A 115,343-nucleotide genomic window follows, 5' to 3' on the forward strand; every position below is an offset into this window, starting at 1 on the left:
TAGTGATCGTTATACGCTTTGAAATGATCGATATCTAATAGCAGGACGTAGTGTTCATGGCTGTCCAGCGCCTGTAGCGTATCCAGCCGACTTTGCAGGCCACGGCGATTATATAAGCCGGTCAATGGATCAAGCATACTCAGGCTGTTGAGGGTTTCCCGTTCGGCGAGCAGCTTAAACATTAGCTGCTGGGCAAAGTTATCGTAGCGTTTCTGGATAATATGCTGGATAGCAATTCCCACCATCGGCAAGGCCATCAAATAGAGGATGCGCAAACCCTGTTCATTACCGTTCAGCCACAGGCAGAGCGCGACTGACGGTAGTGCATAGAGCGTAAATGCGACGATATTCGCGCTAAAGGCTATTGAACCGATAAACAGAACGCTAAGCAGTGAAATCAGCAAAAAAGAGAAATCATAATGACCTAACGCCGGATACTTTAGCGCAATGTGCGTCGCCCACAGCCCTCCAAAAAGTATGGAGATAAAAGGAAGATTAATCCTTTTTTGCCCATATTTCCCATGCCATGCCAACAGTAATGCACTCAGGGCTAATATTCCTGTCATTGGCGCGCAAAATATATTGACATGATAAAGAGGGGAAACAAGAGTAAACAGCGCCGATACGGCGTTGAGAAATAGGAAAAGACGTAAAGAAAACTGATACTTCTTAATACGAAGCGATCGCCAGGATGGTGTTGTCATGTGTGATTGTCGTTATTTATCGGTGATATACACAGTGTCGGGCGCCAACATGAAAATAACGTGCGAGAAAAGATCGCATAAAGCGAGGTTTTGTTGTTTTTACGTTAACAGTCGGACAATTTATCACCTTACTGAATACGTGTCATCAACCGTTAAGTAAAACTCATCTATTTACCTTTCTTTTGGGCTGACAAATGAGAAAATATATCATATGATATTAGTTATCATTATCGATTCCAGAGGTGAAACCATGTTGCAGCGGGCTTTAGGCAGCGGATGGGGCGTATTATTACCTGGATTTATTATCGTCGGTCTGGCGTTTAACGGTCTGTCAGCTCATGTGTTGAAGCTGTTGATTATATCAGGATTGCTACTGTCTGCGCTGATGTTGTATCACAAACAGTTACGACATTTTGTGTTACTTCCATCGTGTATGGCGCTTATTGGCGGCATGATGCTGGCGATGATGAACTGGAATCAGGGTTGAAAATGAAGATAGAAAAAGGAAAGATAAGATAATTGGTGCGAGGGGGGGGACTTGAACCCCCACGTCCGTAAGGACACTAACACCTGAAGCTAGCGCGTCTACCAATTCCGCCACCTTCGCACAGTTATCTTACTTTTTGATATCGCCTCGTTGGTGCGAGGGGGGGGACTTGAACCCCCACGTCCGTAAGAACACTAACACCTGAAGCTAGCGCGTCTACCAATTCCGCCACCTTCGCCCAGTGCGAGCAATATCAACGTGGTTTTGGTGCGAGGGGGGGGACTTGAACCCCCACGTCCGTAAGGACACTAACACCTGAAGCTAGCGCGTCTACCAATTCCGCCACCTTCGCATACCATCGATTCTTGAAAAGAATCACTACCACGGAGGCGCATTCTAGTGGTTTTCAGCTATTCGTCAATAGTTAATTGCGTGGGATAGATTGATTGCTGCAAAAATGGACGCTGGCCGCAAGCCGGATAAGACGTCTCGCATTGCCATCCGGCCTGCGCTTATCAGGCCGACAAATAACCTCACCGCAGGGCGGATAAGCGCTGGTGAATTATTTCTTCGCCTGACGAGTCATCACAGTACGATAAACCTTAAAGCGCCCGGTTTGCGCGATGACGTCATGGAAGCCAAAAGTCTCATCCAGAATCTTAGGATAGGGCAGAAAGGCGTTCGCCACGATGCGTAACTCTCCGCCGCTGTTCAGATGGCGCACTGCGCTGCGAATGAGCGTTTGCGCCGCATCGAGGCTGGTTTGCATTCCGTCGTGGAACGGCGGGTTGGAGATGATCATATCAAAACGTCCTTTGACTTCTGAAAAGACGTTGCTGGCAAATACGTCGCCGTCAAGACCATTAGCGGCAAGCGTGGCGCGGCTGGCTTCCACTGCCGGAGCGCTGACGTCACACAGCGTCAGGCGCACTTTCGGCGAATGGCTGGCCAGCGCGGCGGAAAGTACGCCAGCGCCGCAGCCGACATCCAGCACTTTACCTTTGGTGTGCGGCGTCAGCGTAGACAGCAGCAGTTGACTACCGACATCCAGTCCGTCGCGGCTGAATACGCCCGGCAACGTTTTGATGATCAGACCGTCGATGCTGTACTCGTCCCAATATGGCTCGAGACTGAAGAGCGGCTGCTTTTCCAGGCGTCCATGATAAAGGCCGCAACGTCGCGCGCTATCCACTTTGTTCAGCGGCGCATAGTCCGCCAGCATTTGTTCGGCGCTACGCACGCCGCTTCGGTTTTCCCCCACGACGAAAATATCGGCACCAGACGGCATCAGCGACAAAATATTCATTAACTGGAACTGCGCTTCGGGTTTATTTTTCGGCCAGTAGTAGATCAGCGTATCGCAGTCAGCGATATCGCAGGCTTGCGCTACCAGGCTAAAACGGACGTTATCGCCCATCTGGCGGCTTAAAACCTGCCAGTGGTGAAACTGTTGCGTATGCGCGCGGCTGGCGGCGCATTCAAAGCGCGCGGGCAGGTCATCCTGCAAATCTCCGGCAAAAAGGATACGGCTTTGTTCGAAATCGTCACTGTGGCGCAGCAAGACTTCACTTGCCGGGGTAAAAGCAGACATGGAATACTCCTTAATTCAGACTGGCGGCGATTATAGTAGTTTGATGGCGCAGATTCGACAGATTTGCTATATTTGCGCCCCTGATTACAGGAGCGTTTCGCTATGACATCCCGACGAGACTGGCAGTTACAGCAACTGGGTATTACGCAGTGGGCGCTGCGACGTCCTGGCGCGCTACAGGGCGAGATTGCGATTTCCCTTCCCGCGCACGTTCGTCTGATTGTGGTCGCAGAGGAATTACCGGCGCTGAACGAGTCGTTGATGTGCGATATTTTACGCGCGTTGGCCGTGAGTCCCGATCAGGTTTTACCACTGACGCCTGAGCGCGTCGCCATGCTACCGCAAGGCAGCCGTTGTAATAGCTGGCGATTAGGAACCGACGCGCCGCTTCAACTCGAAGGCGTTCAGGTCACATCGCCTTCGTTTCATGAACTCCGGGCAAACCCGGCGGCACGCGCCGCACTATGGCAACAAATCTGCGAACATGAACACGATTTCTATCCTCAGCACGACCGATCTCCCCGTAGCCTGGCAGATTGAACAACGCGCTCATGCGTTTCCGTGGAGCGAAAAAACGTTTTTCGGCAACCAGGGCGAACGGTATCTCAACTTTCAGTTGACCGCTGACGGCAGAATGGCCGCGTTCGCCATTACACAGGTGGTGCTGGACGAAGCTACGCTGTTCAATATTGCCGTCGATCCGGATTTTCAGCGTCGGGGGCTGGGGCGTATGCTGCTTGAGCATCTGATTGACGCACTGGAAAAACGCGGCGTTGTAACGTTATGGCTGGAGGTGCGCGCCTCTAACGTTGCCGCGATCGCGCTGTATGAAAGCCTGGGTTTTAACGAGGCGACGATTCGTCGCAATTATTATCCCACGGCGGAAGGGCGCGAGGATGCCATCATCATGGCGTTACCGATAAGCATGTAATAAAAGAGGCAAGGTGTAATGATGAAGTGGGACTGGATTTTCTTTGATGCCGATGAAACGTTGTTTACGTTTGATTCTTTCACCGGCTTACAGCGGATGTTCCTTGACTATAGCGTCACGTTTACCGCTGAGGATTTCCAGGATTACCAGGCCGTGAATAAACCGCTATGGGTGGATTATCAGAACGGCGCGATCACCTCATTACAATTGCAACACGCGCGCTTTCAAAGTTGGGCTGAACGGCTAAACGTTGCGCCGGGGTTATTGAATGACGCTTTTATTAATGCGATGGCGGAGATCTGTTCTCCCTTGCCGGGCGCCGTTTCGCTGCTTAATGCGATTCGCGGGCAGGCTAAAATCGGTATTATTACTAACGGTTTTACCGCGCTACAACAAATTCGTCTGGAGCGCACCGGCCTGCGCGAGTATTTCGATCTGCTGGTGATTTCCGAGCAGGTTGGCGTCGCGAAGCCCGACCCGAAAATCTTTAACTACGCCCTGGAGCTGGCGGGTAATCCTGACCGCTCGCGCGTATTAATGGTTGGCGATACCGCGGAATCCGATATTCTTGGCGGCATTAACGCCGGGTTGTCGACCTGCTGGCTCAACGCGCATCATCGCGATCAGCCCGCGGGGATTCATCCAACCTGGACGGTGGCGTCATTACGCGAACTGGAGCAACTCCTGTGTAAACACTGATTGCCTCCCCCTGGTTGATGAGTAAAATAGCCGCATTTTTCGTATTCAACATGCGCGGCCAAACGCCGCGCTTACTCAAGAAGATTTGACTATGACGTTGTCTCCTTATTTGCAAGAGGTGGCCAAACGCCGCACGTTTGCCATCATTTCTCACCCGGACGCCGGTAAAACCACCATTACCGAAAAAGTGTTGTTGTTCGGACAGGCGATTCAGACCGCCGGTACGGTAAAAGGTCGTGGTTCCAGCCAACATGCGAAATCTGACTGGATGGAGATGGAAAAACAGCGTGGTATCTCCATCACCACCTCCGTAATGCAGTTTCCGTATCACGACTGCCTGGTAAACCTGCTGGATACCCCAGGGCATGAAGACTTCTCCGAAGATACCTACCGTACCCTGACGGCGGTAGACTGCTGCCTGATGGTTATCGACGCCGCGAAAGGCGTTGAGGACAGGACCCGCAAGCTGATGGAAGTCACCCGTCTGCGCGATACGCCGATTCTCACCTTTATGAACAAACTCGACCGTGATATCCGCGATCCGATGGAGCTGCTGGATGAAGTGGAGAATGAGCTGAAAATCGGCTGCGCGCCGATCACTTGGCCGATTGGCTGCGGTAAGTTGTTCAAGGGCGTTTATCACCTCTATAAAGACGAAACCTACCTCTACCAAACCGGTAAGGGTCACACCATTCAGGAAGTGCGCATCGTTAAGGGGCTGAACAACCCGGATCTGGATGCCGCGGTGGGGGAAGATCTGGCGCAGCAGTTGCGCGATGAGCTGGAGCTGGTACAGGGAGCTTCTAACGAGTTTGATAAGGATCTGTTCCTGGCTGGCGAAATTACCCCGGTATTTTTCGGTACTGCGCTCGGTAACTTTGGCGTTGATCATATGCTGGACGGTTTAGTGGAATGGGCGCCCGCGCCGATGCCGCGCCAAACCGATACCCGCACCGTGGAAGCCTCGGAAGAGAAGTTCAGCGGTTTTGTCTTTAAAATTCAGGCCAATATGGACCCGAAACACCGCGACCGCGTGGCGTTTATGCGCGTGGTTTCCGGTAAGTATGAGAAGGGCATGAAGCTACGTCAGGTCCGCACCGGGAAAGATGTGGTGATTTCCGACGCGCTAACCTTTATGGCGGGCGATCGTTCACACGTTGAAGAAGCGTATCCAGGCGATATTTTAGGGCTGCATAACCACGGCACCATTCAGATCGGCGATACCTTCACCCAAGGCGAGATGATGAAGTTTACCGGTATCCCGAACTTTGCGCCGGAACTGTTCCGCCGTATTCGCCTGAAAGATCCGCTGAAGCAGAAACAACTGCTGAAAGGGCTGGTACAGCTATCGGAAGAAGGCGCGGTTCAGGTATTCCGTCCTATTTCCAACAACGATCTGATTGTCGGCGCCGTAGGCGTTCTGCAGTTTGATGTTGTTGTCGCGCGCCTGAAGAGCGAATACAACGTTGAGGCGATTTATGAATCCGTCAACGTGGCGACGGCGCGCTGGGTTGAAAGTACCGATGCGAAGAAATTCGAAGAATTTAAGCGTAAGAATGAAACGCAACTGGCGCTGGATGGCGGCGACAACCTCACCTATATTGCCCCAACGATGGTTAACCTGAACCTGACCCAGGAACGTTATCCTGATGTTCAGTTCCGTAAAACGCGCGAACACTGATCCCTTTCCGGGCGCGGCATCCGCCGCGCCTTTATACTTTCCCTGCCTTTTTAACCGCTTACGGAATGTTCTTAAATCCCGCGTTTTTTCTCTCATCTGCCTGTTTTTTATACGCACCGACAAGCGATTTTAAAATTGTGATCTATATTTAACAAAGTGATGACATAAATGTCGGCTTTAATGCCTGTTCAATGCGTGAATATGAGTGCTTAAAGCTGAGATTTGTTTCAGTCACGATATTAATAACTGAAACGGAAGGGTGGCAGGCGACGCGTCGTCACAAATTTACAAATGTGACGCCAGTCATTGACTTCTGAACCAGGTGAGTATCACCACATTCAGCAATGCAACCTCGTGTTGCCTGAGCTCAAATTACGAGCAAACTATACAGGACAAAATCGATGACTATGACAAGACTGAAGATTTCTAAAACTCTGCTGGCCGTAATGTTGACCTCTGCTGTTGCGACAGGTTCTGCCTTTGCAGAAAACGCAACAACGGATAAGGCGCAAAGCGGAACCGAAACCGCGGGGCAAAAAGTCGATAGCTCTATGAATAAAGTCGGTAACTTCATGGATGACAGCGCTATCACTGCGAAAGTAAAAGCCGCCCTGGTGGACCATGACAATATTAAAAGCACCGATATTTCTGTCGAAACCAATAAGAAAGTCGTCACCCTGAGCGGCTTTGTGGAAAGCCAGGCGCAGGCTGAAGCCGCCGTGAAAGTGGCGAAAGGCGTAGAGGGTGTTACCTCCGTCAGCGACAAACTCCATGTTCGCGATAACAAAGAAGGTTCTGTGAAAGGCTATGCCGGCGATACGGCCACGACCAGTGAAGTCAAAGCTAAGCTGCTGGCGGACGATCTCGTCCCTTCCCGTAAAGTGAAAGTGGAAACGACCGATGGCGTCGTACAGCTCTCCGGTACTGTTGAAACTCAGGAACAAAGCGACCGCGCTGAAAGCATCGCGAAAGCCGTTGATGGCGTAAAAAGCGTTAAAAACGATCTGAAAGTTCAGTAATTCGTCGTAATTCGACCTCCCGGCGTTTGTCGGGAGGCGTAATGTGCACCACACTAAAAATATCGCGAATGAGTAGCCTGAGCGCTCATATTTAGCGGTCGACATTAACTATGGTAAAGGAGAGGCTTATGTTTCGTTGGGGCATTATATTTCTGGTTATCGCGTTAATTGCCGCCGCATTGGGTTTTGGTGGACTAGCTGGTACGGCTGCTGGCGCAGCGAAAATCGTCTTCGTCGTCGGGATCGTTCTCTTCTTGGTCAGCCTGTTCATGGGCCGTAAACGACCCTAGCAGGCATCTGTAAAGATATATTGCTACCAAGCCAGTCCAGCGGACTGGCTTTTACGGTTTTAGCCGCCAACGTTTTGCGTTACCTTGTCCTCCTGGAAAAAAATGAAAAACAGGAAGGCAGAGGTGGGCCAGCGAATACCGGTTACGCTCGGCAATATTGCGCCGTTATCATTAACACCATTCCGGCCAGGCCGGATGGCGCTGGTCTGCGAGGGCGGAGGGCAGCGGGGCATCTTTACCGCAGGCGTACTGGATGAGTTTATGCGTGCGCAATTTAATCCTTTCCATCTCTACTTCGGCACATCAGCCGGTGCGCAAAATCTCTCGGCTTATCTCTGCAACCAGCCCGGCTACGGGCGAAAAGTGATTATGCGCTATACCACCAGGCGCGAATTTTTTGATCCGTTGCGATTTGTACGCGGAGGAAATCTTATTGACCTCGACTGGCTGGTAGAGTCCACTGCCGCCCGGATGCCGTTGCAGATGGATACCGCTGCTCGCCTGTTCGACACTGGAAAATCCTTTTATATGTGCGCCTGTCGGGGAGATGATTACACGCCGGGTTATTTCTCGCCGACGAAACAAAACTGGCTCGACATCATTCGCGCCTCCAGCGCTATACCGGGTTTCTATCGTACCGGCGTTGCGTTAGAGGGCGTCAACTATCTGGACGGTGGAATTAGCGACGCGATCCCGGTTCAGGAAGCGGCAAAACGAGGCGCGAAAACCATTGTGGTGATCCGCACCGTACCGTCGCAAATGTATTACACGCCGCAGTGGTTTAAGCGTATGGAACGCTGGCTGGGAGAGAGTAGCCTGCAACCGCTGGTCAATCTGGTGCAGCATCATGAAACGACCTACAGCGCGATCCAACAGTTTATTGAAAAGCCGCCGGGTAAGTTGCGGATCATTGAAATTTATCCGCCGAAACCGCTGCACAGCATGGCGCTGGGCAGCCGTATCCCGGCGCTGCGTGAGGATTACAAAACCGGGCGATTATGCGGGCGCTACTTCCTTGCCACCGTCGGTAAATTGCTTGCCGCAACGCCGCCGTTGCTGCGCCATACGTCGAGGATTGCCGTTCCGGAAACGGTGGTCGTGCCACCTGCGCCGGTGGCCAATGATACGCATGTGGCGGAGATGATTAACGCGCCGCAGGCAAACGACACCACGTTTACCGACGAGGATCTGGCGTGAGCTGGCGCTTTATCGATACGCACTGCCATTTTGATTTCCCGCCCTTTACTGGCGATGAGCTCGCCAGCATTCAGCGTGCCCGTGAGGCAGGGGTTGAAAAAATAATCGTGCCGGCGACCGAGGCGGCGCACTTTCCCCGTGTGCTGGCGCTGGCGGCACGTTTTCCGCCGCTTTACGCTGCGCTGGGGCTGCATCCCATTGTGATTGAACACCATGCTAATGACGATCCTGATAAGCTGCAACAAGCGCTGGCGCAACGGCAGAATATCGTAGCGGTAGGCGAGATCGGCCTCGATCTTTATCGCGACGATCCGCAGTTCGCCAGGCAAGAGCGATTTTTAGATGCGCAACTGCAACTGGCAAAGCGTTGCGATCTGCCGGTGATCCTGCATTCGCGGCGCACGCACGACAAACTGGCGATGCATTTAAAGCGGCAGGACCTGCCACGAACCGGCGTGGTGCATGGTTTTGCCGGTAGTCTGCAACAGGCCGAACGTTTTGTACGACTGGGCTATAAAATTGGCGTCGGCGGCACCATCACCTACCCGCGCGCCAGTAAAACCCGTGATGTTATGGCGCGGTTGCCGCTGGATGCGCTGTTGCTGGAAACCGACGCGCCGGATATGCCGCTTAACGGCTTTCAGGGACAACCCAATCGTCCGGAGCAGGTGGTCAGAGTCTTTGATGTCTTATGCGAGCTGCGCCCGGAGCCCGCAGATGTGGTTGCTGATGCGCTTTATCACAATACGATGGCGTTGTTTGATTTTTGATTGTCGGATGGCGGCCGCGCCTTATCCGGCCTACAAATGATGCTGACCCGTAGGCCGGATAAGACGCTTTTGCGTCGCATCCGGCAATCACAGATACAAAGCCGGGAAGATCAAATTATCCACCCCACGCTCGCGCAATCTTTGCGCCAGTTGCTCCACATCCTCTGACGTGGCGCTCGGCCAGGCCTTAGCTTCGCCATAAACGCCTTGCGCATGAAAGGCATTCAGGCGCACCGGAACCGCGCCCAATGACATAATAAACGCCGCCAGTGAATCGATATGCGCCGCATAGTCCACCTGATCCGGGATAACCAGCAACCGCAGCTCCGCCAGTTTTCCCCGCGCAGCAAGAAAGCGGATACTGTGCTTAATATGCGTGTTATCACGTCCGGTCAGACGGTGATGACACTCGCTCTTCCAGGCTTTCAGATCGAGCATTACGCCGTCGCAAACCGGCAGTAGTTTTTGCCAGCCGGTCTCGCTTAACTGACCATTACTGTCCACCAGACAGGTCAACCGTTGTAACAGCGGATCGGCTTTGATCGCCGTGAACAGCGCCACAATAAACGGTAATTGCGTGGTCGCCTCTCCGCCGCTGACGGTAATACCTTCAATAAACAGCGATGCTTTACGAATATGACGCAGCACATCGTCAACGCTCATGGTCTGCGCCATTGGCGTTGCCTGCTGTGGGCACGTTTTCAGGCAGGTATCGCATTGCTCGCAGATGTCCGACCGCCATACCACTTTCCCGCCATCAACGCCGAGGGCGTGGTGGGGACACTGCGATACGCATTCCCCGCAGTCGTTACAGCGTCCCATCGTCCACGGATTATGGCAATTCTTGCAGCGCAAATTGCAGCCCTGTAAGAATAATGCCAGGCGGCTGCCCGGCCCATCGACGCAGGAAAACGCAATGATCTTACTGACTAAAGCGCATCTGTTGTTCATGGCTGACTACGCGTGGCTGTCGTTCCAGGATGCGGGTATTACGTGCGGCTTCTTCCCCCAGCCAGGTGGTATTGGTGCGCGAGCCTTCGGCGCGAAATTTCGTCAGATCCGACAGGCGCACCATATAACCGGTGACGCGCACCAGATCGTTGCCACTCACATTGGCGGTAAATTCCCGCATCCCGGCTTTAAACGCGCCAAGACAAAGCTGGACCAGCGCCTGCGGATTACGCTTGATGGTTTCGTCCAGCGTCAGAATGTCGCTGATCCCGGCATGATAAAAGGCGTGATGCGGCGCGACGGTTTGCAAATGGGTGATAGGGTCCGGTTCATCGCCATACGGCAGACGCGCGCCCGGCGTAGTGCCGCTATCGGAACTGATGCCAGACTGGGCATGGAGCAGCGCCCGTTGCTTCCAGCCATACTTTACTGGCGTATTTTCGACAAAATCCGCCAGTTGGGCGCTAATACGGTATCCCAGCTCGTTCGCCGTTTCATTCTTGCCGTAACGGGCATTCAGGCCGGCGTTTTCGCACAGCAGGTTCACGGCTTCCGCCAGCCCGTACATACCGAACATCGGCGCAAAACGTTCGGGATCGATCAAACCTTCCTGCACAAGAAAGCTATTCTCAAAAAAATGTGACTTTTCATAGAGGAATTCACATCGTGAATTAATGATGGCGATCTGCTGTCGGCAGTAGTGCGGTAGCGTGCGTGAAAAGAAGTCATCGACAGACGTACTGCGTTCTGCCACGGCTTTCAGGTTGAGACGTACCAGCGTACTGCCGCCGCCGCCAAGCGGTAGCGAGTTATAACAACTGACGATGCCATAATGGCCTTTTGTGAAAATTTTATCATTTACAGGGCCATTGGAAATGTGTGGCTTACTGCATTCGCAAATGTTTTTGGCGACCTCCAGCAGCAGATCGTCCGGCGTAATTTCCGCATCGTAGATAAACGTCAGGTTAGGCGCCACCTGCTTTAGCTCGGCATCGGCGCGCAAAATAGCTCGTGTGACAGGTGTATCGGCAGGGCCAATATTGGCATGCATAAAGGCGTCTGGCAGCGTTCTGTCGAGATAACGCCAGAAACGTTTTATTCGAATATCGATCTCATTTTGTGTTAGAATTCTAACATTCGGTTGCAGCAGCGCATCAAGCTGACCGAGATAAACCGGCATGGACGTCACGGAAGGAACGTGATGATACAGAATGGTGAGTAGGGATAACGCATCATCCAGATCTTTCGCGCCTTCCAGTTCCAGCCACTGTGAACCGTTAGCCAGAAATCGGGCGTAATCGGGCAACACGTAGCGTGGTTTGAAGGGGGCGTGCCCCTCAAACATATCGCAAATGACGCCTTCATCCAGCGCCTGGCGGGCATCTTCCTGCAGGGTGGGATAAGGCAGGGCGTTTTCAGCTTCCAGCGCCAGAAAATGGCGTTTTTGTTCAGGCGTGAGCACCGGGCTGGTCACAATTTGCTGGCAACGCTGCTGGAGCGCAGTTTCGCATGAGGCAGGCATCTTCGTTTCCTCTTTATGCCGGGACGATGCGCTATTGTAGAAAATGACGGCAAACCGACTTTGATCCTGATGCGCTTATCGCCCGAAGAACAGGCGATGACGGCGGAATAATTTGATTCAGATCTCATTACAGTAATGCAAATTTGTACGTAGTTTTCATTAACTGTGATGTATATCGAAGTGTAATCGCGAGTGAATGTTAGAATATTAACAGACTCGCAAGGTGAAATTTTATACGGCAATGCCGTTGGAGAATGTCATGACTGATTTAAAAGCAAGCAGCCTGCGTGCGCTCAAACTGATGGATCTGACCACTCTGAACGATGACGACACCAATGAAAAAGTGATCGCTCTGTGCCATCAGGCAAAAACGCCAGTCGGGAATACGGCGGCTATTTGCATTTACCCGCGTTTCATCCCAATTGCGCGTAAGACTCTGAAAGAGCAAGGTACGCCGGAAATTCGTATTGCAACGGTGACTAACTTCCCGCATGGCAATGATGACATTGATATTGCGCTGGCGGAAACCCGCGCGGCGATCGCCTACGGCGCAGATGAAGTGGACGTCGTCTTCCCGTACCGCGCGCTGATCGCCGGTAACGAACAGGTAGGTTTTGACCTGGTGAAAGCGTGTAAAGACGCCTGCGCCGCAGCGAACGTGCTGCTTAAAGTGATCATCGAAACCGGCGAGCTGAAAGAAGAAGCGCTGATTCGTAAAGCCTCTGAAATTTCCATTAAAGCGGGCGCGGACTTCATCAAAACCTCTACTGGTAAAGTGCCGGTAAACGCCACGCCGGAAAGCGCGCGTATCATGATGGAAGTAATCCGCGATATGGGCGTGGAAAAAAACGTCGGCTTCAAACCTGCGGGCGGCGTTCGCACGGCGGAAGACGCGCAGCAGTTCCTTGCGATTGCGGATGAGCTGTTCGGCGCGGACTGGGCGGACTCCCGTCATTATCGCTTTGGTGCATCCTCTCTGCTGGCCAGCCTGCTGAAAGCGCTGGGTCACGGCGACGGTAAGAGCGTCAGCAGCTATTAATTGTTGCGTTACCCGTTGTGGGCCGGATAAGGCGCTAGCTGCCATCCGGCAAATTAGGCCTGATGGCGCTTCGCTTATCAGGCCTGGCGCCAGCCTTCTACTCTTTTCCCTCAGGAGGGTATCGTGTTTCTCGCACAAGAAATTATTCGTAAAAAACGTGACGGTCATACGCTGAGCGATGAAGAAATTCGCTTCTTTATCAACGGCATTCGTGACAACACTATCTCGGAAGGACAGATTGCCGCGCTGGCGATGACCATTTTCTTCCACGATATGACCATGCCGGAACGCGTTTCGCTGACCATGGCGATGCGGGATTCAGGTACCGTTCTCGACTGGAAGAATCTGAATCTTAATGGCCCGATTGTCGATAAGCACTCGACCGGCGGCGTGGGGGATGTGACGTCCCTGATGCTGGGGCCAATGGTAGCAGCCTGCGGCGGTTATGTGCCGATGATCTCTGGTCGAGGCCTCGGACACACTGGCGGTACGCTGGACAAACTGGAAGCGATTCCTGGCTTCGATATCTTCCCGGACGACAACCGTTTCCGCGACATTATTCAAGACGTGGGAGTGGCGATTATTGGGCAGACCAACTCGCTTGCGCCAGCGGACAAACGCTTTTACGCCACCCGCGATATTACCGCGACGGTGGACTCTATCCCACTGATTACCGGTTCCATTCTCGCCAAAAAACTGGCCGAAGGGCTGGATGCGCTGGTGATGGACGTAAAAGTCGGCAGCGGCGCGTTTATGCCGACCTATGAACTCTCCGAAGCGTTGGCTGAAGCGATTGTCGGCGTGGCGAACGGCGCGGGGGTTCGCACTACGGCGCTGTTAACTGATATGAACCAGGTGCTGGCTTCCAGCGCCGGTAACGCGCTAGAAGTGCGCGAAGCGGTGCAGTTCCTCACCGGCGAGTACCGTAATCCGCGCTTGTTTGACGTCACCATGGCGCTATGCATTGAGATGTTGATCTCCGGTCAGCTTGCTAAAGATGATGCGCAAGCGCGGGCGAAATTACAGGCGGTGCTGGATAACGGCAAAGCGGCAGAGGTTTTTGGCCGCATGGTGGCAGCCCAGAAAGGCCCGACTGATTTCGTTGAGAACTACGATAAATACCTGCCCGCCGCCATGTTGAGCAAAGCGGTATATGCAGATACCGAAGGGTTTGTTAGCGCGATGGATACGCGAGCGCTGGGTATGGCGGTGGTCTCGATGGGCGGCGGTCGTCGTCAGGCATCGGACACGATTGACTATAGCGTGGGCTTTACCGACATGGTTCGTCTGGGCGACAGTGTTGATGGACAGCGCCCGCTGGCGGTGATTCATGCCAAAGACGAAGCTAACTGGCAGGAAGCGGCGAAGGCCGTCAAAGCGGCAATTATCCTTGACGATAAAGCGCCAGCAAGCACACCTTCGGTCTATCGTCGTATTACTGAATAGTTGTATACTGATCTGATCAATTATTTTTGAAGCACTAAGTACGGAGAAGATATGAAACGTGCATTTATTATGGTGCTGGACTCATTCGGCATCGGCGCTACTGAAGACGCGGATCGTTTTGGCGACGTCGGTTCCGACACGCTGGGCCATATCGCAGAAGCTTGCGCCAAAGGCGAGGCTGACAATGGCCGTAAAGGCCCGCTGAACCTGCCTAACCTGACTCGTCTGGGTCTGGTGAAAGCGCATGAAGGTTCTACCGGTAAAATTGCCGCAGGTATGGACGGCAACGCGGACGTCATTGGCGCATACGCATGGGCGCACGAACTGTCTTCCGGCAAAGATACGCCGTCCGGTCACTGGGAAATCGCTGGCGTGCCGGTACTGTTCGACTGGGGCTATTTCAGCGATCACGAAAACAGCTTCCCACAGGAACTGCTGGATAAGCTGGTGAAACGCGCCAACCTGCCAGGCTATCTCGGTAACTGCCACTCTTCCGGTACCGTTATTCTGGACCAACTGGGCGAAGAGCACATGAAAACCGGCAAGCCGATTTTCTACACCTCCGCCGACTCCGTGTTCCAGATCGCCTGTCACGAAGAGACTTTTGGTCTGGATAAACTTTACGAACTGTGCGAAATCGCGCGGGAAGAGTTGACCGAAGGCGGCTACAACATTGGCCGCGTGATCGCGCGTCCGTTTATCGGCGACAAAGCTGGTAACTTCCAGCGTACCGGTAACCGTCATGACCTGGCCGTTGAACCGCCAGCGCCGACCGTGTTGCAGAAACTGGTCGATGAAAAACAGGGCCATGTGGTTTCCGTTGGTAAGATTGCCGACATCTACGCTAACTGCGGTATCACCAAAAAAGTGAAAGCGACCGGTCTGGATGCGCTGTTCGACGCCACTATCAAAGAGATGAAAGACGCAGGCGATAAAACCATCGTCTTCACTAACTTCGTTGATTTCGACTCCTCATGGGGGCACCGTCGCGACATCGCCGGTTATGCTTCCGGTCTGGAACTGTTCGATCGCCGCCTGCCGGAACTGATGGCGCTGGTAGGAGAAGATGACATTCTGATCCTCACCGCCGACCACGGCTGTGACCCGAGCTGGACTGGCACCGATCACACCCGTGAGCATATCCCGGTGCTAATCTACGGCCCGAAAGTGAAACCAGGTTCTTTAGGTCATCGTGAAACCTTCGCGGATATCGGTCAGACGCTGGCGAGCTATTTTGGTACGTCGCCGATGGACTACGGTAAAAACATGCTGTAATACCCGTTGCCGGATGGCGCTACGCTTATCCGGCCTACGAGGAACCTTTTTGTCGGCCTGATTGCATTTATGCCATCAGGCAAAAACAACAAATTAAAAGGGAACTGAAGATGGCAACTCCACATATTAATGCAGAAATGGGTGATTTCGCTGACGTCGTATTGATGCCGGGCGACCCGCTGCGTGCTAAACACATTGCTGAAACCTTCCTCGAAGATGTCCGTGAAGTAAACAACGTTCGCGGCATGTTAGGTTTCACTGGCACTTACAAAGGCCGTAAGATCTCCGTGATGGGCCACGGTATGGGTATCCCATCCTGCTCTATTTACACCAAAGAGCTGATTACCGATTTTGGCGTCAAGAAAATTATTCGCGTAGGCTCCTGCGGCGCGGTACGCATGGACGTTAAACTGCGTGACGTGGTGATCGGTATGGGGGCATGTACCGACTCCAAAGTGAACCGTATCCGCTTTAAAGATCATGATTTCGCTGCTATCGCTGACTTCGACATGGTGCGTAACGCGGTTGACGCGGCAAAAGCGCTGGGCGTTGACGCGCGCGTGGGCAACCTGTTCTCCGCCGATCTGTTCTACTCACCGGACGGTGATATGTTCGACGTGATGGAAAAATACGGCATCCTGGGTGTGGAAATGGAAGCGGCGGGCATCTACGGCGTCGCGGCGGAATTTGGCGCTAAAGCGCTGACCATTTGCACCGTTTCTGACCATATCCGCACGCACGAGCAGACCACGGCGGCTGAACGTCAGACCACGTTCAACGATATGATCAAAATCGCGCTGGAGTCCGTTCTGCTGGGCGATAAAGAGTAAGGTAAGATTGTGCCCGGTGGAGCTGATGCTTACCGGGCCTACAAAGCCCCGTCGGCTGGAGAAAGCGTAGCCGCCATCCGATAAATGCCTACCGCACCGCGCCCGCTATCCACGCTGACAGTTCCTGTAACTCTTTTTCTTGCTCCGGAAAATCCACCCGTAGCGCATCACACGCCTGTTGTAGTATCTCCGCGCGGTATTGACAGCCCTGTAACCTCTCCGCCAGCGCTTCCTGCGGCGCGGGATTCAGACTGTCGGTAAAAACTTGCGCACGGGTAATATAGCCTTTCTCGACGTCGAAATGCAGTTCGACGCCGCCCCAGGTAAAGCGTTCGTCCAGTAAATGCGAAAAAGCAGGCGCCTGGCCGAAATTCCACTCCCAACTGCTCTGAAGGGCAAAGGTTTCGGCGAAATTTGGCAAATCGGGCGTTTTATCCGGCGAGATCACTTCTGCTTCAACGCGTTCGCCGTAGTGGGCAAAAAAGGCTTCTGCCACTGCCTGACAGACCTGCTCATGGCTGAGGCCTGGCAATAGTTCCGTCAGATTCGCCACCCGTGAGCGTACAGAAGTAATCCCCTTCGCCGCGAGTTTCTTTTTATCCGGGTTCAGATAGTTCGCCAGACGGCTGAGATCGGCATTGAGCAGTAACGTACCGTGATGGAAGCCGCGATCTTTGGTTTCACGATAGGCTGAACCGGAGACTTTTCGATCGCCTTCAGCGGTCTTCACCACCAGATCGTTACGCCCGGAGGCATCTGCCATGACGCCCAGCGAGTTCAGCGCCGCGAGCACAATATTGGTGGAGATGGTTTTATCGTATTCCGGCTTACCGGCCATAAAGGTAAAACAAGTATTGCCGAGATCGTGAAACACCGCGCCGCCGCCGCTGCTGCGACGCGCCAGACGCACATTGTCTTTCTCCATACGACGCGTATTGCACTCTTTCCAGGGGTTTTGCGCGCGGCCAATGACTACCGTGTCGGCATTGCGCCACAGGAACAGTACCCGCTGAGTGGCCGGCATCTGGCGGAAAATAGACTCTTCGACCGCGAGGTTAAACCAGGGATCATAAGAATCAGAGATAAGCAGGCGAAGTGTCGACATAGCGGTTTTTCTTTCCTGTAATAAATTAATCTTGTTTCTCACTCTCTTCCTCTTCCGGCACAGGTTTACTGGCGGTCAGCAGGAAAGGCGATTGTTGCCAACGAGTACGTTTACCTTGCAGCAGGGTACGGGTTAGCACCACCCCGATGGCCAAAGCCAGAAGCAACATCAGACGGAGAATATTGGTGGTATTATCGACCTGCTTCGCCTCGGTGGCTAAGGTATGGGTATCGAGCGTCAGGCGCAGATAACCCAGCGGGCCGGTTTTCCCCTGTATAGGCTCGACAATTTGTTGGTTAAAGTAGCTGCCCGCTTTTTTGCCATCCAGGGCCAGACGGTCGCGAACGTTGACGCTCTCACCTGCGCGGGCAATCATATCGCCCTGTTCATCGTAAACCCCGGCATCAAGAATACGGCTACTTTCCGTCAATTGGGTAAGCAGCGCTTTGATACTTTTTTCATCCGGCGTTTCGCTGCGCATCAATGGCGCGATGTTCAGCGTCACTTGGTGCGCCAGCGTTCGCGCCAGCTCTTCAAGCTGCGGATTGCGCTGCCGTTGATGGTTCTGACTAAACCAGGATGCGCCCTGCATCAGTGCGACAAGCAGTGCGAGACAGAACAATACAATCACTGCACGATGAAGCCGGAATTTCAGTTTTGCGCGAGCCATATTCCACCTGCTGAAAATTTAAGGCTTAATGTTGCCAGAAGCGCTGGTTACAGGGTAGCCTCATGCGTTATTTTCCCCTGGATGATTCCCGGCCGAACGATTTTACAGGAGCTTTAATGCCTAACATTACCTGGTGCGACCTGCCTGACGATGTTTCTTTATGGCCTGGTCTGCCTCTTTCATTAAGCGGCGACGAGGTGATGCCTCTGGACTACCATGCCGGTCGTAGTGGTTGGCTGCTGTATGGGCGCGGGCTGGATAAGCAGCGTTTAACCCAATACCAGGCAAAGCTGGGCGCTGCAATGGTCATTGTCGCTGCCTGGTGCGTGGAGGATTATCAGGTCATTCGCCTTGCGGGGTCGTTGACGCCGCGTGCGACGCGGCTGGCGCATGAGGCGCAGTTAGATGTCGCGCCGCTGGGTAAAATTCCGCATCTGCGCACGCCGGGGCTGCTGGTCATGGATATGGATTCCACGGCGATTCAAATTGAGTGCATTGATGAAATAGCTAAACTGGCCGGTACCGGCGAGAAGGTCGCTGAAGTGACCGAGCGGGCGATGCGCGGGGAGCTTGATTTTACTGCTAGCCTGCGCAGCCGCGTGGCGACGCTGAAAGACGCAGATGCTGGAATTCTGCGCCAGGTGCGTGAGAATCTTCCATTGATGCCAGGATTAACCCAACTGGTGCTAAAACTGCAAACGCTCGGCTGGAAAGTCGCTATTGCGTCCGGCGGCTTCACTTTCTTCGCCGACTATCTGCGTGACCAGCTACGTCTGACGGCGGCGGTCGCCAACGAGCTGGAGATCATGGATGGTAAATTTACCGGCCATCTTATCGGCGATATTGTGGACGCGGAGTATAAAGCCAACATATTGCTTCGTCTGGCGCAAGAGTATGAAATCCCGCTGGCGCAGACGGTGGCGATTGGCGACGGCGCTAACGATCTGCCGATGATCAAAGCGGCAGGATTAGGTATTGCCTTCCATGCCAAGCCAAAAGTAAATGAAAAGACGGAGATTACGATCCGTCACGCTGACCTGATGGGCGTGTTCTGCATTCTCTCCGGCAGCATGAATCAGAAATAATGACATTGTCGGCTGGCGGCTTCGTCATCCGGCAAACGTGTTAACGAAAGAGGTATACCGTGGCGAAAGCTCCCAAACGCGCCTTTGTCTGTAATGAATGTGGTGCCGATTACCCACGCTGGCAGGGACAGTGCAGCGCCTGTCATGCCTGGAACACCATCACGGAAGTGCGTGTCGCCGCATCGCCCACTGTCGCGCGTAATGAACGCCTGAGCGGATACGCTGGCAGCGCGGGAGCATCAAAAGTCCAGAAACTGTCTGACATTAGCCTTGAGGCGCTGCCGCGTTTTTCTACCGGTTTCAAAGAGTTTGACCGCGTGCTGGGCGGCGGCGTAGTACCAGGTAGCGCTATTCTGATTGGCGGTAATCCCGGCGCGGGCAAATCAACATTGCTGCTGCAAACGCTGTGTAAACTCGCCGGGCAGATGAAAACGCTCTACGTCACCGGCGAAGAGTCGCTGCAACAGGTGGCGATGCGCGCGCACCGTCTCGGCCTGCCGACGGCGAATCTAAACATGCTTTCTGAAACCAGCATTGAGCAGATCTGCCTGATTGCGGAAGAAGAACAGCCGAAACTGATGGTGATCGACTCCATCCAGGTCATGCATATGGCGGATATTCAGTCGTCGCCGGGCAGCGTCGCCCAGGTCCGCGAAACGGCAGCCTACCTGACGCGCTTTGCCAAAACGCGCGGCGTGGCGATCGTGATGGTTGGTCATGTCACCAAAGATGGCTCGCTGGCGGGGCCGAAGGTGCTGGAACACTGTATTGACTGCTCAGTATTGCTGGACGGCGACGCCGATTCTCGTTTCCGTACTTTGCGCAGCCACAAAAACCGCTTTGGCGCAGTCAATGAGCTGGGCGTATTCGCCATGACCGAACAGGGGTTACGCGAAGTGAGCAACCCGTCCGCCATCTTCTTAAGTCGCGGCGATGAAATCACTTCCGGCAGTTCAGTGATGGTGGTGTGGGAAGGCACGCGACCGCTTCTGGTTGAGATTCAGGCGCTGGTCGATCACTCGATGATGGCGAACCCCAGACGTGTGGCGGTCGGTCTGGAACAAAACCGTCTGGCGATTCTGCTGGCGGTGCTGCACCGGCACGGTGGTCTGCAAATGTCGGATCAGGACGTCTTCGTCAACGTGGTCGGCGGTGTGAAAGTCACTGAGACCAGCGCGGACTTGGCTTTGCTGCTGGCGATGGTCTCCAGTCTGCGTGACAGGCCGTTGCCGCAGGATCTGGTGGTATTTGGCGAAGTGGGGCTGGCAGGCGAGATTCGTCCGGTGCCCAGCGGTCAGGAGCGTATTTCCGAGGCGGCGAAACACGGCTTTCGTCGGGCGATTGTACCTGCCGCCAACGTGCCGAAAAAGCCGCCGGAAGGAATGCAGGTGTTCGGTGTTAAAAAGCTCGCAGATGCGTTAAGCGTTTTTGACGACTTATAATAATCTGTATGTATTTGATGTAGGCCATCAGGCGTAGCGTTGTTGGATGGCGACGCCTGGCGTCTTATCCGGCCTACAATCTTTTTCAACAGGAGACTCTTGTGTCATCGTTCGACTATCTCAAAACCGCGATTAAGCAGCAAGGTTGCACTCTGCAACAGGTGGCTGACGCCAGCGGTATGACCAAGGGGTATCTGAGTCAGTTACTTAACGCCAAAATTAAAAGCCCCAGCGCGCAAAAACTGGAAGCGCTGCACCGTTTTCTTGGACTGGAATTTCCCCGCCAGCAAAAAAACATTGGCGTGGTGTTCGGTAAATTTTATCCGTTGCATACCGGACACATCTATTTGATCCAGCGCGCCTGTAGCCAGGTGGATGAGTTGCATATCGTTATGGGATATGACGATACGCGCGATCGCGGGCTGTTTGAGGATAGCGCTATGTCGCAGCAGCCTACCGTGTCGGATCGACTGCGCTGGTTGCTGCAAACCTTCAAATACCAAAAAAATATTCGTATCCACGCCTTTAATGAAGAGGGGATGGAGCCTTATCCGCATGGCTGGGACGTCTGGAGCAACGGCATTAAAGCGTTTATGGCAGAGAAGGGAATACAGCCGAGCTGGATCTACACTTCCGAAGAGGCTGATGCGCCGCAGTACCTTGAACATTTAGGGATTGAGACGGTGCTGGTCGATCCTGAACGCACGTTTATGAATATCAGCGGGGCGCAAATCCGCGAGAATCCGTTTCGCTACTGGGAATATATCCCTACCGAAGTGAAGCCGTTTTTCGTGCGCACCGTCGCGATTCTGGGCGGGGAATCAAGCGGTAAGTCTACGCTGGTCAATAAGCTCGCCAATATTTTTAATACTACCAGCGCCTGGGAATATGGCCGCGACTATGTCTTTTCGCATTTGGGCGGCGATGAGATGGCGTTACAATATTCCGACTACGATAAAATCGCGCTGGGTCATGCGCAATATATTGATTTTGCAGTGAAATATGCTAACAAAGTGGCGTTCATCGATACCGACTTCGTCACCACCCAGGCATTTTGCAAAAAATACGAAGGGCGTGAGCATCCGTTTGTCCAGGCGCTGATTGATGAGTATCGCTTCGACCTGGTGATTTTGCTGGAGAACAATACGCCGTGGGTAGCTGACGGGCTGCGAAGTCTGGGCAGCGCAGTGGATCGCAAAGCGTTCCAAAGCCTGTTGGTCGAGATGCTGAAAGAGAACAACATCGAGTTTGTTCACGTTAAAGAGGCTGATTACGATGGCCGCTTTTTGCGCTGCGTGGAGCTGGTGAAAGAGATGATGGGCGAGCAGGGATAAACCTTTTTGCCCGATGGCGCTCGCGCTTATCGGGCCTGGCGTAGGCCGGGTAAGCGCAAGCGCCACCCGGCATTCAGGCTTTTATTTGGCAATACGCTTGTACTTGATACGCTTCGGCTCCAGCGCCTCGGCGCCCAGCGTGCGTTTCTTGTACTCTTCGTATTCGGTAAAGTTACCTTCGAAGAATTCCACCTTACCTTCATCCTGATAATCCAGAATGTGGGTGGCGATACGGTCAAGGAACCAACGGTCGTGCGAGATAACCATCGCGCAGCCCGGGAACTCCAGCAGGGCGTTTTCCAGCGCGCGCAGGGTTTCGATATCCAGGTCGTTTGTCGGTTCGTCGAGCAGCAGGACGTTGCCGCCCACCTGCAACAGTTTAGCCAGATGCAGACGACCGCGCTCACCGCCGGACAGCTCACCAACGCGTTTGCCCTGATCGACGCCTTTGAAGTTAAAGCGGCCTACATAGGCGCGGCTTGGCATTTCGGTGTTGCCGATCTTCATGATATCCAGCCCGCCGGACACTTCTTCCCAGACGGTCTTGCTGTTGTCCATCGCGTCGCGGAACTGATCGACCGAGGCCAGTTTGACGGTTTCACCCAGCGTAATGGTGCCGCTATCAGGCTGCTCCTGACCGGACATCATGCGGAACAGGGTCGATTTACCCGCGCCGTTTGGCCCGATGATCCCGACGATAGCGCCTTTCGGTACCGAGAAGCTCAGATCGTCGATCAGCACGCGATCGCCGTAGGATTTACGCAGATTGCTAACTTCAATGACTTTGTCGCCCAGACGAGGTCCAGGTGGAATAAACAGTTCGTTGGTTTCGTTACGTTTTTGATACTCAACGCTGTTCAGCTCCTCAAAGCGTGCCAGACGGGCTTTGCCCTTAGACTGACGGCCTTTCGCGCCCTGACGAACCCACTCCAGCTCTTTCTCAATGGATTTGCGGCGCGCCGCTTCCTGAGACGCTTCCTGCGCCAGACGCTGATCTTTCTGCTCCAGCCAGGAGGAGTAGTTGCCTTCCCACGGAATACCTTCGCCGCGGTCCAACTCCAGAATCCATCCGGCGACATTATCAAGGAAGTAACGGTCGTGGGTAATCGCCACTACGGTGCCTTCGAAATCGTGCAGGAAGCGTTCCAGCCAGGCCACGGACTCCGCATCCAGGTGGTTGGTCGGTTCGTCGAGCAGCAGCATGTCTGGTTTTTCCAGCAGCAGACGACACAGCGCCACGCGGCGGCGCTCGCCGCCGGACAGTTTTTCGACTTTGGCATCCCAGTCCGGCAGACGCAGAGCGTCAGCGGCGCGCTCAAGCTGCACATTCAGGTTATGGCCGTCGTGCGCCTGAATAATCTCTTCAAGACGGCCTTGCTCTGCCGCCAGCTTATCGAAGTCGGCATCCGGATCGGCGTACAGCGCGTACACTTCATCCAGGCGTTTGAGGGCGCTAACTACTTCAGAAACTGCCTCTTCAACCGACTCGCGTACCGTGTGTTCAGGGTTTAGCTGAGGTTCCTGCGGCAGGTAGCCAATTTTGATGCCAGGCTGCGGGCGCGCTTCGCCCTCGATATCGGTATCGAGACCCGCCATGATGCGCAGCAGGGTAGACTTACCGGCGCCGTTAAGGCCCAGCACGCCAATTTTGGCGCCAGGGAAGAAGCTCAGCGAGATGTTTTTCAGAATATGACGTTTCGGCGGAACCACTTTGCCGACACGATGCATGGTATAAACGAATTGAGCCACGTTGGACTTCGCCTCTATGTTTATCGTGATGGTGAATAGTTTTCAAAGGCGAAGTGTAGCCTTTTTCCCTGCCTAAGCCCAGCCAGCAGATCGCACTCGCAATAAAAGTAAAAAAGTGTCCGTAACGTGGCGCAAATGGCTATGACTGGTTAGCATAAATTCATTACGCGGCATGAAGCTGCATTGGATAACAATTGAGGAAGTGCTTGTGGATAGAGCCAAACCATTTGCCTGGCGTCTCATCGCCGCCAGCGTATGTCTGCTGACTTTTTGTCATCTCGCGCGGGCCGACTCACTGGAAGAGCAGCGTAATCGTTATGCGCAGATTAAGCAGGCCTGGGATAATCGCCAGATGGATGTAGTAGAGCAGATGATGCCGGGTCTGAAAGATTATCCGCTTTATCCTTATCTGGAGTATCGCCAGATTACTGACGATCTAATGAATCAACCCACCATTACCGTCACGAATTTTGTACGCGCTAACCCGACTCTGCCGCCTGCGCGCACGTTGCAGTCGCGCTTTGTCAATGAGCTGGCGCGGCGGGAAGACTGGCGCGGATTGTTAGCGTTTAGCCCGGAGAAGCCTGGAACCACGGAAGCGCAATGTAACTATTACTACGCAAAATGGATCACTGGTCAAACGGAAGAGGCCTGGCTGGGCGCGAAGGCCCTTTGGCTGACCGGCAAAAGCCAGCCGAATGCTTGCGATAAGCTGTTCAGCGTCTGGCGGGCGTCCGGCAAACAGGACCCGTTGGCATACCTGGAGCGTATTCGGCTGGCGATGAAAGCCGGAAATACCGGACTGGTCACGGTGCTGGCCAGGCAGATGCCGGCGGAATATCAAACGATCGCCTCAGCGATTATTACTCTGGCCAACGATCCTAATAACGTATTGACTTTCGCGCGTACCACTGGCGCTACCGATTTTACCCGCCAGATGGCGGCAGTCGCGTTTGCCAGCCTCGCACGCCAGGACGCGGAAAATGCGCGCCTGATGATCCCGTCTCTGGTACAGGCGCAGAAGCTTAATGAGGAACAAACGCAGGCGCTGCGGGATATCGTCGCCTGGCGGCTGATGGGCAGTGATGTGACCGATGAGCAGGCGAAATGGCGCGACGATGCGATTATGCGCTCGCAATCGACGTCGCTTATCGAGCGGCGCGTGCGTATGGCGCTGGGGACGGGCGATCGTCGCGGCCTCAATACCTGGCTTGCCCGACTGCCAATGGAGGCGAAAGAGAAAGACGAATGGCGTTACTGGCAGGCGGATTTATTGCTGGAGCGCGGTCGTGACGCCGAAGCGAAAGAGATCCTTCATGCTTTAATGCAGAAGCGCGGTTTTTATCCGATGGTCGCGGCGCAGCGTTTAGGCGAAGAGTACACCCTTAAAATCGATAAAGCGCCCGCCCATGTAAACCGCGCGCTGACGCAGGGGCCGGAGATGGCGCGTGTGCGTGAGCTGATGTACTGGAACCTGGATAATACGGCGCGCAGCGAATGGGCTAATCTGGTAAAAAGCCGCACCAAATCCGAACAGGCGCAGTTGGCGCGCTATGCGTTTAATCAGCATTGGTGGGATCTAAGCGTACAGGCGACGATCGCCGGAAAACTGTGGGATCATCTGGAGGAGCGTTTCCCGCTGGCATATAACGATCTTTTTACACGCTATACCCGCGGGAAAGATATCTCACAAAGCTATGCTATGGCGATTGCCCGCCAAGAGAGCGCCTGGAACCCGAAAGTCAAATCGCCGGTGGGGGCCAGCGGCTTAATGCAGATCATGCCGGGGACAGCCGCCCATACGGTGAAAATGTTTTCAATCCCGGACTACCGCAGCCCTGGCCAACTGCTGGAGCCGGAGACCAATATCAATATCGGTACCAGCTATTTGCAGTATGTCTACCAGCAGTTTGGCAATAACCGTATTTTCGCCTCTGCGGCGTATAACGCCGGGCCGGGTAGAGTACGCACATGGCTTGGTAATAGCGCCGGGCGTATCGACGCGGTAGCGTTTGTCGAAAGTATTCCTTTCTCGGAAACGCGCGGCTACGTGAAAAACGTTCTGGCCTATGACGCTTATTATCGCCACTTTATGGGACAGAAAGAGACCTTAATGAGCGATTCTGAGTGGCAGCAACGTTACTGACAGGATATGGTGTGTTATGCTTGTACTCGTTTAAGAGTACAATCGGGAGGGGCGGCGAGTCTCTCCCTGCAACTATGGCGGCATTCTATGACTCAGCAATCTCCCTATTCAGCAGCGATGGCGGAACAGCGTCACCAGGAGTGGCTACGTTTTGTCGAGCTGCTTAAACAATCCTGCGCGGAAGATCTGCATATTCCGTTGCTTAATTTGATGCTGACGCCCGATGAGCGTGAAGCGCTTGGCACACGGGTGCGTATTATCGAAGAGCTATTACGCGGCGAGATGAGCCAGCGTGAGCTTAAAAATGAGCTGGGCGCCGGGATCGCGACGATCACGCGCGGTTCAAATAGCCTTAAATCAGCGCCGGTTGAGCTACGTCAGTGGCTGGATCAGGTATTGCTGAAAGAGGCTTGAGGCGTTGTCCATAGGGCGGATAAAACGTTTACGTCTCCGTCCGGCAATGTCGTCGTTTGCCACCTGATGGCGCTTCGCTTATCAGGCTGACAATGTGGAATAATCAGCGATACACCGCGTTATGAAACGGGCTGAGCGCCAGAATTACCGCCTGGTGATAAACGCTGGAACGCGTTAATTTCCCGGCGGTAAATATGCCAATAGCCCCCTCTTTGCGGCCAATCTCGTCAATGCCGGTATAACGCGACATCACCGGGCCGAGGGCGTCGCCGGCGCGCACGTTTTCAAGAATAACGGCTGGCAGTGGCAGCGTAGCGGAACGCGACTCTCCCCGCAGCTCAACGCTTTCGATCACTACCCAACTGAAGGTACTGTTATCATCAATGCCTGCTTCGATTGCGACCCAAAAGTCTGCTTCCGGCCACAGTAAACGTGCGTTCGCGACACGATTTCGTGCACCAGTACGCGTTTCCTCGCTTCCGAAGGGCTGCTCCGGTACGCCGCTCTCGACGGCGATGGGCGTAATATGGCACGATCCTTCGCCGAAAATCTCTTCAAATGCCTGTAGAATTGCCTGAATTTTGGCAGGATTGGTGGTCGCAGAGATAACCTGGTGCATAATTAAGCTCAGTTTTAAAAATTTATCGCAGTATAACGGAAAAAAAACATGTTACAGGTATACCTTGTTCGCCACGGTGAAACGCAGTGGAACGCCGAGCGACGTATTCAGGGCCAATCAGACAGTCCACTGACGGCCAAAGGCGAGCAGCAGGCCATGCAGGTAGGAGAACGCGCCCGCAGCCTCGGCATCACCCATATCATCAGCAGCGATTTAGGCCGCACAAAACGCACGGCGGAGATCATCGCCCAGGCGTGCGGTTGTGATATCACCTTTGACTCCCGCCTGCGCGAGCTGGATATGGGCGTGCTGGAAAAGCGCCAGATAGATTCGCTGACGGAAGAAGAAGAGGGCTGGCGTCGGCAGTTGGTTAACGGCACGCAGGATGGCCGCATTCCCGACGGGGAGTCTATGCAGGAGCTGAGCGAACGCGTTCATGCCGCGTTGGCGTCCTGCCTTGAGTTACCGCAGGGTAGCCGACCTTTATTGGTCAGCCACGGTATCGCGTTGGGCTGTCTGGTCAGTACTATACTGGGACTACCCGCCTGGGCGGAACGCCGGTTACGTTTGCGCAACTGCTCTATTTCCCGCGTCGATTACCAGGAAAGTCAGTGGCTGGCGTCTGGGTGGGTGGTAGAAACCGCAGGGGACGTTTCGCATCTGGACGCCCCTGCATTGGATGAGCTACAACGTTAACGGCGAATCGGGATCAGAAATTCGCAGCGTAAGTTAATAGGGCGATCGCCGGTTTTGGCATCTTCTGACGGGTAGTATCGCTCTATATCCTGCCCTTTACGACGGGTCAGATTCAGCATTGGCATACAGGTGCCGTAAACGGTCAGGATAAAGTCCTGCACGCCGGTTCCTAACCCTTCATAAGTGAACATGACGTATTCACCGCCCTGCAACAGCACGGGATGCGCCGACTGGACATAGCCATCTGCCTGCTCTTGCGGCAGCGCTGTGGTATAGAACACTTCCTGCTCATCGTCTTTCTCCAGGCTGGGGCGCGTTTCATTAAGTCCATAAAGCACTGGTGGAATGGTTGGCGAATGGCCGAGGAAATCATGCCAGAATTGCACGCGCATTTCGTGGCGGAAGTCGGAGATCTGTTCCAGCGAGCAAGAATAGCTCTGTGTGACGCCTAAAAGCTGCGTATCTTCCAGCGTAACGAATTGATGTTCCGGCACGGTAAACTCGCCCAGCCGTAATGGCGGGCGAATGCCAAAGGCGCTCCATTCCGGGGAGCGACGATACAGCGCCGGCGTCTGGGAAAACTGTTTTTTAAAGGCGCGTGTAAAAGTTTGCTGAGAATCGAAGCGGTACTGGAGAGCAATATCCAGAATCGGACGCGCAGTCAAACGCAGCGCCACCGCTGATTTCGATAAACGACGGGCGCGGATGTAAGCGCCAATGGCGTGGCCCGTCACGTCCTTAAACATTCTCTGCAGGTGCCACTTGGAATAGCCCGCTTTTGCCGCCACATTGTCAAGTGACAGCGGCTGATCCAGATGACCTTCCAGCCAGATTAACAGGTCGCGAATAATGCCAGCCTGATCCATAAAATATCCCCATCCTTTCAACAACGAGCACCCGATATCAGGTAAGAGGATAATAGCATTTTTTGTTCTTTTAGCATTCAGTGTTTTTTTTGAGCTTAAATGCTTTTTTTTGGACAACAAAATACGTAATTATTCTAATCCTGTGATCTATAACCCTTTTATTTTAGAATGTCTAATAATTGCGCAACGTAACTTTTATGAATGGTAACAATATGAAATACAAGAGTTTAGTACTTTTCTCAATTTTGTTGATGCTGGGGCAGAGCGCCCGCGCAGAACAAATTGGTTCAGTCGATACGGTATTTAAGATGTTCGGCCCTGACCATAAAATCGTGGTGGAAGCTTTTGACGATCCTGATGTTAAAAACGTGACGTGCTATGTTAGCCGGGCGAAAACCGGCGGTATAAAAGGCGGATTAGGGCTGGCGGAAGATACGTCTGACGCCGCCATTTCTTGCCAGCAGGTCGGGCCTATTGAACTGAGCGATAAAATTAAGAACGGTAAGGCGCAAGGAGAGGTCGTTTTTAAAAAACGTACTTCATTGATATTTAAGTCACTACAGGTTGTGCGTTTTTATGATGAGAAACGCAATACGCTGGCGTATCTGGCCTACTCCGACAAAGTGGTCGAGGGGTCGCCGAAAAACGCCATCAGCGCGGTGCCTGTCATGCCGTGGCGATAATAACAAGGAAGAGTACGCAGCACTGGTTAGTCGAGGATGAACAGGGAATCGCCTATACGCTCATCTAACCCTGCAACTTGAAGGGGTTACCGTTAATGTATTTGCTTGAGGGCTGCCTGCGCTGGAAAAAGCGCGTCAGCAACGGCCGGATGTCGTGATTCTCAATATGGGACTACCGGACATCAACGACTTTGAGCGGTGTCGGCAGTTGCTGGAATACCATTCTGCGCTGCCGCTTCCTGACGGCCCGTAGCAATGGAGTAGACCGGTTGCCTGGTCTGGAGATTGGCGCAGATGATTATATCGTCAAACCGTTCTCACCGCACGAAGTGAGCACCCGCGTGCGCACGCTGCTGCGCCGGGTGAAAACGTTTTCTACGCCGTCGCCGCTGGTGCGCGCCGGACATTTTTAACTTACCGAACCGGTGGCACAGATCGCCGGGTTTGGGACGCCGCTATCGCTGGCACGTCATGAGTTTCCGCTTCTCAAAATCCCGCTGCTGTCGCCGGAGAGCGTGTACTCGCGCCAGCAATTGATGAATATTATCTGGTCCGATGCGCAGGATATCTTCGACCGGACGGTTGATACGCATATCAAAATGCTGCGCGCTAAGCTACGTGCGATCAATCCGGATCTATCGCCAATTCAAACGCATCGTGGTATGGGATACAGCCTGAGGAGCATCTGATGCGCATCGGAATGCGTTTGCTACTGGCGCTCAGCGGCGTGATGTTCCTGACGCGTCATCTGGACTGGTATTCGCTCTCTTATCTGCAACGTAAGGCGATGCCGCCAGTATAAAGATGAGCAATTAGTTTGTGGAAATAGATCCTACGGTCGCGCAGCGTCAGAAAATGTTGTGCCGTTAGTTATAGGTCAGGTTTAATGTTGCCGTGGCATTCGCTTGCCCGGCAGTCACTATTACAGTAGCGAGCGCTAATTTTCAGCGTAGTCGACATATTCATGGTAATGGTGTGAGTAAAAAGCTCAATTTTTATTGATTGGCAACTGTCGGTAAAGAAACCGGAGTCTGGCACCTGAATATCCAACTGTACGCCAACGCCGGTTGCGTGATTTGGCTGTCAATGAAACTTTGTGTAAAAGAATACGTCATAACGGCAGGCTAACGAGGCCAGCTAGCGGAAGGGGAGACATATGAAACAGCCAGTAAGAGTAACTTACCGGCTGTTTTTACGGATCGGCGCCAGGACCAAATTAGTCCTGCAAGTCGCCGCAGAAGCGGTAACCTTCGCCGTGAATGGTGGCGATGATTTCCGGCGTATCCGGCGTAGATTCGAAATGCTTACGAATACGACGAATGGTGACGTCAACAGTACGATCATGCGGCTTCAACTCGCGCCCGGTCATTTTCTTCAGCAGCTCTGCGCGCGACTGAATCTTGCCTGGGTTTTCGCAGAAGTGAAGCATCGCGCGGAACTCACTACGCGGCAGTTTATACTGCTCGCCATCCGGGCCAATCAGTGAACGGCTGTTGATATCCAGTTCCCAACCGTTGAATTTGTAGCTTTCAACGCTACGGCGTTCTTCGCTGACGGTACCCAAGTTCATGGTACGGGACAGCAGGTTGCGGGCACGGATGGTCAATTCGCGTGGGTTAAATGGTTTGGTGATGTAATCATCCGCGCCGATTTCGAGGCCGAGAATTTTGTCGACTTCGTTATCGCGGCCCGTCAGGAACATCAGCGCAACGTTAGCCTGTTCACGCAGTTCACGCGCTAACAGAAGACCATTTTTCCCTGGCAGATTGATATCCATGATCACCAGGTTGATGTCATACTCAGAGAGGATCTGATGCATTTCCGCGCCATCTGTCGCTTCGAATACATCATAGCCTTCCGCTTCGAAAATACTTTTCAACGTGTTGCGTGTTACCAACTCGTCTTCAACGATAAGAATGTGCGGGGTCTGCATGTTTGCTACCTAAATTGCCAACTAAATCGAAACAGGAAGTACAAAAGTCCCTGACCTGCCTGATGCATGTCGCAAATTAACATGATCGGCGTAACATGACTAAAGTACGTAATTGCGTTCTTGATGCACTTTCCATCAACGTCAACAACATCATTAGCTTGGTCGTGGGTACTTTCCCTCTGGACCCGACAGTGTCAAAAACGGCTGTCATCCTAACCATTTTAACAGCAACATAACAGGCTAAGACGTACCGGACACCTAATAAAACTACGCTTCGTTGACATATATCAAGTTCAATTGTAGCACGTTAACAGTTTGATGAAATCATCGTAGCTAAATGCTAGCTTTCATCACAAATCTGCAATATTCCAACTAGTTGCGTAAGCCAACTAATAAATACGATGAATCCAAAGGGCGTAATTTATTTTAAATTAAATTATCCTAAATAAACAGAAGGATAACCATGTTTTGTTAGCATAAGCAGCAATAGTACAGCTACGCAATAGTGTAGCGTCTTTTACTGAATCAAAAATGCTTTTTCAGTGATATTCGTTAAAATTTTGTAAATTCGCGAAGCGTAATATGCTTACAAACGCCAGCTAATTTTCTGTAAATTAGTCAAAAAGAGTAATGAAATGCGTGTAACAATCGTTCTTGTCGCTCCCGCCAGAGCGGAAAATATCGGCGCAGCCGCCCGGGCTATGAAGACCATGGGATTTACTGACCTGCGTATTGTCGACAGCCAGGCGCACCTGGAGCCCGCCACCCGTTGGGTCGCACATGGATCTGGTGATATTATTGATAATATTGCGGTTTTCCACACCCTTGCCGACGCGCTCCACGATGTTGATTTTACCGTAGCGACGACAGCCCGCAGCCGGGCAAAATTTCATTACTACGCTTCGCCCGCTGAACTGGTTCCCTTATTACAGGAAAAATCACGCTGGATGCGTCATGCCGCGCTGGTTTTTGGCCGTGAGGATTCCGGTCTGACCAATGACGAGCTGGCGCTGGCGGATGTATTGACCGGCGTGCCGATGGCGGCGGATTACCCTTCGCTCAATCTGGGGCAGGCGGTCATGGTGTATTGCTATCAATTAGCAGGTTTAATGCAACAGACCACGGAATCCGTTGATATTGCTGATGGATCGCAGTTACAGGCATTACGCGCGCGCCTTTTACGCCTGTTAACGACTCTGGAGGCGTCCGATGACCACAAATTAACCGACTGGCTACAACAGCGAATCGGCCGGCTGGGACAGCGAGATACGGTAATGTTGCACCGTTTGGTCCATGATATTGAAAAAAAGCTAACAAAATAACGTGCTGTAATTTTTAAAATAATAAGAGATTATGTCTGGTTGCAAGAGGTCATGACAGGGGAGATTGGTCGAAAATAAATATATCGCCAGCAGCACTTGAACAAGTTTCGGAATGTGACCAATTTAAAAATTTATTGACTTAGGCAGGCAGATACTTTAACCAATATAGGAATACAAGACAGACAAATAAAAATGACAGAGTACACAACATCCATGAACCGCATCAGCACCACCACCATTACCACCATCACCATTACCACAGGTAACGGTGCGGGCTGACGCGTACAGGAAACACAGAAAAAAGCCCGCACCTGAACAGTGCGGGCTTTTTTTTCGACCAGAGATCACGAGGTAACAACCATGCGAGTGTTGAAGTTCGGCGGTACATCAGTGGCAAATGCAGAACGTTTTCTGCGTGTTGCCGATATTCTGGAAAGCAATGCCAGGCAAGGGCAGGTAGCGACCGTACTTTCCGCCCCCGCGAAAATTACCAACCATCTGGTGGCGATGATTGAAAAAACCATCGGCGGTCAGGATGCTTTGCCGAATATCAGCGATGCCGAACGTATTTTTTCTGACCTGCTCGCTGGACTTGCCAACGCGCAGCCGGGATTCCCGCTTGCACGGTTGAAAATGGTTGTCGAACAAGAATTCGCGCAGATCAAACATGTTTTGCATGGTATTAGCCTGCTGGGCCAGTGCCCTGACAGCATAAACGCCGCGCTGATTTGCCGCGGCGAAAAAATGTCTATCGCTATTATGGCGGGACTCCTGGAGGCGCGTGGACATCGCGTCACGGTGATCGATCCGGTAGAAAAACTGCTGGCGGTGGGCCATTACCTTGAGTCTACCGTCGATATCGCAGAATCGACTCGCCGTATCGCCGCCAGTCAGATTCCGTTCGACCACATGATCCTGATGGCAGGCTTTACCGCCGGTAATGAAAAAGGTGAACTGGTGGTGCTGGGCCGTAACGGTTCCGACTATTCCGCCGCCGTGCTGGCCGCCTGTCTACGTGCCGATTGCTGTGAAATCTGGACTGACGTTGACGGCGTATATACCTGCGATCCGCGCCAGGTGCCGGACGCCAGGTTGCTGAAGGCGATGTCCTATCAGGAAGCGATGGAACTCTCTTACTTCGGCGCCAAAGTTCTCCATCCTCGCACTATTACCCCCATCGCCCAGTTCCAGATCCCCTGCCTGATAAAAAATACCGGAAATCCGCAGGCGCCAGGAACGTTGATCGGCGCTACCTGCGACGATGATGACCTGCCGGTAAAAGGAATCTCTAACCTTAACAATATGGCGATGTTTAGCGTCTCCGGCCCAGGGATGAAAGGGATGGTTGGGATGGCGGCACGCGTTTTCGCTGCCATGTCTCGCGCCGGAATCTCGGTGGTACTCATTACCCAGTCCTCCTCTGAATACAGCATCAGCTTCTGCGTGCCGCAGAGCGACAGAGCTCATGCCCGGCGCGCGATGCAGGATGAGTTTTATCTGGAGCTGAAAGAGGGGCTGCTGGAACCGCTGGCGGTCACTGAGCGGCTGGCGATTATCTCTGTTGTTGGCGACGGTATGCGCACGCTACGCGGTATTTCAGCGAAATTCTTCGCCGCGCTGGCACGGGCCAATATCAATATCGTGGCGATCGCGCAGGGCTCTTCTGAGCGCTCCATTTCTGTCGTGGTGAACAACGATGACGCTACTACCGGCGTGCGGGTAACGCACCAGATGCTGTTCAATACCGATCAGGTGATTGAAGTGTTCGTCATTGGCGTCGGCGGCGTTGGCGGCGCGCTACTGGAACAGCTTAAACGTCAGCAAAGCTGGCTGAAGAACAAGCACATCGATCTGCGCGTGTGCGGCGTGGCGAACTCAAAGGTGCTGCTAACCAATGTGCATGGCCTGAATCTGGAAAACTGGCAGGCCGAACTGGCGCAAGCGAACGCGCCGTTCAACCTGGGGCGCTTAATTCGCCTGGTGAAAGAATATCATTTGCTCAATCCGGTGATTGTCGATTGTACCTCCAGCCAGGCGGTGGCCGACCAGTATGCCGACTTCCTGCGCGAAGGATTCCATGTGGTGACGCCGAACAAGAAAGCGAACACCTCATCGATGGATTACTACCATCAGCTACGTTTTGCTGCTGCGAAATCACGGCGCAAATTCTTATATGACACGAACGTCGGCGCCGGTTTGCCGGTAATCGAAAACCTGCAAAACCTGCTGAATGCGGGCGATGAACTACAAAAATTTTCTGGCATTCTTTCCGGGTCGCTCTCTTTTATTTTCGGCAAACTGGAAGAGGGAATGAACCTTTCACAGGCGACTGCCCTGGCACGTGAGATGGGCTATACCGAACCCGATCCGCGCGACGATCTTTCCGGTATGGATGTGGCGCGTAAGCTGTTGATCCTCGCCCGCGAGACAGGCCGCGAGCTGGAACTTTCCGATATCGTGATTGAGCCGGTACTGCCGGACGGGTTTGACGCTTCCGGCGATGTGACCGCCTTTATGGCGCATCTGCCGCTGCTTGACGACACGTTTGCCGCCCGTGTGGCGAAAGCTCGTGATGAAGGTAAGGTATTGCGCTATGTGGGCAATATCGAAGAGGATGGCGTGTGCCGCGTTAAGATTGCCGAAGTCGATGGTAACGATCCGCTCTTCAAAGTGAAAAACGGTGAAAACGCGCTGGCGTTCTACAGCCACTATTATCAACCCTTGCCGCTGGTCCTGCGCGGGTACGGCGCGGGCAATGATGTGACGGCGGCGGGCGTATTTGCCGATCTGTTACGTACCCTCTCATGGAAGTTAGGAGTTTAACATGGTGAAAGTCTATGCCCCGGCTTCCAGCGCGAACATGAGCGTCGGTTTCGACGTCCTGGGCGCGGCCGTCACGCCCGTTGACGGCGCGTTGCTGGGCGACGTGGTATCCGTTGAAGCAGCGGACAGTTTCAGTCTGAATAACCTGGGACGGTTTGCCGATAAACTGCCGCCGGAGCCGCGTGAAAATATTGTTTATCAGTGCTGGGAACGCTTTTGCCACGCGCTGGGGAAAACCATCCCGGTGGCGATGACGCTGAAAAAGAATATGCCGATTGGTTCCGGGTTAGGGTCCAGCGCCTGTTCCGTCGTCGCTGCGCTGGTCGCGATGAATGAGCATTGCGGGAAACCGTTAAACGATACGCGTCTGTTGGCGATGATGGGCGAGCTGGAAGGCCGTATCTCCGGCAGCGTCCATTACGATAACGTCGCCCCGTGCTTTCTTGGCGGTATGCAGTTGATGATTGAAGAAAACGGTATTATTAGCCAGCAGATACCGGGCTTTGATGAGTGGCTATGGGTACTGGCTTACCCGGGCATTAAAGTTTCGACCGCAGAAGCGCGGGCTATTTTGCCCGCGCAGTATCGCCGCCAGGATTGCATTGCGCATGGGCGGCACCTGGCCGGTTTTATTCATGCCTGCTATTCCCGGCAGCCGCAGCTTGCCGCCGCGCTGATGAAAGACGTCATTGCCGAGCCATACCGCGCGCGTTTACTGCCTGGCTTTAGCCAGGCGCGGCAGGCGGTAGCGGAGATCGGCGCTCTGGCGAGCGGGATTTCCGGATCGGGGCCGACGTTGTTTGCTCTGTGCGATAAACCGGAGACGGCGCAACGCGTCGCGGACTGGCTGAGCAAACATTATCTGCAAAATCAGGAAGGCTTTGTTCATATTTGCCGGCTGGATACGGCGGGCGCACGAGTACTGGGATAATCGATGAAACTCTATAATCTGAAAGACCATAATGAGCAGGTCAGCTTTGCGCAGGCCGTCACGCAAGGACTGGGCAAACAGCAAGGACTTTTTTTCCCACACGACCTGCCGGAGTTTAGCCTGACGGAAATTGATGAGATGCTCAACCAGGACTTTGTCAGCCGTAGCGCAAAGATCCTCTCGGCATTTATTGGCGATGAAATACCGCAGGAGATTTTGGAAGAGCGCATCCGCGCGGCGTTTGCTTTCCCGGCGCCGGTCGCGCAGGTGGAAAGCGATGTCGGTTGCCTGGAGTTATTCCACGGCCCGACGCTGGCGTTTAAAGATTTCGGCGGGCGTTTTATGGCGCAAATGCTGACGCATATCAGCGGCGACAAACCGGTGACGATTCTGACCGCAACGTCAGGCGATACTGGCGCAGCGGTTGCTCACGCGTTCTATGGTCTGGAAAATGTGCGGGTCGTCATTCTCTATCCGCGCGGCAAGATCAGCCCGTTGCAGGAAAAACTGTTCTGTACGCTGGGTGGTAACATTGAAACTGTTGCGATCGACGGCGATTTTGATGCTTGTCAGGCGCTGGTGAAACAGGCATTTGATGATGAAGAGCTGAAAACGACGCTGGGGCTGAATTCGGCTAACTCTATTAATATCAGCCGCCTGCTGGCGCAAATTTGCTACTACTTTGAAGCGGTGGCGCAATTGCCCCAGGGGGCGCGTAACCAACTGGTGATCTCCGTACCCAGCGGTAACTTTGGTGATTTGACGGCAGGGCTGCTGGCGAAGTCGCTAGGGCTGTCGGTGAAACGTTTTATCGCCGCCACTAACGTCAACGACACGGTACCGCGTTTCCTGCGTGACGGGAAGTGGGCGCCAAAAGCGACGCAGGCGACTCTGTCGAATGCGATGGATGTCAGCCAGCCGAATAACTGGCCGCGCGTGGAGGAGCTGTTCCGCCGTAAGGTCTGGCGTCTGACTGAGCTGGGCTATGCGGCGATAGATGACGCCACGACACAACAGACGATGTGCGAGTTGAAAGCGAAAGGCTATACCTCGGAGCCTCATGCGGCGGTAGCGTATCGGGCATTACGCGACCAGCTAAACCCGGGTGAGTATGGCTTGTTCCTCGGAACGGCGCATCCGGCGAAGTTTAAAGAGAGCGTGGAGTCCATTCTGGGAGAAACGCTGGCCTTGCCTGAAGCGCTCGCCGAACGCGCCGATCTGCCGCTGCTTTCACATCATCTGCCTGCGAATTTTGCCGCGCTACGTAAGCTGATGATGGCCCGCCAATAACCGTTGTGCCCGGTGGAGATATCGCTTACCGGGCTTGGTGGCATCTATCTGTAGGCTGGATAAGGCGGAGCCGCCATCTGGCAATGTTGTTACTGCTCGTAGCGTTTAAAGACCAGCTCGTCTTGTGTGGAGGTTTCTTCATCAAAGAAATACCCTTCGCTGTTAAACGCGGTAAGCTGTTCCGGCTTCGTTAAGCGGTTTTCAATAATAAAGCGGCTCATCAGTCCGCGTGCTTTTTTGGCGTAGAAGCTAATCACCTTAAACTTGCCGTTTTTCTCATCAAGGAACACGGGTTTAATCAGTTCGGCGTTCAGTTTCTTCGGCTTCACCGATTTAAAATATTCCTCGGAGGCCAGATTAATCACTACCCGATCGCCCTGCGACGCAAGCGTCTCGTTGAGCTTATCGGTAATGATATCACCCCAGAATTGATAGAGATCTTTGCCGCGGGGATTCTCCAGGCGAATCCCCATCTCCAGACGATAAGGCTGCATTAAATCCAGCGGACGCAATAGGCCATACAGGCCAGAGAGCATTCGCAGATGCTGTTGGGCAAAATCAAAATCCGCGTCGCTGAACGTTTCCGCCTGTAGGCCGGTATAAACATCGCCTTTAAACGCCAGAATCGCCTGACGCGCGTTATCCGGCGTAAAATGGGGCTGCCAGTCATGAAAACGCGTAGCGTTGAGATCCGCCAGTTTGTCGCTAATTCCCATCAGCCTGGCAATTTGCGGCGCTGAAAGCTGGCGGACCTGGTGAATAAGCTGCTGGCTGTGATCCAACAGCTCCGGCTGGGTATAACGGGTCGTGGCCAGCGGGCTTTGATAATCAAGCGTTTTTGCAGGTGAAATCAGAATCAGCATATTCAGTCCTTGCAGGTAATTTTCTGCGACTTTAGCAAAAAAACGCCACAGAGTTGACCGATGGTTGCGATTGTCGGCTTAATCGCGTAATGACGCATCCCAGGTATCTGGCGCCAGTTGGGGCTCGATATCCGGGAAACGCTGCGGATCGAACTGCGGCCTTACGCCCAGTTTCCGTTGCCGCAGATAATCTCTGGCGAGGGTATGCACCACCGGCGAGAGCAGTAAAATCGCCGTCAGGTTGGTAATAGCCATACAGGCCATGATTACGTCAGCGAGCTGCCATACCAGCGGAAAACTAAGTAGCGCCCCGGCGACGACCATGCCAATTGTCGCAAGGCGTAACAGCCAGATCATCTTTGCGTTATGTAACCGCAAAAAAAACAGATTGTTTTCGGCGTATATATAGTTGGCGACGATGGAGCTGAAGGCGAACAGAATGACCATAAGCGCGACAAAACTGGCGCCCCATTCGCCGGTCAGCGAAACCATTGCGTGCAGGATAAGCTGAATGCCTTCCGTTGACGAGTGGGATGTATGATTCCCCGCCAGCAGGATAATCATCGCGCTGGCGGTACAGATGATAATAGTATCGCTAAATACGCCTATCATTTGCACAATGCCCTGCGCGACAGGATGAGGTGGGTACGATGCCGCCGCAGCGGCCGCATTAGGGGTTGAACCCATTCCCGCTTCATTAGAGAACATCCCTCGTTGAAAACCACAGGTAATAGCCTGAGTGAGAGTATATCCGGCGGCGCCTGCCGCAGCCTCCTGCCAGCCAAATGCGCTTTTGACTATTGAGGCGATAACTTCGGGCATTTGCTCAATATGCCAGAGGCAAATGAACACGCTGCTGGTGATCCACAATAACGCGATAATGGGAATCAGCCACTGCATCAGGCGCGCGACGCCTTTTATGCCGCGAATGATAATTAACAGCAAGCAGAACGCCAGAACAATGCCGGAGATAAACGGCGGAATGTTGAAGGCAAAATGGAGCGCGCGTGAGACGGAATTAGCCTGCACGCTATTAAAAATCACCCCGTAGGCGACGAGCAGAAAGAGGGCGAACACCACGCCCATCCAGCGCATACCGAGCCCGCGCGCCATATACCACGCTGGGCCTCCGCGGAACTGGCCCGCCGGGTCGCGTTCTTTATAAAGCTGTGCAAGCGAACACTCGGCGAAGGAGGTCGCCATGCCGATGATGGCCGAGACCCACATCCAGAAGACCGCGCCGGGACCGCCTGCGGCGATAGCCAGCGACACGCCGGCAAGATTACCGCTGCCAATCCGCGCCGCGAGGCTGGTACACAGCGCCTGAAATGACGTCAGGCCGCCTGGCTGCGGGCTAAAGCTGCCTTTCAGGCTACGGCTAAATTGGCGAATATAACGAAACTGAATGAATCCGGTATGCCAGGTAAACCAACATCCTGCGCCGAGCAGGAGGTAAATCATTACCGAGCCCCAGAGTACTTCGTTAATAAAACTGAAAAACTCAGGCATTAACATCCCTCTTGTTGATGCCGGCACGCTTTTATAATCCTGTATAAGCGTGGCCCATTATGTAGATGACTTTGTTAGGTTAATATTAATGGAAGTTTACCATAAATCCGGCGGTAACCTTTAATTGCGCATAAACCGTCAGAAGATACGCAATCAATCCTGAAGGGCCGTCAGGTGCATGTAGGCGGTTGCGCTGTGAGTGCGTCGTGTTATCATCATGGTAGACCGGTTACATCCCCTAACAAGTTGTTTAAAGAGAAACACTATCATGACGGACAAATTGACCTCCCTTCGTCAGTTCACCACCGTAGTGGCCGACACCGGAGATATCGCGGCAATGAAGCTGTACCAGCCGCAGGATGCGACAACTAACCCTTCTCTCATTCTTAACGCAGCGCAAATTCCGGAATATCGTAAGCTGATTGACGATGCTGTCGCCTGGGCGAAACAGCAGAGCAGCGATCGCGCGCAGCAGGTTGTTGATGCGACCGATAAGCTGGCGGTGAATATTGGCCTGGAAATTCTGAAGCTGGTGCCGGGGCGTATTTCTACCGAAGTTGACGCGCGTCTGTCTTATGACACCGAAGCGTCTATCGCCAAAGCAAAACGTATTATTAAGCTCTACAATGATGCGGGCATCAGCAACGATCGTATTCTGATCAAGCTGGCGTCCACCTGGCAGGGCATTCGCGCAGCCGAACAACTGGAAAAAGAAGGCATCAATTGTAACCTGACGTTGTTGTTCTCCTTTGCGCAGGCGCGTGCGTGCGCCGAAGCGGGCGTCTATCTGATCTCGCCGTTCGTGGGTCGTATCCTTGACTGGTATAAAGCCAATACCGACAAGAAAGATTATGCGCCAGCCGAAGATCCGGGCGTGGTTTCTGTAACGGAAATCTACGAGTACTACAAACAACATGGTTACGAAACCGTCGTTATGGGCGCAAGCTTCCGTAACGTAGGCGAAATTCTGGAGCTGGCGGGCTGCGATCGTCTGACTATCGCGCCGGCATTGCTGAAAGAGCTGGCGGAAAGCGAAGGGGCGATTGAGCGTAAGCTCTCTTTCTCCGGCGAAGTCAAAGCGCGTCCGGAACGCATTACCGAAGCCGAATTCTTGTGGCAGCATAACCAGGACCCAATGGCGGTTGACAAACTGGCGGATGGTATCCGTAAATTTGCGGTAGACCAGGAAAAACTGGAAAAAATGATCGGCGATCTGCTGTAATACCGCCGGGTTGCATGTTAATAGCCTGCTTTCTGGTTGAGAGCAGGCTATTTTTTATAGTGAAGATCGTTCTTCTGCGCTAACGCTGGTCATGTCAATGACATCGGTTTCCGGGATGCCTTTTCCAGCATTGTCCGGGCCATTGTACATGAGGCTTCACGTTCGCCAGTTTGCATCCCTTCAATACAACCTTCCTGCTTCAGTTGTTCTGCTAACGTCCTCGGTTCGTCTCCATACTGAGGCGCGCGCTGCGCCATTTCAAACAGCAATGCGCGGGCATCCTGTATCTCTCGGTATAGGTGTCCTGTTTTTTCGCATATCCGGCCCTCCCTGGAAGTATTTGTGCGCAGGCTGCCATCGCTTCCGGCGCTATAGCGAATCGTGAATTGGCTTTTGGGTTTTGCGGCGCGCCCCGGAATAACCAATGGCTTACCTGTTCGGGGGTTTAGTATTACTGTCCATTCGCGTGTATGATTCTGCATAATGCGACAGTTTTAACGGAATAATCATGAATACCTTACGTATTGGCTTAGTTTCTATCTCCGACCGCGCTTCAAACGGCGTTTACCAGGATAAAGGCATTCCAGCGCTTGAGGAGTGGCTCGCTTGCGCACTGACCACGCCTTTTGAAGTCCAGCGGCGCTTAGTTCCTGATGAACAGGAAATTATCGAGCAGACGTTGTGTGAACTGGTCGATGAAATGAGTTGTCATCTGGTTCTGACCACTGGCGGCACCGGTCCGGCGCGCCGCGATGTCACGCCGGACGCGACCCTTGCCATCGCCGACCGTGAAATGCCAGGCTTTGGCGAGCAGATGCGCCAGATTAGCCTGCGCTTTGTGCCGACCGCTATTCTTTCCCGCCAGGTGGGTGTTATCCGTAAACAGGCGTTAATCCTTAATCTGCCTGGGCAGCCAAAATCGATCAAAGAAACGCTGGAAGGCGTAAAAGCGGACGATGGTAGCGTTATCGTGCCGGGGATTTTTGCGAGTGTGCCGTATTGTGTACAGTTGCTGGACGGGCCGTATGTCGAAACTGCGCCGGAAGTGGTCGCCTCTTTCCGCCCGAAAAGCGCAAGGCGTGAGAATATATCGGCCTGATTGGGTGATACTAATAAGCGAAGCGCCCTCAGGTAGGGCAGATCAGCGTTATTCCTCCCTGTACGGGAGGAATAAAAGAGACTTAGTGCGCCTCGCCGATTGGCAGGATGGTACGGCCAAAGTGCTCGTTGAGTACTTCACCCATCGCCAGATAAATAGCGCTGGCACCGCAAACCAGACCTACCCAACCAGCGACATGAATAATCGCTTCATTATCGGTAATATTGCCGACCGCCAGCAGAGCGAACAGTACGGTCAGGCTCAGGAAAACAAACTGCAGCGCGCGGGCGGCTTTCAGCGTACCAAAGAACATAAACAGCGTGAATACTCCCCATAGACCTAAATAGGCGCCGAGAAGCTGGGCGTCAGGCGCGTCCGTGAGTCCCATTTTTGGCATCAGCAGGATAGCGACCAGCGTCAGCCAGAACGAACCGTAAGAGGTAAAGGCCGTTAAACCAAAAGTATTGCCTTTTTTGTACTCCAGCAGACCGGCAAAAATTTGCGCGATACCGCCATAGAAAATCCCCATCGCCAGAATAATACCGTCCAGGGCGAAAAAACCTGCATTGTGCAGGTTAAGCAGAATGGTGGTCATGCCGAAGCCCATCAGACCCAGCGGCGCCGGATTAGCCAACTTAGTGTTGCCCAAGTTCGAAAAGGTGATGCTCTCAGAATGTTTATTATTTTCTGTGTTAGCCATGAAAAAACTTTATTCCTATATACGTTGGTCTACTGACAAACAGACAGGGAACACGTCCCTGGAGCGCCAGACTGAAAAAGCGAAACAATACGCTGCAATTCATGGTTTGGAGTACGTCCAGATCCTTGATGCGGGCGTCTCTGCGTTTCGCGGCAAGAATACCACACGAGGTGAATTTTATGGATTCATTAACGCTGTCAAAGCTGGGGTTATTCCATCTGATTCGTGGTTGTATGTTGAGAACCTCGACCGCTTAACCAGACAAGACGTCATGACGGCCCTGAATCTATTCACCAGCTTGTTAAAGTTGGGCTTGACAATTGTTACTGGCATGGATGGGAAAACCTATACGGAGGAGAGTGTTAGTAACAATGTTCACGATTTAATGATGTCACTCTTCTTGTTCAGCCGGGCAAATGAAGAGTCGCTGACTAAGCAAAAACGTGCCTTTGATACCACATTGAAGCTGATTGAACGGCATAAATCGGGGCAACCTACGAACATAAAAAGTGCAGGCTGAAGTGGCACACTGAATTTGGCCACCTGAAAAGAGGTGATATGCTCACCTCAGAACAACACAGGTGCTCCAATGAAAAAAAGAAATTTCAGCGCAGAGTTTAAACGCGAATCCGCTCAGCTGGTTGTTGACCAGAACTTAACGCCATGCCGAGAAGCAGGCTGGCGAAAATCGTTAACACAGATCGCATGGAATTTCTCTTTGACGGGCTCAATAAGCAATTACCGTCTATTATACTCTGCTTGTGACAACGATTCATTTTTGTAATCTTTTCTTTTTATTACAATTTTAATATGAATAATATTCGTTGTTTAATTTTTTTGATGAATATTTATCTGCACATTTTTCCGACGCTCCCTCTCGTTAATAAAAAAATTTTTCATCTCCCCCTTGATGACGTGGGTTACGACCCCATCTTGTAGTCAACCGCAGTGGTGAGTCTGAAAAAAAACGATTCAGGGTAGTTGAAACTGCATGTTTCGCCCTTATTACAGATTCACAACCACATGATGACCGAATTTTAGTGGAGACGTTTAGATGGGTAAAATTATTGGTATCGACTTGGGTACTACCAACTCTTGTGTAGCGATTATGGATGGAATGCAGGCACGCGTGCTGGAGAACGCCGAGGGCGATCGCACTACGCCTTCTATCATTGCTTATACCCAGGATGGTGAAACTCTGGTTGGTCAGCCGGCTAAACGTCAGGCAGTGACAAACCCGCAAAACACTCTGTTTGCGATTAAACGCCTGATTGGCCGCCGCTTCCAGGACGAAGAAGTTCAACGTGACGTTTCTATCATGCCGTACAAAATCATCGAAGCTGATAACGGCGACGCATGGCTTGATGTGAAAGGTCAGAAAATGGCGCCGCCGCAGATTTCTGCCGAAGTGCTGAAGAAAATGAAGAAAACGGCAGAAGATTACTTGGGTGAACCGGTAACTGAAGCGGTTATCACCGTACCTGCATACTTCAACGATGCTCAGCGTCAGGCAACCAAAGACGCTGGCCGTATCGCGGGGCTGGAAGTAAAACGTATCATCAACGAACCGACTGCCGCCGCGCTGGCTTATGGTCTTGATAAAGAAGTCGGAAACCGTACTATCGCGGTATACGACCTCGGCGGCGGTACCTTCGATATTTCCATTATCGAAATCGACGAAGTTGACGGTGAAAAAACCTTTGAAGTTCTGGCGACCAACGGTGATACCCACCTGGGCGGCGAAGACTTCGATACCCGTTTAATCAACTATCTCGTTGACGAATTTAAGAAAGATCAGGGCATTGACCTGCGTAACGATCCGCTGGCGATGCAACGCCTGAAAGAAGCCGCAGAAAAAGCAAAAATTGAGCTGTCTTCTGCGCAGCAGACCGACGTGAACCTGCCGTACATCACCGCAGATGCCACCGGTCCGAAACACATGAACATCAAAGTGACCCGTGCGAAACTGGAAAGCTTGGTTGAAGATCTGGTGAACCGTTCTATCGAGCCGCTGAAAGTCGCTCTACAGGATGCTGGCCTGTCCGTATCCGATATCAACGACGTTATCCTCGTTGGCGGTCAGACCCGTATGCCAATGGTGCAGAAAAAAGTGGCTGAGTTCTTTGGTAAAGAGCCGCGTAAAGACGTTAACCCGGATGAAGCTGTCGCTATCGGTGCTGCGGTACAGGGCGGCGTATTGACCGGTGATGTGAAAGACGTGCTGTTGCTGGACGTTACCCCGCTGTCTCTGGGTATCGAAACGATGGGGGGCGTGATGACTCCGCTTATCTCCAAAAACACCACGATTCCAACCAAGCACAGTCAGGTGTTCTCTACTGCGGAAGACAACCAGTCTGCGGTAACCATCCATGTGCTGCAGGGTGAGCGTAAACGTGCGTCTGATAACAAATCTCTGGGGCAGTTTAACCTGGATGGCATCAACCCGGCGCCGCGCGGTATGCCGCAGATCGAAGTCACCTTCGATATTGATGCTGATGGTATTTTGCACGTATCCGCGAAAGATAAAAACAGCGGTAAAGAGCAGAAGATCACCATCAAGGCGTCTTCTGGTCTGAACGAGGAAGAAATTCAGAAAATGGTTCGTGATGCGGAAGCGAATGCTGAATCCGACCGTAAGTTTGAAGAGCTGGTTCAGACCCGCAACCAGGGCGACCATCTGCTGCACAGCACCCGTAAGCAGGTTGAAGAAGCAGGCGATAAACTGCCGGCTGATGATAAAACCGCTATTGAGTCTGCACTGAGCGCGCTGGAAACCGCCCTGAAAGGCGAAGATAAAGCCGCTATCGAAGCCAAAATGCAGGAACTGGCGCAGGTTTCTCAGAAGCTGATGGAAATCGCTCAGCAGCAACATGCGCAGCAGCAGGCTGGCTCCGCTGACGCTTCTGCAAACAACGCGAAAGACGACGATGTTGTCGACGCTGAGTTTGAAGAAGTAAAAGATAAAAAATAATCGCCCTTTGAACGGGTAATTACTGGCACGGGCGAAGAGGTTTCCTCTCCGCCCGTGCATGCATGTTAAGGGCAGATAAAAAGAGATGGCGAAAAGAGATTACTACGAGGTTTTAGGCGTTTCCAAAACAGCGGAAGAGCGTGAAATCAAAAAGGCGTACAAGCGCTTGGCCATGAAATATCATCCGGACCGCAACCAGGGTGATAAAGAGGCTGAAGCTAAATTTAAAGAGATTAAAGCAGCCTACGAAGTGCTGACCGATGCGCAAAAACGCGCAGCCTACGATCAGTACGGTCACGCCGCGTTTGAACAAGGCGGTATGGGCGGCGGCTTTAATGGTGGCGCTGATTTCAGCGATATCTTTGGTGACGTTTTTGGCGATATCTTTGGCGGCGGACGCGGTCGCCAACGTGCGGCGCGTGGGGCTGATTTGCGTTATAACATGGATCTCACCCTGGAAGAAGCTGTGCGTGGCGTGACCAAAGAGATCCGTATCCCGACACTTGAAGAGTGTGACGTTTGCCACGGCAGCGGCGCGAAAGCTGGCACACAACCGCAAACCTGTCCGACCTGCCATGGTTCAGGTCAGGTGCAGATGCGGCAGGGATTCTTTGCTGTCCAGCAGACCTGCCCGCACTGTCAGGGACGCGGTACGCTGATCAAAGATCCGTGCCATAAATGTCACGGTCATGGGCGGGTTGAAAAGAGTAAAACCCTGTCCGTTAAGATCCCGGCGGGCGTCGACACCGGAGACCGTATTCGTCTGGCAGGCGAGGGCGAAGCGGGCGAGCATGGCGCACCGGCGGGCGACTTGTACGTTCAGGTTCAGGTGAAACAACACCCTATTTTCGAGCGTGAAGGCAATAATCTTTATTGCGAAGTGCCGATCAACTTTGCGATGGCTGCGCTGGGTGGTGAAATCGAAGTGCCGACGTTAGATGGTCGCGTGAAGCTGAAAGTACCGAGCGAAACGCAAACAGGTAAGCTGTTCCGTATGCGTGGGAAAGGAGTGAAGTCCGTACGCGGTGGCTCACAGGGCGATTTGCTGTGCCGCGTGGTAGTTGAAACGCCGGTTGGTCTGAGTGAAAAGCAGAAACAATTGCTAAAAGATCTTCAGGAAAGTTTTGGTGGCCCGACGGGAGAGAAAAACAGCCCGCGTTCAAAAAGCTTTTTTGATGGCGTGAAAAAATTCTTTGATGATTTGACTCGCTAACCGCTTTTCCTTTGTATTTTTCTTCAGCCCGGGTGTTTATCCGGGCTTTTTTCTGCCTTTATGCGCCCGGGCTTCTGCTAAATACATCATACTCTCTCATTTGTTGATATTTTGTTTTTACTGATAAACAAATTGATGTTAATCAGTAGGTTTGCATACACCCATTTTTAAAAAAACGTTATATGGTGCTATTAATGATTGCTTTTTTAGATGCGGTGAATTGATTTATCTTGAGTATTATCTATATTGCTTTTTTTAGTTTCCGGAGGCAGATAGCGAATGGGATCGAAAGGTGCCAACAAAAGCTTTGATTATAATTTGATCAAAGTTCTTGACGCTGTTATTTTGTCAGGAAATGCGGCTATGGCGGCAAAAAAGTTAGGCATTACGCCGGCTGCCGTTTCTCTGGCGTTGAAGCGCTTGCAGAGTTATTACCCGGAAGAGCTGTTTAGCAGAGGGAAAGGCGGGCTCATCCCCACGGCTAAGGCTGTCGACATTCACCAAAATTTCAGTCAGGTGATGAAACTAGTGGATGACACATTTCTCAGTAAGAGCAAAAAAGATGAAGCATTCCAGATTACACTATTAGGCAGTGATATTGTTGAAAGCTATTACCTTTCTCAGATCAATAACAGCGACATTTTCGACCGCATTTTGATAAATCATTTCTCTGTCAGAAATATGAGCCGGGAGCGCATCAGTGAGCTTCTGTTTACGGCGCAAGGCGATCTGCTGATTGGCGCTGAACCTTTGTTGGAATCCGGCATTGAGAATCAAGTCATTGATAGTTTCAAAACATTTGTTTGTATCTGTAGCAGTAAACATATGCTGAGTACTCTGTCGCAGCTATCGCTACATCATTTTTATTCTTCGCGTCATGCATTATATCAGCCGGGTATGGGAGTTTCGGTGATATATCATGATAGCCAATTATTGAAGGATGAACGGTATTATACCAGCAAGCGTATTGTAGGCTATCGCAGTGATTCGCTTAACGGTTTAATGAGCATGATAGAAAGAACCTCGTTGATTGCGTTGATGCCTTTAAAATTAGCACTTTTCTATAAAAATCATCGTAGATATGCTATTAAATTTATTCAGCCTCCACCCGAGCTAGCTTTTAAGTCAATTCAGGTTTATGCCTCCTGGAATAAAAATAGTAGAAATATATCGGCCATTAATGAGATGGTAGGTATGTTACAAACACTTTCCTCCTTCCGTCGCTGATACTCCTCATTTTCATTCTTTGATATAATATGTTTTTAAATGATGTGCTTTGATTTCCTCCCCCCTGGCAGGGCGCTTACACTCTTCTTGTTAATTATTTATTTATAATGATTCAGGAGTGTTAAAATGTCTATTCCCAACCATGTATCGACAACCGAAGTTGTGCTATTGGAGCTGGAGATCTTACTCACTATTATTGCGATTGGTGCGTGGGGAGGCTTTGTCAGCTATCTTTTACGCAAAGATAAGACAGAATATAATAGTTCTCATGAAAATATTAAATATTGCTTAACGCAAATCATTATCTCCTGCTTTACCAGCTTCTTGTTAAGCGCGATTGCGATCGAAAAAGAATGCAGTTTTAACATTGTTCTGCTGGCGGCAGGCTTAGGCGGTGTTTTTGCTGGCCCCATCTTAAAAATTCTTGGTCAGAGAATCAAAAAAATTATCGAAGGGAATAATTTAGATTAATTATCCTCGCGCTATCAGGCTCATCCGTGAGCCTTTTATGCGTATTTTCTTAGTCGGATTCAGGTCACTCTATTTTTGATCCAGCCATAAATAAATTGCTCGTTATTGTGGTCCTTTTCAGCAACGTTTAAATAGTACGCACCCTGACTACAATTTAGGGCTTTCACCAAAACGGCTTCCCCTTCCTGGCCTCGCCAGGCCAGATAATGTTCGAGTGCAGTAAGCGTTTGCGGGCCAATATTGCCATCCACATGAATATCCGGATAGCGTTTGCCTTCGTGATTAAAGACGTTCAACCAACGTTGCAACCATACGCTGGGGTAGTAAGCGCCTATGTTGACTGCCGCATCACACAGCTCGAACGAGATCGACCACGATAATGTCGAGATTATATTAAAGCCTGGTTTTATCCAGTAATCCTCTTCGAGAATCGAGTAGGCTTCAGCGCGGGTTAGATCCCGCATATCGCCAGCATAACCATGCGCTCGCGCTGTTGCTTCGGTAATGCCCCAATGGGTAGCGCCGCCTTTATCTTTAGGATTAAATACGTAACCGCCTTCAAGCGTTATAATTCCATCTATAATTGGATTCATCTTCCCTTTCCTTTGCTTAGTGAATATGCAGATACATGAGTGAACCTAACGTTACTGAGAATACGGTCGTCAGGGCAGCGATAGTTTGCCGTATAATCTGCTTTTTTCTTCCCTTTGTTTCGCTATCCATCGCGGTAATGGATATATCCCTATTAACCTTGAGGCCTTGTCTTGGAATAGTAATAAAAAGATCGTTAATGCCCAGCGCTTTAAGATCGCGTCTGATTAAATAGAGTATCTGCGTTAGATTTGCATCATTAACATAGTGGCTTCGACTTCCCCATAACGTGGCGGTTATTTTTTGTCGCTCGATAATCTCCAGATGAGCATTCTCAATGATGAAACTGAGACACTTAGCTCTCATCGCAGTCATTTTAATAACCTGTGAATTTGAGGCCGTTCTCAGCTCATATTTATCTTCATTGTAAATACAACTTCTATTAATGATATAGCTTTTCATAACATCGTCCTTTAGAAATATACATCCTGTTTGCCTATGGTGACTATATTGTATGAGGAATATCTTAATCCAATAAATGTCACTGCTTTTATTGTATTGTCATTGTCTATAGCGAGCGTAATCACATTTTTTCATTGTAATTAAATGATATTTAATTACGTGATAAATAATATTTAATATGTTCTCGCCAGGGAGGAGTGAGAGCGCTGCGAGATGTGTTGTTTTTTCTTCGAAAGACAGTGCTGTTATGTCTGGTAAGTCTCATTTTTATGATTTTTATATCATCTAAAAACATGATGTTTTGTGATTGGCCGCTTTCTGCATCTGCCTGGATTATAGACCCCGCAGAACGAACTGCGCTAAATTTCAAACTTAAAAGGAAATTAAAAAATGGCTACCAGCAAACTGATCCAGGGTGATACGCTTACTGAAACCAGCAATGCAGCAGATGGTTTTAATCCCGCAAAAGAAGACAGCAAATTTAGCTATACTTCTGCCCGCGTAGCGAAGCGTGTGTATAACAAATATAAGAAAGCTGACAACAAGCCGAAAGTATTTGGCTACTTCACCGATTGGTCACAATATGATGGACGTTTACAGGGCAATGATACTCCGTCAGAACGCGGTCGTGGCTACGATCTGGCTCAAGTCTCTCCTACTGCTTACGATAAAATTATTGCAGGTTTTGTTGGTATTGTTGGCTTTCATAAAATTGATGGACAGTCTCGCGACGTAGTGCAGGAAGCGGCAGATGCGTGCGGCAAAGTAAAATATGAACCGACCTTCCTCGATCCGTGGGGGGATTTCCAGTCTTATGTTAACGTCGGCCACTCAGTAAGCGGCTGGGATGTTGATCCGAAGACGGTCACGCAGTCCAACACCAAAGGTTTTCTGGGGGGGGTTGCGTGATCTGCAGGCGAAAGCTAAACAGCAGGGCCACGATCTGGTGCTCTCTATGAGCATTGGCGGCTGGACCATGAGTAACGGCTTCCATGAAATGGCCTCCAGCGCCGAAGCCCGCTCTATCTTCGCGAAAGGCGTAGTGAAACTGTTCAAACAGTTCCCGATGTTCAGCGAAGTCGACCTTGACTGGGAATACCCGAACGTAGAGGCCGCAGGCAATCCGTATGGTCCGGAAGATGGTGATAACTTTGCACTATTGATTGCTGAACTGCGTAAAGAACTGGACAAAGCGGGCCGTAGCGATGTGAAAATTTCTATTGCGGCATCTGCGGTTGTTGCCAACATTGCATATTCCAATGTGAAAGCGCTGATGTCGGCCGGTCTGTACTACATCAACGTGATGACCTATGACTTCTTTGGTACGCCGTGGGCAGAGACGCTGACTCACCATACTAACCTGAAAGCGCTGGAGAAAGGGGCATGGGGTGTTGATACCATTATCGACCATCTGTTGGCGGAAGGCTTCCCAGCCGATCGCATCAACATCGGTTATGCTGGTTACACTCGTAATGGCCGCGATGCTGAAATCAACAGCTTCTCACCTTTAAATGGCAGCTACAACCCTGGTGCCGGCACCACTACCGGTACGTTTGAATCGGGTACAAGTGAATGGTACGACGTTATCTATAACTATCTGGATCTGGAAAATCAGAAAGGCCGTAACGGCTTTAATGTTTACACCGACCAGGTTGCCGATGCGGATTACCTGTACAACCCAGAATCAAAACTGTTCCTGTCTCTGGATACGCCGCGTTCAGTGAAAGCGAAAGGCGAATATGCCGCGAAGTTGGGGCTGGGCGGCGTATTCACTTGGACCGTTGACCAGGACAACGGCGTACTGGTCAACGCGGCGCGCGAAGGTCTGGGCTACGAGATCGAATCTGAAGTCATTGATATGGAGCCGTTCTACTTCGAAGGCATCAATGTCGAGAAAGATGAGGATGAAGAAGACAAGACCGTGGTTGTCAATCATGCGCCGAAAGCGGCAATTGAGCTACTGGTTGTTGGTGGTTCTACCGTACAACTGTCTGGTGCCGGTTCTTCTGATGAAGATGGCGATGCACTGACCTATAGCTGGGGCGTACCGACCGAAATCGATGTTGCGGACAAAACCGCGTCAGTCATTCAGTTCACCACCCCGGAAGTGAGCGCGAAAACTACTCTTCAGTTCACACTGTTTGTTCGTGATGAGCAGGGTGAGCCATCTTCTCAACAGCGTTTCGTGTTGACAGTCGTTCCGGCGGCTTCTGAAATCCAGCCAGAACCCGCGGATGAAGAAGATGTGACGCCTGAAGAAGATAACGTTACACCCTCTGAAGACGATACGCCGGCAGATGAAAATACGCCGAATCCACTGTGGGATAAAGATACTGTCTACGGCGCAAGCTGGGGCACTTTCGAGATCGTAAGCTGGAAAGGTCACAACTACCAGGTGAAATGGTGGTCTCAGGGCGATCAACCGGATCTGAACTGCGGTGCTGGCGGCGCGTGGACCGACCTGGGCGCTTACTAATACCGTGAATTCATCACAAGGCATTGAGCTTCATGATGCAAGCCCCGGTTTACCGGGGCTTTTCTCCAACAGGGACAGAAGACGATTGACGATGACCATTTCCATTCATACCAGCACATTTGACGTCAATAGCTGGTACCAAAAAGTCACCTTAACCTTCATCAATGAGAGCGGCAATCCGGTCGATATGAACCATGCCTCGATAACATTTACGGCTTCCGGACATATCGATCCATGGGGAAATATTGGCGGTACGCTCAAAGGGAACCTGCCGCTTACGCTGAATAATACGTCGCATGGCACGCTGGAAACTAACGACATCATCATTAATAACAGCGACGTGTTACTTTTTCAGCCGGGTGAACGTTTAGCCTCGTGGCTACACAGGTACCGGTAAAAATGTCCGCTATCACGTTGACGCTGGCGTCATCTTCATCAGAAAACGCATCCTGTCCCGGCCACCTTTGTGCTTAACCCGGATTTTCTGGGGGGCGATGCAACAAGGACTGTATAGCTACGCCGTGGTACGGAAAAAAAACAGTGTGCAGGTGAATGCCCAACTGACTGCGGCGATACAGGCATTACCGACTATTCATGGCCTTATCACGCCTTCGTTGCCGACGTTTAGCGACGATCTTTACGGTTATATTCAGGCGGTAAACTATCTTGTTCGTCAGTTTGCCCCGGATGTGGCTTTTGGCTGGCAGACGAATGTCTGGGCGACAGGAACGGCGGATTGGGTGCTGCGCGAAGCCGCTGATCCGGTAGCTGAAGGGCAGGCGATTGCCGGATTTATTCATGAACTGGGAGTTTATAGCGGAAAATATCCGCCAGACTTTATCGCGTTTGATAAATTTGAACGTGATTGTTTCAGTCCTGATGCGCTTGCTCACTATGGCTGGAATGCGACATGTTGGCTTAATTACCTGGCAATGATAAAACAGGTGACGAAAATGCTGCTGACGCCCGCCATGCTTTGGCAAATTACTGGCGGCCATATGCCTACAGTAGAAGAGGGCGTGAGTAAAATCCCTGCGGCGCACTTTGCATCTGGTGGGACATTTTTTATGGGGGACGCCCGCATTGACAGCAATCCTGAGACACTCTCTTTGCAGTTACTCAATACGGCACTAAATAGCGCGACTTACGGCGTCCCGACTGTCGGCGACTTTTTGCGTAAAGATAAAGGGCATGACTGTAGCCAAATGCAGACGCTGAACCTGCCGGACTTTAACGTCTTCTCTATCTTATGGGGAGGCGGTTCCACTATCAGTATTACGACGATCCATTCTAACGGCGAGGACGGCGGCTGGCTGGCGGATAAAATGGTAGAGTATTATGCCGCTCCACGATATTTTAGATAATACCACTGCTTATTTGCATTAATCTGGACTATTGGTTTGAGATTAGGAGGCGTGCTCTTTCGAATCCTCTTTTTCTGAGTTCCTTGTCTTTCATTCTATTTACATAATTTGCTATTACTTTCTGTAATCATTTTGTGTTAAGAATTATCTTAATCCAAAAAATATTGCGTATTAGTGCTTTTTGAATACAGAAATACTGCATAACGATGTTATTTATTATTAATTTAAGCGCATTTTGAGAGGTTATACTGTAATGCTACATTGAGTAGACAACCGTTAATGAAAAAATGATGAACGATCCTTTTGCTAAAGATAATAATGAGAATTTATTACATTCTTTCCTTTTTTCTCAGCAGGCTAAACCTCACGCGGCGATTGATGCCTTATTTTCGGCATTATTGCCATTTGGTCAGCCGTTTACGTTGGGGAGCGGCGATGAGTTTTATTTACAGGTAAATGATGAAAATTACATTGTGTTACTGGAGTCAGGGATCGCTTCTTTCTGCCGGAATGATAACCGACTCCATATATCTTCAACGTTCGCGCCGTCGATTGTGGGGATGGTTGATAGCTATGGCGCTACCTATAACGTCCGGGCGCGACCGGAACACTTTTTGCTCGCAGAAACGGACTGTACCGGTAGATTTGTTCGCCTGCCTGATTTTATAAGGATCGTCGATGAATGCGATTTGTGGCACGACGTGGCCCGCTGTCTGGCTTACCGCCTGATGGTCATGAGCGTGCGCGATCGTGAATTAGTCGGCGTCGATTCTTATCTGAAAGTCCGGACGCTGCTGATTGAAATCTGGGCTTATCCGCAGGCCTACCGGGAAAACATTATCGTGTTGAATTTTATTCAGCGGCGTACTGGGATATCGCGCAGTCGGGTCATGAAAATTCTGTCTGAACTGAAAAAAGGCGGGTATATCCATATCGATAATGGTCGGCTCATGGCGCTCGGAAAACTACCCGTGGCATATTGATGAACTATACGCAACGATATATTTACATATCGCGGCTGAATCTGCATATTATCGTTAATAGAATGTTTTATTTTAAATTGCTATGAAAATTATTTTTAGAAAGTCAATACATCTAAAAGGTACTGGCCGATCCGATAATTTAAAATCAATATAAAACAATAACTTAGTTTTAATCCTTTAAAACCAAACGTCGATGATTGCAACTTGATGTTAGCGTGCTAATAATTAATAACATTGTTATCCCGCTATAACGTAAAGATTAACTCATGACGCTGAGTGGCTGTTTTATTGCTGTCTGACATTTATATCAGAACAAGAAAGCGCTTTTTTTCGCATAAGAAAAAGCTGTGATATTGCTGTGAAGCAATATCCGTAGCTGTTTTGTTAACAATCTGATTACCCTTGTTTTTATATTTAAAAGGAGCTTGAATGAAAAAAACTGTATTAGCATTAATGGCCTCTGCGATTGTCTTTGGCGGAATGGTCTCCACCGCGCAAGCGGATACGACAACCGTCACTGGCGGTACGGTAAATTTTGTCGGGCAGGTCGTTGACGCCGCCTGTTCTGTTTCTGCGGACTCAGTCGATCAGACTGTGACATTAAGTCAGGTTCGCGCCAGTAAATTAACCGGGGCCGGTATGGTGGCGAATCAAAAAGAAGACTTCACGATTAAACTGGAAGACTGTGATACTCAGATCAGCCAGAATGCGGCGATTATTTTTAATGGTCAGCAGGACGCAAACCAGCCAGGTTCGCTGGCGAATACTGCTGGCGCAGGTTCGGCGACGAATGTGGCATTACAGATTTATGGACCTGATGGCCAGGCGCTGAATATCGGTGAAACGTCCAGCACCGTTACCCTGAACGATGGCGAAAACGTTGTTCCGCTTAGCGTGGATTATATCGCTACCGGTGCGGCGACTGCTGGTAATGTTACCGCGACTGCGACATTTAGCATGGTTTATTCCTGATTCCTTATCGGGATTTTTTCCTCGCCAGATGGGAGGCGAGGAAGGGGAGTTGCGCGCGTCACGGCGCGTAACAAACCAACGGCATCAGGATATTACGTAGATGAAAAAAACAACACCGATTTTTCTTCGATTATTGCTACTGCTGTCGGCGGCCGGCCTGTCGTTTGCCGCGCAGGCGGGAGGCATTGCGTTGGGCGCCACCAGAGTAATTTATCCGCAGGGGAGTAAACAAACCTCCTTGCCGATTATTAATTCCTCTGACAGTAATGTTTTTTTAATTCAGTCATGGGTTGCGAATGCCGATGGTTCACGCTCGACAGATTTTATCGTTACGCCGCCTCTCTTTGTGATACAACCCAAAAAAGAAAATATATTACGCATTATGTATGTCGGGCCGTCATTACCAACCGATCGCGAAAGCGTATTTTATTTAAACAGTAAAGCCATACCCTCTGTCGATAAAAATAAACTGACCGGCAACACCCTGCAAATTGCGACTCAAAGTGTGATTAAGCTATTTATTCGCCCGAAAAATTTGGCGGAGGCGCCAACTCATGCCCCGATGACGCTTTGTTGCCGTAACGAGTATGGTCAGTTAACGATTGTTAATCCTTCGCCATACTACGTTTCGCTGGTTGAACTGCACAGCGCGGGGAAAAAACTGCCGAATACCATGGTGCCGCCGAAAGGAGCGATTACTCTACCGGCGACTCCCGGCCAGGTTTCTTTTCGGACGGTAAATGATTTTGGCGCAACGACGCCAGCCCGTGTTTGTTCAACTTCATGATGTTATGCGCAATACGCTTTTCATGACGCAATATTATTCCGGCGTGGCTCAATCCGTATTGCCCCGGCTGGCGCTGATTATCGCATTGGTGCCTGTGCCAGGTTGGACGGAAAACTACTTTAACCCGGCATTTCTGTCTGACGATCCGTCTGCGGTAGCCGACTTATCTACCTTTTCCCGTAATGCCCAGGCGGCGGGAATGTACCGTGTCGACGTTTATCTGAATAATACGTTTTTTGCCACCAAAGACGTTTCCTTCCAGGCGGTGAAAACGACGGGACAAAGCGCGCCAACCGATGATAGTGGATTACACGCCTGCCTGACGCCTGAAATGCTTAAGAATATGGGCGTAAACACCGGGGCGTTTCCGCTGTTGGCAACGTCGGCGGCGGGAAGTTGCCCGGATCTCGCCAGTGCGATACCGGCCGCCCGGACCCGCTTTGATTTTGCGCAGCAACGTCTCGATATTAGCATTCCGCAGGCGGCGATGATTACCAGCGCCAGAGGATATATCCCGCCGCAATACTGGGATGAAGGTATTAACGCGCTGCTATTGAATTATACGTTTACCGGCGCTAATAGCCGGGATCGTAGCGCAGACGGCGGTGCGGAGAATAGCTATTTTCTTGGATTGAATAGTGGTCTTAATCTGGGGGCTTGGCGGTTACGCGACTATTCCACATGGAACACGAACAGCAGCTATCAGAATAGCGACAGCGACTGGCAGCACATCAGTACCTATCTGGAGCGCGATGTGCCCTTTTTGCAGGGAGAACTGACGGCAGGCGATAGTTATACCTCCTCCGCATTGTTCGACAGTCTTCCTTTTCGCGGGCTACAGTTGGCGTCTGACGACAATATGTTGCCAGACAGCATGAAGGGCTTCGCGCCGACCATTCACGGCATTGCCAGAAGCAACGCGCAAGTGACCATTTGGCAAAATGGCTACATCATCAATCAGCGTTATATGCCGCCTGGGGCATTTACAATCAATGATCTTTATCCCACCGCCGCCAGCGGCGATTTGACCGTTGAAGTCAAAGAGTCCGACGGCGCGATTAATCGCTATAACGTGCCCTATTCCGCCGTGCCTATTCTGCAACGAGAAGGGGGCCTGAAGTATGCGGCGACGGTTGCAGAGTATCGCGGCGATGGCAACCAAAAAGAGAAGGTGAAATTCGGCCAGGCGACTCTGATATGGGGTTTAGCGCATGGCTTTACGGTGTATGGCGGAACGCAACTTTCCAGTAAATATCATGCGCTGGCGATCGGTAGCGGTGCGAATCTGGGCGATTGGGGCGCGGTGTCGCTGGATGTCACCCAGGCCACCAGTACGCTGGCGGATAACAACGCCTACCAGGGGAAATCGCTGCGTTTCCTGTATGCCAAATCGCTTGCGCAGACAGGAACGAATTTACAGCTCCTGGGCTATCGCTATTCAACATCGGGTTTTTATACGCTGGATGATACGGCGTGGAAACAGATGAGCGGCTATGACAATGACGAACGAACTGACCCTGATGAAAGCACGCCGGAATGGGCGGATTATTACAATCTGTACTATACCCGGCGAGGTAAAGTACAACTTGATATCAATCAGCAGTTAGGCGGGATGGGATCGCTTTTTATTACCGGCAGTCAGCAAAGTTACTGGCATACCGATGAAAAGGATTCTTTGTTGCAGGTGGGATACAGCGATACGCTGGCGGGCATTGCATGGAGCGTTTCTTACAACAATAACAAATCCGCAGGCGATTCAGAGCGCGATAAAATTTTCGCATTGAACATTTCAGTGCCGTTAAGCCAATGGCTGCAACATGATGATGAGGTCACGCGCCGCCACAATGTTTACGCCACCCTTAGCACCAGTACGGACAAACAGCGTAACGTTACGCAGAATGCGGGCCTTAACGGCACGTTGCTGGATGAAAACAATCTTAGTTACAACATACAGCAGGGTTATCAAAACCATGGTGTTGGCGAAAGCGGCTCCGCCAGCCTGGAGTTCGATGGGGCAAAAGGCAATGCCAATATTGGCTATAACGTTAGCGATAACGGCGATTACCAACAGGTGAATTATGGTCTGAGCGGCGGTCTGGTGGCGCACGCGCATGGACTCACGCTAAGCCAACCGCTGGGCAATACCAATATTTTGGTCGCCGCGCCGGGCGCAGCCAATGTCGGCGTTGTCGACCAGCCGGGGATTCATACGGATACGCGCGGCTATGCGGTGGTTCCGTATGCGGTAACGTATCGCCAAAATCGTATGGCGTTGGATGTCAACGCGATGGCCGATGATGTCGATATTGATGACGCGGTGACTCGCGTTGTACCGACCGAAGGCGCGTTGGTTCTGGCCCGCTTTAAAGCGCGGGTCGGCGCGCGCGCATTATTGACGTTGGATCATTACGGTAAGCCTGTGCCCTTTGGCGCGACGGTGACGGTGAACGATCGTCATACGGAGGCGATCGTTGACGAGGCCGGGGAGGTCTATCTTTCTGGGCTATCAGCACAGGGGATTCTGTACGCTCGCTGGGGGAACCTGCCGAATCAACACTGCGTCGCGCGCTATCAACTTCCTTCTTCCCGTCAGACGCTGAGTCGACAACGTGCGGAGTGCCATTAAATGAAAATACATCTTTTATTTACTTTGCTGATGGGAAGTGCCGTATCGCAGTACGCATTAGCGGATGTGTGTAAAAACGTTAACGGTGTGCCTTCCCGTGTTAATTACGATTTAACGACGACTCTGACGGCAGAACAAAACCAGGTGGGAAAGACGGTTCAACTGGAAAAAAACCAGGAGGCCAATGTACAGGTGGTGTGTCCAGCCGGTACGGCGGCTTATAGCCAGATTTACCGCTCTTATGTGTCGCAATATCCGGTCGTAGAAACGAGCGGTAACTGGAAATATTTAAAGCTGGACCCGGACCACCTTGAAGGAGGAATGCGGATTGTGGATTCTGCGGTGGGCGCTACCTATCCACCAGTTAACAATATCCTGATGGGATATGATGAACAGGTTAAAGCTGGCCAACCGTTTCATATTCGTAACTCAAATCTGGAGTTTCAGCTCAAAATTGTTAAACCGTTCGTTGGTACGGTAAATATCAGCCCTAAGACTATGTTCAATGTTTATGTTACGACCGCCACGGGCGATCCGCTATCGGACGTGGTGTACAGCATTATGTATAGCGGAACGGTGACTGTACCGCAAAGCTGTGAAATTAACGCCGGACAAACGATTCTGGTGAATTTAGGCGCGTTATACAGCGGCAATTTTAGCCATGCAGGCCAAAAGCCCGTGGGTATACGGGCGAAAAAATTCAGCGTACCGGTAAAGTGCAGTGGTCTGGATTCGCAGGTCAATTTAACGATGCGTCTTATCGCTACGCCGGATAGCCATTTTCCCCAGGCTATCGCTTCGGATAATGCGGATGTCGGCGTGGTGGTCGAAACCGATGAAGGAAACGTGCTTATCCCCAATGATGTGCAGCGCGTCGCGCCTTTTATCACCGATAGCGCCGGGCGCGCTAATATTACGTTGCAGGCCTACCCGGTGAGTACGACAGGAGAAACGCCCACGGAAGGGACGTTTACCGCGTTGGCCAGCCTACGAGTGGATTTTGACTAAATGAACAAATCACGCTTCGCGCTTTTTGCTCTTGTGCTGATACTGTGTCAGGAAATCCATGCCAGCGCTGACGACCTTGCTTATAACCTCGAATTTACCGGCACTATTGTGGCGCAAACCTGCGACATGGATATTTCCAGCCTGAGTCAAAGTATTGATTTAGGACAGTTTGCGGTCGGCGATTTTCCCTCGACGGGGACTACGACAAAATTTAAGCCCTTTAATATCAACCTCAAAAATTGTTCCCGAGGAATTGCCGGGGCGAAGATCTGGTTTACCGGAGAACCCGATCCAGACAATCCCGCGCTATTAGCGATCACCGATACCGGAATGGGAAGCATGTTGGCAAGCGGTATAGGGGTGGAAATTCTGAATGAGGATCAGGATACCGTCAGTATCAATAATACCGACTCGGTGGTCTATCCGTTGAAAGCCGGACGCAATACGCTGTCTTTTTATATTCGCTATAAATCGACCCGGCCGACGGTCACGTCCGGGAACGCAACGGCGGTTATGTATTTCGATATGCAGTATGAATGAGGAGTCATCGTAATTATGCGTAGCAATATCCTGTGCGGCATAGGGATGCTGCTGGCGGCATCCGCCGTCCAGGCGCATGATGGGCGGGTTTATGTCTCCGGAACCATCACGGACAACACCTGTTCGCTTTCTCCTGGTTCGGAAAATATCAACGTGTCGATGGGCGCGGTTTCTCAACGGCAATTTTATCGCGTGGGCGACGGTTCCGCCTGGCAGTCTTTTGCTATCGATTTACAAAACTGTGGTAGCACAGCCAGTGGCGTGACGGTCAGTTTTAGCGGTGCGGCGGACAGTCGTAATATGGATTTACTGGCGCTTACGGCAGGGGAAAGCGACGCTTCAGGCATTGGGATCGCGCTTTATGACCTGAATAAAACATTAATTCCACTGGGTCAGAAGAGTGATGTGACAACGCTCAGTCCGGGTCAGGCATCGGCGCATTTGCAATTTTACGCGCGTTATCTTGCCGATGGCGGTGTGGTAGCGACCGGCGACGCTAATGCTTCCGCGACTTTTATTCTTGCATATGAATAAATTCTTTTTACGCTGGGCGATATGTTGGTTCTTACTTCCCGTATCGTGGGCGCAGGCCGGCGTAGTTATTGGCGGTACTCGCTTTATCTATCATGCGGGCGCACCGGCATTAAGCGTACCGGTAAGTAATCATTCAGACGCGTTCTGGCTAATTGATACGCATATTTTACCTGGCGACCGATGGACAGGGGCAAAAAGCGCAGGGAATTCCACGCCATTCGTGGTCACGCCGCCATTATTTATGCTTTCAGCGCGCCAGGAAAACACGCTGCGGGTGGTTTATACGGGTGAACCGCTGCCAGCGGACAGGGAAAGCCTGTTTACCTTGAGTATCGCCGCTATTCCCTCCGGTAAACCGGAAGCGAACCGTGTGCAAATGGCGTTTCGTTCAGCCTTAAAACTGCTCTATCGCCCTGATGGACTTGCCGGCGAGCCGCAGCAGGCTTACCGGCATCTGGTCTGGAACCTTACCCCCGATGGGGCGACGGTGCGTAATCCGACGCCCTATTACGTTACGCTCTTTTTGCTGCGCGCCAATGGGCGCGCCCAGAATAACGCCGGGGTGGTTGCGCCTTTTGCAACGCGTCAAACGGACTGGTGCCGACACACGGTTCGCTGCACTGTGCGCTGGCAAAGTATTAATGACTATGGGCGGGTGATGACAGCGCAAACCGTGGATCTGACGCGTATGCATTAACCTATTTTTACAGGCGTCTCCCGATAGCGGGAGGCTTTCCGATCTTATCGAACGAGACTTTTATTATGTATTATCACGCGTTAAAACTTTCCCGGCTGGCGATGTTGACGCTGGCAAGCGTTGCGGTATCCGGCGCGGCAATCGCCGCCGATTCTGTCCCGACGTCGCAAATTGGCCCGACGGCGGAAGCCTACATCGTCAGTCATCCGGATAAAGTGGGTGAAGTGGTGGCGACGTATTTGGCCGAACATCCTGAATTTTTGGTCGCCGCCAGCGAGACGTTGCATCAGCGTCAGCAGATTGCGCAACAACAGGCTTATGTTCAACTGGCATTACAGTATCGTGCTGAGCTGCTAAGCAGTAACAGTCCTTCCGTTGGACCCGCCGATGCAAAAGCGGCAGTGGTGATGTTTTTTGATTACCAGTGCTCGTGGTGCAGCAAAATGGCGCCAGTAGTCGAAAACCTGATCAAGGCGAATCCGGATACCCGGTTTATTTTCAAAGAGTTTCCTATATTTTCTTCCCGCTGGCCGGTATCCGGGCTGGCGGCAAGAGTCGGCGAACAGGTATGGCTTACACAGGGGGGAGAGAAATACCTGGCCTGGCATAATGCGCTTTATGCCACGGGGAAGGTTGAAGGTGCGTTAACGGAACAAGATGTCTATACCCTGGCGCAACATTATCTGACGCCGAAGCAGTTGGCTGTCGTAAAAGAAGCGCAAAGCAGAGGTGCGGTACATGATGCGCTCCTCACTAACCAGGCGCTGGCGCAGCATATGGATTTTAGCGGGACGCCTGCTTTTGTCGTCATGCCCCAGACGCAAAACGGTGACGTAAAACGGGTTGCCGTGATACCGGGAAGCACGACTCAGGATATGTTGCAAATGGCGATTCAGAAAGCGAAAGGGTGATATTCGAGCAGAGGAGAGCGCACAGGAGTGAAAGTAAAATGAATACTATGCGTTACGTTATGCTGATGATTTTACTTTCCTTTATCGTTCATGAAGGGAGAACGAAACCGACCGCTCAGATTCATTTTATGGGATCGGTTGTCGAGGCTGGTTGCTGGAATGACGTGGGAACCTTAGAAATTCAATGCCATAATAAAGAGGGGGTTGAACGCTATATTCTCGTCGAAAATATAGCCACGCCGATATCGTCTCCTCATGCAATGGTAAAACAAGATTATTTGGATGAAGATAAGCAATTAACAGTGCTACGTATTGTCTACGACTAAACGGGTTAGCGGGCGGTGTCCCGTCAGTGTTGTGTGAGGATATTATGCAAAATGTTCTCACCTTCCCGGGACACGGTCTACAGACTTTATCTTTAGATAAACGGTGCTAAAAAGAAAAGTACGATCAATAAAAAAAGAGCGGGAATACCCATAGATATAATTTTACTATATCGATGAGTATGATATTCAATAGATTGTGGCGGCATGTCAGCAGAGTTTATGATAAATCTTTCATCAATTTTTATCCCCTGTCTGGGGAGGGTGACGAACAGCTCGAAAAGCCCGATTTGCTGTAGATCTCGTCGCAGTAGATAAAGAAGTTGCGTCAGATTGGCATCGCTAACAAATTGGCTTCGCTCTCCCCAAACAGCGTGTGAAATCATCTCCCGCGTAATTAACTTCTTGTAAGCGTTTTCAAAAAGATAGCTTAAACAGCGTGCACGCATTAGCGTGACCTTGAGCACTTTTTTATCACGTAATGATATTATTTCTCTTAACGACTCATTATAAATAAAATCGTTATTAATAGTGTATTTTCTCATGAATTAACTCCATTTTGATATTCATAAGGTAAATTTGACAATGTCAGGGTTTCACTGGCGATATAGTACTCCGTACATCAGTATGGATAAGCGTAGATAATCTCAAAGAAATAAGAGAATCATTTGTGATTAAATAGGATAACATCATGCTTTTTTATTTTTTTTATGACGTGTGTTAGATGTTTTTAATGTTTTTTTAGAATGGTTTTATGGGTTTTTATTGCATTCGGATTGAAATGACATAAATTAAATAATTGTTTAATAACAAAGAGGTAAGATAAATGATTTGCTTATTGAAATAAAAATGATGCGAGGTTAATCTGCGCCTAAAGTGATAGTGCTAGATTATGCAGCCAGGATAGCCTCTATGCAGCCAATAAAAAATGCCAAGAAAATTGACTACAATCTGATCAAAGTATTCGATATGGTTATCACTGAAGGAAATGCAACCAGAGCGGCCAGGAAGCTGGATGTCACGCCTGCGGCTATCTCTCAGGCTCTTCTTCGCTTACAAAATCTTTATGGCGAAGAGTTATTTATCAGAACCCGCAAAGGATTAGTTCCCTCCAGCAAAGGTAAATCTCTCCACCAGGTATTTCGCCAGGCAATTGAATCTATAGAAAGCACGCTTTACGATAAAACATATGTTCAGGAGAGTAATGAACTCATTGTTCTGGGTAGTGATATAACAGAGAATTATTATTTCCCGGCATTGCTGGATACCATGCTGGTTAATCGACATGTCATTAAACACTATGCGATTAAAAAAACAGGCGAATATTCGCCAGCGTCGATGCTGACGCATGGATATACGGACGTGATCATGGGGATTGTGGAAATTAATAATGAGATGATCGAAAGTTATCCCATTGATAATTTATCTGATTTTGTTTGCATTTGTGGTGAAAAGAGCCCACTGGTTGGGCTTGAACAAATTTCGTTATATAATTTTTATGCTGCCAGACATGCTGTCTATCATTCAGATATGTTCTCTTCTTTCGCCGCTGATGCCATTGATTTGTTCAAGAATAGTGCGCCTTATACGGGCCGCAGAGAAATAGGTTATCATAGTGATTCACTGTTTGGAATTATGGGGGTTGTTGAAAAAAGTGATATGGTTGCGATTCTGCCAAGAAAGATTGCCGCTTACTTTAGAGACGTGCGACGTTATAATATAAAAATAATACGTATGCCTGATGAGATAATTTTTCGCACGTTGCCCGTTTATGCTTATCTGGCGACGAACGGCACACGTTATAAAAATGCAAAAAAACTGATATCAACCCTTCAGTCCACCTTTCTTTTTAGGCCAGACGAGCAATCTGATACTTTGGCTGAAGATAGCACATCCTTATGCCGTTTGTAGTTTAGTATAAAATTATTGCGTTAAAAAAATAACCATCGTAACCATAGTTAGCAAAGCGAAAAACAATGCCATATATTTATTCGCTCCTTTTTTGAAAGGAGGAAGGTCTTTTTTATCGCTGATGATAATAACAGCATCTACTTTAATACCGATTCGTGGTATAGTAGAAAAAAATTGGGTCAAGCCAAAGTCTTTGAGGTCGCGACGTAGTAGATACAAAATTTGGGTCAGGTTGGCATCGCTGATAAATTGACTTCTTTCCCCCCAAAGTTCATTAGAGAGTTGTGTTTTATAAATAATCTCTTGTTGAGCATGGTTCAGCATATATTCCAGACATTTTACTCGCATCGCGGCAATTTTTATCATCTTTCCCGTTTTTATGTTTTTTAGCTCATTGGTTTTATCATTGTAAGTGTGCGTGTTGTTAATGAAATAAATAGTCATGATGTTATTTTGTGAATTTAATTTGGGTGGCGATAATAATATGCATATTAATATTATGGATCAACTGGCGTGGTTGCAATAATGTCTTTTTACGAAAAAAAATTGTATGATGTCACAAAAATGATGCCTTTTTAGAAAGGCTAAATATTTATTTTTAGTAATTCTAAAAATAAAATGATAGTAATGTTAATTTTTATCGGTAGATTGATGTTTTTTGATTGATTTATTGTTGGTATAAAATAATTTGAATTATGCCGTAAGGCTTATGTCAATAATGAAAAAGGTATAGGCTATTAGTTATAATGCATTAACTTTACATACCTGTTATGCTTTTACATTAGTGGCGCTGAAATAAATTCCCCGGTGGATAAAGGATAGGTTTTAGTCTGGGTTTTATTTTATTGAAGTTTTATTTTAAATTGTTAAGGCGATTTCTCTTGCTGAGGTAGGGTTATTTGGCAAACGGCTGGCTGGAATGTTGTGGCAGCACGTTGCCTATATCTGAAATAATCAGGAGAAACGTATGAATAAGAAAATCTCGTCAATGGTGAACCTGCCTGCACCGCGTGAGCCGATTAACCAGAAAATTGATATCAATAACGAATTGGTGTCAAATCATAATGCAATACATGAACAACGATTAACGGAGATCACGCAATCTAATGCCTATGACAAGGCTATTGTCACCATCAATCCCTATGGGACAGCCCCGTTGAGCCTCTATCTTGGGGTCTGGATAGATGAAGCCGCCACGCTTGAGATCAATGTTATTGATAGCGAAGCAACGACAGAAGCAGTGCGTTATCAATATGATGTACATCCTGGCGCTAATCTTATTCCGGTATGTGGGATGGTGTCCGGGGTGAATAATCAGATTACACTACGCCTTGCCTCGCAGATGGTTGGGCAATATACGGTAATGACAAATGTATTACCGCCTACAGATTCGGCCAGCGTGAGTCTCGGTTTCCCCATTATTAGCGTATCCTATCCTGCGCAGCAGGCCTCGCTGGTTGATGAGGGACTTTATTTTTCCACCTATTTTGATCGTTATAATCTGGCTTTTGATCATAACGGTATCGTCCGGTGGTATGTAAGCCAGGATATTCCCTCTTATAATTTTGTCAGGATGGATAATGGTCATTTCCTGGCCACATCACAGGGAATAAATCATTGTCTGAATATGTATGAATTTGACATTATGGGACGAGTTTATACGGTTTATCTTCTTGATAATGAATTCCATCACTCCATTCTCCCCCTTGAAAACAATCTGGCGATTGCGCCTTCTGAGTACAGTAATGGGCGACCAGATGGTTACTCGACTGGAAAAGATGGCGTTTCTATTATTAATTTATCTACCGGACTTGAAGTCGCTTATTACGATATGCTGCATGTAATGGATTATTCCAGATCGCCACGTCCTTCCGGAAGCGCGCCAGGTCAGGATGTATCAATGGATGACTGGCTGCATATCAATCAAAGCTATATTAATGAACCCAATAATTTGCTGGTCTGTTCCGGTCGGCATCAGAGTGCGATTTTTGGCGTGAATGTGGATACTGGCGATCTACGTTTTATTATGGCGAATCATGAGGATTGGTCTGACGAATTCAAGCAATACTTGTTAACCCCTGTCGATGATAATGGCGTCCCGCTGTATGATCTTACCTCGTTGGGAGGAATTGACGCGGCAGATAAGGATTTCTGGACCTGGGGGCAACATAACATTGTTGAAATCCCAAATGATGAGCCCGGTATTCTGGCGTTTTTGGTCTTTGATAATGGTAATTACCGTTCTCGCGAAGATGCGAGAAGCCTGTTGCCGCTCGATAACTTTAGTCGGGTGGTTCAGTTTAAAATAAACCTTAACACGATGACCGTAACGCGTTCCTATGAATATGGAAAAACGGAAGTCGGGAACCGGGGCTATAGCAGTTTTGTGAGTGCCAAGCATTTATTGAGTAATGGCAATCTGGTTATTCACTTCGGCGCGACGACGGTTGATGAATTTGGGCATACCATTACCGCGCAACCGGGCTTCAGCGATCTTGTCGATCCGGATGAAGGGCAACAGGCATTAGGCAGGCTCGTGTTACAAGAAATCAATAAAGAGACGAAAGAGGTTTTGTTCGAGGCGACGGTGACGTCGGGCTATTTCAAGAACGAAGAGATGAATGGCGCGAATTATCGTTATGATATTTCTGCATTTCGGGTATATAAAATGCCGTTGTTTGAATAACAAAACATGTTAAGCGGCCGATAATCGACCGCATAACATTATGGTTTATTTACTAATATCATCCACGCGCATGGTGTGGTCAGGCTGAATGTTGCTGACCTGCTTCATATAGTTAACCAGCGCCGGGGCTGTTTGTATCCCTATATATTTGATGTTTTTACCTTTAGTGAAGGTAAATCCGCCACCGCCTTTACCGATAAAGGAATCCAGCGCTACGGTATAGAGTTTATTGTCTTCTACCGGTTTGCCTTTGATATCAAATGCGACAATACGCTGACCCAACGGTTTGGTGCTGTCATATTTAAACTGTACGGTTTTCGATACGTGCAGCATACCATTTTTCAGATCGGCGGCGTGTGACATGATCGATTTCAGATCTTTGCCGCTGATTTCCATGCTCATGACATCGTTGGTGAACGGGTACATACTCAGCACATCGCCATAGGTGATGTTACCTTTAGGCAGTTCGGTACGGATACCGCCAGCGTTATAGAAGGACGCGTCGGCGCCAGGAACGGTAGCCATCAGCGCGTCGGTGATTAAGTTGCCGGTTGGCGCGGATTCGCCATAAGAACGGGTCAGCACTTCCGGAGAGTGAGCGACCACCTCATCGGTAATTTTCTTAACCTTGTTGTCCCATTCGTCAATTTTGGCCTGCGTTACGGGATCTGGCTTATAAGTATCCGCATACATGGTGATCAACTTACCATTGTAGCTATCCACTTTTTTGGTTGCCGGGTTCCAGTCAAGCACCAGTTTACCCAATTCGATGGTGTACGCATCTGTGGAAACGACAAGGGTATCGCCCACTTTAATCGGTTCTGGCGTACCCTTATGCGCATGTCCGGTAATCAGGACGTTAAGACCATAACCCTCAAGCGCTTTCGCCATATCAACGTCGGTTTTCAGCGCACGCGCGACATCTGCCTCACCCGCGCTGGACTGCATCCCCGGCACGCCTTCATGGGCGAGCAGCACGGTCAGGTCAACTTTCCCTTTTAGCTCTTCCAACTGTTTTTTCACATAAGGAATAGGATCGCGGCAATCAACGCCTTCACGCACGCCTGCGGCAATCGCTTCATAGAATGCGGACACGCCGTGCATACCGATGACGCCAATCTTAAATCCATCTTTTTCCACGATGGTATATGGATCTTTAATTAACGGCGTATCTGTGCCGCTGTAGAAAACATTATTCAGTAGTACCGGGAATTTCAACTTGCTGAGTTGTTTAACCAGATTCTCATGCCCGTGGTCAAACTCATGATTACCGACAGAAACGGCGTCATAAGGCATGGTGTTTAAAATATCAATAATGGCCTCGCCTTTGGTCAGCGTACTGATAAAAGGCCCGGTGAAATAGTCGCCGGCATCGAAGAAAAAGACATCTTTTTCTTTCGCTTTCGCATCTTTTACGATTTTGGATATTGGCGCAAATCCCCCTACTGGACGCGTTTTTGATACATAGGGAATAATTTCTGGACTTACATGGGCGTGTAAGTCGTTTGTATAATAAATAGTGATGTCACGCGCATCGGCTGAAAAAGAAATGGCTGAAGACAAACCAATACACAGAGACAGTAGGGATATCGAAAACTTTTTGTTCATATAAACCATCCATTTACGCTACATTAAAGAAAAACAACGCTTGTAGTCGTGTCATTAACGTCTACAAACTGGGGAAATTAAGTAATATTCATCAAGTTTATTAATTATTAAAACTCGAAGCCGATCAGATAATTCATACGGTCACCGTAGCCGTCATACCCTAATTTATTATTGAAGTAACGGTAAGAAACGGAGGCGGTCCATCGCGGCATAAATTTCCATGTAAACGTTACCGCGCCGTTCAGGCCAGTTGTCCCGCCCTGCTGTTCGGCGTAGGCATCGTTACGATCCATTTCAACTTCGTTCCAGTTCGCAATGACGAACTTTTCATTAAACATATCGAAGTTATATGCTGCCACCCAGCCGAGGACATAACCGTTAAAGCCGGTCGCCTGTCCATACTTCTTAGAAGTGTAATCGTTTGATAAGTTATGGACTGCGATATACGGCTTAATAAAGCCTGACGGGCTGGTTAAACCCAGATAACCTACGCCATACATCATATTGAGCTCATCGCCGAATTTATTCTCCATCGACATATAGAGCTTCATCATCACCGTAAAGTCAGAACCTTCAATTGGGCGATAATGTCCCAGAAATTGGGTAACATGGTTACGGCCTTCAACGGGATGGTTGAGCACGTTCATTTCATAAAATGATGCAAACTCGCCCCTGTCAAAAACGGCGCCAAAATCTGCAACGGCTTTCCATACTTCCCCGCGATCGACATTGACAAAACCTTTATTCCAGTCGCCGTATCCGAAGCTAAGTTTACCGTATACGCGTTTCAATTCCGCTGCCTGACCATTAAAACAAGAGAAAAGAACGCATGCGGCAAGTAGGCTATTAATATATTTCTTATTTTTCATGCTCAACTCCATGAGGTAAAAACACAGTAAATTGTTGTGTAAAAACGCGGAGTTTAGGGGGGGACGTTTTATTCGTAGGTGATAGATGTCTCAAAAATATCAGCGATATATATTCATTAAATAATGGTGTCAGATAATGTTGTTTATTATGTTTTAACAATTTGATTTGAGGTTAATGCCGCTGTTGTAAAAGTCACACTGGATAACGGGAATTTAATGAAACTTCGAATTGGAATATTTTTTTCGCAAAAACGACTTGTTGTCAGTAAATGAGGGGGTTATCGTTGAAAAAGCAACATATATTGACATTGCAAAGTGATATCTGGCATATGAACAGTATTTGAGATCTGTATCACTCGCTCGCGGTCCCTTTTTTTATAGACTGCTTCAGGTGTGTTTTTTTTAGCGCAAAATATATTTATGGCGTTAATATTATAGTATGTGTGAATATTTTCTGCAATAAAGCGATGTTAATGGAAGAAATATAAGATAAATAGAATGTAATAGTGCAATTAATTTAGGCTGTATTCCGCAGCCTGGTCTATCGGCAAATATATCGTAATCAGACCGTGCGATAACTCAAAGGAGTTGAAATGAAAAGAACAGTCGTTGCCAGTATGATAGGGTTGGTGCTATGCGCTGGAAGTGTATTATCAACCGCCCAAGCGGCAACTGCAAAGCGCCCGAACTTAGTTATTATTCTGGCGGATGATTTAGGGTATGGCGATCTCGCAACCTATGGGCACCGTATCGTTAAAACACCAAACATAGATAAACTGGCGCAGGAGGGGGTGAAATTTACCGACTATTATGCGCCAGCGCCTCTGTGTTCTCCTTCCCGCGCGGGCCTGTTAACCGGCCGTATGCCGTTCCGCACCGGTATCCGCTCCTGGATACCGGAAGGCAAAGATGTTGCGCTGGGGCGTAATGAACTGACTATCGCCAACCTACTAAAACAGCAGGGTTACGACACGGCGATGATGGGGAAATTGCACCTGAATGCGGGTGGCGATCGCACCGATCAGCCGCAGGCGAAAGACATGGGTTTTGACTATACATTGGTTAACCCGGCAGGGTTTGTCAGCGACGCTACGCTGGACAACGCCAAGGAGCGCCCGCGCTATGGCATGGTGCATCCTACGGGGTGGATTCGTAATGGCCAACATATTGGCCGCGCAGATAAGATGAGCGGCGAGTTTGTAAGCTCTGAAGTGGTGAACTGGCTGGATAACAAAAAAGACGATAATCCGTTCTTCTTATATGTCGCCTTTACCGAAGTCCATAGTCCGCTGGCATCGCCGAAAAAATACCTTGACATGTATTCGCAGTATATGACCGACTACCAGAAGCAGCATCCGGATCTGTTCTACGGCGATTGGGCGGATAAACCGTGGCGCGGCACCGGCGAATACTACGCCAATATCAGTTACATGGATGAACAGGTTGGTAAAGTGCTGGATAAAATCAAGGCGATGGGCGAGGAAGATAATACCATCATCATCTTTACCAGCGATAACGGCCCTGTCACGCGTGAAGCGCGTAAGGTCTACGAGCTGAACCTGGCCGGGGAAACAGACGGTCTGCGCGGACGTAAAGATAATCTGTGGGAAGGCGGCATTCGCGTACCGGCAATCATCAAATACGGCAAGCATATTCCGCAGGGAATGGTGACAGACACGCCGGTATATGGTCTTGACTGGCTACCGACGCTGGCCAATATGATGGACTTTAAACTCCCGACCGATCGTACCTACGACGGTCAGTCTTTAGTTCCGTTGCTGAAGGACAAGGCCTTAAAACGTCAGAAGCCGCTGATCTTCGGTATCGATATGCCGTTCCAGGACGATCCGACGGATGAGTGGGCGATTCGCGACGGCGACTGGAAGATGATCATCGATCGCCAGAATAAACCCAAATACCTCTATAACCTGAAAATCGATCGTTTCGAAACGCTCAATCAGATGGGTAAGCAGCCACAAATTGAGAAACAGCTTTACGGTAAGTTCCTGAAGTATAAAAAAGATATTGATAACGATTCGCTGATGAAAGCTCGTGGCGATAAGCCGACGCCTGTCACCTGGGGCTGATGAAATAATTATAAAAAATTAAGTATGCCACTTAGGGCGATGCCCACCTGATCCGGTCACTCTGTGCTGGATCAGGTTCTTTTATTTCAGGGAAAGGTAAAGATGTCTGGGAAAAGTTGTCAGGTCATGGTTAAACCGACGGGATCGGTGTGTAACCTTGACTGTAAGTACTGTTTTTATCTGGAAAAAGAAAAGCTCTATCCGGATCGAAAAAACCATTACAAAATGTCGGAAGAAACCCTCGAACTTTTTATCAGGCAGCAGATTGCCGCGCAGGATATTGATGAGGTTATTTTTGCGTGGCAGGGCGGGGAACCAACATTAATGGGCATCCCGTTTTATCGTAAAGCCATTGAATTTCAGCAACGCTATTGTGGCGGCAAAACCATCGTCAATACCTTCCAGACCAACGGTATTCTGATCAACGACGAATGGGCGGCTTTCTTTCGGGAGCATGATTTTCTGGTTGGTGTCTCTATCGATGGCGATGCCGCGCTACATGATGAGTGGCGAATGACGCGTTCCGGAAAGCCAACACATGAAAAAGTAGAAAATGCGGTGCGTTGTCTGGCGCAGCACGATGTAGAATTTAATACCCTCACAGTGGTTAACCGCACCAATATGCATCATCCTATCCAGGTGTATCGTTACCTGAAAAGTATTGGTAGTCGCTATATGCAGTTTATTCCTTTAGTTGAGCGCTGCGGGGAAAATGGGCTGGCGCAGCCGCAGGATAAACACATCGCAATGACGCCATGGTCGGTCGATAGTCTGCAATTTGGTCAGTTTCTGAATGTGGTATTCGATGTCTGGATTCGTGAGGATATCGGCGACATCGGCATCCAGTTATTCGAACAGACGCTGGCGGCCTGGTGTGGTCTGCCGCCGCAGGTTTGCGTTTTTGCCCCCACTTGCGGTAGCGCGTTTGCGATGGAAATGAACGGCGATGTTTATAACTGTGATCATTTTGTGTACCCGCAATTTAAACTGGGAAATATCCACCAGAAGACGTTGCGTCAAATGAATCACGGTGAACAAAATCTCCAGTTTGGCAGCGATAAACAGCGTTTAATGGCGCAGGAGTGCCATTTTTGTCAATGGAAATTCGCCTGCTATGGCGGCTGTCCGAAACATCGCTTTTTACCCTCTGTATCCGGCGCAATCAATCATAACTATCTGTGCGCAGGTTATCAGGCTTTTTTCTCTCATACCGCGACGGCGATGAATGCCATGCGAACCCTGTATGAAAAAGGCATCTCACCTGCAGAAATAAAATCAATATTTGTTTGAAGGTAGTATTCGCAGGGAGTGAATATGTTTTCACACATTAATGTCGATGCTTGCAAAACGCCCGGCTGCAAAAATTTAGGGGTTCTGGAGAGTCCAGACTATCTACCGCAAGGGAAAAATGTTCTCTGTCGAGCGTGCGGCTTTTTGTTCCCCGTTATTTCCGCCAGATCGCTTAATCTTTTTCGCCAGTCGGCAAATCAGTCATGGAAAGGTCTGGTGAGGTCCTGTCCGCACTGCGGCGGGGCATCGCTGAAAAAATATGGTTTTTCCGCAAAAGGAGAGCGGCGTATGTATTGCCGTCAGTGTAACAAGACATTCATCTCCTATACCGCTATCAGGAGCGACGCCAGACAAGAGAATCTTGCTACGTTGATCGGCGAAGGGGCGTCGTTAGTTGAAATACGCGCAGCACTGGCGGTAGACAGCACAGGTTTTAGCCGCGAATTACAAAAACTGTCTCGTCGCGTCAATCAGGCGGAACGTGATTTCGTGTTTCCCGCGTTTGATATCGCCATGAGCACACGCGCGTTTCGCGTGCAATTTAACGGCGGCGACAGCAGTTTATATGTGTTAGTGACGGCGGAAGAAGAGAGTGGTAAGGTCGTCGCGATCTCGACGAATTACTCTGCACAACCGGTGGAAGCGGATTATCAGTATCGTTCTGAGTACGAAGAACGGCTCCCGTCCGGCACGCTGGCGCATCTGGTGCAGCGAAAAGAGGCGCTGACCATGCGTCGCAATGTGTTATTTGACGTGGATTACGGCCCCGCCGTTTTATACAAAAATGATCCGGGGATGTTAGTGAAACCCGTGTTACCTGCTTATCGACATTTTGAGTTGGTGCAGGCGTTGACGGATGAACGCTCTCTGAATGTTCAGCATTACCTCGATCACGAATGTTTCATTCTGGGCGGTTGTATGATGGCGAATTTTAACTATCTTCGTCAGGGGCGCTGCCATATTTCGTTTGTGCGTGAAAGAGGCTTCATGCCGCCCAAACGCGATCTTCCTCCGCGATTGTTTTTGAGTGGTGGAATTCGCAATAACGTCTGGCGCACGTTTTCCACACGGGATTATGCGATGGCAGTATGTAATCTCACAGGAAATAAAAAGGTGAGCTTGCTACGTCATGCGACGTTAAATAGCGCGACGGCGTTTATTCGCTATGTCCATCACCATCCCTTCCTGCCGCATCTTAACCGAATGTCTCCAGGCAATGTTGTTGCCGTACTGGATTATCTAAAATTTGAATATAACGCTTACGTAAAATGAATTGCTAAAATAAAACGCGTAATGAGGTGTTTTTGCGGCATTTTATTTGGTCGAAATAAAAATCCAGAGTATTAATTTTCGTGGTCCCCATGAGGGCCGATGAAATTAATACACTGGAGATTTATCATGAATACGTTGGATGTAAAGTCTATTGTCCTGCCTGCGCCGCGCCCTGCGATTAATCAGGGTATTGATATCAATAATGAAATGGTGCTTAGCCATACCGCTATTTATGCAGATTGCCTTGCACAGGTAACGCAAGAGAATACGGTAGAAAATGCGCTCATGGTGTTAAACCCATACGGTACGGCGCCTTTAAGCGCTTATGCCGGCGTCTGGAGCCTTGAACCGGCTGAGATCCTGGTCACGGTCCAGGATGTGGCAAAAACGGCGATGCCTGTAGAACATCTCTATTCTCTTACGACAGGCGAAAATCTGTTGCCGGTTCTGGGACTGGTGGCGGATACTGAAAACCGTATTGTCTTTTCTCAGGCAGATACGCCACTTGCCGCCTATACGCTCACCACACAGTCTTTACCGCCGGTAGATTCAGCGGACGTCGTATTAGGCTTTCCGATTATCAACGTGACGCAACCCGCTATCGATGCGGATAAGATGGCGCCAGGGTTTTATTTTATTACCCATTTCGATCGCTATAATTATGCATTAGATCAGAATGGTCTGGTACGCTGGTATGTAACTCAGGATTATCCGTCTTATAATTTTGTTCGTATTGATAATGGTCATTTTTTAACAACCTCAGAAGCGAAAAATACCTATCTGGATATGTATGAGTTCGACATGATGGGGCGTCTTTATACATTCTATAATCTCGATAACCAATTTCATCATTCTATCTGGCCGTGGGACAGCAATACCATTGTTGCGCCCTCTGAATATACTTCGGGCCGCCCCGACGATTTGAAAACCAATGAAGACGGCGTGTCGGTTGTCGATCTGACCAGCGGGCTGGAGACGGCTTACTACGATATGGCGAAGGTTTTGGATACGACGCGGGTTTCCCGTCCTTCAGGTACGGCGCCGGGAGAAGATCCGACGGTTAAAGACTGGCTGCATATAAACCAGAGCTACGTCAATGAGACGAATCAGTTGCTGATTGCTTCCGGGCGTCATCAGAGCGCGGTGTTTGGCGTCGATCTGCAAACGCAGGCGTTACGCTTTATTTTGTCAACGCACGAGGACTGGGACGACGCTTATCAGCCTTATCTTTTAACGCCGGTCGATAGTGAAGGAGTGGCGCTTTATGACTTTAGCAAACAGGAGGATATCGACGCGGCCGATCATGACTTTTGGACGTGGGGTCAGCATAACGTGGTTGAAATCGCCAATGATGCGCCGGGTATGGTGGAGTTTATGGTATTTGATAACGGCAACTACCGCTCGCGTGATGATAGCAAAAGCCTGTTACCGCCGGATAACTACAGCCGCATTGTCCATTTCGTGGTGAATATAAATGAGATGACAGTCATGCGGCCATTTGAATACGGTAAGGAGCTGGGCGCGCGTGGCTACAGTAGCTGCGTTAGCGCGAAAGCGATCCAGCAGAATGGCAATATTGTGGTGCATTTTGCCGACTGCACGTTTGATGAAAATGGTCGCGCCATCTCCTGCCAGCCAGGCGAGAGCGATATTATCGATTCTCAGGCGGGCAGCGAGGCGATGGGGCTGCTAATTTTACAGGAGATTGCGCCTACGGAGAAAACTGTGCTTTTTGAAGCTACCATGACATCAGGTTACTACAAAAATGCGGAAAAAAACGGGGAAGGTTATCGCTACGATATTACCAGCTTTCGGGTTTATAAAATGGATCTGTACGCGTAACGATCTATCAGTCACTGACTGACTACACTAAAGTGGTCCGGTGTAAACCGGACTTTGTTTCGTAAAAATCGAGCTATTCATCACATATAATCTCATTTTAACGATGATTCAGACGAGGTAACATAGTAGGTTCGAAGAATTCACCTGATTGAGAGCATAAAAGTGAAACATCTGCAACGATTTTTTAGCAGCGATGCCTCAGGGGGCATCATTCTCATCATCGCCGCTGCGCTGGCTATGCTGATGGCCAATATGGGCGCAACTAGTGGATGGTATCATCATTTTCTGGAGACGCCGGTTCAGTTGCGGGTTGGGGCGCTTGAGATCAACAAAAACATGCTGTTGTGGATCAACGATGCGCTGATGGCCGTGTTTTTCCTGTTGATTGGTCTGGAAGTTAAGCGCGAACTGTTGCAGGGCTCGTTAGCCAGCCTGCGCCAGGCCGTCTTCCCGGTGATTGCCGCTATCGGCGGGATGATAGTACCGGCATTGCTCTATCTGGCCTTTAACTACTCCGATCCGGTCACCCGCGAGGGCTGGGCTATTCCCGCCGCGACAGATATCGCCTTTGCGCTGGGCGTGCTGGCGTTGTTGGGCAGCCGTGTTCCGCTGGCGCTGAAAATTTTTCTGATGGCGCTGGCGATCATCGATGACCTGGGCGCCATCATTATTATCGCGCTGTTTTATACCAGCGATCTTTCTATCGTCTCACTGGGCGTGGCGGCGTTCGCGATTGTCGTGCTGGCGCTGTTGAACCTGTGTGGCGTCAGACGGACAGGGGTATATATTCTGGTCGGGGCGATATTGTGGACGGCGGTACTGAAGTCTGGCGTCCACGCGACGTTGGCAGGCGTTATTGTCGGCTTCTTTATTCCGCTGAAAGAAAAACATGGTCGTTCGCCGGCGAAGCGGCTGGAGCATATTTTGCATCCGTGGGTCGCGTACCTGATCCTGCCGCTGTTCGCCTTTGCGAATGCTGGTGTTTCTCTTCAGGGCGTAACGATTGACGGTCTGACCTCAATGCTGCCGCTGGGGATTATCGCCGGTTTACTAATTGGTAAACCATTGGGGATTAGCCTGTTTTGCTGGCTGGCGCTGCGTTTCAAGCTGGCGCATCTGCCGCAAGGGACCACTTATCAGCAAATTATGGCGGTCGGTATTTTGTGCGGGATTGGTTTTACGATGTCCATATTTATCGCCAGCCTGGCATTTGGCAATGTCGATCCGGCGCTTATTAACTGGGCGAAATTGGGTATTTTGATTGGCTCATTGCTCTCCGCAGTGGTGGGGTATAGCTGGTTGCGTGCGCGTTTGAACGCGCCGACATAACTGGTACGAAGGAAAGGGGGAGCGAGACATCGCTCCCTTAAGTCATTGATCAGGGAGAGAAATGAGCGTGTCTCATATTAACTACAACCATCTTTATTATTTCTGGAATGTCTATAAAGAAGGTTCAGTCGTGGGTGCCGCAGAGGCGCTTTTTCTGACGCCGCAAACTATTACCGGTCAAATCAAAGCGCTGGAGGAACGTTTACAGGGGAAGCTATTCAAACGTAAGGGACGGGGTCTTGAACCCAGCGAACTGGGCGAGCTGGTTTTTCGCTATGCGGATAAAATGTTTACGCTAAGCCAGGAAATGCTGGATATCGTCAACTACCGCAAAGAATCCAATCTGTTGTTCGATGTCGGCGTAGCCGATGCTTTATCTAAACGACTGGTCAGTAGTGTTCTGGATGCGGCGGTGGTGGTGGATGAACCCATACATCTACGTTGCTTCGAGTCCACGCATGAAATGTTGCTCGAACAGCTCAGCCAGCACAAGCTGGATATGATTATCTCCGACTGCCCGATAGATTCCACGCAGCAGGAGGGACTATTCTCAGTCAAAATCGGTGAATGCAGCGTCAGTTTCTGGTGCACGAATCCGCTTCCCGAAAAAGTGTTTCCTGCCTGCCTGGAAGAGCGACGGTTGCTGGTGCCGGGACGTCGCTCGATGCTGGGACGTAAGTTGCTGAACTGGTTTAATTCGCAGGGGTTGCAGGTTGAGATACTTGGCGAGTTTGACGACGCGGCCTTAATGAAGGCGTTTGGCGCGACGCACAATGCGATTTTTGTGGCGCCGAGCCTTTATTCGCTGGATTTTTATGCTGATGAGTCAGTAATAGAGATCGGGCGCGTCGAGAATGTCATGGAAGAGTATCATGCGATTTTTGCCGAGAGAATGATTCAGCATCCGGCGGTACAGCGTATATGTAATGCAGATTACTCTACGTTGTTTACTCCGGTAAGTAGATAACTCGCTTATTGCCCGTTAGCGCGATTGGCACCGTCTGTAGGCTGGATAAGGCGTTTACGCTGCCACCTGGCAGGTATAAAAAAACCCGCGAAAGCGGGTTTTTTCACAAAGCGTCAATGAAAGGCGATTAAGCCAGTTTATTGATCTGTGCAGTCAGGTTAGCCTTATGACGTGCAGCTTTGTTTTTGTGGATCAGACCTTTAGCAGCCTGACGGTCCACGATTGGTTGCATTTCGTTAAATGCTTTCAGTGCAGCAGCTTTGTCGCCAGCTTCGATTGCTGCGTATACTTTCTTGATGAAAGTACGCATCATAGAGCGACGGCTTGCGTTGTGCTTACGAGCCTTTTCAGACTGAACGGCGCGCTTCTTAGCTGATTTGATATTAGCCAAGGTCCAACTCCCAAATGTGTTCTATATGGACAATTCAAAGGCCGAGGAATATGCCCTTTTAGCCTTCTTTTGTCAATGGATTTGTGCAAATAAGCGCCGTTAATGTGGCGACGCTCGTTACGTAGTGATGGCGCAGGATTCTACCAGCTTGGCGTCTATGAATACAGCTTTTCCATGATAAAAATTACATTAAACGGCGGGTTTTGGGGGGGAGTTTGCCGCATGGCGATGAAAAGCATCTTCTTTATGTTTCACCAAGGCAATCGCCGGTTAACCTTGACCGCTGTACAAGGTATACTCTTGCGATTTTCACTGTTTTGAGTCAGACATGAAGCTGATACGCGGCATACATAATCTCAGTCAGGCCCCGCATGGGTGTGTGCTGACTATTGGTAATTTCGACGGCGTACATCGGGGGCATCGCGCTTTACTGCAAGGTCTGCAGGAAGAAGGACGCAGACGCGGTCTGCCGGTGGTGGTCATGATTTTCGAACCGCAGCCGCTGGAGCTGTTCGCAACGGATAAAGCGCCAGCCCGTCTGACGCGCCTGCGTGAAAAATTGCATTACCTCGCGCAGTGCGGCGTGGACTACGTGCTATGCGTGAAATTCGATCGGCGCTTTGCCGCGCTGACGGCGCAAACATTTATCAGCGAACTGCTGGTGGCGCGACTTGGCGTGCAATTTCTTGCCGTCGGCGATGATTTCCGCTTTGGTGCTAGCCGCGCGGGCGATTTCTTGTTATTACAGACGGCGGGAGCGGAGTATGGCTTTGCGGTTTCCAGCACCCAAACCTTTTGTGAAGGCGGCATGCGTATCAGTAGCACCGCAGTGAGACAGGCGTTGGCGGAAGATAACCTGGCGCTCGCTGAAAGTTTGCTGGGACATCCCTTTACCATTTCCGGGCGTGTCGTTCATGGCGACGAGCTGGGACGTACCATTGGCTTCCCGACGGCAAATTTACCGCTGCGCCGTCAGGTCTCCCCGGTGAAAGGGGTTTATGCGGTGGAAGTCACCGGGCTTGGCGATAAGCCGTTGCCCGGCGTGGCGAACATTGGTACTCGTCCAACGGTGGCCGGCGTGCGTCAACAGTTGGAAGTGCATCTGCTGGACGTTGTAATGGACCTCTACGGTCGCCATATAGATGTAATATTGCGTAAAAAGATACGTAATGAGCAGCGATTTGCGTCGCTTGATGAGCTGAAAGCGCAAATCGCACGCGATGAGTTAACGGCCCGCAAGTTTTTTGGGCTAGCCGGGCAGGTATAACCCTGACGGTGTTTATCAAACCGAAATACGGAACCGAGAATCTGATGAGTGACTATAAATCGACCCTGAATTTGCCGGAAACAGGGTTCCCGATGCGCGGCGACCTCGCTAAGCGTGAACCGGGAATGCTGGCGCGTTGGACCGATGATGACCTGTACGGTATCATTCGTGCAGCCAAAAAAGGCAAAAAAACCTTCATTCTGCATGATGGCCCTCCTTATGCGAATGGCAGCATTCATATTGGTCACTCCGTAAACAAGATTCTAAAAGACATTATCGTGAAGTCCAAAGGACTGTCGGGATTTGACTCGCCTTACGTTCCGGGCTGGGACTGCCACGGTCTGCCTATCGAGCTGAAAGTCGAGCAGGAGTACGGTAAGCCGGGCGAGAAATTCACCGCCGCTGAATTCCGCGCCAAGTGCCGCGAATATGCCGCCACTCAGGTTGATGGTCAGCGTAAAGACTTTATTCGTCTGGGGGTGCTGGGCGACTGGTCGCATCCCTACCTGACGATGGATTTCAAAACCGAAGCCAACATCATTCGCGCGCTGGGCAAAATCATCAGCAACGGTCATCTGCATAAAGGCGCTAAGCCAGTGCACTGGTGCGTTGACTGCCGTTCTGCGCTGGCGGAGGCGGAAGTTGAATATTACGACAAAACATCGCCGTCTATCGATGTGGCGTTCCGCGCCGTCGATCAGGATGCGGTGAAAGCGAAGTTTGGTCTGCCGGGAGTGAGCGGCCCGATCTCGTTGGTTATCTGGACGACCACGCCGTGGACGCTGCCAGCTAACCGCGCCATCTCCCTCGCGCCGGATTTCGACTATGCTCTGGTGCAGGTTGACGGACAGGCGCTGATCCTGGCGAAAGATCTGGTAGAGAGCGTGATGCAACGTATCGGCGCGGCAGACTACACTCTTCTCGGTACGGTGAAGGGCGCTGAGCTGGAATTGCTGCGCTTTACCCATCCGTTTATGGGCTTTGACGTGCCGGCGATCCTCGGCGATCACGTCACCCTGGACGCGGGTACCGGCGCGGTACATACCGCGCCTGGCCACGGTCCGGATGACTACGTGATCGGTCAAAAATATGGCCTGGAAACCGCGAACCCGGTTGGGCCGGACGGCGCTTACCTGCCAGGTACATATCCAACGCTTGACGGCGTTAACGTCTTCAAAGCGAACGATATCGTTATTGAACTGCTGAAAGAAAAAGGCGTGCTGCTGCACGTCGAAAAAATGCAGCATAGCTATCCGTGCTGCTGGCGTCACAAAACGCCGATCATTTTCCGCGCGACCCCGCAGTGGTTCGTCAGCATGGATAAAGAAGGGCTCCGTCAACAGTCCCTGAAAGAGATCAAAGGCGTTCAGTGGATCCCGGACTGGGGGCAGGCACGTATTGAATCAATGGTCGCTAACCGTCCTGACTGGTGTATCTCACGTCAGCGTACCTGGGGCGTACCGATGTCGCTGTTCGTGCATAAAGAAACGCAGGAGCTGCTGCCGATTGAGCGTACTCTGGCGGCGATGGAAGAGGTAGCGAAACGCGTCGAAGTTGACGGTATCCAGGCGTGGTGGGATCTCGACCCGAAAGAGATCCTCGGCGAAGATGCTGATCAATACGAGAAAGTTCCGGATACCCTGGACGTCTGGTTTGATTCCGGTTCCACCAGTTACTCCGTGGTTGACGCGCGCCCGGAATTCGCCGGTCACGCTGCCGATATGTATCTGGAAGGGTCTGACCAGCATCGCGGCTGGTTTATGTCCTCCCTGATGATTAGCGTGGCGATGAAAGGCAAAGCGCCATACCGCCAGGTACTGACTCACGGCTTCACCGTCGATGGTCAGGGGCGCAAGATGTCCAAATCCATCGGTAACACCGTGTCGCCGCAGGATGTGATGAATAAACTGGGCGCGGATATCCTGCGTCTGTGGGTGGCATCTACTGACTATACCGGCGAAATGGCGGTCTCTGACGAGATCCTCAAACGTGCCGCCGATAGCTATCGTCGTATCCGTAATACCGCGCGCTTCCTGCTGGCGAACCTCAATGGCTTCAATCCGGCCACCGATATGGTCAAACCGGAAGAGATGGTCGTGCTGGATCGCTGGGCGGTGGGCTGCGCGAAAACGGCGCAGGAAGAGATTTTGAAGGCATACGAAGCTTACGACTTCCATGAAGTGGTACAGCGCCTGATGCGCTTCTGCTCTGTTGAAATGGGCTCGTTCTACCTCGATATCATTAAAGACCGTCAGTACACCGCGAAGGCCGATAGCGTCGCGCGTCGTAGCTGCCAGACCGCGCTGTATCATATCGCAGAGGCGCTGGTCCGTTGGATGGCACCGATCATGTCCTTCACGGCTGATGAAATCTGGGGCTACCTGCCGGGCGAGCGTGAAAAATATGTCTTCACCGGCGAATGGTACGACGGGTTGTTTGGCCTGGAAGAGAATGAAGAATTTAATGACGCATTCTGGGATGATGTCCGCTATATCAAGGACCAGGTCAACAAAGAGCTGGAAAATCAGAAAGCCAATGGCATCAAATCGAACCTGGAAGCAAAAGTGACGCTGAAATATGCTGACGATGCTAACGGTACGATCAAGAAGCTGAAACTGTTGGGTGAAGAGGTCAGATTTATCTTTATTACGTCCCAGTTCGTGATTTCTGAGCAGCCGGGGGGTATTGATGATGAAAATATTCAGTACAATGCTGGTAATACGACAGTTCAGGCAGTGGTAACGCGTGCTGAGGGTGATAAGTGTCCGCGCTGCTGGCATTACACTACTGATGTCGGCAAGGTGGCGGAACACGCAGATATCTGCGGACGCTGTGTCAGCAACATCGCCGGTAATGGCGAACAACGTAAATTTGCCTGATGAGTAAACCACTCTGTTCAACAGGGCTACGCTGGCTGTGGCTGGTCGTAGTCGTGCTGATTATCGATTTGGGCAGCAAGTATCTGATCCTCCAGAATTTCGCTCTGGGGGATACGGTAGGGCTGTTCCCGTCGCTTAATCTGCATTATGCGCGTAACTACGGCGCGGCCTTTAGCTTCCTGGCGGATAGCGGCGGCTGGCAGCGCTGGTTCTTTGCCGGGATTGCGATAGGGATCTGCGTGATTCTGGTGGCGATGATGTATCGCTCGAAAGCGACGCAGAAGCTGAATAACATCGCTTATGCGCTCATCATTGGCGGCGCGCTGGGTAATTTGTTTGATCGTCTGTGGCACGGCTTTGTGGTCGATATGATCGATTTTTACGTCGGTGACTGGCATTTCGCGACGTTCAACCTTGCCGATAGCGCGATTTGTATCGGCGCGGCGTTGATTGTGCTGGAAGGCTTTTTGCCGAAGCCGGCAGCGAAAGAACAGGCATAAGCGTAAATGCCGGGGGGCGCCGCGCTTACCCGGCCTACATAATAGCGCGATCCTTGTTTGCCCGATGGCGCTTGCGCCATCGGGCAAACAGGCGAATCACAACAAGTGAGCAACCTGCATGTCTAAATCAGTACAGAGCAACAGCGCGATCCTCGTTCACTTCACCCTAAAACTGGATGATGGTTCAACGGCTGAATCCACCCGCAACAATGGCAAGCCTGCCTTGTTCCGTCTTGGCGATACCTCGCTTTCCGAGGGGCTGGAGCAGCAGCTTCTGGGGCTGAAAGAGGGGGAAAAGAAAGCCTTTTTGCTGGAGCCTGACGCCGCGTTTGGCGTTCCCAGCCCGGACTTGATCCAGTATTTTTCGCGTCGTGAATTTATGACGGCGGGCGAACCGGAAGTTGGGGCAATTATGCTTTTTACCGCAATGGATGGCAGCGAAATGCCTGGTGTGATTCGTGAAATTAACGGCGATTCGATAACCGTTGATTTTAACCATCCGCTGGCTGGGCATACCGTTCATTTTGATATTGAAGTGCTGGAAATCGATCCGGCGCTGGAGGCATAAACATGCAGATTCTGTTGGCCAACCCACGCGGTTTTTGCGCCGGGGTAGACCGCGCTATCAGCATTGTTGAAAATGCGCTCGCCATCTACGGCGCGCCAATTTACGTTCGTCACGAAGTGGTTCATAACCGCTATGTGGTGGATAGCCTGCGTAAGCGCGGGGCTATCTTTATTGAACAAATCAGCGAAGTGCCGGATGGCGCCATTCTGATCTTCTCTGCTCACGGGGTTTCCCAGGCGGTGCGTAACGAAGCAAAAAGCCGTGATCTTACCGTTTTTGATGCGACCTGCCCGCTGGTGACGAAAGTCCATATGGAAGTGGCGCGCGCCAGCCGTCGCGGTGAAGAATCTATTCTGATCGGTCACGCCGGGCACCCTGAAGTCGAAGGGACAATGGGACAGTACAGCAACCCGGAAGGGGGAATGTACCTGGTTGAGTCGCCAGAAGATGTCTGGACGCTGAACGTTAAAAATGAAGACAAAATCTCCTTCATGACGCAAACCACGCTCTCCGTGGACGATACGTCAGATGTGATTGACGCGTTGCGAAGCCGTTTCCCGAAAATCGTCGGCCCGCGCAAAGACGATATTTGCTATGCTACTACCAATCGTCAGGAAGCGGTACGGGCGCTGGCGGAGCAGGCTGACGTGGTGCTGGTGGTCGGCTCGAAAAACTCTTCTAACTCTAACCGGCTGGCGGAACTGGCTCAGCGGATGGGAAGAAGGGCGTTTCTTATCGACGACGCGGCGGATATCCAGGAAGCGTGGGTAAAAGAGGCGGTCTGCGTCGGCGTTACCGCTGGCGCTTCCGCACCGGATATTCTGGTGCAGAATGTTATTGCGCGTCTACGGGAGTTTGGCGGCGGCGAGGCTGTCACGCTTGAGGGCCGCGAAGAAAATATTGTTTTCGAAGTACCGAAAGAGCTGCGTGTGGATGTTCGTGAGGTAGAGTAAATTTTTCACACTCCGGTTATGCGAAGATGCCAGACACGCTGTCTGGCATTTTTTATGGAGCAGATATGCGCTTGCCAATCATACTTGATACCGATCCGGGCATTGATGACGCGGCTGCTATTACCGCCGCGCTGTTCACCCCTGAGCTTGATCTGCAACTGATAACCACCGTTGCCGGTAATGTCTCCGTTGAAAAAACGACCCGTAATGCGTTGCAACTCCTGCATTTCTGGAACAGCGATATCCCACTTGCCCAAGGCGCCGCTACGCCGTTACTGCGTCCGTTACGCGATGCGGCATATGTCCACGGCGAATCCGGCATGGGTGGCTATGATTTTGTCGACCATCAGCGCCAACCGTTAGCGAAGCCTGCGTTTATCGCTATTCGGGATGCGCTGATGAACGCCCCGGAGCCCATGACACTGGTGGCGATTGGACCGTTGACCAATATTGCGTTGCTGTTGATGCACTATCCGGAGTGCGCATTTAACATTCGCCGTCTGGTGATGATGGGCGGTTCCGCAGGGCGTGGTAATTTTACGCCTAATGCTGAATTTAACATTGCTGTCGATCCGGAGGCCGCCGCCCACGTATTTCGTAGCGGCATAGAGATTGTGATGTGTGGGCTGGATGTCACGAATCAGGCGATGCTCTCGCCCGATTTTCTGGATAAACTGCCCGCGCTTAATCGTACCGGCAAGATGCTGCACGGCCTGTTCAACCATTATCGCAGCGGTAGTAGGCGTACTGGTGTGCGGATGCACGATCTCTGCGCAATCGCCTGGCTGACGCGCCCGGAATTATTTATTCTTAAACCTTGCTTTGTGGCGGTGGAAACCCAGGGAGAATATACTGCAGGTACGACGGTCGTTGATATTGAGGGGCGGCTGGAAAGACCAGTAAACGTGCAGGTGGCGCTGGACATTGATGTCGCTGGATTTCAGCAGTGGGCCGCAGACGCGCTGGCGCTGGCGCCGTGATCCCTCCGCTTATAACCTCATGACGCTACTTATTCCGTAACGTCATGTCTTTTGCTGATATTGCTTCCTGTTTATCATTTATTTCTAATTATCGGCGATTTTAGATGGCGGCCTGGTCAGAGGCTGGTTAATCTGAAAACGGTTTACATCATTTTATTTAACATAAGAGAATAACTATGCATGAAGCACAAATCCGCGTCGCGATTGTCGGCGCTGGAGGGCGCATGGGCCGTCAGTTAATTCAGGCCGCATTACACATGGAGGGTATTCAGCCGGGTGCCGCGCTGGAGCGGGAGGGCTCTTCACTGCTGGGCAGCGATGCGGGCGAGCTGGCGGGCGTGGGGAAAATGGGCGTGATCGTCCAAAGTGATCTAGCGTTGGTCAAAGATGATTTCGATGTTTTAGTCGATTTTACCCGTCCTGAAGGCACGCTGGCGCATCTGGCATTCTGTCGTAAACATGGTAAATCCATGGTGATCGGCACCACCGGTTTTGACGAGGCCGGTAAACAGGCTATTCGCGACGCCGCGCAGGAGATCGCCATTGTTTTTGCGGCTAATTTTAGCGTGGGCGTCAATGTGATGCTTAAACTGTTAGAAAAAGCAGCGAAAGTGATGGGCGACTATAGCGATATTGAGATTATCGAAGCGCATCATCGTCATAAAGTCGATGCGCCGTCAGGAACCGCGCTGGCGATGGGAGAGACGATTGCCCATGCGCTGAATAAGGATCTGCAAGACTGTGCGGTTTACAGCCGGGAAGGGCATACCGGCGAGCGCGTACCGGGAACGATTGGCTTTGCAACCGTTCGGGCGGGCGACATCATCGGCGAACATACCGCGATGTTTGCCGATATTGGCGAGCGCGTAGAGATTACGCATAAAGCTTCCAGCCGCATGACTTTTGCAAATGGCGCGTTGCGATCGGCATTATGGCTAAAAACGAAGAAAAATGGGCTATTTGACATGCGGGATGTGCTGGGGCTGGATGTATTATAACGACTAAATACCTTCGTGATGTGGTTGTGGTAATCAAGATTAATTGATTACAAAGGGCAATATATTATTGCCCTTTTGTTTTTTGTAGCATGCGGTTATTCAGTCAGATAAATAACGCCTTTCGCCATTAATGTTTCGACAGTTTCTTCGCTCACGACATGTTCTGCCGTTGTTTTCGTGTTAAGAATAGTCAGTTTAAATACATCCGTGGCAACAACGGTATTCATTGTGGTGCTTTGTACAAAATCATCCGCTCCGATGCTGTATTCTGCGAGAAAACCCTCGTTTTTATATAAACGATAGGTTTGAGTCGCGGCATCCGCAGTGGTCATTATGCCATATTGATAGTAGACATAATTACTGGATGCCCGATCCATATTGACCCACAGTGGGCGAGTAAATACGAAGGGCACCGCCACCATGTTAATATTATCGATAAACAGACTTCCTGCGCCAATCTCACCCGGCGCGATAAAGCTGACAACGGCTTCGCCTGCTACCGCCTGTGTCGAAAACTCCAGCGATTCCGTGTGCCATTCATCTTGCGTAGTCATATTGATATCATGTTCAAAAAACGTCGTGGTTCTGTCTGTGGTCTGAACGATAATTTTTCCAACAAGGTTTCCCGTGATTAAAAAAGATATCGCGTAAGTCATGAATGTCTCCAGCGTTACCGTCTGGCTTAAGGCGTTAGCGCTATCGATACGGCAAAAATGGTTGCTGTCATTTTCTTCTACTTCAACCAGTGAGCCAATTTGCCATTGTTCTGTTAAACCATCCTCAAAGGAACCATCAATAATAATATTGTTAATCTCAGCCATGATATATCTCGTTTAAATAGAATTAATAAAGTGCTTACTGATAAATGAATAAGCGTGGTGGGTTATTCAATATTGAACACGCCGCTTGCAGTAAGCTGTTCATAGGTGGTTTCACAGAGTAAATACTCTTTCCCGGTAAGGCTGTTATAAGCGCGGAACTGGAATACATCGCCAGCAGCAAAGCTGGAATAGCCGCCGGTTTGGTTAAAGTCATCCGGACCAACGGCATCCATCTGCGTGACGTAATTGCCATTACGATAAATGCGGTTAATTTGCCCTTCAGGCGCATCGGTACGGGTCATGACGTTCAACTGGAAAAAGTTACTGCTTGAACTGACGTTAGTCATATTCACCCACAGCGGCTTACTGTATTCAAAAGGCACCTCGACCAGGCTGATAAGATCGATATCCATTGGGGTGTTAGCGCTGTTCCACGGAACGGAAATCCTGAACGCGGTACGACCCGTATCAGCGCCGGTTGTGAAGACATATTCTTCCCTGTGCCATTCCGCATTTAAGTTAGCATTGATGTCAGAGATAAAAGAGGTATGGGTAGGATAAGTCTGGGAAATAGTGACGTTTCCCTTCGCCTCGCCTCTAACGGCGAGAGTCAGCCGATAGGTGGTTTCGGGCTCAATGGTAAAGTATTGCGTAATGGTATTGGTGGGTTCGATTCGACAAAAGTGGTTGTTTCCTGTCGCGCCATCTTCGATAAATATGGATGACTGCGATGACAGTACCCAGCCATCAAACCCCTCTTCAAAACCGCCATCGATAATAATATTACTTTCAGTAGACATGTTTTTTCCTTAAGTCATTGAATTAAAAGAATGTGGTAAAGCGAACGAAAGCTATGATGGCCTGCCGGGAGGTAATGTTTTGTGAGGGAGATCACATTCATTTTTAAGGTGACGTCGTTTTATCTGTTTTATTTCAATGGGTTATATTTTTTACGCTGTAGTGAGGCTGGTTATGATCCAACCGTATGCGCTTGTCTTAAATAAAAAGAGCTTATATGTGCATTTTATGGTTTTAAGTCTTAAAAGGTTGTATTAACTTGTTTTTTTTATGGCTTTATAATTGTTTTATTTTATTATTTGTTTTTTTAATTAATTGATTTTTAAGTTATTTTTCACATAAGCTTGATTGATTTTGTTTTTTTATTAATTTATTTGATATAAGCGCTATTAAATTGATTTTTGTTGTTGTTTTTTGTTGGTTTAATGTGAAATTTGACCATTTGGTCCACTTTTTATCATGCCATACAATTTTTTGTGAACTCAAGGAAGAGAAAGCGTTTTCTATCGTCACTTAGTTGATCTTTTTGCCTGTTAAACCGAATAACTTCCTTATAATGTACAAAATAACATAAAAAACACCCTCTTTAAGTTGACTTTTATCCGGCTTAACTTCAGAATGCCGCCGTTTGCCAGAAATCCATGGGTAAGCAAATTTGCATTGCTTCATACTGACTGAATGAATTAATATGCAAATAAAGTGAGTGAATATTCTCTGGAGGGTGTTTTGATTAAGTCAGCGCTATTGGTTCTGGAAGACGGAACCCAGTTTCACGGTCGGGCCATTGGGGCAACAGGTTCGGCGGTTGGGGAAGTCGTTTTCAATACTTCAATGACCGGTTATCAAGAAATCCTCACTGATCCTTCCTATTCCCGCCAAATCGTCACTCTTACTTATCCCCATATTGGTAATGTCGGCACCAATGAAGCCGATGAAGAATCTTCTCAGGTTCATGCGCAAGGTTTAGTGATTCGCGATCTGCCGCTGATTGCCAGTAACTTCCGTAACACAGAAGACCTCTCTTCTTACCTCAAACGCCATAACATTGTGGCGATTGCTGATATTGATACCCGCAAGCTGACCCGACTGCTGCGTGAGAAAGGCGCACAGAACGGCTGCATCATTGCCGGCGATAACCCGGATGCGAAGCTGGCGCTGGAAAAAGCGAAAGCATTTCCTGGACTTAACGGTATGGATCTGGCGAAAGAGGTGACCACTGCGGAAGCCTACCGCTGGACGCAGGCGAGCTGGACGCTGAAAGACGGTTTACCGGAAGCGAAATCTGAGGATGACCTGCCGTTCCATGTGGTGGCCTATGATTTCGGCGCAAAACGCAACATTCTGCGTATGCTGGTGGACCGCGGCTGCCGCCTGACGGTGGTTCCGGCGCAAACCTCTGCCGACGAGGTGCTGAAGATGAACCCGGACGGTATCTTTCTCTCCAATGGCCCTGGCGACCCGGCGCCGTGCGACTACGCCATTCACGCCATTCAGAAATTCCTTGAAACCGAGATTCCGCTATTTGGCATCTGCCTTGGGCATCAGTTGCTGGCGCTGGCTAGCGGGGCGAAGACCGTCAAGATGAAGTTCGGCCATCACGGCGGCAACCATCCGGTAAAAGATATGGACCGAAACGTGGTGATGATTACTGCGCAAAACCACGGCTTTGCGGTGGATGAGGCGACGCTGCCCGCCAACCTTCGCGTGACCCATAAATCCCTGTTCGACGGCACCCTGCAAGGGATTCATCGTACCGATAAACCAGCGTTCAGTTTTCAGGGGCACCCGGAAGCGAGCCCTGGTCCGCACGACGCCGCGCCGTTATTCGACCACTTTATCGAGCTTATCGCGCAATACCGTAAAATCGCTAAGTAATCAGGAGTATTAAGACAATGCCAAAACGTACAGATATAAAAAGCATCCTGATTCTGGGCGCGGGCCCGATTGTTATCGGTCAGGCATGTGAGTTTGACTACTCCGGCGCTCAGGCATGTAAAGCGCTGCGCGAAGAGGGGTATCGCGTTATCCTGGTGAACTCCAACCCGGCCACCATCATGACCGACCCGGAAATGGCCGATGCCACCTACATTGAGCCGATTCACTGGGAAGTGGTGCGCAAAATCATCGAAAAAGAGCGTCCGGACGCGGTGCTGCCGACGATGGGCGGTCAGACGGCGCTGAACTGCGCGCTGGAGCTGGAGCGTCAGGGCGTACTTAAAGCGTTCGGCGTGACCATGATTGGCGCGACCGCCGACGCGATTGATAAAGCCGAAGATCGTCGTCGTTTCGATATCGCGATGAAAAAGATCGGCCTTGAAACGGCGCGTTCCGGTATCGCGCATACGATGGAAGAGGCGCTGGCTGTGGCGGCTGACGTTGGCTATCCGTGCATCATCCGCCCGTCTTTTACCATGGGCGGCACTGGCGGCGGTATCGCTTATAACCGTGAAGAATTTGAAGAAATTTGCGCCCGTGGCCTGGATCTTTCCCCAACCAACGAGCTGCTGATTGATGAATCGCTCATCGGCTGGAAAGAGTACGAGATGGAAGTGGTGCGTGATAAAAACGACAACTGCATCATCGTCTGCTCTATCGAAAACTTCGATGCGATGGGCATCCACACCGGTGACTCCATTACCGTGGCGCCGGCGCAGACCCTGACCGATAAAGAATATCAAATCATGCGTAATGCCTCGATGGCGGTACTGCGTGAAATAGGCGTCGAAACTGGCGGTTCCAACGTCCAGTTCGCCGTGAACCCGAAAAACGGTCGCCTGATTGTTATCGAGATGAACCCGCGCGTCTCGCGCTCTTCGGCGCTGGCCTCGAAGGCTACCGGCTTCCCGATTGCTAAGGTTGCCGCGAAACTGGCGGTGGGTTACACCCTCGACGAGCTGATGAACGACATCACTGGTGGTCGCACGCCAGCCTCCTTCGAACCGTCCATCGACTACGTGGTGACTAAGATTCCTCGCTTCAACTTTGAGAAGTTTGCTGGCGCTAACGATCGTCTGACCACCCAAATGAAATCGGTCGGCGAAGTGATGGCGATTGGCCGCACGCAGCAGGAATCGCTGCAAAAAGCGCTGCGCGGCCTGGAAGTAGGCGCCACGGGTTTCGACCCGAAAGTGAGTCTCGATGACCCGGAAGCGTTGACCAAAATCCGCCGCGAGTTGAAAGATGCTGGCGCCGAGCGTATCTGGTACATCGCCGATGCCTTCCGTGCGGGCCTGTCCGTCGATGGCGTGTTTAACCTGACCAACATCGACCGCTGGTTCCTGGTGCAAATTGAAGAGCTGGTGCGCCTGGAAGAGAAAGTGGCGGAAGTGGGCATTAACGGCCTCGACGCTGACTTCCTGCGTCACCTGAAGCGTAAAGGCTTTGCCGATGCGCGTCTGGCGAAGCTTGCGGGCGTTCGCGAAGCGGAAATCCGCAAGCTGCGCGACCAGTTTGACCTGCACCCGGTCTACAAGCGCGTGGATACCTGCGCGGCGGAGTTCGCCACCGACACCGCCTATATGTACTCTACCTATGAAGACGAGTGCGAATCCAACCCGTCCGTTGACCGCGACAAAATTATGGTGCTCGGCGGCGGCCCGAACCGTATCGGCCAGGGTATTGAATTCGACTACTGCTGCGTACACGCCTCGCTGGCGCTGCGCGAAGACGGTTACGAGACCATTATGGTCAACTGTAACCCGGAAACTGTCTCTACCGACTATGACACATCTGACCGTCTGTACTTCGAGCCGGTAACGTTGGAAGACGTGCTGGGAATCGTGCGCATCGAGAAGCCGAAAGGCGTTATCGTGCAGTACGGCGGGCAGACTCCGCTGAAGCTAGCGCGCGCACTGGAAGACGCTGGCGTACCGGTTATCGGTACCAGCCCGGATGCTATCGACCGTGCGGAAGACCGCGAACGCTTCCAGCACGCGGTTGACCGTCTGAAGCTGAAGCAGCCAGCCAATGCTACCGTTACCGCAATTGAGCAAGCGGTAGAGAAGGCGAAAGAGATTGGCTATCCGTTGGTTGTACGTCCGTCCTACGTGCTGGGCGGTCGGGCGATGGAAATCGTCTATGACGAAGCGGACCTGCGCCGTTACTTCCAGACGGCGGTCAGCGTCTCTAACGATGCGCCGGTATTGCTCGATCACTTCCTGGATGATGCGGTAGAAGTCGATGTGGATGCCATCTGCGACGGCGAAATGGTGCTGATTGGCGGCATCATGGAGCATATTGAGCAGGCGGGCGTACACTCTGGCGACTCAGCCTGTTCACTGCCGGCCTACACACTGAGCCAGGAAATTCAGGACGTGATGCGCCAGCAGGTGCAGAAGCTGGCTTTTGAGCTGCAGGTGCGCGGTCTGATGAACGTGCAGTTTGCGGTGAAAGACAACGAAGTCTACCTGATTGAAGTGAACCCTCGTGCGGCGCGTACCGTACCGTTCGTCTCCAAAGCCACCGGCGTGCCGCTGGCGAAAGTGGCAGCGCGCGTGATGGCGGGCAAAACGCTTACTGCGCAGGGCATCACCAAAGAGGTTATTCCGCCGTACTACTCGGTGAAAGAAGTGGTGCTGCCATTCAATAAGTTCCCTGGCGTTGACCCGCTGTTAGGGCCAGAAATGCGCTCAACCGGAGAAGTGATGGGGGTGGGCCGCACCTTTGCGGAAGCGTTTGCTAAAGCGCAACTGGGTAGCAATTCCACAATGAAGAAATCGGGCCGTGCGCTGCTCTCTGTACGTGAAGGCGACAAAGAGCGTGTGGTGGATCTCGCCGCTAAACTGCTGAAACAGGGCTTTGAGCTGGATGCCACTCACGGAACGGCCATTGTGCTGGGAGAAGCGGGGATTAATCCTCGTCTGGTGAACAAGGTGCATGAAGGTCGCCCGCACATTCAGGACCGTATCAAGAATGGCGAATACACCTACATTATCAATACTACCGCAGGTCGCCGGGCGATTGAAGACTCAAGGGTGATTCGTCGTAGCGCGCTACAGTATAAAGTGCATTATGACACCACGCTGAACGGCGGTTTTGCGACGGCGATGGCGCTCAATGCGGACGCAACTGAGAAAGTTATCTCAGTGCAGGAGATGCACGCGCAAATCCAGAAATAACGTGTGACCCATAGGGCCATCGCCAGAAAGTATCCATTATCGCTTGTTTAAACGGTTCCTGAAAGGGAACCGTTTTTTTTACATTATCAGGTAATTCCTGGCCAAAGGTATTTCGTTAACCGCATTTTCAATCTTATAAGCAAGATTTTGCTCACACTAATTGACTGTTAAGTTGCATACTATTCCCCTATATCCACATTTTTAAAATGGTTAATTAGGTGATTTAGAGGTTGCCGAAATAAGCCGTAGCGAGATTTTTTAATTTGTAAAAATGGTGTACTTATGAGTAAAGAATATGTTGAAAAGCCACTTTATTTGTTAATTGCTGATTGGGTAATGGCGGAGAACCGTTGGGTGAGCGCTAAAGAGATTGCTAAGCAATTTAATATGGACCACTGCAAGGCGATAAACACGGTTTCTTATATTCTTTCAGAAGTGGGAGAAATAAACTGCGAAACTAAAACCATTCCTAATCAACTCGAAGGGCGAGGCTGCCAGTGTCAGCGTCTGGTGCGTATTAAAAGTATTGATTCGCAGCTGTATGCGCGCATTGGAAATAGCGCCCGGGAAAAGATGGCTGGGGCAGGAAAAACGCCACATATGACGACAGTTCCGCCGACGGAGCTTAACCGGGAGCAAAAGTGGCAAATGATGCTGTCAAAAAGTATGCGTCGTTAGGCCGTATAAGGCCCATGTCGGGTAATCTTTGAATAAAACTGTTTCGGACAGGCGTATCAACATACGTCTGTCCGGGAAAAGTCCACACTCCCGCTTTCTCCACTGCGCTATCCGCTTATATGACGTTACACTCATCGGTATTTCTCTGAACAAAGGCTCAACATTTCCGGGAAAAAAACGTATCGCAGGGCATTTATCCTTATGATTAGGCATAAGGAACAGGACCTCTGTGATGAAAATGAAAATGAAAATGAAAATGAAAATGAAAATGATAACACTTTATTTGTCTGCGCTATTTTCCGCCGCATCCTTTGCTACGGAGATAAACGCTTGCAAAGACCTGATCGGAACATGGGAAACCACAGCAGATAACCCGCCTTATACCATGACAATATTGCCGCCAGTAGAAACCTGCGGGCAAGAATGTGTGAAACTGAACGTGCAGTATGAACTTGACGTGACTCACCGCAACGCGCTTTATTGCCATGAAGGACTGGAGGGCGTAAAAGGGCAGGGACCAATGGTGATAGCATTTGAAGGGGCATATGGTGGACACGCTATCGGAACCTATAACCGACAGTTGCAATTACTTTGGGCGGGCGTAATACCAAAAGATAAGCAGGGAAAGTGGATAACGAAAATGGACAATTACTGGTTCAAACAGGTGAAAGCGCACTAAATATTACTTTAAAACAAGTTCCGGAAAACTATCTTTCTGTCAAGAGACTCACTGCCTGCTCGTTTTACTGGCTTACCTGCTTCAGATAAGATTTTAATAAAAAAGGAGGGCCGGCATCTCTTTCCAGACGGCCCTGAGCGGATTGTGACACAACATGGCACCTTGCCGGCGCTCTCTTATTGTTTCATGCGTGTGCCATCGCTATGGCGCAATCAGAGCATTGTGATTTTGCTGCATCTTTATAAACGTCGGCAACGGCTTCAAAATTTGGGCCATGCTCGCGCGTAGCGATAATATGTTTTTTCATCGTTCTGTTCTTGTTGTATTAATGATAATATTTGCGCAACATCATTAATTCTTACCGAAGTTATTTATAACTCCGATTGATGATTCGAAATAGCCTTGTTTGACATAATTGTCTTATAGCTTGTTATAGTCACCTGTCTATAATTTTGTCAATAAAAAATTATTTCCGAAGGGTAAAAATAAACATAACTACTTATAAAGATGCTTTTTATATTTTTTGCAATGGTTGAAGACTTATTGAATCTCCCAATGATGAGATGGTTATTTATCAATAAGCAATATAACAAAATTGAGTTGTTTTTTAATTTCCCCGGATGATATTACCGGCTGTATGTTTTTTGTTGCGCTGCTCGTTGCTGACGGTATGTTTTCCGGGGAAATTCCATTGCAGTGACATAGGGTATCGCCGTAGCTGAGGGGGGAAGGCGCGAGTATGGTTCTGTAGGGGATGTTTAATAATGTGTTTTCTTATTAGGTAATGTTTTTAGTTGTATCTCTAAAATAAAATCAATGTACTTCCCGTCTAAATAATTTTTAGATAGTCATTGTCATTTGTTAATGTATTTCTAATTTGAAATACAAATCAATTTATAACACATATTCTTACCCGGAAGACATTGATACACGCCCATGCTTCCTCATACAGTAATAAAAGAAAATGTGATAAGTTTACTGACCACAGGTATAATAATATGAGTAATAAAAAAAATCTGTCTACAGATGAGACGGATCTTACCCGTAGAAAACTGTTGACCAGCGCCGGTATTCTTACCGTCGGAGGTATGTTATCCGGTGCGGTAAAGGCTGATGAAAAATGCGCCGTCAAAGCGAAACCGGCGTGGGATAAACCGTTTACTGGCGAAATCCCGGAAAAATTGCCAGAAGGATATAATATTCTGTTAGTGGTGACCGACCAGGAGCGTTTTTTCGCTACGTATCCTTTCCCGGTACCCGGCAGAGAGCGGCTCATGAAAACGGGGGTGACATTCTGTAACCACCAGAATACCAGTAATGTCTGCACGCCTTCCCGCTCCGTATTGTATACCGGCTTACATATGCCCCAGACAAAGATGTTTGATAATCTGGGATTACCCTGGATGCCCTATGACCTTGACCCCGCTCTTGGAACCACAGGCCATATGATGCAGAAATTGGGATACTATACGGCCTATAAAGGGAAGTGGCATCTTACAGAAAAACTGGAGAAGCCTCTTCCTGATGAAAAAGATGAGGATATTGATGTCGGGAATATTCCTGAGCCAGAATTACATAAGATTATGGAAAAATATGGTTTTTCTGACTATCACGGCATCGGGGATATTATAGGCCATTGTAAAGGCGGCTATTTTTATGATTCAACCACCACGGCCCAGACCATAAATTGGTTAAGGTGTAAGGGACAGCCGCTAAATGACAAAAACAAACCTTGGTTCTTGGCTGTTAACCTCGTTAATCCTCATGACGTGATGTTTATTGATACGGATAAAGCGGGAGAAAAGGTACAATGGCGTGGCGAGTTGGATCATGATGATAATACCCTGGCGCCTACGCAACCGCCTGAAAACGAGCTTTATCAGGCAAGCTGGCTGAACTATCCGCTACCAGCGAACAGGCACCAATCATTCAATGAGCAGGGAAGACCACCTGCGCATCTTGAATACCAGACGGCGCGGGCAGCGCTGGAAGGGCAATTTCCTGATGAAGATCGTCGTTGGCGTAAATTGCTTGACTACTATTTCAACTGTATTCGCGACTGTGATACTCACCTTGACCGAATATTAAATGAACTTGATGCCCTCAAGCTGACCAATAAAACTATTGTCGTATTTACTGCCGATCATGGCGAATTAGGTGGAAGCCATCAGATGCACGGTAAAGGCGCCTCTATTTATAAAGAACAAATCCATGTACCGATGATTATTTCCCATCCGGCGTATCCGGGTAATAAGAAATGTCAGGCGTTGACCTGTCATCTTGATATTGCGCCGACCCTGGTTGGGCTGACCGGTTTGCCGGAAGAAAAACAACGCCAAGCGTTAGGTAACCGTAAAGGCGTTAACTTTAGCGGATTGCTAAAAAACCCGGAAGGCGTTGCAGTCAATGCGGTGAGAAATGCCAGCTTATATTGCTATGGCATGATCCTGTATACCGATGCCCATTATCTCCACCGCGTTATAGCGCTACAAAGAGATAAGCAAAAAAACGTGGCGCAAATCAAGCAGGAGATATCCCATTTGCATCCTGATTTCAGTCATCGTTCAGGGACGCGGATGATTAACGATGGCCGTTATAAGTTTGCGCGTTACTTCTCGCTAAGAGAGCATAATACGCCTGAAAACTGGCAGGATCTTATTAAATATAATGATCTTGAACTTTACGATCTTAAAAATGATCCAGATGAGAATCATAACCTCGCCGCCGATAAAGAGAAATATCAGGACCTTATTCTTAAGATGAATGAAAAACTGAATAAAATTATCAAAGACGAAATTGGCGTGGACGATGGTAGCTTTATGCCTGATGCCGCCAGCGAACCGTGGGATCTTACCATTGAGCAGTTCAGCCGCATGGCGAAAGATTAATCGCCTGATCCGGTAGACGCTAATTTATGTTCCGGAAAAAAGCCTTAAACCGCTTTGTCATCAGTTTAAGGCTACTGGCATCAATGGCCTTTCCATTCCGGATCGCGTTTTTCGGCAAACGCCAGCGGCCCTTCGAGGGCATCTTCCGAGTGCAGGACGGCGGGATAGTGTCTTAGTGAGCCGCTACGGATATAGCGATAGCCTTCTTCTACCGACATGTCGCGAGTGGTTCGGGTAATTTCTTTCAGGGCGGCGACCGCCAGCGGCGCGCTTTGTACTAGCTGTCGCGCCAGCTCGCGGGCGCTATCAAGCAACTCATGCGGGCTGACGACACGGTTTACTACTCCCCAGCGCAGCGCTTCTTCCGCTGTCATTCGTCTGCCGGTCATCACCATATCATTGACGATCGCAGGCGGTAGTATTTTCGGTAGACGCAGTACGCCGCCGCTATCCGGCACGATACCGAGTTTAGCTTCCGGCAGCGCGAAGCTGGCGTGATCCGCGCAGATAATGAAATCCGCCGCCAGTGCCAGTTCGAATCCGCCGCCGAAAGCATAGCCGTTGACTGCGGCAATCACCGGTTTATTGAGATCAAAAAGCTCGGTTAAACCGGCAAAACCGCCGGGGCCGAAATCCGCATCCGGCGCTTCGCCTTCAGCGGCGGCTTTTAAATCCCAGCCGGCAGAAAAAAATTTTTCTCCCGCTCCGGTGATGATCGCCACGCGCAAATGCGGGTCGTCGCGGAAGCTAAGAAATGCCTCGCCCATCGCAAAACTGGTTCTGGCGTCAATCGCGTTCGCTTTCGGGCGATCGAGCGTAATTTCAAGAATGGGGCCATTACGGGTCAGGCGCAATGATTCACTCATATCTTCAATCCTTTATTCGCTTATTCTCTTTTCAGGGCCACAGTTATCCGCCAGAAATATCTCTATTTCCAGGACTAGGTTGATTTATTTAGCGGGCGGCGCCCGCCGGGGACGTTATTTCAGATTTTTTTTAATGATTTTTCCTGAACAATTACGGGGCAAATCTTCTCTTATTTCCAGATATGAAGGCACTTTAAATTTCGCCATATTTTCCTCACAAAACGTAAAAAAATCCTCCTCGGTTAATGTTTCTCCTTCATTGAGTACTACAAACGCTTTAATAGCTTCATCGCGAATATCATCCTTAATGCCGATAACCACGACATCCTGAATTTTAGGATGTCCGGCGATGATATTTTCCAGTTCGACGCAAGAGACATTTTCTCCGCCGCGCTTAACCATGTTGCAACGACGATCGACGAAATAGAAAAAGCCTTCCTCATCGCGATAGCCGGAATCGCCGGTATGCAGCCAGCCGTTGGGCTCAAGCGCTTTGGCTGTGGCATCCGGGCGTTCGAAATAAGATTTAAAAAGCGTTTTACCAGGAATACCTTTAATGCATATTTCCCCGATTTCGCCGGGAGGAAGCGCGCGGTTTTGTTCGTTGCGAATCTCCGCTTCATAGCAAAAACCTGGACGACCAATCGACGGCCAGCGCCGCTTATCGCCGGGCCGGTCGCCGATAATACCGACAATGGTTTCTGTCATACCATAAGAGGTGAACAACCGGACGCCGAAGCGCTCAGTAAAGGCCTCTTTCTCTTGCACGGACAGGTTGAGGTAAAACATCACTTCGCGTAAACAGTGGTGACGATCGTCAGCGGCTGGCGTCTGCGTCATCAACGTTCGGATCATCATCGGGATACATTCCGTCACTGTCGCGCAATATTTTCTCACCTGTCCCCAGAAGGCGCGGGCGCTGTACTTTTCGATCAGCACAAACGTAGCGCCCACAGAAAAGGCCGCCATCGCCGCCGTACACTGGCAGTCGATATGGAAGGCGGGCATGACGGTTAGATAAACATCATCTTCGCGCAACGCGCATTGCCAGGAGGAGTAATAGCCAGCGAAACGTAAATTATAGTGAGTAATCACTACCCCTTTCGGGCGGGACGTTGTGCCGGAGGTAAAAAGGATTTCCGCAGTATCGTCAGGCGTTAACGGCGGCGTATAAAGCAGGACGTCGGGCTGCTGCGCTTTCAGCGTATAAAAGTGGCTGACACCTTCTTCGGCCGGAAGCGTCGGGCCGATCAGACAAATATGACTGAGCGGCGTGCGCCCTTCCTGCTGAATCTGACGATACATTGGATAAAACGGCGCGCTGGTGACCAGTAACGACGTCCGGCTATTTTGCAGGATCCAGGCGCTCTCCTCGCGCAATAATCTGGCATTAATCGGCACGACGATGGCGCCGATTTTTGCCAGCCCAAACCAGCAAAAGATAAATTCCGGGCAATTGTCCAGATGCAAAGCAACGTTGTCGCCTTTACGTATGCCTAAGGAATAAAAAAGGTTTGCCGTGCGATTGATCTCTCTATTCAGCGAGGCATAGCTGAAATGCTGTACTTCTCCCGCGCAGGATTCAAAAATTAGCGCCGTTTTGTCTTCATATATTCCGGCCAGGTCGTCCCACATCTGACGTAAGTGTTGTCCGCCTACAATATCCATTGCACTTTTATCCACATCCACTAAATCAGGCGTGAGCGCTAACCGGAAAACCGATTAGCGCATCGCGTTTAATCCTCAACTTTGGCCAGCCCTTTGCCGACCAGTTCCTTAATATCTGCTTCGCTATAACCAATATTTTTCAGAATAGCGGCGGTATCCATGCCATGTGACGGCATCGCGCGCCAGATTTTCCCCGGGTTGTTTTTGAATTTCGGCATGATATTCGGCCCCTTACAGGTGCGACCATCCATTGTTTGCCACTGGGTAATAGACTCACGGGCCACGTACTGCGGATGATGTTCCAGTTCCGGAATGGTCAGCACTTTTGCGCAGGCGATATTCAGTTCGGCAAAACGCGCCTGAACGTCAGCGATAGAGCGCGTCGCCAGCCAGGTATCCAGTTTTTCTTCCACCAGCGGCCCATAAGGGCATTCGATACGGTGGATCAACTGCGTGCCTTCCGGCACTTCCGGCGTACCGAGAATATGCGCGAGGCCGATATCTTTAAAGCATTCGTTAATTTGCGTAATGCCGACTAACTCCATCACGATATAACCGTCGGCGCATTTATATAATCCGCAACCGGCGTAATAAGGGTCTTTACCTTTGGTCATTCGCGGGCAGATCTCCCCGCCGTTGAAGTAATCCATCATAAAATACTGCCCCATCCGCAGCATCACTTCATACATCGCGATATCAATACTTTCGCCCTTACCGGTTTCCCGAACTTTATGCAGCGCCGCCAGCGCCGAGGTCGTGGCGGTCAGGCCGGAAAAATAGTCGGCGGTGTAGGGGAACGCGGGCATCGGCTGGTCGACATCGCCGTTTTGGATCAGATAGCCGCTGAACGCCTGGGCGATGGTATTGTAAGCCGGCAGATGGGTGTATTCTTCGTCGCCAAACTGACCGAAGCCGGAGAGATGGGCGATAACCAGTTTTGGGTTATGTTTCCACAGCACTTCATCGGTGATGCCGCGGCGGGCGAACGCCGGGCCTTTACTGGCTTCAATAAAGATATCGGTCGTTTCCATTAATTTCAGAAACGCTTCTCGTCCTTCGTCTTTAAAGATGTTCAGGGAAAGGGCGTGCAGGTTACGACGTGAAAGCTGCGGATAATTCGGCTGGACGCGAATGGTATCGGCCCAGGCCACATTTTCGATCCAGATAACCTCCGCGCCCCATTCAGCGAACATTTGTCCGGCGAACGGTCCGGCGATTTCGATTCCGGAAAAAACAACCCGCAACCCGGAGAGGGGGCCGAAGGCAGGCATTGGTAAATGCGTTGTCATGGTATCACTCCTGTTGCCGGAAAGCGGCGTAAACACCTTTCCGGCCTGCAATATGCACAATCCGTAGGCCCGGTAAGCGCAACGTCACCGGGCGCTTCACTTAGCGGTACTGTTTCAGCACGGCGCGACCGAGCGTCAGGATCTGCATTTCGTCAGATCCGCCGGAAACGCGGTCAACGCGCAGATCGCGCCAGAAACGCGAAATACGATGATTTCCCGCAATGCCCACGCCGCCTAATACCTGCATAGCGCTGTCCACGACCTCAAACGCGGCGTTAGCGCAGAAGTATTTGCACATTGCCGCGTCGCCGGAGGTGATTGTGCCGTTGTCCGCCTTCCATGCGGCTTCCAGCAGCATATTTTTCATGGCGTTTAATTTGATCGCCATATGGGCGAATTTCTCCTGAATTAGCTGGAAGCGGCCAATTGTTTCGCCAAACTGTACGCGCTGATTGGCATAGCGCGCCGCATCTTCAAAGGCGCACATCGCAGTGCCGTAGTTGGTTAACGCCACCAGGAAACGTTCATGGTCGAACTCTTCTTTAACGCGATTAAAGCCGTTACCTTCCCGACCGAACCTGTCTTTCTCGTCCAGTTCAACCTCATCGAAGGTAATTTCGCAGCAGCTATCCATACGCAGACCGAGCTTTTCCAGTTTGGTCACTTTGATGCCCGGTTTGCTCATATCCACGAACCATTCGGTATAGACAGGCTTATCCGGCGATGCGCCATCTCTTGCCATCACCACAATGTAGGGGGTGTACGCGCTACTGGTGATAAAGCACTTGCTGCCATTGAGGTAAACCTTACCATTTTTGCGGGTATAGGTGGTTTTTAAACTCCCGACATCCGAACCGGCACCCGGCTCGGTAATTGCCGAGTTCCACATCTGCTTACCGGTGCCGCGAAAGGCCATAATCTTATCGATCTGTTCCTGGGTGCCTTCACGCAGGAAAGTGTTGAACCCGCCCGGTAATTGGTACAGCACATATGTCGGCGCGCCCAGACGCCCCAATTCCATCCATACCGCCGCAACGGTAACGAATCCGGCGTCCAGGCCGCCGTGCTCTTCCGGGATCAGCAGGCTATCAATCCCCATCTCCGCCAGCGCTTTCACAAAACGTTCGGGATAGATGCTGTCACGATCGCACTCGGCAAAATAGGCTTCCCAGTTCTCACTGGCCATCAATTCACGAATACCGGCGACAAACAGTTCCTGTTCATCATTTAAATTAAAATCCATGTTCCAACCTCTTGATCTCTTGGGGTTAATTTTATTTATCTTTCCAGTGCGTTTTGGCGTCTTTGATAAAGGAGAGCGTCACCATAATGTTGACGAAGAACAGCGGGCAGCCGCCGGCGATAATGGCGGTTTGAATTGGTTTCAGCCCGCCGAGCGCCAACAGAACAATGCCAATAATGCCCACCAGTACCGACCAGCCTATCCGCACCAGTAGCGGCGGTTCTTCGCCGTCGCGCACTTCGCGACAGGTTGACATCGCCAGGGTATAAGAACAGGCGTTAATCAGCGTGACGGTGGCGATAAAGCACAGGATGAAGAATCCCCACATGGTGGCAGTACTGAGCGGCAGGGCGGCCCAGGTTTCGATAATGGCGCGCGCCACGCCGTGCTGGTCGATCAACTGCGGAATATTGAGGATATTTTTATCCATCAGCAGGAGAGTATTGCTGCCGAGGACGGTCCACAAAATCCAGGTGGAAGCCGTCAGCCCCAACACCATGCCGAAGCAGAGTTCACGCACTGTTCGACCACGGGAAATACGGGCGAGGAAGATGCTCATCTGGATGGCGTAAATCACCCACCATGCCCAGTAAAAGACGGTCCAGCTTTGCGGGAACCCGCTTTTACCTATCGGATCGGTGTAAAACAGCATTCGCGGCAGGTACATCAACAGCGTACCGACCGAATCGGTAAAATAGTTCATGATGAAGCTGGCGCCGCTGACAATGAATACCCAGCCCAGCATCAGAAAGCTTAAATAGCTACGGACGTCGCTGGCGATCCTGACCCCTTTTTGCAGACCGCAGGCGACGCAAATCGCGTTCAGGATAATCCAGCAGGTAATAATGATGGCGTCCAGCTCCAGCGTGTGCGGAATACCGAACAGATACTGCATACATTCCGTCACCAGCGGCGTCGCCAGACCGAGGCTGGTTCCCATCGCAAAGATCAGCGCCACCAGGTAGAAATTATCAACGATGGTGCCGAATAGCCCTTTGGCATGTTTTTCGCCGACCAGCGGCACCAGCGTGGAACTGGGACGGATAACATCCATCTTACGGACGAAAAAGAAGTAGGCAAAAGCGACGGAGAGGAAACTGTAGGTCGCCCACGGCAGCGGGCCCCAGTGGAACAGGCTATAAGCGAGGCCAATCTCTTTCGCGCCGGTAGAATTAGGGGCAAGACCGAACGGCGGCGTAGAGATATAGTAATAAATCTCTATTGACCCCCAGAACAGGACGGCGGCGGAGGTACAGGAGGCGAACATCATAAAAATCCAGCTTGCGGTACTGAATTCCGGCGGTTCATCGCCTAATTTCTTTTTTGCATAGGGACCAAAGACCAGCCAGAACCAGCCGATGAGCATGACGACCATATACCATTCAAAGGCCCAGCCCCAAATGTTGGTGACATAACTAAATACGGCGTTAATAACATTATTCGCCGCATCAAGATCCCGAACCGTTAGCCAACAAAGTATCCCTACGATTATGAGTGGCGGGAAAAAAACCTTTGGTTCTATTCCAGACTTTTTCTTGTCAGTTTTCATGAGTTAATTCCAGTGTCAAAACGAAATTTATGCTGCGTTCCTGGCTATTATATTTTGTTTATTTTCCTGAATATTCGACCGGTGATAATTTAACCTCAGGGCGCTTTTGCGAGTAACTCATAATGAGTATTCATCGCACGGCTTTCTGTAATCTGGATCACACTTTTTTGTCGTTTATGTTGACGGTTTGTTTTGTCTTTATTCCTTTGTAATCAAGGTAATAAAAAGATATTGGGCGTTTTTTGCGCGTCTCTCTTTCAATATTGGTGATCCGTAAAACAATATTGAAAATTTTTATATTTTATCGCTGACTGTTCAATATTGGTGAGGTGCTTAACAATATTGAAAGTTATGAAAAACAGGATGTGACTTTTTCAATATTGGTGATTAATGTTTTATTCCCGAATTTAAGAGCGTGATATCTGTATTTAACACCGCCGATATAGAAGATGTTTCCTTCATGATTTCTGGAGATGCAATGAAGATATTGACTTGCTATAAGTGCGTGCCTGATGAACAGGATATTGTGATTAATAACGAAGATGGTTCATTAGATACCCATAAAGCCGACGCCAAAATTAGCCAATACGATTTAAATGCGATTGAAACCGCTTGCCAGTTAAAACAGCAGGCCGGCGATGCCGTGGTTACGGCAATGAGCGTGGGCGGCCAGGCGCTGACCAATGCCAAAGGGCGTAAAGATGTGCTTTCTCGCGGCCCTGACGATCTTATTGTCGTGATTGATGAGCAGTTTGAACAGGCGCTGCCGCAACAAACCGCCGCCGCGCTCGCCGCCGCTGCGCAAAAAGCGGGTTTTGATCTGATTATCTGCGGCGATGGCTCTTCCGATCTTTATGCTCAGCAGGTGAGCCTGCTGCTGGGTGAAACGCTGCATATCCCGGCCATTAACGGCGTGCGCAACATCCTTTCGCTGAGTGAAGACGCCCTTATCGTTGAGCGCGAGTTGGAAGATGAAATCGAAACGCTGCATATCCCGTTACCTGCGGTCGTGGCGGTCTCTACCGATATTAACTCCCCGCAAATCCCGTCGATGAAAGCGATTCTCGGCGCGGCGAAAAAGCCCGTCCAGGTCTGGTCTGCGGCGGACATCGGCTTTAGCGCGGCGGCTGACTACTCCAGCCAACGCGTCGCTGCGCCGAAACAGCGCGAGCGTCAGCGAATTGTCATTGAAGGCGAGGGCGAAGAACAGATCGCCGCATTCGCCGAAAACCTGCGCAAAATCATTAAGTAAGGGGAAGTTATGAGCAAGTTTTCCAGTGTTTGGGTATTCAGCGATACGCCTTCTCGTCTGCCGGAACTGATGGGCGGCGCGCAGCATACCGGCGAACAGATTAACGTTTTCGTACTGAGCGAGGCGGATAGCGAGGCAGCGTTCCATTTTGGCGCGGATCGCGTCTGGTTTTTACGCGGTAAACCTGATGACCGTATGGTGGAAGACTATGCGGAAGCCATGGTGGAAACCCTCCATAAACATGGCGGCGAGGCGGGCATGGTACTACTGCCGAATACCCGTCGCGGAAAACTGCTGGCGGCTAAGCTCGGCTACCGTCTGGCCGCGGCGGTGTCTAACGATGCCAGTAGCGTCGTACCACAAGCGGAAGGGGCTGCGGTAAAACACATGGTTTACGGCGGGCTGGCGATGGGCGAAGAGACGATTACCTCTCCCTGGGCGGTAGTCACGCTGAGCAGCGGCGCTTTCGAACCGGCGCAGGCGGATACGGCGCGCCGCGGCGAGGCGCAGAGCGTGGAGTGGATAGCGCCGGCGATAGCGGTGACGCGTACCGCGACGCAGGCGCGTCAGAGCAACCGCGTCGATCTGGATAAAGCGCGGCTGGTGGTGAGCGTTGGACGCGGGATCGGCAGTAAAGAGAATATCGCGCTGGCACAGGCGCTGTGTCAGACCATCGGCGCGGAGCTGGCCTGCTCTCGTCCGGTCGCGGAAAACGAAAAATGGATGGAACATGAGCGTTATGTCGGTATCTCCAACCTGATGTTAAAACCCGAACTTTATCTTGCCATCGGGATCTCCGGGCAGATCCAGCACATGGTCGGGGCGAATGGATCGCAAACGATCTGCGCCATTAACAAAGATAAAAACGCGCCGATCTTCCAGTACGCGGATTACGGCATTGTGGGCGATGCGGTGAAGATCCTGCCCGCGCTGACCCAGGCATTAGCACGTTGATTGAGCAAGGCGGGGCAAAGCACGTCCCGCCGCTGACTGGGAGTTTCTATGTCTGAAGATATCTTTGACGCCATTATTGTCGGCGCAGGGCTGGCAGGGTCAGTCGCCGCGTTGGTGCTGGCGCGTGAAGGCGCGCAGGTACTGGTGATTGAGCGAGGCAATTCTGCTGGCGCGAAAAACGTCACTGGCGGTCGCCTCTACGCGCATAGTCTGGAGCGTATTCTACCCGATTTTGCGGCACGGGCGCCCGTAGAACGCCTCATTACCCATGAAAAACTCGCCTTTATGACCGAACAAGGGGTGATGGCGGTTGATTATGTTAATGCGGAGGAGCAAGCGCCTTCACGACGTTCTTATTCCGTGCTGCGCAGTAAATTTGACGCCTGGCTGATGGAGCAGGCGGAAGAAGCGGGCGCGCAACTGATTACCGGTATCCGCGTGGATAACGTCGTACAGCGCGACGGCAAGGTCGTCGGCGTGGAAGCCGATGGCGATATTATCGAAGCGAAAGTCGTGATCCTGGCGGACGGCGTCAATTCCTTGCTGGCGGAAAAGCTGGGCATGGCGAAACGCGTCAACGCTTCGCACGTTGCGGTAGGGGTGAAGGAGCTGATCGAATTGCCCAAATCCGTCATTGAGGATCGTTTTCAACTACGGGGCAACGAAGGCGCAGCCTGCCTGTTCGCCGGCGCGCCGACCGCAGGGCTGATGGGCGGCGGATTTTTATATACCAATGAAACCACTCTGTCGCTGGGGCTGGTGTGCGGTCTGCATCATCTGAACGCGGCGACAAAATCCGTGCCGCAAATGCTGGAAGATTTTAAACAGCATCCGGCGGTCGCGCCGCTGATCGCTGGCGGCAAACTGGTGGAATATGCCGCGCATGTCGTCCCGGAGGCCGGGTTTGCTATGCAGCCTGAGCTGGTGAGCGACGGGGTGTTGATTGCCGGCGATGCTGGCGGAATGTGCATGAATCTGGGCTTTACTATTCGCGGTATGGATTTGGCCGTGGCGGCAGGAGACGCGGCGGCGAAAACCGTCCTTTCCGCACTGCGCAGCGCTGATTTTAGTCGGCAAAAACTGGCGGAATATCACCAGCATCTCGACAACGGTCTGATGCGGGATATGCGAATGTACCAGCGTCTGCCGGCGTTTCTCGATAACCCGCGCATGTTTACCCGCTATCCGGAAATGGCGGTCGGTATCGCCCGCGATCTGTTTACCGTTGACGGCGGCGCACCGGAGGCGATGCGTAAAAAAATCCTGCGTCATGCAAAGAAAGTCGGCCTTATCAATCTGATGAAGGACGGTATTAAAGGAGCGACCGCATTATGACTTCCCCCGTCAATGTTGACGTCAAGCTGGGCGTTAATAAATTCAACGTCGATGAAAACAACCCGCATATCGTGCTGAAAACCGAACCGGATAAACAGGCTTTGGAGGTGCTGATTAAGGCATGTCCCGCTGGGTTATATAAGAAGCAGGATGACGGCAGCGTGCGCTTTGACTACGCCGGCTGTCTGGAATGCGGTACCTGTCGGATTCTCGGCCTGGACAGCGCGCTGGAAAAGTGGGAATACCCGCGCGGTACCTTTGGCGTGGAGTTTCGCTACGGTTGATTGACTGCCGGATGGCGCGGTAACTGCGCTTATCCGGCCTACGCTCACGGACTCTGTAGGCCTGATAAGCGCAGCGCCATCAGGCAACCAGGATAAAACAGGACATCACCATGCCGCAGCCCAGAAACTTTGACGACCTTAAATTCTCCTCTATTCACCGCAGAATTATGCTGTGGGGAAGCGGCGGTCCGTTCCTTGATGGCTACGTACTGGTGATCATTGGCGTGGCGCTGGAACAACTGACGCCGCTATTACATCTCGATGCTGAATGGATTGGCGCGCTCGGCGCGGCTACGCTTGCCGGACTGTTTATCGGCACCTCGCTGTTTGGCTATATTTGCGATAAAGTCGGGCGGCGTAAAATGTTCCTGCTTGATATTATCGCTATCGGCGCTCTCTCCGTGGCGACCATGTTTGTTTCCACGCCGCTTGAATTGCTGGTGATGCGCGTTTTAATTGGCATTGTTATCGGCGCGGATTACCCTATCGCCACCTCCATGATTACGGAGTTTTCCAATACCCGCCAGCGCGCGTTCTCCATCGGTTTTATCGCCGCGATGTGGTACGTCGGCGCGACCTGCGCCAATCTGGTGGGGTACTGGCTGTATGACATAGAAAGCGGCTGGCGCTGGATGCTTGGCAGTGCCTTTATCCCGTGCTTAATCATTTTGATTGGCCGCTTTGACCTGCCGGAATCGCCACGCTGGCTATTGCGAAAAGGACGGGTAAAAGAGTGCGAACAAATGATGATCAAACTGTTCGGCGAACCGGTCTGCTTTGACGATGAGCCGCCGCAGGAGACCCGCTTCCTGCAACTGTTTAACCGCCGTCATTTCCCGTTTGTACTGTTCGTCGCGGCTATCTGGACCTGTCAGGTGATCCCGATGTTCGCTATCTATACCTTTGGGCCGCAGATCGTCGGGTTACTCGGCTGGGAACAGGGGCGCAGCGCGGCGCTCGGTAATGTGGTGATTAGCCTCTTTTTTATGCTTGGCTGTATACCGGCGATGTTCTGGCTAAACAGTATTGGCCGTCGCCCTCTGCTTATTGGCAGCTTCGCAATGATGACTATCGCGCTGGCGCTGCTGGGGTTGGTATCAAATCTGGGCATCATACTGGTAGTGGTGGCGTTTGCGGTGTACGCCTTCTTTTCCGGCGGACCGGGCATACTGCAATGGCTTTATCCTAATGAACTCTTCCCTACGGACATTCGCGCTTCGGCCGTGGGGGTCATCATGTCATTAAGCCGCATCGGAACCATTGTCTCCACCTGGGCATTACCGATTTTTATTACTCGTTACGGTATTAATAACGTCATGCTGATTGGCGCGTTGATTTCGTTAGTCGGGCTTGGCGTATCGGTGATGTTTGCTCCGGAAACCCGCGGCTTGACGCTAACACAGACCGGAAACATGACATTGCGCGGAACGCCATCGGATAACCCTCATTAAGAGTGTTCTGCATTTCTCCCCGCTTTTCGCCAATAACGCTACAGTTAACAGTCACATGCTAAAACAACTGAAAAGCAGGGAGAACACCATGCAAAAACGTCTTATGACCGCACTGTTTACCGCAGCAACCCTATTCACCGTCGCAGGATGCTCTTCTAACCAGGCGGTTAAAACCACGGATGGCAAAACTATCGTCACCGACGGGAAACCCGAGGTTGATAACGATACCGGTATGGTGTCTTACAAAAACGCCGCCACCGGGAAAACCGAGCAGATTAACCGCGATCAGTTGAAAAATATGAGCGAGCTGGATAATTAATTCAATTTTTTCTGATTAGCCGCTCAATAATATTCACTATTAGCCTGGCGAATTTGTCACTACACTTTGTGATAAAAAAACAGATAATCGCAGGCTAATCATGATCCTCATTATTTATGCGCATCCGTATCCGCATCACTCTCATGCGAATAAACGGATGCTTGAACAGGCAGGGACGCTGGAAAACGTCGAAATACGTTCGCTTTATCACCTCTATCCCGATTTTAATATTGACGTTGCCGCCGAGCAGCAGGCGCTGTCGCGCGCGACTCTTATCGTCTGGCAGCATCCGATGCAGTGGTACAGCGTTCCTCCGTTGCTCAAATTATGGATGGATAAAGTCCTCGCCCACGGCTGGGCTTACGGTCATGGCGGTACGGCGTTACACGGTAAACATCTGTTATGGGCGGTAACGACAGGCGGCGGCGAAAATCACTTTACTATCGGTTCGCATCCGGGGTTTGACGTCCTTTCTCAGCCGCTACAGGCGACGGCGCTCTATTGTGGTTTAACGTGGCTACCGCCGTTTGCCATGCACTGCACGTTCATTTGCGATGACGACACCTTACAGGCGCAGGCGCGTCACTATAAACAGCGTTTACTGGCCTGGCAGGAGGCGAATCATGGATAGCCATACGCTAATGCAGGCGCTGATCTATCTTGGTTCGGCGGCGCTGATTGTGCCGATTGCGGTGCGTCTGGGTTTAGGATCGGTGCTGGGATACCTGATTGCGGGTTGTATTATCGGTCCCTGGGGACTGCGACTGGTGACGGACGCCGAATCTATTCTGCATTTTGCGGAAATCGGCGTCGTGCTGATGTTGTTTGTCATTGGGCTTGAGCTGGACCCGCAGCGGTTATGGAAGCTACGCGCCTCGGTATTTGGCGGCGGCGCGTTGCAGATGGTGGTCTGCGGCGGACTGATTGGTCTGTTCTGTATGTTTCTTGGCCTGCGTTGGCAGGTGGCGGAACTGATCGGTATGACGCTGGCGCTTTCGTCCACGGCTATCGCCATGCAGGCAATGAATGAGCGTAACCTGACCGTTTCACAAGTGGGTCGTAGCGCATTTGCGGTGCTCTTGTTCCAGGATATTGCGGCGATCCCGCTGGTGGCGATGATTCCGCTGTTGGCCGCCAGCGGCGCATCCACCACGCTTGGCGCGTTTGCGCTGTCGGCGTTGAAAGTCGCAGGCGCGTTGGCGCTGGTGGTGCTGTTGGGACGCTACGTCACGCGCCCGGCGCTGCGCTTTGTCGCGCGTTCTGGTTTGCGGGAGGTGTTTAGCGCCGTGGCGCTATTTCTGGTGTTTGGTTTCGGCCTGTTGCTGGAAGAGGTTGGGCTGTCCATGGCGATGGGCGCGTTCCTGGCGGGCGTTCTGCTGGCGAGTTCGGAATATCGTCATGCGCTGGAAAGCGATATTGAACCCTTTAAGGGGTTGCTGCTGGGGCTGTTCTTTATTGGCGTCGGCATGTCGATTGATTTCGGCACGTTGGTGGACAATCCGCTGCGTATTCTGCTGTTGCTGGCCGGTTTTCTGGCGATCAAAATCGTCATGCTGTGGCTGGTCGCGAGGCCCCTGGGCGTACCGGCAAAACAGCGTCGCTGGTTTGCCGTCTTATTAGGTCAGGGAAGTGAGTTTGCGTTTGTGGTTTTTGGCGCGGCGCAAATGGCGGATGTACTTGAGCCGGAGTGGGCGAAAGCGCTGACGCTGACGGTCGCGCTGTCGATGGCGGCAACGCCGATTTTTCTGGTGCTGCTGACGCGCATGGAGAAGGCCGCGACGGGTGAAGCGCGTGAGGCGGATGAAATCGATGAAGAGCAACCGCGGGTCATTGTGGCTGGGTTTGGGCGATTTGGTCAGATAGCCGGGCGTCTGCTGCTGTCGAGCGGGGTGAAGATGGTGGTGCTCGATCACGACCCCGATCATATCGAAACGCTGCGTAAATTCGGCATGAAGGTTTTTTATGGCGACGCGACGCGTATGGATTTGCTGGAGTCTGCCGGGGCGGCGAAGGCGGAGGTATTGATTAACGCCATTGACGATCCGCAAACCAATCTGCAACTGAGCGAACTGGTAAAGACGCACTTCCCGCATCTGCAGATTATCGCCCGCGCCCGTGATGTCGATCATTACATTCGCCTGCGACAGGCCGGCGTGGCGATGCCAGAACGTGAGACCTTCGAAAGCGCGCTCAAAAGCGGGCGGCAGGCGCTGGAAGCTCTGGGACTGGGGCGTTATGAAGCCCGCGAGCGTGCGGATCTGTTCCGCCATTTTAATACGCAGATGGTGGAAGAGATGGCGAAAGGGGAAAACGATCCATTATCTCGCGCCGCCGCCTATAAACGTACCAGCGCGATGTTGAGCGAAATTATTACTGAGGACCGGGAGCATTTGTCGTTGATTCAGCGCCACGGCTGGCAGGGAACGGCTGAGGGCAAGCATACGGGGGACATCGCCGATGAACCCCAGGTGAAACCGTCAACATAAAGTAAAAAATGTGATGTTCTGCAAACTTTACTGCTAATTGGCTGTTTTTGAACTACTGTAATGCTGGCGCTCCACATCAAATGAGTGGCGTCGCCAGCAGAACGAAAAATTTTCGTGCTCATCCTCTTTTCGTCAGTCGACGAAAGATTGCGCTTTACGTATAGTGGCGGCAATTTTTTTGTATCAGGAAATAATCAATGATCAGTCTGATTGCGGCGTTAGCGGTGGATCGCGTCATCGGTATGGAAAACGCCATGCCGTGGAACCTGCCTGCCGATCTCGCCTGGTTTAAACGTAACACGTTAAATAAACCTGTCGTCATGGGACGTCACACCTGGGAGTCTATTGGACGCCCCTTACCGGGACGTAAAAATATTGTCATCAGCAGCCAGTCGGGTACCGACGATCGCGTGCAGTGGGTCAAGTCTGTTGATGAAGCGATTGCCGCTTGCGGCGATGCGCCGGAAATTATGGTCATTGGCGGCGGGCGCGTGTACGAGCAGTTTCTGCCAAAAGCGCAGAAGCTTTATCTGACGCATATTGATGCGGAAGTCGAAGGCGATACCCATTTTCCGGATTATGAACCGGATGACTGGGAGTCGGTATTCAGTGAATTTCACGATGCCGATGCGCAGAACTCTCACAGCTATTGTTTCGAGATTCTGGAGCGTCGGTAAGCGGCGGCGGGTATGTTGCCAAAACGCTTTATCAGGTCTACAACATTAAGTTTGTAGGTCTGATAAGCGCAGCGCCATCAGGCGATGATGCGCTGGCATGAATGCCGGATGGCGGCGTAAACGCCTTATCCGGCCTGGGCTATCCTCATCAGGCGTTAATCGCTTCGCCTTCGCCCATATCCATCTGACGGTTTGACGGCTGCACAAAATACTGTTTATCTTCCCACCGTAAACAGGTCAGCTTCCCGCCCCAGCAGCAGCCAGTATCCAGCGCGTAAATACCGTCCGGCGTCCCTTTCCCATCCAGCGATGCCCAGTGCCCGAACGCAATGCTGTAAGCCTCGCTTACCGGCCCTGGAATGGCAAACCACGGCTTCAGCGGCGCAGGGGCATTTTCCGGCGACGCTTTGCTGTACATATCCAACTGACCGTTAGGAAAGCAGTAGCGCATACGGGTAAAGGCATTGGTTATAAAGCGCAGCCGCGCCAGTCCGCTTAACTCCGGCGACCAGTTATTCGGCATATCGCCATACATCGCGTCGAGGAAAAACGGGTACGAGTCGCTTGACAGAACCGCTTCAACATCGCGGGCGCACTCTTTTGCCGTCTGCAAATCCCACTGCGGCGTAATACCCGCATGCGCCATGACCAGCTTCTTCTCCTCGTCGACCTGCAACAGCGGCTGACGACGCAACCAATTAAGCAGCTCATCGGCGTCCGGCGCTTCAAGAAGCGGGGTCAGCCGGTCTTTGGGTTTGTTGCGACTAATCCCGGCGAACACGGCCAGTAGGTGTAAATCGTGATTCCCCAACACCAGACGAACGCTATCACCAAGTGATTTGACGTAGCGCAACACGTCCAGCGAACCGGGCCCGCGGGCGACCAAATCGCCAGTCAGCCACAGAGTATCTGTTTCTGGCGTAAATTCCACTTGCTGTAATAAGGCGATCAGTTCGTCGTAACAACCGTGAACGTCGCCGATGAGGTAAGTTGCCATTGCTATAGTTTTAGTGAATGAGTGTAGGGACGGCGAGTCGAAACACGGGGATGTCGATGGTAAAGGCATCGCCATTTTCATCGATCATTTCGTAATGACCCTGCATGGTGCCCAGCGGCGTTTCAATGACCGCGCCGCTGGTGTACTGATACTCTTCGCCTGGCGCAATGCGCGGCTGAACGCCAACCACGCCTTCGCCCTGGACTTCAGTTTCACGACCATGACCATTGGTGATCAGCCAGTAACGGCCCAGTAGCTGCACTGGCGCCCGGCCCAGATTGCGGATGGTCACGGTATAGGCAAAAACGTAACGTTCATCGTCAGGTGAGGATTGCGCCTCAATGTAGACGCTTTGCACCTGAATACACACTCTGGGCGAATTGATCATGTTTAACTCTCCTTCAAAGGCGCGTTTTCCGACAGATAGTTGGCCATCTGGCAGTACTGAGCGACAGAGATATTTTCCGCGCGCATTGCCGGGTCAATACCCATTTCCGTCAACGTCT

The 115,343-nt window shown here is 50.9% G+C and carries 104 protein-coding genes, 3 tRNA genes, 6 pseudogenes and 1 other annotated feature (2 of these 114 cut by a window edge); of the genes and pseudogenes, 78 read left to right on the forward strand and 35 right to left on the reverse strand.

The window, feature by feature from the left end:
- Positions 1 to 704 carry the 5' portion of a GGDEF domain-containing protein gene (locus F4V61_RS11120; RefSeq protein WP_024132026.1) on the reverse strand. Its footprint begins 361 nt before the window's first position, so 704 of the gene's 1,065 nt are visible here — the first part of the coding sequence; it begins with the start codon at positions 702 to 704; the stop codon falls past the left edge of the window.
- Between the two features lie 250 nt (positions 705 to 954).
- Between F4V61_RS11120 and F4V61_RS11125 the strand changes: the two genes are divergently transcribed.
- On the forward strand, positions 955 to 1,191 hold the full coding sequence (locus tag F4V61_RS11125) for a DUF1435 domain-containing protein (protein WP_000941571.1): 237 nt from the start codon (positions 955 to 957) through the stop codon (positions 1,189 to 1,191).
- Positions 1,192 to 1,224: 33 nt separating this feature from the next.
- Here the strand turns inward: F4V61_RS11125 and F4V61_RS11130 are convergent.
- The 4 genes from F4V61_RS11130 to rsmC all read right to left on the reverse strand — a co-directional run bounded on the left by F4V61_RS11130 (position 1,225) and on the right by rsmC (position 2,782).
- Positions 1,225 to 1,311 (reverse strand) — tRNA-Leu (locus F4V61_RS11130).
- 31 nt (positions 1,312 to 1,342) lie between these two features.
- Positions 1,343 to 1,429: transfer RNA gene (locus tag F4V61_RS11135), tRNA-Leu, on the reverse strand.
- 27 nt (positions 1,430 to 1,456) lie between these two features.
- Positions 1,457 to 1,543: transfer RNA gene (locus tag F4V61_RS11140), tRNA-Leu, on the reverse strand.
- A 210-nt stretch (positions 1,544 to 1,753) separates the two neighbouring features.
- Positions 1,754 to 2,782, reverse strand: a complete 1,029-nt coding sequence (gene rsmC / locus F4V61_RS11145; RefSeq protein WP_058344612.1) for a 16S rRNA (guanine(1207)-N(2))-methyltransferase RsmC — start codon at positions 2,780 to 2,782, stop codon at positions 1,754 to 1,756.
- A 102-nt stretch (positions 2,783 to 2,884) separates the two neighbouring features.
- Here rsmC and F4V61_RS11150 point away from each other — a divergent pair, with 102 nt between their 5' ends.
- The 8 genes from F4V61_RS11150 to F4V61_RS11185 all read left to right on the forward strand — a co-directional run bounded on the left by F4V61_RS11150 (position 2,885) and on the right by F4V61_RS11185 (position 9,369).
- Positions 2,885 to 3,322: a DNA polymerase III subunit psi gene (locus F4V61_RS11150; RefSeq protein WP_000204006.1), complete on the forward strand. Its 438-nt coding sequence runs from the start codon at positions 2,885 to 2,887 to the stop codon at positions 3,320 to 3,322.
- Entirely contained in the window at positions 3,267 to 3,713 is a 447-nt protein-coding gene (gene rimI / locus F4V61_RS11155; protein WP_001092441.1) for a ribosomal protein S18-alanine N-acetyltransferase, read from the forward strand. The genes F4V61_RS11150 and rimI overlap by 56 nt, the downstream gene beginning before the upstream one ends.
- Positions 3,714 to 3,734: 21 nt before the next feature.
- Entirely contained in the window at positions 3,735 to 4,412 is a 678-nt protein-coding gene (yjjG, locus tag F4V61_RS11160; protein ID WP_000870683.1) for a pyrimidine 5'-nucleotidase, read from the forward strand.
- Between the two features lie 91 nt (positions 4,413 to 4,503).
- Entirely contained in the window at positions 4,504 to 6,093 is a 1,590-nt protein-coding gene (gene prfC, locus F4V61_RS11165; RefSeq protein WP_000175971.1) for a peptide chain release factor 3, read from the forward strand.
- A gap of 401 nt (positions 6,094 to 6,494) precedes the next feature.
- Positions 6,495 to 7,112 carry a molecular chaperone OsmY gene (osmY, locus tag F4V61_RS11170; protein ID WP_000178959.1) on the forward strand — a complete coding sequence of 206 codons (618 nt, stop codon included), beginning with the start codon at positions 6,495 to 6,497 and terminating at the stop codon, positions 7,110 to 7,112.
- A gap of 128 nt (positions 7,113 to 7,240) precedes the next feature.
- Complete coding sequence (locus F4V61_RS11175; RefSeq protein ID WP_000490276.1) at positions 7,241 to 7,402, forward strand: DUF1328 domain-containing protein; 162 nt, start codon at positions 7,241 to 7,243, stop codon at positions 7,400 to 7,402.
- A gap of 123 nt (positions 7,403 to 7,525) precedes the next feature.
- Positions 7,526 to 8,599: a patatin-like phospholipase family protein gene (locus tag F4V61_RS11180; protein WP_000531547.1), complete on the forward strand. Its 1,074-nt coding sequence runs from the start codon at positions 7,526 to 7,528 to the stop codon at positions 8,597 to 8,599.
- Positions 8,596 to 9,369 (forward strand): metal-dependent hydrolase, encoded by a 774-nt coding sequence (locus tag F4V61_RS11185; RefSeq protein WP_000118998.1) that lies wholly within the window; start codon positions 8,596 to 8,598, stop codon positions 9,367 to 9,369. Before F4V61_RS11180 ends, F4V61_RS11185 begins: the two co-directional genes overlap by 4 nt.
- A gap of 87 nt (positions 9,370 to 9,456) precedes the next feature.
- Here F4V61_RS11185 and F4V61_RS11190 read toward each other — a convergent pair whose 3' ends face one another.
- Together F4V61_RS11190 and F4V61_RS11195 are read right to left on the reverse strand one after the other, a co-directional pair.
- Complete coding sequence (locus F4V61_RS11190) at positions 9,457 to 10,320, reverse strand: YjjW family glycine radical enzyme activase (protein WP_024132024.1); 864 nt, start codon at positions 10,318 to 10,320, stop codon at positions 9,457 to 9,459.
- Entirely contained in the window at positions 10,292 to 11,842 is a 1,551-nt protein-coding gene (locus tag F4V61_RS11195; RefSeq protein ID WP_080160920.1) for a YjjI family glycine radical enzyme, read from the reverse strand. Before F4V61_RS11195 ends, F4V61_RS11190 begins: the two co-directional genes overlap by 29 nt.
- Before the next feature lie 259 nt (positions 11,843 to 12,101).
- On the opposite strand from F4V61_RS11195, the gene deoC reads away from it, so the two are divergent.
- The 4 genes from deoC (at position 12,102) to deoD (ending at position 16,432) form a co-directional block, all read left to right on the forward strand.
- Positions 12,102 to 12,881 carry a deoxyribose-phosphate aldolase gene (gene deoC, locus F4V61_RS11200; RefSeq protein WP_038397853.1) on the forward strand — a complete coding sequence of 260 codons (780 nt, stop codon included), beginning with the start codon at positions 12,102 to 12,104 and terminating at the stop codon, positions 12,879 to 12,881.
- Positions 12,882 to 13,004: 123 nt separating this feature from the next.
- Positions 13,005 to 14,327, forward strand: coding sequence for a thymidine phosphorylase (gene deoA / locus F4V61_RS11205; RefSeq protein ID WP_038397025.1), 1,323 nt, complete (start codon positions 13,005 to 13,007; stop codon positions 14,325 to 14,327).
- 51 nt (positions 14,328 to 14,378) lie between these two features.
- Positions 14,379 to 15,602, forward strand: coding sequence for a phosphopentomutase (gene deoB / locus F4V61_RS11210; RefSeq protein ID WP_000816453.1), 1,224 nt, complete (start codon positions 14,379 to 14,381; stop codon positions 15,600 to 15,602).
- 110 nt (positions 15,603 to 15,712) lie between these two features.
- Entirely contained in the window at positions 15,713 to 16,432 is a 720-nt protein-coding gene (gene deoD / locus F4V61_RS11215) for a purine-nucleoside phosphorylase (protein WP_000224863.1), read from the forward strand.
- 88 nt (positions 16,433 to 16,520) lie between these two features.
- Here the strand turns inward: deoD and lplA are convergent, their stop codons facing one another.
- Positions 16,521 to 17,537, reverse strand: a complete 1,017-nt coding sequence (gene lplA / locus F4V61_RS11220) for a lipoate--protein ligase LplA (RefSeq protein ID WP_079799248.1) — start codon at positions 17,535 to 17,537, stop codon at positions 16,521 to 16,523.
- Between the two features lie 25 nt (positions 17,538 to 17,562).
- The gene (locus F4V61_RS11225; protein ID WP_000090059.1) at positions 17,563 to 18,207 is read right to left on the reverse strand and encodes a YtjB family periplasmic protein; all 645 of its coding nucleotides are present in this window, start codon (positions 18,205 to 18,207) and stop codon (positions 17,563 to 17,565) included.
- 116 nt (positions 18,208 to 18,323) lie between these two features.
- Here F4V61_RS11225 and serB point away from each other — a divergent pair, with 116 nt between their 5' ends.
- The 3 genes from serB to nadR all read left to right on the forward strand — a co-directional run bounded on the left by serB (position 18,324) and on the right by nadR (position 22,068).
- On the forward strand, positions 18,324 to 19,292 hold the full coding sequence (gene serB / locus F4V61_RS11230; protein WP_058344615.1) for a phosphoserine phosphatase: 969 nt from the start codon (positions 18,324 to 18,326) through the stop codon (positions 19,290 to 19,292).
- 59 nt (positions 19,293 to 19,351) lie between these two features.
- A complete protein-coding gene (gene radA, locus F4V61_RS11235) occupies positions 19,352 to 20,734 on the forward strand; it encodes a DNA repair protein RadA (protein WP_001029715.1) in 1,383 nt (460 codons plus the stop codon).
- A gap of 101 nt (positions 20,735 to 20,835) precedes the next feature.
- A complete protein-coding gene (gene nadR / locus F4V61_RS11240; protein WP_000093828.1) occupies positions 20,836 to 22,068 on the forward strand; it encodes a multifunctional transcriptional regulator/nicotinamide-nucleotide adenylyltransferase/ribosylnicotinamide kinase NadR in 1,233 nt (410 codons plus the stop codon).
- An 81-nt stretch (positions 22,069 to 22,149) separates the two neighbouring features.
- Here the strand turns inward: nadR and ettA are convergent, their stop codons facing one another.
- Positions 22,150 to 23,817, reverse strand: coding sequence for an energy-dependent translational throttle protein EttA (ettA, locus tag F4V61_RS11245; RefSeq protein ID WP_024132022.1), 1,668 nt, complete (start codon positions 23,815 to 23,817; stop codon positions 22,150 to 22,152).
- Between the two features lie 172 nt (positions 23,818 to 23,989).
- On the opposite strand from ettA, the gene sltY reads away from it, so the two are divergent.
- Together sltY and trpR are read left to right on the forward strand one after the other, a co-directional pair.
- Entirely contained in the window at positions 23,990 to 25,963 is a 1,974-nt protein-coding gene (gene sltY / locus F4V61_RS11250; protein ID WP_012210570.1) for a murein transglycosylase, read from the forward strand.
- An 87-nt stretch (positions 25,964 to 26,050) separates the two neighbouring features.
- Positions 26,051 to 26,377: a trp operon repressor gene (gene trpR / locus F4V61_RS11255; RefSeq protein WP_079829299.1), complete on the forward strand. Its 327-nt coding sequence runs from the start codon at positions 26,051 to 26,053 to the stop codon at positions 26,375 to 26,377.
- A gap of 103 nt (positions 26,378 to 26,480) precedes the next feature.
- On the opposite strand, the gene yjjX is transcribed toward trpR, so the two are convergent.
- Positions 26,481 to 26,996: an inosine/xanthosine triphosphatase gene (gene yjjX / locus F4V61_RS11260; protein WP_038397020.1), complete on the reverse strand. Its 516-nt coding sequence runs from the start codon at positions 26,994 to 26,996 to the stop codon at positions 26,481 to 26,483.
- Between the two features lie 48 nt (positions 26,997 to 27,044).
- Between yjjX and gpmB the strand changes: the two genes are divergently transcribed.
- Entirely contained in the window at positions 27,045 to 27,692 is a 648-nt protein-coding gene (gpmB, locus tag F4V61_RS11265; protein WP_000942362.1) for a 2,3-diphosphoglycerate-dependent phosphoglycerate mutase GpmB, read from the forward strand.
- Here gpmB and robA read toward each other — a convergent pair.
- Positions 27,689 to 28,558 (reverse strand): MDR efflux pump AcrAB transcriptional activator RobA, encoded by an 870-nt coding sequence (gene robA / locus F4V61_RS11270; RefSeq protein ID WP_000371680.1) that lies wholly within the window; start codon positions 28,556 to 28,558, stop codon positions 27,689 to 27,691. The two genes, gpmB and robA, sit on opposite strands and share 4 nt — an antisense overlap.
- Before the next feature lie 212 nt (positions 28,559 to 28,770).
- On the opposite strand from robA, the gene creA reads away from it, so the two are divergent.
- The 3 genes and pseudogenes from creA to F4V61_RS22845 form a co-directional block, all read left to right on the forward strand.
- On the forward strand, positions 28,771 to 29,241 hold the full coding sequence (gene creA / locus F4V61_RS11275) for a protein CreA (protein WP_000875815.1): 471 nt from the start codon (positions 28,771 to 28,773) through the stop codon (positions 29,239 to 29,241).
- Positions 29,241 to 29,930: pseudogene (gene creB, locus F4V61_RS11280) on the forward strand (two-component system response regulator CreB). Before creA ends, creB begins: the two are co-directional and overlap by 1 nt.
- A gap of 14 nt (positions 29,931 to 29,944) precedes the next feature.
- Positions 29,945 to 30,043, forward strand: a pseudogene (locus tag F4V61_RS22845) (hypothetical protein); the annotation flags it as partial.
- Positions 30,044 to 30,107: 64 nt separating this feature from the next.
- Here the strand turns inward: F4V61_RS22845 and F4V61_RS11285 are convergent.
- Together F4V61_RS11285 and arcA are read right to left on the reverse strand one after the other, a co-directional pair.
- A pseudogene (locus F4V61_RS11285) lies at positions 30,108 to 30,321 on the reverse strand (fimbrial major subunit SthE); the annotation flags it as partial.
- Positions 30,322 to 30,457: 136 nt separating this feature from the next.
- On the reverse strand, positions 30,458 to 31,174 hold the full coding sequence (arcA, locus tag F4V61_RS11290) for a two-component system response regulator ArcA (RefSeq protein WP_001194359.1): 717 nt from the start codon (positions 31,172 to 31,174) through the stop codon (positions 30,458 to 30,460).
- Positions 31,175 to 31,269: 95 nt separating this feature from the next.
- Between arcA and yjjY the strand changes: the two genes are divergently transcribed.
- From yjjY to thrC, 6 genes are all read left to right on the forward strand, one after another.
- On the forward strand, positions 31,270 to 31,410 hold the full coding sequence (gene yjjY / locus F4V61_RS11295) for a protein YjjY (RefSeq protein WP_001541509.1): 141 nt from the start codon (positions 31,270 to 31,272) through the stop codon (positions 31,408 to 31,410).
- Positions 31,411 to 31,809: 399 nt separating this feature from the next.
- Complete coding sequence (locus F4V61_RS11300) at positions 31,810 to 32,496, forward strand: tRNA/rRNA methyltransferase (protein ID WP_079781617.1); 687 nt, start codon at positions 31,810 to 31,812, stop codon at positions 32,494 to 32,496.
- A 213-nt stretch (positions 32,497 to 32,709) separates the two neighbouring features.
- Positions 32,710 to 32,775, forward strand: a complete 66-nt coding sequence (thrL, locus tag F4V61_RS11305; protein WP_001575544.1) for a thr operon leader peptide — start codon at positions 32,710 to 32,712, stop codon at positions 32,773 to 32,775.
- Positions 32,711 to 32,831 (forward strand) — a sequence feature (Thr leader region). It overlaps the preceding gene by 65 nt.
- 25 nt (positions 32,832 to 32,856) lie before the next feature.
- Positions 32,857 to 35,319, forward strand: coding sequence for a bifunctional aspartate kinase/homoserine dehydrogenase I (gene thrA / locus F4V61_RS11310; protein WP_080160919.1), 2,463 nt, complete (start codon positions 32,857 to 32,859; stop codon positions 35,317 to 35,319).
- A gap of 1 nt (position 35,320) precedes the next feature.
- A complete protein-coding gene (thrB, locus tag F4V61_RS11315) occupies positions 35,321 to 36,250 on the forward strand; it encodes a homoserine kinase (protein WP_079781615.1) in 930 nt (309 codons plus the stop codon).
- 3 nt (positions 36,251 to 36,253) lie between these two features.
- Positions 36,254 to 37,540, forward strand: a complete 1,287-nt coding sequence (gene thrC / locus F4V61_RS11320; RefSeq protein ID WP_000781093.1) for a threonine synthase — start codon at positions 36,254 to 36,256, stop codon at positions 37,538 to 37,540.
- Positions 37,541 to 37,629: 89 nt separating this feature from the next.
- Here the strand turns inward: thrC and yaaA are convergent, their stop codons facing one another.
- Complete coding sequence (yaaA, locus tag F4V61_RS11325) at positions 37,630 to 38,403, reverse strand: peroxide stress protein YaaA (RefSeq protein WP_000906168.1); 774 nt, start codon at positions 38,401 to 38,403, stop codon at positions 37,630 to 37,632.
- Positions 38,404 to 38,481: 78 nt separating this feature from the next.
- Positions 38,482 to 39,912, reverse strand: coding sequence for an alanine/glycine:cation symporter family protein (locus tag F4V61_RS11330; protein WP_024132021.1), 1,431 nt, complete (start codon positions 39,910 to 39,912; stop codon positions 38,482 to 38,484).
- A 268-nt stretch (positions 39,913 to 40,180) separates the two neighbouring features.
- Between F4V61_RS11330 and tal the strand changes: the two genes are divergently transcribed.
- Together tal and mog are read left to right on the forward strand one after the other, a co-directional pair.
- Complete coding sequence (tal, locus tag F4V61_RS11335; RefSeq protein WP_000130176.1) at positions 40,181 to 41,134, forward strand: transaldolase; 954 nt, start codon at positions 40,181 to 40,183, stop codon at positions 41,132 to 41,134.
- A gap of 508 nt (positions 41,135 to 41,642) precedes the next feature.
- On the forward strand, positions 41,643 to 42,233 hold the full coding sequence (gene mog / locus F4V61_RS11340; RefSeq protein WP_080160918.1) for a molybdopterin adenylyltransferase: 591 nt from the start codon (positions 41,643 to 41,645) through the stop codon (positions 42,231 to 42,233).
- Positions 42,234 to 42,315: 82 nt separating this feature from the next.
- Here mog and satP read toward each other — a convergent pair whose 3' ends face one another.
- Positions 42,316 to 42,882 carry an acetate uptake transporter gene (gene satP / locus F4V61_RS11345; protein WP_024132020.1) on the reverse strand — a complete coding sequence of 189 codons (567 nt, stop codon included), beginning with the start codon at positions 42,880 to 42,882 and terminating at the stop codon, positions 42,316 to 42,318.
- 49 nt (positions 42,883 to 42,931) lie between these two features.
- Between satP and F4V61_RS11350 the strand changes: the two genes are divergently transcribed.
- The 5 genes from F4V61_RS11350 to F4V61_RS11375 all read left to right on the forward strand — a co-directional run bounded on the left by F4V61_RS11350 (position 42,932) and on the right by F4V61_RS11375 (position 48,815).
- The gene (locus tag F4V61_RS11350) at positions 42,932 to 43,453 is read left to right on the forward strand and encodes a recombinase family protein (RefSeq protein WP_000737972.1); all 522 of its coding nucleotides are present in this window, start codon (positions 42,932 to 42,934) and stop codon (positions 43,451 to 43,453) included.
- Between the two features lie 534 nt (positions 43,454 to 43,987).
- Positions 43,988 to 45,904: a molecular chaperone DnaK gene (dnaK, locus tag F4V61_RS11360; RefSeq protein WP_000516119.1), complete on the forward strand. Its 1,917-nt coding sequence runs from the start codon at positions 43,988 to 43,990 to the stop codon at positions 45,902 to 45,904.
- 85 nt (positions 45,905 to 45,989) lie between these two features.
- Positions 45,990 to 47,117 (forward strand): molecular chaperone DnaJ, encoded by a 1,128-nt coding sequence (gene dnaJ, locus F4V61_RS11365; protein WP_001119027.1) that lies wholly within the window; start codon positions 45,990 to 45,992, stop codon positions 47,115 to 47,117.
- A gap of 279 nt (positions 47,118 to 47,396) precedes the next feature.
- Positions 47,397 to 48,344: a LysR family transcriptional regulator gene (locus tag F4V61_RS11370; protein WP_000534917.1), complete on the forward strand. Its 948-nt coding sequence runs from the start codon at positions 47,397 to 47,399 to the stop codon at positions 48,342 to 48,344.
- Between the two features lie 126 nt (positions 48,345 to 48,470).
- Positions 48,471 to 48,815, forward strand: a complete 345-nt coding sequence (locus tag F4V61_RS11375; RefSeq protein WP_000026885.1) for a phage holin family protein — start codon at positions 48,471 to 48,473, stop codon at positions 48,813 to 48,815.
- 59 nt (positions 48,816 to 48,874) lie between these two features.
- On the opposite strand, the gene F4V61_RS11380 is transcribed toward F4V61_RS11375, so the two are convergent.
- Positions 48,875 to 49,408, reverse strand: coding sequence for a glycoside hydrolase family 108 protein (locus tag F4V61_RS11380; RefSeq protein WP_058818986.1), 534 nt, complete (start codon positions 49,406 to 49,408; stop codon positions 48,875 to 48,877).
- A 16-nt stretch (positions 49,409 to 49,424) separates the two neighbouring features.
- Positions 49,425 to 49,868: a winged helix-turn-helix domain-containing protein gene (locus tag F4V61_RS11385; protein WP_000844349.1), complete on the reverse strand. Its 444-nt coding sequence runs from the start codon at positions 49,866 to 49,868 to the stop codon at positions 49,425 to 49,427.
- 390 nt (positions 49,869 to 50,258) lie between these two features.
- Here F4V61_RS11385 and F4V61_RS11390 point away from each other — a divergent pair.
- The 13 genes and pseudogenes from F4V61_RS11390 (at position 50,259) to F4V61_RS11450 (ending at position 63,092) form a co-directional block, all read left to right on the forward strand.
- A pseudogene (locus F4V61_RS11390) lies at positions 50,259 to 52,344 on the forward strand (glycosyl hydrolase family 18 protein).
- Positions 52,345 to 52,435: 91 nt separating this feature from the next.
- Positions 52,436 to 52,741, forward strand: coding sequence for a hypothetical protein (locus F4V61_RS11395; RefSeq protein WP_232081992.1), 306 nt, complete (start codon positions 52,436 to 52,438; stop codon positions 52,739 to 52,741).
- A 42-nt stretch (positions 52,742 to 52,783) separates the two neighbouring features.
- Positions 52,784 to 53,708, forward strand: a pseudogene (locus F4V61_RS11400) (chitinase); the annotation flags it as partial.
- Between the two features lie 287 nt (positions 53,709 to 53,995).
- Entirely contained in the window at positions 53,996 to 54,691 is a 696-nt protein-coding gene (locus F4V61_RS11405; protein WP_012210564.1) for a winged helix-turn-helix transcriptional regulator, read from the forward strand.
- A 429-nt stretch (positions 54,692 to 55,120) separates the two neighbouring features.
- Positions 55,121 to 55,663, forward strand: coding sequence for a fimbrial protein BcfA (locus F4V61_RS11410; protein ID WP_000754414.1), 543 nt, complete (start codon positions 55,121 to 55,123; stop codon positions 55,661 to 55,663).
- 100 nt (positions 55,664 to 55,763) lie between these two features.
- Entirely contained in the window at positions 55,764 to 56,450 is a 687-nt protein-coding gene (locus F4V61_RS11415; protein ID WP_000754096.1) for a fimbria/pilus periplasmic chaperone, read from the forward strand.
- Between the two features lie 4 nt (positions 56,451 to 56,454).
- Positions 56,455 to 59,076, forward strand: coding sequence for a fimbrial biogenesis usher protein (locus tag F4V61_RS11420; protein ID WP_012210563.1), 2,622 nt, complete (start codon positions 56,455 to 56,457; stop codon positions 59,074 to 59,076).
- Positions 59,077 to 60,084, forward strand: a complete 1,008-nt coding sequence (locus F4V61_RS11425) for a fimbrial protein BcfD (RefSeq protein WP_000690877.1) — start codon at positions 59,077 to 59,079, stop codon at positions 60,082 to 60,084. It begins immediately after the preceding gene.
- The gene (locus tag F4V61_RS11430; RefSeq protein WP_001043547.1) at positions 60,085 to 60,624 is read left to right on the forward strand and encodes a fimbrial protein BcfE; all 540 of its coding nucleotides are present in this window, start codon (positions 60,085 to 60,087) and stop codon (positions 60,622 to 60,624) included.
- A 15-nt stretch (positions 60,625 to 60,639) separates the two neighbouring features.
- Positions 60,640 to 61,158 carry a fimbrial protein BcfF gene (locus F4V61_RS11435; protein ID WP_001257303.1) on the forward strand — a complete coding sequence of 173 codons (519 nt, stop codon included), beginning with the start codon at positions 60,640 to 60,642 and terminating at the stop codon, positions 61,156 to 61,158.
- Positions 61,124 to 61,855 (forward strand): pili/flagellar-assembly chaperone, encoded by a 732-nt coding sequence (locus tag F4V61_RS11440; protein WP_161737517.1) that lies wholly within the window; start codon positions 61,124 to 61,126, stop codon positions 61,853 to 61,855. The genes F4V61_RS11435 and F4V61_RS11440 overlap by 35 nt, the downstream gene beginning before the upstream one ends.
- A gap of 65 nt (positions 61,856 to 61,920) precedes the next feature.
- Positions 61,921 to 62,766: a DsbA family protein gene (locus F4V61_RS11445; RefSeq protein ID WP_000291403.1), complete on the forward strand. Its 846-nt coding sequence runs from the start codon at positions 61,921 to 61,923 to the stop codon at positions 62,764 to 62,766.
- Positions 62,767 to 62,804: 38 nt separating this feature from the next.
- Positions 62,805 to 63,092 (forward strand): hypothetical protein, encoded by a 288-nt coding sequence (locus F4V61_RS11450; protein WP_079781607.1) that lies wholly within the window; start codon positions 62,805 to 62,807, stop codon positions 63,090 to 63,092.
- Positions 63,093 to 63,184: 92 nt separating this feature from the next.
- Here the strand turns inward: F4V61_RS11450 and F4V61_RS11455 are convergent, their stop codons facing one another.
- A complete protein-coding gene (locus F4V61_RS11455; protein ID WP_079781606.1) occupies positions 63,185 to 63,634 on the reverse strand; it encodes a winged helix-turn-helix domain-containing protein in 450 nt (149 codons plus the stop codon).
- 367 nt (positions 63,635 to 64,001) lie between these two features.
- Between F4V61_RS11455 and F4V61_RS11460 the strand changes: the two genes are divergently transcribed.
- Positions 64,002 to 65,000, forward strand: a complete 999-nt coding sequence (locus F4V61_RS11460; RefSeq protein WP_001182535.1) for a LysR family transcriptional regulator — start codon at positions 64,002 to 64,004, stop codon at positions 64,998 to 65,000.
- Positions 65,001 to 65,012: 12 nt separating this feature from the next.
- Here F4V61_RS11460 and F4V61_RS11465 read toward each other — a convergent pair whose 3' ends face one another.
- Positions 65,013 to 65,444, reverse strand: a complete 432-nt coding sequence (locus tag F4V61_RS11465) for a winged helix-turn-helix domain-containing protein (RefSeq protein ID WP_080160917.1) — start codon at positions 65,442 to 65,444, stop codon at positions 65,013 to 65,015.
- 523 nt (positions 65,445 to 65,967) lie between these two features.
- Here F4V61_RS11465 and F4V61_RS11470 point away from each other — a divergent pair.
- The gene (locus tag F4V61_RS11470; protein ID WP_079835291.1) at positions 65,968 to 67,686 is read left to right on the forward strand and encodes an aryl-sulfate sulfotransferase; all 1,719 of its coding nucleotides are present in this window, start codon (positions 65,968 to 65,970) and stop codon (positions 67,684 to 67,686) included.
- A 45-nt stretch (positions 67,687 to 67,731) separates the two neighbouring features.
- Here F4V61_RS11470 and F4V61_RS11475 read toward each other — a convergent pair whose 3' ends face one another.
- Together F4V61_RS11475 and F4V61_RS11480 are read right to left on the reverse strand one after the other, a co-directional pair.
- Positions 67,732 to 69,303, reverse strand: coding sequence for a bifunctional metallophosphatase/5'-nucleotidase (locus F4V61_RS11475; protein ID WP_012210561.1), 1,572 nt, complete (start codon positions 69,301 to 69,303; stop codon positions 67,732 to 67,734).
- 98 nt (positions 69,304 to 69,401) lie between these two features.
- A complete protein-coding gene (locus F4V61_RS11480; protein ID WP_000791530.1) occupies positions 69,402 to 70,163 on the reverse strand; it encodes an outer membrane protein OmpK in 762 nt (253 codons plus the stop codon).
- A 593-nt stretch (positions 70,164 to 70,756) separates the two neighbouring features.
- Here F4V61_RS11480 and F4V61_RS11485 point away from each other — a divergent pair.
- From F4V61_RS11485 to nhaR, 6 genes are all read left to right on the forward strand, one after another.
- Positions 70,757 to 72,250, forward strand: a complete 1,494-nt coding sequence (locus F4V61_RS11485; RefSeq protein ID WP_058344630.1) for a sulfatase family protein — start codon at positions 70,757 to 70,759, stop codon at positions 72,248 to 72,250.
- A 102-nt stretch (positions 72,251 to 72,352) separates the two neighbouring features.
- Entirely contained in the window at positions 72,353 to 73,540 is a 1,188-nt protein-coding gene (locus tag F4V61_RS11490) for an anaerobic sulfatase maturase (RefSeq protein ID WP_058344631.1), read from the forward strand.
- A gap of 18 nt (positions 73,541 to 73,558) precedes the next feature.
- On the forward strand, positions 73,559 to 74,812 hold the full coding sequence (locus tag F4V61_RS11495) for an IS1/IS1595 family N-terminal zinc-binding domain-containing protein (protein WP_077905499.1): 1,254 nt from the start codon (positions 73,559 to 73,561) through the stop codon (positions 74,810 to 74,812).
- Between the two features lie 126 nt (positions 74,813 to 74,938).
- Positions 74,939 to 76,654: an aryl-sulfate sulfotransferase gene (locus F4V61_RS11500; protein WP_058344632.1), complete on the forward strand. Its 1,716-nt coding sequence runs from the start codon at positions 74,939 to 74,941 to the stop codon at positions 76,652 to 76,654.
- 162 nt (positions 76,655 to 76,816) lie between these two features.
- The gene (gene nhaA / locus F4V61_RS11505; protein WP_058344633.1) at positions 76,817 to 77,983 is read left to right on the forward strand and encodes a Na+/H+ antiporter NhaA; all 1,167 of its coding nucleotides are present in this window, start codon (positions 76,817 to 76,819) and stop codon (positions 77,981 to 77,983) included.
- Positions 77,984 to 78,044: 61 nt separating this feature from the next.
- The gene (gene nhaR / locus F4V61_RS11510) at positions 78,045 to 78,950 is read left to right on the forward strand and encodes a transcriptional activator NhaR (RefSeq protein ID WP_000116528.1); all 906 of its coding nucleotides are present in this window, start codon (positions 78,045 to 78,047) and stop codon (positions 78,948 to 78,950) included.
- A 127-nt stretch (positions 78,951 to 79,077) separates the two neighbouring features.
- Here the strand turns inward: nhaR and rpsT are convergent, their stop codons facing one another.
- A complete protein-coding gene (rpsT, locus tag F4V61_RS11515) occupies positions 79,078 to 79,341 on the reverse strand; it encodes a 30S ribosomal protein S20 (protein ID WP_001518655.1) in 264 nt (87 codons plus the stop codon).
- Positions 79,342 to 79,443: 102 nt separating this feature from the next.
- Between rpsT and F4V61_RS11520 the strand changes: the two genes are divergently transcribed.
- From F4V61_RS11520 to dapB, 8 genes are all read left to right on the forward strand, one after another.
- Positions 79,444 to 79,662 carry a DUF2575 family protein gene (locus tag F4V61_RS11520; protein WP_058344634.1) on the forward strand — a complete coding sequence of 73 codons (219 nt, stop codon included), beginning with the start codon at positions 79,444 to 79,446 and terminating at the stop codon, positions 79,660 to 79,662.
- Positions 79,663 to 79,669: 7 nt separating this feature from the next.
- On the forward strand, positions 79,670 to 80,608 hold the full coding sequence (ribF, locus tag F4V61_RS11525) for a bifunctional riboflavin kinase/FAD synthetase (protein WP_000767308.1): 939 nt from the start codon (positions 79,670 to 79,672) through the stop codon (positions 80,606 to 80,608).
- Positions 80,609 to 80,652: 44 nt separating this feature from the next.
- On the forward strand, positions 80,653 to 83,487 hold the full coding sequence (gene ileS / locus F4V61_RS11530) for an isoleucine--tRNA ligase (RefSeq protein WP_058344701.1): 2,835 nt from the start codon (positions 80,653 to 80,655) through the stop codon (positions 83,485 to 83,487).
- Complete coding sequence (lspA, locus tag F4V61_RS11535; protein ID WP_000042741.1) at positions 83,487 to 83,987, forward strand: signal peptidase II; 501 nt, start codon at positions 83,487 to 83,489, stop codon at positions 83,985 to 83,987. The genes ileS and lspA overlap by 1 nt, the downstream gene beginning before the upstream one ends.
- A gap of 118 nt (positions 83,988 to 84,105) precedes the next feature.
- Positions 84,106 to 84,555, forward strand: a complete 450-nt coding sequence (fkpB, locus tag F4V61_RS11540; protein ID WP_000047266.1) for an FKBP-type peptidyl-prolyl cis-trans isomerase — start codon at positions 84,106 to 84,108, stop codon at positions 84,553 to 84,555.
- A gap of 2 nt (positions 84,556 to 84,557) precedes the next feature.
- On the forward strand, positions 84,558 to 85,508 hold the full coding sequence (gene ispH, locus F4V61_RS11545; protein WP_058344635.1) for a 4-hydroxy-3-methylbut-2-enyl diphosphate reductase: 951 nt from the start codon (positions 84,558 to 84,560) through the stop codon (positions 85,506 to 85,508).
- A gap of 65 nt (positions 85,509 to 85,573) precedes the next feature.
- The gene (gene rihC / locus F4V61_RS11550; RefSeq protein WP_001239177.1) at positions 85,574 to 86,488 is read left to right on the forward strand and encodes a ribonucleoside hydrolase RihC; all 915 of its coding nucleotides are present in this window, start codon (positions 85,574 to 85,576) and stop codon (positions 86,486 to 86,488) included.
- A 176-nt stretch (positions 86,489 to 86,664) separates the two neighbouring features.
- Positions 86,665 to 87,486 carry a 4-hydroxy-tetrahydrodipicolinate reductase gene (gene dapB, locus F4V61_RS11555; RefSeq protein WP_038397002.1) on the forward strand — a complete coding sequence of 274 codons (822 nt, stop codon included), beginning with the start codon at positions 86,665 to 86,667 and terminating at the stop codon, positions 87,484 to 87,486.
- Positions 87,487 to 87,581: 95 nt separating this feature from the next.
- Here dapB and F4V61_RS11560 read toward each other — a convergent pair whose 3' ends face one another.
- Both F4V61_RS11560 and F4V61_RS22170 read right to left on the reverse strand, forming a co-directional pair.
- Positions 87,582 to 88,307 (reverse strand): sugar-binding protein, encoded by a 726-nt coding sequence (locus F4V61_RS11560; protein WP_000807993.1) that lies wholly within the window; start codon positions 88,305 to 88,307, stop codon positions 87,582 to 87,584.
- A gap of 62 nt (positions 88,308 to 88,369) precedes the next feature.
- Positions 88,370 to 89,107, reverse strand: a complete 738-nt coding sequence (locus F4V61_RS22170) for a sugar-binding protein (RefSeq protein ID WP_077946373.1) — start codon at positions 89,105 to 89,107, stop codon at positions 88,370 to 88,372.
- A gap of 724 nt (positions 89,108 to 89,831) precedes the next feature.
- On the opposite strand from F4V61_RS22170, the gene carA reads away from it, so the two are divergent.
- The 4 genes from carA to F4V61_RS11595 all read left to right on the forward strand — a co-directional run bounded on the left by carA (position 89,832) and on the right by F4V61_RS11595 (position 95,579).
- Complete coding sequence (gene carA / locus F4V61_RS11580; RefSeq protein ID WP_000597266.1) at positions 89,832 to 90,980, forward strand: glutamine-hydrolyzing carbamoyl-phosphate synthase small subunit; 1,149 nt, start codon at positions 89,832 to 89,834, stop codon at positions 90,978 to 90,980.
- A 17-nt stretch (positions 90,981 to 90,997) separates the two neighbouring features.
- A complete protein-coding gene (gene carB / locus F4V61_RS11585) occupies positions 90,998 to 94,222 on the forward strand; it encodes a carbamoyl-phosphate synthase large subunit (RefSeq protein ID WP_079827730.1) in 3,225 nt (1,074 codons plus the stop codon).
- Positions 94,223 to 94,504: 282 nt separating this feature from the next.
- Entirely contained in the window at positions 94,505 to 94,900 is a 396-nt protein-coding gene (gene caiF, locus F4V61_RS11590) for a carnitine metabolism transcriptional regulator CaiF (RefSeq protein WP_000032593.1), read from the forward strand.
- 262 nt (positions 94,901 to 95,162) lie between these two features.
- Positions 95,163 to 95,579: a hypothetical protein gene (locus tag F4V61_RS11595; RefSeq protein WP_161737516.1), complete on the forward strand. Its 417-nt coding sequence runs from the start codon at positions 95,163 to 95,165 to the stop codon at positions 95,577 to 95,579.
- Between the two features lie 184 nt (positions 95,580 to 95,763).
- Here F4V61_RS11595 and F4V61_RS22390 read toward each other — a convergent pair.
- Positions 95,764 to 95,877: pseudogene (locus F4V61_RS22390) on the reverse strand (hypothetical protein); the annotation flags it as partial.
- 700 nt (positions 95,878 to 96,577) lie between these two features.
- Here F4V61_RS22390 and F4V61_RS11600 point away from each other — a divergent pair.
- Positions 96,578 to 98,467 (forward strand): sulfatase-like hydrolase/transferase, encoded by a 1,890-nt coding sequence (locus tag F4V61_RS11600; protein WP_000066325.1) that lies wholly within the window; start codon positions 96,578 to 96,580, stop codon positions 98,465 to 98,467.
- A gap of 80 nt (positions 98,468 to 98,547) precedes the next feature.
- Here the strand turns inward: F4V61_RS11600 and caiD are convergent, their stop codons facing one another.
- From caiD to caiT, 5 genes are all read right to left on the reverse strand, one after another.
- Entirely contained in the window at positions 98,548 to 99,333 is a 786-nt protein-coding gene (caiD, locus tag F4V61_RS11605; RefSeq protein WP_000004480.1) for a crotonobetainyl-CoA hydratase, read from the reverse strand.
- Positions 99,334 to 99,447: 114 nt separating this feature from the next.
- Positions 99,448 to 101,001: a crotonobetaine/carnitine-CoA ligase gene (gene caiC, locus F4V61_RS11610; RefSeq protein WP_000355786.1), complete on the reverse strand. Its 1,554-nt coding sequence runs from the start codon at positions 100,999 to 101,001 to the stop codon at positions 99,448 to 99,450.
- Positions 101,002 to 101,069: 68 nt separating this feature from the next.
- On the reverse strand, positions 101,070 to 102,290 hold the full coding sequence (caiB, locus tag F4V61_RS11615; RefSeq protein WP_038396995.1) for an L-carnitine CoA-transferase: 1,221 nt from the start codon (positions 102,288 to 102,290) through the stop codon (positions 101,070 to 101,072).
- Between the two features lie 100 nt (positions 102,291 to 102,390).
- Entirely contained in the window at positions 102,391 to 103,533 is a 1,143-nt protein-coding gene (gene caiA / locus F4V61_RS11620; RefSeq protein ID WP_000347101.1) for a crotonobetainyl-CoA dehydrogenase, read from the reverse strand.
- A 31-nt stretch (positions 103,534 to 103,564) separates the two neighbouring features.
- On the reverse strand, positions 103,565 to 105,082 hold the full coding sequence (gene caiT, locus F4V61_RS11625) for an L-carnitine/gamma-butyrobetaine antiporter (protein WP_058344641.1): 1,518 nt from the start codon (positions 105,080 to 105,082) through the stop codon (positions 103,565 to 103,567).
- 478 nt (positions 105,083 to 105,560) lie between these two features.
- On the opposite strand from caiT, the gene F4V61_RS11630 reads away from it, so the two are divergent.
- The 9 genes from F4V61_RS11630 to folA all read left to right on the forward strand — a co-directional run bounded on the left by F4V61_RS11630 (position 105,561) and on the right by folA (position 113,840).
- The gene (locus tag F4V61_RS11630; protein ID WP_038396993.1) at positions 105,561 to 106,334 is read left to right on the forward strand and encodes an electron transfer flavoprotein FixA; all 774 of its coding nucleotides are present in this window, start codon (positions 105,561 to 105,563) and stop codon (positions 106,332 to 106,334) included.
- A gap of 9 nt (positions 106,335 to 106,343) precedes the next feature.
- Positions 106,344 to 107,288 (forward strand): electron transfer flavoprotein subunit alpha/FixB family protein, encoded by a 945-nt coding sequence (locus F4V61_RS11635; protein WP_000033210.1) that lies wholly within the window; start codon positions 106,344 to 106,346, stop codon positions 107,286 to 107,288.
- A 48-nt stretch (positions 107,289 to 107,336) separates the two neighbouring features.
- Positions 107,337 to 108,623: an FAD-dependent oxidoreductase gene (locus tag F4V61_RS11640; RefSeq protein WP_001287781.1), complete on the forward strand. Its 1,287-nt coding sequence runs from the start codon at positions 107,337 to 107,339 to the stop codon at positions 108,621 to 108,623.
- Entirely contained in the window at positions 108,620 to 108,907 is a 288-nt protein-coding gene (fixX, locus tag F4V61_RS11645) for a ferredoxin-like protein FixX (RefSeq protein ID WP_000203755.1), read from the forward strand. Before F4V61_RS11640 ends, fixX begins: the two co-directional genes overlap by 4 nt.
- A 110-nt stretch (positions 108,908 to 109,017) precedes the next feature.
- Positions 109,018 to 110,358, forward strand: coding sequence for an MFS transporter (locus F4V61_RS11650; protein WP_001136165.1), 1,341 nt, complete (start codon positions 109,018 to 109,020; stop codon positions 110,356 to 110,358).
- A gap of 88 nt (positions 110,359 to 110,446) precedes the next feature.
- Positions 110,447 to 110,677 (forward strand): YgdI/YgdR family lipoprotein, encoded by a 231-nt coding sequence (locus F4V61_RS11655; protein WP_001172092.1) that lies wholly within the window; start codon positions 110,447 to 110,449, stop codon positions 110,675 to 110,677.
- Positions 110,678 to 110,777: 100 nt separating this feature from the next.
- Positions 110,778 to 111,308 (forward strand): glutathione-regulated potassium-efflux system oxidoreductase KefF, encoded by a 531-nt coding sequence (gene kefF / locus F4V61_RS11660; protein ID WP_000600716.1) that lies wholly within the window; start codon positions 110,778 to 110,780, stop codon positions 111,306 to 111,308.
- Positions 111,301 to 113,163, forward strand: a complete 1,863-nt coding sequence (gene kefC, locus F4V61_RS11665) for a glutathione-regulated potassium-efflux system protein KefC (protein ID WP_080160916.1) — start codon at positions 111,301 to 111,303, stop codon at positions 113,161 to 113,163. Before kefF ends, kefC begins: the two co-directional genes overlap by 8 nt.
- Positions 113,164 to 113,360: 197 nt before the next feature.
- Positions 113,361 to 113,840: a type 3 dihydrofolate reductase gene (gene folA, locus F4V61_RS11670; protein WP_000624384.1), complete on the forward strand. Its 480-nt coding sequence runs from the start codon at positions 113,361 to 113,363 to the stop codon at positions 113,838 to 113,840.
- A 148-nt stretch (positions 113,841 to 113,988) separates the two neighbouring features.
- On the opposite strand, the gene apaH is transcribed toward folA, so the two are convergent.
- The 3 genes in view from apaH to rsmA are tightly spaced (at most 10 nt apart) and all read right to left on the reverse strand, a layout consistent with a single transcriptional unit that may run on beyond the window.
- Positions 113,989 to 114,837 carry a bis(5'-nucleosyl)-tetraphosphatase (symmetrical) ApaH gene (gene apaH, locus F4V61_RS11675; RefSeq protein WP_000257213.1) on the reverse strand — a complete coding sequence of 283 codons (849 nt, stop codon included), beginning with the start codon at positions 114,835 to 114,837 and terminating at the stop codon, positions 113,989 to 113,991.
- A 10-nt stretch (positions 114,838 to 114,847) separates the two neighbouring features.
- Positions 114,848 to 115,225, reverse strand: coding sequence for a Co2+/Mg2+ efflux protein ApaG (gene apaG, locus F4V61_RS11680; protein WP_000610894.1), 378 nt, complete (start codon positions 115,223 to 115,225; stop codon positions 114,848 to 114,850).
- A gap of 2 nt (positions 115,226 to 115,227) precedes the next feature.
- Positions 115,228 to 115,343 carry the end of a 16S rRNA (adenine(1518)-N(6)/adenine(1519)-N(6))-dimethyltransferase RsmA gene (rsmA, locus tag F4V61_RS11685; protein ID WP_001065397.1) on the reverse strand. Its footprint extends 706 nt past the window's final position, so the window shows 116 of its 822 coding nt (coding positions 707-822); the start codon falls outside the window, past its right edge; it ends in the stop codon at positions 115,228 to 115,230.

This window comes from Salmonella enterica subsp. arizonae, from assembly GCF_008692845.1.
In the GTDB taxonomy this organism is placed as follows: domain Bacteria; phylum Pseudomonadota; class Gammaproteobacteria; order Enterobacterales; family Enterobacteriaceae; genus Salmonella; species Salmonella arizonae.

Bases quoted from the DNA above. Each gene is read 5' to 3' on its own strand.
- F4V61_RS11125 (WP_000941571.1), top strand. From the start codon at position 955: ATGTTGCAGCGGGCTTTAGGCAGCGGATGGGGCGTATTATTACCTGGA.
- rsmC (WP_058344612.1), bottom strand. From the start codon at position 2,782: ATGTCTGCTTTTACCCCGGCAAGTGAAGTCTTGCTGCGCCACAGTGAC.
- F4V61_RS11150 (WP_000204006.1), top strand. From the start codon at position 2,885: ATGACATCCCGACGAGACTGGCAGTTACAGCAACTGGGTATTACGCAG.
- rimI (WP_001092441.1), top strand. From the start codon at position 3,267: ATGAACACGATTTCTATCCTCAGCACGACCGATCTCCCCGTAGCCTGG.
- yjjG (WP_000870683.1), top strand. From the start codon at position 3,735: ATGAAGTGGGACTGGATTTTCTTTGATGCCGATGAAACGTTGTTTACG.
- prfC (WP_000175971.1), top strand. From the start codon at position 4,504: ATGACGTTGTCTCCTTATTTGCAAGAGGTGGCCAAACGCCGCACGTTT.
- osmY (WP_000178959.1), top strand. From the start codon at position 6,495: ATGACTATGACAAGACTGAAGATTTCTAAAACTCTGCTGGCCGTAATG.
- F4V61_RS11175 (WP_000490276.1), top strand. From the start codon at position 7,241: ATGTTTCGTTGGGGCATTATATTTCTGGTTATCGCGTTAATTGCCGCC.
- F4V61_RS11190 (WP_024132024.1), bottom strand. From the start codon at position 10,320: ATGAACAACAGATGCGCTTTAGTCAGTAAGATCATTGCGTTTTCCTGC.
- F4V61_RS11195 (WP_080160920.1), bottom strand. From the start codon at position 11,842: ATGCCTGCCTCATGCGAAACTGCGCTCCAGCAGCGTTGCCAGCAAATT.
- deoC (WP_038397853.1), top strand. From the start codon at position 12,102: ATGACTGATTTAAAAGCAAGCAGCCTGCGTGCGCTCAAACTGATGGAT.
- deoB (WP_000816453.1), top strand. From the start codon at position 14,379: ATGAAACGTGCATTTATTATGGTGCTGGACTCATTCGGCATCGGCGCT.
- deoD (WP_000224863.1), top strand. From the start codon at position 15,713: ATGGCAACTCCACATATTAATGCAGAAATGGGTGATTTCGCTGACGTC.
- lplA (WP_079799248.1), bottom strand. From the start codon at position 17,537: ATGTCGACACTTCGCCTGCTTATCTCTGATTCTTATGATCCCTGGTTT.
- F4V61_RS11225 (WP_000090059.1), bottom strand. From the start codon at position 18,207: ATGGCTCGCGCAAAACTGAAATTCCGGCTTCATCGTGCAGTGATTGTA.
- serB (WP_058344615.1), top strand. From the start codon at position 18,324: ATGCCTAACATTACCTGGTGCGACCTGCCTGACGATGTTTCTTTATGG.
- sltY (WP_012210570.1), top strand. From the start codon at position 23,990: ATGAAGCTGCATTGGATAACAATTGAGGAAGTGCTTGTGGATAGAGCC.
- trpR (WP_079829299.1), top strand. From the start codon at position 26,051: ATGACTCAGCAATCTCCCTATTCAGCAGCGATGGCGGAACAGCGTCAC.
- yjjX (WP_038397020.1), bottom strand. From the start codon at position 26,996: ATGCACCAGGTTATCTCTGCGACCACCAATCCTGCCAAAATTCAGGCA.
- gpmB (WP_000942362.1), top strand. From the start codon at position 27,045: ATGTTACAGGTATACCTTGTTCGCCACGGTGAAACGCAGTGGAACGCC.
- robA (WP_000371680.1), bottom strand. From the start codon at position 28,558: ATGGATCAGGCTGGCATTATTCGCGACCTGTTAATCTGGCTGGAAGGT.
- creA (WP_000875815.1), top strand. From the start codon at position 28,771: ATGAAATACAAGAGTTTAGTACTTTTCTCAATTTTGTTGATGCTGGGG.
- arcA (WP_001194359.1), bottom strand. From the start codon at position 31,174: ATGCAGACCCCGCACATTCTTATCGTTGAAGACGAGTTGGTAACACGC.
- yjjY (WP_001541509.1), top strand. From the start codon at position 31,270: ATGACTAAAGTACGTAATTGCGTTCTTGATGCACTTTCCATCAACGTC.
- F4V61_RS11300 (WP_079781617.1), top strand. From the start codon at position 31,810: ATGCGTGTAACAATCGTTCTTGTCGCTCCCGCCAGAGCGGAAAATATC.
- thrA (WP_080160919.1), top strand. From the start codon at position 32,857: ATGCGAGTGTTGAAGTTCGGCGGTACATCAGTGGCAAATGCAGAACGT.
- thrB (WP_079781615.1), top strand. From the start codon at position 35,321: ATGGTGAAAGTCTATGCCCCGGCTTCCAGCGCGAACATGAGCGTCGGT.
- thrC (WP_000781093.1), top strand. From the start codon at position 36,254: ATGAAACTCTATAATCTGAAAGACCATAATGAGCAGGTCAGCTTTGCG.
- yaaA (WP_000906168.1), bottom strand. From the start codon at position 38,403: ATGCTGATTCTGATTTCACCTGCAAAAACGCTTGATTATCAAAGCCCG.
- F4V61_RS11330 (WP_024132021.1), bottom strand. From the start codon at position 39,912: ATGCCTGAGTTTTTCAGTTTTATTAACGAAGTACTCTGGGGCTCGGTA.
- tal (WP_000130176.1), top strand. From the start codon at position 40,181: ATGACGGACAAATTGACCTCCCTTCGTCAGTTCACCACCGTAGTGGCC.
- mog (WP_080160918.1), top strand. From the start codon at position 41,643: ATGAATACCTTACGTATTGGCTTAGTTTCTATCTCCGACCGCGCTTCA.
- F4V61_RS11350 (WP_000737972.1), top strand. From the start codon at position 42,932: ATGAAAAAACTTTATTCCTATATACGTTGGTCTACTGACAAACAGACA.
- dnaK (WP_000516119.1), top strand. From the start codon at position 43,988: ATGGGTAAAATTATTGGTATCGACTTGGGTACTACCAACTCTTGTGTA.
- dnaJ (WP_001119027.1), top strand. From the start codon at position 45,990: ATGGCGAAAAGAGATTACTACGAGGTTTTAGGCGTTTCCAAAACAGCG.
- F4V61_RS11370 (WP_000534917.1), top strand. From the start codon at position 47,397: ATGGGATCGAAAGGTGCCAACAAAAGCTTTGATTATAATTTGATCAAA.
- F4V61_RS11375 (WP_000026885.1), top strand. From the start codon at position 48,471: ATGTCTATTCCCAACCATGTATCGACAACCGAAGTTGTGCTATTGGAG.
- F4V61_RS11380 (WP_058818986.1), bottom strand. From the start codon at position 49,408: ATGAATCCAATTATAGATGGAATTATAACGCTTGAAGGCGGTTACGTA.
- F4V61_RS11385 (WP_000844349.1), bottom strand. From the start codon at position 49,868: ATGAAAAGCTATATCATTAATAGAAGTTGTATTTACAATGAAGATAAA.
- F4V61_RS11395 (WP_232081992.1), top strand. From the start codon at position 52,436: ATGACCATTTCCATTCATACCAGCACATTTGACGTCAATAGCTGGTAC.
- F4V61_RS11405 (WP_012210564.1), top strand. From the start codon at position 53,996: ATGATGAACGATCCTTTTGCTAAAGATAATAATGAGAATTTATTACAT.
- F4V61_RS11410 (WP_000754414.1), top strand. From the start codon at position 55,121: ATGAAAAAAACTGTATTAGCATTAATGGCCTCTGCGATTGTCTTTGGC.
- F4V61_RS11415 (WP_000754096.1), top strand. From the start codon at position 55,764: ATGAAAAAAACAACACCGATTTTTCTTCGATTATTGCTACTGCTGTCG.
- F4V61_RS11420 (WP_012210563.1), top strand. From the start codon at position 56,455: ATGCGCAATACGCTTTTCATGACGCAATATTATTCCGGCGTGGCTCAA.
- F4V61_RS11425 (WP_000690877.1), top strand. From the start codon at position 59,077: ATGAAAATACATCTTTTATTTACTTTGCTGATGGGAAGTGCCGTATCG.
- F4V61_RS11430 (WP_001043547.1), top strand. From the start codon at position 60,085: ATGAACAAATCACGCTTCGCGCTTTTTGCTCTTGTGCTGATACTGTGT.
- F4V61_RS11435 (WP_001257303.1), top strand. From the start codon at position 60,640: ATGCGTAGCAATATCCTGTGCGGCATAGGGATGCTGCTGGCGGCATCC.
- F4V61_RS11440 (WP_161737517.1), top strand. From the start codon at position 61,124: ATGCTTCCGCGACTTTTATTCTTGCATATGAATAAATTCTTTTTACGC.
- F4V61_RS11445 (WP_000291403.1), top strand. From the start codon at position 61,921: ATGTATTATCACGCGTTAAAACTTTCCCGGCTGGCGATGTTGACGCTG.
- F4V61_RS11450 (WP_079781607.1), top strand. From the start codon at position 62,805: ATGAATACTATGCGTTACGTTATGCTGATGATTTTACTTTCCTTTATC.
- F4V61_RS11455 (WP_079781606.1), bottom strand. From the start codon at position 63,634: ATGAGAAAATACACTATTAATAACGATTTTATTTATAATGAGTCGTTA.
- F4V61_RS11460 (WP_001182535.1), top strand. From the start codon at position 64,002: ATGCAGCCAATAAAAAATGCCAAGAAAATTGACTACAATCTGATCAAA.
- F4V61_RS11465 (WP_080160917.1), bottom strand. From the start codon at position 65,444: ATGACTATTTATTTCATTAACAACACGCACACTTACAATGATAAAACC.
- F4V61_RS11470 (WP_079835291.1), top strand. From the start codon at position 65,968: ATGAATAAGAAAATCTCGTCAATGGTGAACCTGCCTGCACCGCGTGAG.
- F4V61_RS11475 (WP_012210561.1), bottom strand. From the start codon at position 69,303: ATGGTTTATATGAACAAAAAGTTTTCGATATCCCTACTGTCTCTGTGT.
- F4V61_RS11480 (WP_000791530.1), bottom strand. From the start codon at position 70,163: ATGAAAAATAAGAAATATATTAATAGCCTACTTGCCGCATGCGTTCTT.
- F4V61_RS11485 (WP_058344630.1), top strand. From the start codon at position 70,757: ATGAAAAGAACAGTCGTTGCCAGTATGATAGGGTTGGTGCTATGCGCT.
- F4V61_RS11490 (WP_058344631.1), top strand. From the start codon at position 72,353: ATGTCTGGGAAAAGTTGTCAGGTCATGGTTAAACCGACGGGATCGGTG.
- F4V61_RS11500 (WP_058344632.1), top strand. From the start codon at position 74,939: ATGAATACGTTGGATGTAAAGTCTATTGTCCTGCCTGCGCCGCGCCCT.
- nhaR (WP_000116528.1), top strand. From the start codon at position 78,045: ATGAGCGTGTCTCATATTAACTACAACCATCTTTATTATTTCTGGAAT.
- F4V61_RS11520 (WP_058344634.1), top strand. From the start codon at position 79,444: ATGTGGCGACGCTCGTTACGTAGTGATGGCGCAGGATTCTACCAGCTT.
- ribF (WP_000767308.1), top strand. From the start codon at position 79,670: ATGAAGCTGATACGCGGCATACATAATCTCAGTCAGGCCCCGCATGGG.
- ileS (WP_058344701.1), top strand. From the start codon at position 80,653: ATGAGTGACTATAAATCGACCCTGAATTTGCCGGAAACAGGGTTCCCG.
- lspA (WP_000042741.1), top strand. From the start codon at position 83,487: ATGAGTAAACCACTCTGTTCAACAGGGCTACGCTGGCTGTGGCTGGTC.
- fkpB (WP_000047266.1), top strand. From the start codon at position 84,106: ATGTCTAAATCAGTACAGAGCAACAGCGCGATCCTCGTTCACTTCACC.
- ispH (WP_058344635.1), top strand. From the start codon at position 84,558: ATGCAGATTCTGTTGGCCAACCCACGCGGTTTTTGCGCCGGGGTAGAC.
- rihC (WP_001239177.1), top strand. From the start codon at position 85,574: ATGCGCTTGCCAATCATACTTGATACCGATCCGGGCATTGATGACGCG.
- dapB (WP_038397002.1), top strand. From the start codon at position 86,665: ATGCATGAAGCACAAATCCGCGTCGCGATTGTCGGCGCTGGAGGGCGC.
- F4V61_RS11560 (WP_000807993.1), bottom strand. From the start codon at position 88,307: ATGGCTGAGATTAACAATATTATTATTGATGGTTCCTTTGAGGATGGT.
- F4V61_RS22170 (WP_077946373.1), bottom strand. From the start codon at position 89,107: ATGTCTACTGAAAGTAATATTATTATCGATGGCGGTTTTGAAGAGGGG.
- carB (WP_079827730.1), top strand. From the start codon at position 90,998: ATGCCAAAACGTACAGATATAAAAAGCATCCTGATTCTGGGCGCGGGC.
- caiF (WP_000032593.1), top strand. From the start codon at position 94,505: ATGAGTAAAGAATATGTTGAAAAGCCACTTTATTTGTTAATTGCTGAT.
- F4V61_RS11595 (WP_161737516.1), top strand. From the start codon at position 95,163: ATGAAAATGATAACACTTTATTTGTCTGCGCTATTTTCCGCCGCATCC.
- F4V61_RS11600 (WP_000066325.1), top strand. From the start codon at position 96,578: ATGAGTAATAAAAAAAATCTGTCTACAGATGAGACGGATCTTACCCGT.
- caiD (WP_000004480.1), bottom strand. From the start codon at position 99,333: ATGAGTGAATCATTGCGCCTGACCCGTAATGGCCCCATTCTTGAAATT.
- caiC (WP_000355786.1), bottom strand. From the start codon at position 101,001: ATGGATATTGTAGGCGGACAACACTTACGTCAGATGTGGGACGACCTG.
- caiB (WP_038396995.1), bottom strand. From the start codon at position 102,290: ATGACAACGCATTTACCAATGCCTGCCTTCGGCCCCCTCTCCGGGTTG.
- caiA (WP_000347101.1), bottom strand. From the start codon at position 103,533: ATGGATTTTAATTTAAATGATGAACAGGAACTGTTTGTCGCCGGTATT.
- caiT (WP_058344641.1), bottom strand. From the start codon at position 105,082: ATGAAAACTGACAAGAAAAAGTCTGGAATAGAACCAAAGGTTTTTTTC.
- F4V61_RS11630 (WP_038396993.1), top strand. From the start codon at position 105,561: ATGAAGATATTGACTTGCTATAAGTGCGTGCCTGATGAACAGGATATT.
- F4V61_RS11635 (WP_000033210.1), top strand. From the start codon at position 106,344: ATGAGCAAGTTTTCCAGTGTTTGGGTATTCAGCGATACGCCTTCTCGT.
- F4V61_RS11640 (WP_001287781.1), top strand. From the start codon at position 107,337: ATGTCTGAAGATATCTTTGACGCCATTATTGTCGGCGCAGGGCTGGCA.
- fixX (WP_000203755.1), top strand. From the start codon at position 108,620: ATGACTTCCCCCGTCAATGTTGACGTCAAGCTGGGCGTTAATAAATTC.
- F4V61_RS11650 (WP_001136165.1), top strand. From the start codon at position 109,018: ATGCCGCAGCCCAGAAACTTTGACGACCTTAAATTCTCCTCTATTCAC.
- F4V61_RS11655 (WP_001172092.1), top strand. From the start codon at position 110,447: ATGCAAAAACGTCTTATGACCGCACTGTTTACCGCAGCAACCCTATTC.
- kefF (WP_000600716.1), top strand. From the start codon at position 110,778: ATGATCCTCATTATTTATGCGCATCCGTATCCGCATCACTCTCATGCG.
- kefC (WP_080160916.1), top strand. From the start codon at position 111,301: ATGGATAGCCATACGCTAATGCAGGCGCTGATCTATCTTGGTTCGGCG.
- folA (WP_000624384.1), top strand. From the start codon at position 113,361: ATGATCAGTCTGATTGCGGCGTTAGCGGTGGATCGCGTCATCGGTATG.
- apaH (WP_000257213.1), bottom strand. From the start codon at position 114,837: ATGGCAACTTACCTCATCGGCGACGTTCACGGTTGTTACGACGAACTG.
- apaG (WP_000610894.1), bottom strand. From the start codon at position 115,225: ATGATCAATTCGCCCAGAGTGTGTATTCAGGTGCAAAGCGTCTACATT.